The organism is Amycolatopsis lurida, assembly GCF_900105055.1.
GTDB classification, from domain to species: Bacteria; Actinomycetota; Actinomycetes; order Mycobacteriales; family Pseudonocardiaceae; genus Amycolatopsis; species Amycolatopsis lurida.
The window spans coordinates 1,762,492-1,874,310 of sequence record NZ_FNTA01000004.1; the positions used below are offsets into that span (position 1 = coordinate 1,762,492).

At 69.1% G+C, this 111,819-nt stretch carries 115 protein-coding genes, 1 tRNA gene, 2 pseudogenes and 1 riboswitch (2 of these 119 cut by a window edge); of the genes and pseudogenes, 46 read left to right on the forward strand and 72 right to left on the reverse strand.

What is annotated here, in order from left to right:
* On the forward strand, positions 1-107 hold the end of the coding sequence (locus BLW75_RS13375; RefSeq protein WP_091597543.1) for an aminoglycoside phosphotransferase/kinase family protein. The gene continues 814 nt to the left of window position 1, outside the view; 107 of the gene's 921 nt are visible here — the last part of the coding sequence; the start codon falls outside the window, past its left edge; the stop codon is at positions 105-107.
* Between the two features lie 6 nt (positions 108-113).
* Here BLW75_RS13375 and BLW75_RS13380 read toward each other — a convergent pair whose 3' ends face one another.
* A complete protein-coding gene (locus BLW75_RS13380; RefSeq protein ID WP_034316434.1) occupies positions 114-431 on the reverse strand; it encodes a hypothetical protein in 318 nt (105 codons plus the stop codon).
* 494 nt (positions 432-925) lie between these two features.
* Between BLW75_RS13380 and BLW75_RS13385 the strand changes: the two genes are divergently transcribed.
* Complete coding sequence (locus BLW75_RS13385; RefSeq protein ID WP_034316433.1) at positions 926-1,354, forward strand: hypothetical protein; 429 nt, start codon at positions 926-928, stop codon at positions 1,352-1,354.
* Positions 1,355-1,426: 72 nt separating this feature from the next.
* Positions 1,427-2,011: a dihydrofolate reductase family protein gene (locus BLW75_RS13390; protein WP_034316432.1), complete on the forward strand. Its 585-nt coding sequence runs from the start codon at positions 1,427-1,429 to the stop codon at positions 2,009-2,011.
* On the opposite strand, the gene BLW75_RS13395 is transcribed toward BLW75_RS13390, so the two are convergent.
* Positions 1,917-3,002, reverse strand: coding sequence for an RNA polymerase subunit sigma-70 (locus tag BLW75_RS13395; protein WP_091599734.1), 1,086 nt, complete (start codon positions 3,000-3,002; stop codon positions 1,917-1,919). The two genes, BLW75_RS13390 and BLW75_RS13395, sit on opposite strands and share 95 nt — an antisense overlap.
* A gap of 164 nt (positions 3,003-3,166) precedes the next feature.
* Here BLW75_RS13395 and BLW75_RS13400 point away from each other — a divergent pair, with 164 nt between their 5' ends.
* The gene (locus BLW75_RS13400) at positions 3,167-5,215 is read left to right on the forward strand and encodes a tetratricopeptide repeat protein (RefSeq protein WP_034316431.1); all 2,049 of its coding nucleotides are present in this window, start codon (positions 3,167-3,169) and stop codon (positions 5,213-5,215) included.
* A gap of 92 nt (positions 5,216-5,307) precedes the next feature.
* Positions 5,308-6,078 (forward strand): TRADD-N-associated membrane domain-containing protein, encoded by a 771-nt coding sequence (locus BLW75_RS13405; protein WP_034316430.1) that lies wholly within the window; start codon positions 5,308-5,310, stop codon positions 6,076-6,078.
* 129 nt (positions 6,079-6,207) lie between these two features.
* Here BLW75_RS13405 and BLW75_RS13410 read toward each other — a convergent pair.
* Positions 6,208-6,280 (reverse strand) — tRNA-Asn (locus BLW75_RS13410).
* A gap of 163 nt (positions 6,281-6,443) precedes the next feature.
* Here BLW75_RS13410 and BLW75_RS13415 point away from each other — a divergent pair.
* Positions 6,444-6,623, forward strand: a complete 180-nt coding sequence (locus tag BLW75_RS13415; protein ID WP_034316429.1) for a hypothetical protein — start codon at positions 6,444-6,446, stop codon at positions 6,621-6,623.
* A gap of 52 nt (positions 6,624-6,675) precedes the next feature.
* On the opposite strand, the gene BLW75_RS13420 is transcribed toward BLW75_RS13415, so the two are convergent.
* From BLW75_RS13420 to dnaG, 3 genes are read right to left on the reverse strand one after another with little or no spacing between them, the layout of a single operon-like run.
* Positions 6,676-7,440 (reverse strand): trans-aconitate 2-methyltransferase, encoded by a 765-nt coding sequence (locus BLW75_RS13420; RefSeq protein WP_034316428.1) that lies wholly within the window; start codon positions 7,438-7,440, stop codon positions 6,676-6,678.
* 33 nt (positions 7,441-7,473) lie between these two features.
* Positions 7,474-7,986, reverse strand: coding sequence for a hypothetical protein (locus tag BLW75_RS13425; RefSeq protein ID WP_034316427.1), 513 nt, complete (start codon positions 7,984-7,986; stop codon positions 7,474-7,476).
* Between the two features lie 2 nt (positions 7,987-7,988).
* Entirely contained in the window at positions 7,989-9,896 is a 1,908-nt protein-coding gene (dnaG, locus tag BLW75_RS13430; RefSeq protein ID WP_034316426.1) for a DNA primase, read from the reverse strand.
* A gap of 45 nt (positions 9,897-9,941) precedes the next feature.
* Here dnaG and BLW75_RS13435 point away from each other — a divergent pair, with 45 nt between their 5' ends.
* Positions 9,942-10,880 (forward strand): sigma-70 family RNA polymerase sigma factor, encoded by a 939-nt coding sequence (locus BLW75_RS13435; RefSeq protein WP_034316425.1) that lies wholly within the window; start codon positions 9,942-9,944, stop codon positions 10,878-10,880.
* A 61-nt stretch (positions 10,881-10,941) separates the two neighbouring features.
* On the opposite strand, the gene BLW75_RS13440 is transcribed toward BLW75_RS13435, so the two are convergent.
* Positions 10,942-11,508 carry a carboxymuconolactone decarboxylase family protein gene (locus BLW75_RS13440; RefSeq protein ID WP_034316424.1) on the reverse strand — a complete coding sequence of 189 codons (567 nt, stop codon included), beginning with the start codon at positions 11,506-11,508 and terminating at the stop codon, positions 10,942-10,944.
* A gap of 175 nt (positions 11,509-11,683) precedes the next feature.
* On the opposite strand from BLW75_RS13440, the gene BLW75_RS13445 reads away from it, so the two are divergent.
* Positions 11,684-12,919, forward strand: coding sequence for an aldehyde dehydrogenase family protein (locus tag BLW75_RS13445; RefSeq protein WP_034316423.1), 1,236 nt, complete (start codon positions 11,684-11,686; stop codon positions 12,917-12,919).
* Here the strand turns inward: BLW75_RS13445 and BLW75_RS13450 are convergent.
* The 12 genes from BLW75_RS13450 to BLW75_RS13505 form a co-directional block, all read right to left on the reverse strand.
* Complete coding sequence (locus BLW75_RS13450; protein ID WP_034316422.1) at positions 12,909-14,708, reverse strand: hypothetical protein; 1,800 nt, start codon at positions 14,706-14,708, stop codon at positions 12,909-12,911. The genes BLW75_RS13445 and BLW75_RS13450 overlap by 11 nt on opposite strands.
* 9 nt (positions 14,709-14,717) lie before the next feature.
* Positions 14,718-15,794, reverse strand: coding sequence for a serpin family protein (locus BLW75_RS13455; protein WP_034316421.1), 1,077 nt, complete (start codon positions 15,792-15,794; stop codon positions 14,718-14,720).
* A gap of 273 nt (positions 15,795-16,067) precedes the next feature.
* Entirely contained in the window at positions 16,068-17,336 is a 1,269-nt protein-coding gene (locus BLW75_RS13460) for a deoxyguanosinetriphosphate triphosphohydrolase (RefSeq protein ID WP_034316420.1), read from the reverse strand.
* A gap of 39 nt (positions 17,337-17,375) precedes the next feature.
* Complete coding sequence (locus BLW75_RS13465) at positions 17,376-18,029, reverse strand: YdcF family protein (protein WP_034316419.1); 654 nt, start codon at positions 18,027-18,029, stop codon at positions 17,376-17,378.
* 32 nt (positions 18,030-18,061) lie between these two features.
* Positions 18,062-18,667, reverse strand: a complete 606-nt coding sequence (locus BLW75_RS13470; protein ID WP_034316418.1) for a response regulator transcription factor — start codon at positions 18,665-18,667, stop codon at positions 18,062-18,064.
* Entirely contained in the window at positions 18,664-19,860 is a 1,197-nt protein-coding gene (locus tag BLW75_RS13475) for a sensor histidine kinase (protein ID WP_034316447.1), read from the reverse strand. The genes BLW75_RS13470 and BLW75_RS13475 overlap by 4 nt, the downstream gene beginning before the upstream one ends.
* Before the next feature lie 13 nt (positions 19,861-19,873).
* Complete coding sequence (locus tag BLW75_RS13480; RefSeq protein WP_034316417.1) at positions 19,874-20,602, reverse strand: ABC transporter permease; 729 nt, start codon at positions 20,600-20,602, stop codon at positions 19,874-19,876.
* The gene (locus BLW75_RS13485; protein ID WP_034316416.1) at positions 20,599-21,516 is read right to left on the reverse strand and encodes an ABC transporter ATP-binding protein; all 918 of its coding nucleotides are present in this window, start codon (positions 21,514-21,516) and stop codon (positions 20,599-20,601) included. The genes BLW75_RS13480 and BLW75_RS13485 overlap by 4 nt, the downstream gene beginning before the upstream one ends.
* Before the next feature lie 447 nt (positions 21,517-21,963).
* The gene (locus BLW75_RS13490) at positions 21,964-23,352 is read right to left on the reverse strand and encodes a glycine--tRNA ligase (protein WP_034316415.1); all 1,389 of its coding nucleotides are present in this window, start codon (positions 23,350-23,352) and stop codon (positions 21,964-21,966) included.
* Between the two features lie 91 nt (positions 23,353-23,443).
* On the reverse strand, positions 23,444-24,106 hold the full coding sequence (locus tag BLW75_RS13495; protein WP_034316414.1) for a class F sortase: 663 nt from the start codon (positions 24,104-24,106) through the stop codon (positions 23,444-23,446).
* 87 nt (positions 24,107-24,193) lie between these two features.
* The gene (locus tag BLW75_RS13500) at positions 24,194-24,826 is read right to left on the reverse strand and encodes a class F sortase (RefSeq protein ID WP_034316413.1); all 633 of its coding nucleotides are present in this window, start codon (positions 24,824-24,826) and stop codon (positions 24,194-24,196) included.
* Positions 24,827-24,833: 7 nt separating this feature from the next.
* Positions 24,834-25,904 carry a hypothetical protein gene (locus tag BLW75_RS13505; protein ID WP_034316412.1) on the reverse strand — a complete coding sequence of 357 codons (1,071 nt, stop codon included), beginning with the start codon at positions 25,902-25,904 and terminating at the stop codon, positions 24,834-24,836.
* A 261-nt stretch (positions 25,905-26,165) separates the two neighbouring features.
* On the opposite strand from BLW75_RS13505, the gene BLW75_RS13510 reads away from it, so the two are divergent.
* The gene (locus tag BLW75_RS13510; RefSeq protein ID WP_034316446.1) at positions 26,166-26,549 is read left to right on the forward strand and encodes an ArsR/SmtB family transcription factor; all 384 of its coding nucleotides are present in this window, start codon (positions 26,166-26,168) and stop codon (positions 26,547-26,549) included.
* A gap of 2 nt (positions 26,550-26,551) precedes the next feature.
* Positions 26,552-26,965 (forward strand): Fur family transcriptional regulator, encoded by a 414-nt coding sequence (locus BLW75_RS13515; RefSeq protein WP_034316411.1) that lies wholly within the window; start codon positions 26,552-26,554, stop codon positions 26,963-26,965.
* 16 nt (positions 26,966-26,981) lie between these two features.
* On the opposite strand, the gene BLW75_RS13520 is transcribed toward BLW75_RS13515, so the two are convergent.
* The 21 genes from BLW75_RS13520 to BLW75_RS13620 all read right to left on the reverse strand — a co-directional run bounded on the left by BLW75_RS13520 (position 26,982) and on the right by BLW75_RS13620 (position 43,669).
* The gene (locus BLW75_RS13520) at positions 26,982-27,716 is read right to left on the reverse strand and encodes a TIGR03943 family putative permease subunit (RefSeq protein ID WP_034316410.1); all 735 of its coding nucleotides are present in this window, start codon (positions 27,714-27,716) and stop codon (positions 26,982-26,984) included.
* On the reverse strand, positions 27,713-28,729 hold the full coding sequence (locus tag BLW75_RS13525; protein ID WP_034316409.1) for a permease: 1,017 nt from the start codon (positions 28,727-28,729) through the stop codon (positions 27,713-27,715). Before BLW75_RS13525 ends, BLW75_RS13520 begins: the two co-directional genes overlap by 4 nt.
* A gap of 37 nt (positions 28,730-28,766) precedes the next feature.
* Positions 28,767-29,189, reverse strand: coding sequence for a hypothetical protein (locus BLW75_RS13530; RefSeq protein WP_034316408.1), 423 nt, complete (start codon positions 29,187-29,189; stop codon positions 28,767-28,769).
* Between the two features lie 34 nt (positions 29,190-29,223).
* A complete protein-coding gene (locus BLW75_RS13535) occupies positions 29,224-30,045 on the reverse strand; it encodes an isoprenyl transferase (protein WP_034316407.1) in 822 nt (273 codons plus the stop codon).
* A 39-nt stretch (positions 30,046-30,084) separates the two neighbouring features.
* Entirely contained in the window at positions 30,085-30,846 is a 762-nt protein-coding gene (gene recO / locus BLW75_RS13540; RefSeq protein WP_034316406.1) for a DNA repair protein RecO, read from the reverse strand.
* A gap of 55 nt (positions 30,847-30,901) precedes the next feature.
* Complete coding sequence (locus BLW75_RS13545) at positions 30,902-31,336, reverse strand: CD225/dispanin family protein (protein WP_034316405.1); 435 nt, start codon at positions 31,334-31,336, stop codon at positions 30,902-30,904.
* A gap of 38 nt (positions 31,337-31,374) precedes the next feature.
* The gene (locus BLW75_RS13550) at positions 31,375-31,842 is read right to left on the reverse strand and encodes a CD225/dispanin family protein (RefSeq protein ID WP_091599740.1); all 468 of its coding nucleotides are present in this window, start codon (positions 31,840-31,842) and stop codon (positions 31,375-31,377) included.
* A gap of 54 nt (positions 31,843-31,896) precedes the next feature.
* Positions 31,897-33,171: an RDD family protein gene (locus BLW75_RS13555; RefSeq protein ID WP_034316403.1), complete on the reverse strand. Its 1,275-nt coding sequence runs from the start codon at positions 33,169-33,171 to the stop codon at positions 31,897-31,899.
* 146 nt (positions 33,172-33,317) lie between these two features.
* Positions 33,318-33,770, reverse strand: a complete 453-nt coding sequence (locus BLW75_RS13560; RefSeq protein ID WP_016332467.1) for a DUF2752 domain-containing protein — start codon at positions 33,768-33,770, stop codon at positions 33,318-33,320.
* The gene (locus BLW75_RS13565) at positions 33,767-34,117 is read right to left on the reverse strand and encodes a CD225/dispanin family protein (RefSeq protein ID WP_034316402.1); all 351 of its coding nucleotides are present in this window, start codon (positions 34,115-34,117) and stop codon (positions 33,767-33,769) included. Before BLW75_RS13565 ends, BLW75_RS13560 begins: the two co-directional genes overlap by 4 nt.
* Positions 34,118-34,142: 25 nt before the next feature.
* Positions 34,143-34,484, reverse strand: coding sequence for a CD225/dispanin family protein (locus BLW75_RS13570; protein ID WP_034316401.1), 342 nt, complete (start codon positions 34,482-34,484; stop codon positions 34,143-34,145).
* A 156-nt stretch (positions 34,485-34,640) separates the two neighbouring features.
* Entirely contained in the window at positions 34,641-35,540 is a 900-nt protein-coding gene (gene era, locus BLW75_RS13575; protein ID WP_016332464.1) for a GTPase Era, read from the reverse strand.
* Complete coding sequence (locus BLW75_RS13580; protein ID WP_034316400.1) at positions 35,540-35,866, reverse strand: cytidine deaminase; 327 nt, start codon at positions 35,864-35,866, stop codon at positions 35,540-35,542. The genes era and BLW75_RS13580 overlap by 1 nt, the downstream gene beginning before the upstream one ends.
* Positions 35,859-37,211 (reverse strand): hemolysin family protein, encoded by a 1,353-nt coding sequence (locus tag BLW75_RS13585; RefSeq protein WP_034316399.1) that lies wholly within the window; start codon positions 37,209-37,211, stop codon positions 35,859-35,861. The genes BLW75_RS13580 and BLW75_RS13585 overlap by 8 nt, the downstream gene beginning before the upstream one ends.
* 11 nt (positions 37,212-37,222) lie before the next feature.
* Positions 37,223-37,777: an rRNA maturation RNase YbeY gene (ybeY, locus tag BLW75_RS13590; protein WP_034316398.1), complete on the reverse strand. Its 555-nt coding sequence runs from the start codon at positions 37,775-37,777 to the stop codon at positions 37,223-37,225.
* Positions 37,774-38,859, reverse strand: a complete 1,086-nt coding sequence (locus BLW75_RS13595) for a PhoH family protein (RefSeq protein ID WP_034316397.1) — start codon at positions 38,857-38,859, stop codon at positions 37,774-37,776. Before BLW75_RS13595 ends, ybeY begins: the two co-directional genes overlap by 4 nt.
* A 114-nt stretch (positions 38,860-38,973) precedes the next feature.
* Complete coding sequence (locus BLW75_RS13600) at positions 38,974-39,324, reverse strand: histidine triad nucleotide-binding protein (RefSeq protein ID WP_034316396.1); 351 nt, start codon at positions 39,322-39,324, stop codon at positions 38,974-38,976.
* 364 nt (positions 39,325-39,688) lie between these two features.
* Positions 39,689-40,441 carry a 16S rRNA (uracil(1498)-N(3))-methyltransferase gene (locus BLW75_RS13605; protein WP_034316395.1) on the reverse strand — a complete coding sequence of 251 codons (753 nt, stop codon included), beginning with the start codon at positions 40,439-40,441 and terminating at the stop codon, positions 39,689-39,691.
* 3 nt (positions 40,442-40,444) lie between these two features.
* Entirely contained in the window at positions 40,445-41,614 is a 1,170-nt protein-coding gene (dnaJ, locus tag BLW75_RS13610) for a molecular chaperone DnaJ (protein WP_034316394.1), read from the reverse strand.
* A 42-nt stretch (positions 41,615-41,656) separates the two neighbouring features.
* Positions 41,657-42,682 carry a heat-inducible transcriptional repressor HrcA gene (gene hrcA, locus BLW75_RS13615; RefSeq protein ID WP_034316393.1) on the reverse strand — a complete coding sequence of 342 codons (1,026 nt, stop codon included), beginning with the start codon at positions 42,680-42,682 and terminating at the stop codon, positions 41,657-41,659.
* Positions 42,683-43,060: 378 nt separating this feature from the next.
* Positions 43,061-43,669, reverse strand: coding sequence for a DUF1707 SHOCT-like domain-containing protein (locus BLW75_RS13620; protein ID WP_034316391.1), 609 nt, complete (start codon positions 43,667-43,669; stop codon positions 43,061-43,063).
* A 364-nt stretch (positions 43,670-44,033) separates the two neighbouring features.
* Between BLW75_RS13620 and BLW75_RS13625 the strand changes: the two genes are divergently transcribed.
* Complete coding sequence (locus tag BLW75_RS13625) at positions 44,034-45,284, forward strand: lipase family protein (RefSeq protein ID WP_091597550.1); 1,251 nt, start codon at positions 44,034-44,036, stop codon at positions 45,282-45,284.
* Between the two features lie 81 nt (positions 45,285-45,365).
* Here BLW75_RS13625 and BLW75_RS13630 read toward each other — a convergent pair whose 3' ends face one another.
* Positions 45,366-46,862 (reverse strand): CoA-acylating methylmalonate-semialdehyde dehydrogenase, encoded by a 1,497-nt coding sequence (locus BLW75_RS13630; protein WP_034316389.1) that lies wholly within the window; start codon positions 46,860-46,862, stop codon positions 45,366-45,368.
* Positions 46,863-47,005: 143 nt separating this feature from the next.
* On the opposite strand from BLW75_RS13630, the gene BLW75_RS13635 reads away from it, so the two are divergent.
* Both BLW75_RS13635 and BLW75_RS13640 read left to right on the forward strand, forming a co-directional pair.
* Positions 47,006-48,628, forward strand: coding sequence for a PucR family transcriptional regulator (locus BLW75_RS13635; RefSeq protein WP_034316387.1), 1,623 nt, complete (start codon positions 47,006-47,008; stop codon positions 48,626-48,628).
* Positions 48,629-48,687: 59 nt separating this feature from the next.
* A complete protein-coding gene (locus BLW75_RS13640) occupies positions 48,688-49,053 on the forward strand; it encodes an SSI family serine proteinase inhibitor (protein ID WP_034316385.1) in 366 nt (121 codons plus the stop codon).
* A 163-nt stretch (positions 49,054-49,216) separates the two neighbouring features.
* On the opposite strand, the gene BLW75_RS13645 is transcribed toward BLW75_RS13640, so the two are convergent.
* From BLW75_RS13645 to BLW75_RS13655, 3 genes are all read right to left on the reverse strand, one after another.
* A complete protein-coding gene (locus tag BLW75_RS13645; protein WP_034316383.1) occupies positions 49,217-50,770 on the reverse strand; it encodes a DUF4153 domain-containing protein in 1,554 nt (517 codons plus the stop codon).
* Positions 50,771-50,888: 118 nt separating this feature from the next.
* Positions 50,889-51,920, reverse strand: coding sequence for a HAMP domain-containing sensor histidine kinase (locus BLW75_RS13650; RefSeq protein WP_034316381.1), 1,032 nt, complete (start codon positions 51,918-51,920; stop codon positions 50,889-50,891).
* Positions 51,917-52,600, reverse strand: coding sequence for a response regulator transcription factor (locus tag BLW75_RS13655; protein WP_034316444.1), 684 nt, complete (start codon positions 52,598-52,600; stop codon positions 51,917-51,919). The genes BLW75_RS13650 and BLW75_RS13655 overlap by 4 nt, the downstream gene beginning before the upstream one ends.
* A gap of 241 nt (positions 52,601-52,841) precedes the next feature.
* Here BLW75_RS13655 and BLW75_RS13660 point away from each other — a divergent pair, with 241 nt between their 5' ends.
* From BLW75_RS13660 to BLW75_RS13675, 4 genes are read left to right on the forward strand one after another with little or no spacing between them, the layout of a single operon-like run.
* Positions 52,842-54,413: an NCS1 family nucleobase:cation symporter-1 gene (locus BLW75_RS13660; protein WP_034316379.1), complete on the forward strand. Its 1,572-nt coding sequence runs from the start codon at positions 52,842-52,844 to the stop codon at positions 54,411-54,413.
* Positions 54,364-55,206 (forward strand): nitrilase-related carbon-nitrogen hydrolase, encoded by an 843-nt coding sequence (locus BLW75_RS13665; protein WP_034316377.1) that lies wholly within the window; start codon positions 54,364-54,366, stop codon positions 55,204-55,206. Before BLW75_RS13660 ends, BLW75_RS13665 begins: the two co-directional genes overlap by 50 nt.
* Positions 55,206-56,591 carry a dihydropyrimidinase gene (gene hydA / locus BLW75_RS13670; protein ID WP_034316374.1) on the forward strand — a complete coding sequence of 462 codons (1,386 nt, stop codon included), beginning with the start codon at positions 55,206-55,208 and terminating at the stop codon, positions 56,589-56,591. Before BLW75_RS13665 ends, hydA begins: the two co-directional genes overlap by 1 nt.
* A gap of 10 nt (positions 56,592-56,601) precedes the next feature.
* Positions 56,602-57,591 carry a TIGR03842 family LLM class F420-dependent oxidoreductase gene (locus BLW75_RS13675; RefSeq protein ID WP_034316443.1) on the forward strand — a complete coding sequence of 330 codons (990 nt, stop codon included), beginning with the start codon at positions 56,602-56,604 and terminating at the stop codon, positions 57,589-57,591.
* A 66-nt stretch (positions 57,592-57,657) separates the two neighbouring features.
* Here BLW75_RS13675 and BLW75_RS13680 read toward each other — a convergent pair whose 3' ends face one another.
* Entirely contained in the window at positions 57,658-59,148 is a 1,491-nt protein-coding gene (locus tag BLW75_RS13680; protein WP_034316372.1) for an FAD-dependent monooxygenase, read from the reverse strand.
* Between the two features lie 174 nt (positions 59,149-59,322).
* On the opposite strand from BLW75_RS13680, the gene BLW75_RS13685 reads away from it, so the two are divergent.
* A complete protein-coding gene (locus BLW75_RS13685; RefSeq protein ID WP_091597553.1) occupies positions 59,323-60,786 on the forward strand; it encodes an alpha/beta hydrolase in 1,464 nt (487 codons plus the stop codon).
* On the opposite strand, the gene BLW75_RS13690 is transcribed toward BLW75_RS13685, so the two are convergent.
* The 5 genes from BLW75_RS13690 to BLW75_RS13710 are packed head-to-tail and all read right to left on the reverse strand — an operon-like array spanning position 60,762 to position 64,843.
* A complete protein-coding gene (locus tag BLW75_RS13690) occupies positions 60,762-61,991 on the reverse strand; it encodes a styrene monooxygenase/indole monooxygenase family protein (protein WP_034316370.1) in 1,230 nt (409 codons plus the stop codon). The two genes, BLW75_RS13685 and BLW75_RS13690, sit on opposite strands and share 25 nt — an antisense overlap.
* A gap of 9 nt (positions 61,992-62,000) precedes the next feature.
* Complete coding sequence (locus BLW75_RS13695) at positions 62,001-63,236, reverse strand: serine hydrolase domain-containing protein (protein WP_034316368.1); 1,236 nt, start codon at positions 63,234-63,236, stop codon at positions 62,001-62,003.
* A gap of 10 nt (positions 63,237-63,246) precedes the next feature.
* Positions 63,247-64,047 (reverse strand): siderophore-interacting protein, encoded by an 801-nt coding sequence (locus BLW75_RS13700; protein ID WP_034316365.1) that lies wholly within the window; start codon positions 64,045-64,047, stop codon positions 63,247-63,249.
* Between the two features lie 29 nt (positions 64,048-64,076).
* Positions 64,077-64,424, reverse strand: a complete 348-nt coding sequence (locus BLW75_RS13705) for a hypothetical protein (RefSeq protein WP_091599755.1) — start codon at positions 64,422-64,424, stop codon at positions 64,077-64,079.
* Between the two features lie 5 nt (positions 64,425-64,429).
* Positions 64,430-64,843, reverse strand: coding sequence for an SgcJ/EcaC family oxidoreductase (locus tag BLW75_RS13710; protein ID WP_034316363.1), 414 nt, complete (start codon positions 64,841-64,843; stop codon positions 64,430-64,432).
* Positions 64,844-64,953: 110 nt separating this feature from the next.
* Here BLW75_RS13710 and BLW75_RS13715 point away from each other — a divergent pair, with 110 nt between their 5' ends.
* A complete protein-coding gene (locus tag BLW75_RS13715; RefSeq protein ID WP_091597556.1) occupies positions 64,954-65,628 on the forward strand; it encodes a TetR/AcrR family transcriptional regulator in 675 nt (224 codons plus the stop codon).
* A gap of 90 nt (positions 65,629-65,718) precedes the next feature.
* Here the strand turns inward: BLW75_RS13715 and BLW75_RS13720 are convergent, their stop codons facing one another.
* Genes BLW75_RS13720 through BLW75_RS13735 form a run of 4 tightly spaced genes read right to left on the reverse strand, consistent with a single transcriptional unit; the run spans position 65,719 to position 69,603 of the window.
* On the reverse strand, positions 65,719-66,741 hold the full coding sequence (locus BLW75_RS13720; RefSeq protein WP_091597559.1) for a GNAT family N-acetyltransferase: 1,023 nt from the start codon (positions 66,739-66,741) through the stop codon (positions 65,719-65,721).
* The gene (locus tag BLW75_RS13725) at positions 66,735-67,778 is read right to left on the reverse strand and encodes a hypothetical protein (RefSeq protein ID WP_034316361.1); all 1,044 of its coding nucleotides are present in this window, start codon (positions 67,776-67,778) and stop codon (positions 66,735-66,737) included. Before BLW75_RS13725 ends, BLW75_RS13720 begins: the two co-directional genes overlap by 7 nt.
* Positions 67,775-68,878 carry a hypothetical protein gene (locus BLW75_RS13730; protein WP_034316359.1) on the reverse strand — a complete coding sequence of 368 codons (1,104 nt, stop codon included), beginning with the start codon at positions 68,876-68,878 and terminating at the stop codon, positions 67,775-67,777. Before BLW75_RS13730 ends, BLW75_RS13725 begins: the two co-directional genes overlap by 4 nt.
* Positions 68,878-69,603 carry a hypothetical protein gene (locus tag BLW75_RS13735; RefSeq protein WP_034316438.1) on the reverse strand — a complete coding sequence of 242 codons (726 nt, stop codon included), beginning with the start codon at positions 69,601-69,603 and terminating at the stop codon, positions 68,878-68,880. The genes BLW75_RS13730 and BLW75_RS13735 overlap by 1 nt, the downstream gene beginning before the upstream one ends.
* A 320-nt stretch (positions 69,604-69,923) precedes the next feature.
* On the opposite strand from BLW75_RS13735, the pseudogene BLW75_RS44165 reads away from it, so the two are divergent.
* The 6 genes and pseudogenes from BLW75_RS44165 to BLW75_RS13755 form a co-directional block, all read left to right on the forward strand.
* Positions 69,924-70,874: pseudogene (locus tag BLW75_RS44165) on the forward strand (glycosyltransferase family 2 protein); the annotation flags it as partial.
* Positions 70,875-71,261: 387 nt separating this feature from the next.
* Positions 71,262-71,840 (forward strand): annotated as a pseudogene (locus BLW75_RS44170) (ATP-grasp domain-containing protein); the annotation flags it as partial.
* Positions 71,841-71,858: 18 nt separating this feature from the next.
* Positions 71,859-72,158 (forward strand): hypothetical protein, encoded by a 300-nt coding sequence (locus BLW75_RS44175; protein WP_425266433.1) that lies wholly within the window; start codon positions 71,859-71,861, stop codon positions 72,156-72,158.
* Positions 72,155-73,432 carry a hypothetical protein gene (locus BLW75_RS13745; RefSeq protein ID WP_034316355.1) on the forward strand — a complete coding sequence of 426 codons (1,278 nt, stop codon included), beginning with the start codon at positions 72,155-72,157 and terminating at the stop codon, positions 73,430-73,432. The genes BLW75_RS44175 and BLW75_RS13745 overlap by 4 nt, the downstream gene beginning before the upstream one ends.
* A gap of 20 nt (positions 73,433-73,452) precedes the next feature.
* A complete protein-coding gene (locus BLW75_RS13750; protein ID WP_034316353.1) occupies positions 73,453-75,255 on the forward strand; it encodes a carbamoyltransferase family protein in 1,803 nt (600 codons plus the stop codon).
* Positions 75,252-75,944 (forward strand): hypothetical protein, encoded by a 693-nt coding sequence (locus BLW75_RS13755; RefSeq protein WP_034316351.1) that lies wholly within the window; start codon positions 75,252-75,254, stop codon positions 75,942-75,944. The genes BLW75_RS13750 and BLW75_RS13755 overlap by 4 nt, the downstream gene beginning before the upstream one ends.
* On the opposite strand, the gene hemW is transcribed toward BLW75_RS13755, so the two are convergent.
* From hemW to BLW75_RS13770, 3 genes are all read right to left on the reverse strand, one after another.
* Positions 75,937-77,151 (reverse strand): radical SAM family heme chaperone HemW, encoded by a 1,215-nt coding sequence (gene hemW, locus BLW75_RS13760; protein ID WP_034316349.1) that lies wholly within the window; start codon positions 77,149-77,151, stop codon positions 75,937-75,939. The two genes, BLW75_RS13755 and hemW, sit on opposite strands and share 8 nt — an antisense overlap.
* 178 nt (positions 77,152-77,329) lie before the next feature.
* Positions 77,330-77,530 (reverse strand): hypothetical protein, encoded by a 201-nt coding sequence (locus tag BLW75_RS43550; protein WP_241783805.1) that lies wholly within the window; start codon positions 77,528-77,530, stop codon positions 77,330-77,332.
* A gap of 71 nt (positions 77,531-77,601) precedes the next feature.
* Positions 77,602-78,015, reverse strand: a complete 414-nt coding sequence (locus BLW75_RS13770; protein WP_034316347.1) for a VOC family protein — start codon at positions 78,013-78,015, stop codon at positions 77,602-77,604.
* 83 nt (positions 78,016-78,098) lie between these two features.
* Between BLW75_RS13770 and BLW75_RS13775 the strand changes: the two genes are divergently transcribed.
* From BLW75_RS13775 to BLW75_RS13815, 10 genes are all read left to right on the forward strand, one after another.
* The gene (locus tag BLW75_RS13775) at positions 78,099-78,671 is read left to right on the forward strand and encodes a TetR/AcrR family transcriptional regulator (RefSeq protein WP_034316345.1); all 573 of its coding nucleotides are present in this window, start codon (positions 78,099-78,101) and stop codon (positions 78,669-78,671) included.
* Positions 78,672-78,824: 153 nt separating this feature from the next.
* On the forward strand, positions 78,825-78,911 hold the full coding sequence (locus tag BLW75_RS44180) for a putative leader peptide (protein ID WP_360907593.1): 87 nt from the start codon (positions 78,825-78,827) through the stop codon (positions 78,909-78,911).
* Positions 78,912-78,947: 36 nt separating this feature from the next.
* Entirely contained in the window at positions 78,948-80,642 is a 1,695-nt protein-coding gene (locus BLW75_RS13780; RefSeq protein WP_034316342.1) for a nitrite/sulfite reductase, read from the forward strand.
* Entirely contained in the window at positions 80,639-80,791 is a 153-nt protein-coding gene (locus BLW75_RS13785; RefSeq protein ID WP_034316341.1) for an eL43 family ribosomal protein, read from the forward strand. Before BLW75_RS13780 ends, BLW75_RS13785 begins: the two co-directional genes overlap by 4 nt.
* A complete protein-coding gene (locus BLW75_RS13790; RefSeq protein ID WP_034316339.1) occupies positions 80,788-81,483 on the forward strand; it encodes a phosphoadenylyl-sulfate reductase in 696 nt (231 codons plus the stop codon). The genes BLW75_RS13785 and BLW75_RS13790 overlap by 4 nt, the downstream gene beginning before the upstream one ends.
* Positions 81,484-81,494: 11 nt before the next feature.
* Positions 81,495-82,415: a sulfate adenylyltransferase subunit CysD gene (gene cysD / locus BLW75_RS13795; protein WP_034316337.1), complete on the forward strand. Its 921-nt coding sequence runs from the start codon at positions 81,495-81,497 to the stop codon at positions 82,413-82,415.
* Positions 82,415-83,677, forward strand: a complete 1,263-nt coding sequence (locus BLW75_RS13800) for a sulfate adenylyltransferase subunit 1 (protein WP_034316335.1) — start codon at positions 82,415-82,417, stop codon at positions 83,675-83,677. The genes cysD and BLW75_RS13800 overlap by 1 nt, the downstream gene beginning before the upstream one ends.
* On the forward strand, positions 83,674-84,411 hold the full coding sequence (locus BLW75_RS13805; protein WP_034316333.1) for a sirohydrochlorin chelatase: 738 nt from the start codon (positions 83,674-83,676) through the stop codon (positions 84,409-84,411). The genes BLW75_RS13800 and BLW75_RS13805 overlap by 4 nt, the downstream gene beginning before the upstream one ends.
* A gap of 194 nt (positions 84,412-84,605) precedes the next feature.
* Positions 84,606-85,229 (forward strand): hypothetical protein, encoded by a 624-nt coding sequence (locus BLW75_RS13810; protein WP_034316330.1) that lies wholly within the window; start codon positions 84,606-84,608, stop codon positions 85,227-85,229.
* Positions 85,230-85,305: 76 nt separating this feature from the next.
* A complete protein-coding gene (locus tag BLW75_RS13815; protein WP_034316328.1) occupies positions 85,306-86,079 on the forward strand; it encodes an enoyl-CoA hydratase-related protein in 774 nt (257 codons plus the stop codon).
* On the opposite strand, the gene BLW75_RS13820 is transcribed toward BLW75_RS13815, so the two are convergent.
* From BLW75_RS13820 to BLW75_RS13830, 3 genes are read right to left on the reverse strand one after another with little or no spacing between them, the layout of a single operon-like run.
* Positions 86,076-86,432 carry a barstar family protein gene (locus BLW75_RS13820; protein ID WP_034316326.1) on the reverse strand — a complete coding sequence of 119 codons (357 nt, stop codon included), beginning with the start codon at positions 86,430-86,432 and terminating at the stop codon, positions 86,076-86,078. The two genes, BLW75_RS13815 and BLW75_RS13820, sit on opposite strands and share 4 nt — an antisense overlap.
* Positions 86,429-86,908 (reverse strand): guanyl-specific ribonuclease, encoded by a 480-nt coding sequence (locus BLW75_RS13825; RefSeq protein WP_034316324.1) that lies wholly within the window; start codon positions 86,906-86,908, stop codon positions 86,429-86,431. The genes BLW75_RS13820 and BLW75_RS13825 overlap by 4 nt, the downstream gene beginning before the upstream one ends.
* Positions 86,909-86,919: 11 nt before the next feature.
* Positions 86,920-87,123 (reverse strand): hypothetical protein, encoded by a 204-nt coding sequence (locus tag BLW75_RS13830; RefSeq protein ID WP_034316322.1) that lies wholly within the window; start codon positions 87,121-87,123, stop codon positions 86,920-86,922.
* Between the two features lie 60 nt (positions 87,124-87,183).
* Between BLW75_RS13830 and BLW75_RS13835 the strand changes: the two genes are divergently transcribed.
* The 3 genes from BLW75_RS13835 (at position 87,184) to BLW75_RS13845 (ending at position 90,931) form a co-directional block, all read left to right on the forward strand.
* Positions 87,184-88,161 carry a quinone oxidoreductase family protein gene (locus BLW75_RS13835; RefSeq protein WP_034316320.1) on the forward strand — a complete coding sequence of 326 codons (978 nt, stop codon included), beginning with the start codon at positions 87,184-87,186 and terminating at the stop codon, positions 88,159-88,161.
* Between the two features lie 171 nt (positions 88,162-88,332).
* Entirely contained in the window at positions 88,333-89,376 is a 1,044-nt protein-coding gene (locus BLW75_RS13840; RefSeq protein ID WP_034316318.1) for an alpha/beta hydrolase, read from the forward strand.
* A gap of 79 nt (positions 89,377-89,455) precedes the next feature.
* Positions 89,456-90,931, forward strand: a complete 1,476-nt coding sequence (locus BLW75_RS13845; RefSeq protein WP_034316316.1) for an amino acid permease — start codon at positions 89,456-89,458, stop codon at positions 90,929-90,931.
* Here BLW75_RS13845 and BLW75_RS13850 read toward each other — a convergent pair.
* Complete coding sequence (locus tag BLW75_RS13850; RefSeq protein ID WP_034316313.1) at positions 90,906-91,955, reverse strand: nitronate monooxygenase; 1,050 nt, start codon at positions 91,953-91,955, stop codon at positions 90,906-90,908. The two genes, BLW75_RS13845 and BLW75_RS13850, sit on opposite strands and share 26 nt — an antisense overlap.
* 155 nt (positions 91,956-92,110) lie before the next feature.
* On the opposite strand from BLW75_RS13850, the gene BLW75_RS13855 reads away from it, so the two are divergent.
* Both BLW75_RS13855 and BLW75_RS13860 read left to right on the forward strand, forming a co-directional pair.
* Positions 92,111-93,874 carry a family 20 glycosylhydrolase gene (locus BLW75_RS13855; protein WP_034316311.1) on the forward strand — a complete coding sequence of 588 codons (1,764 nt, stop codon included), beginning with the start codon at positions 92,111-92,113 and terminating at the stop codon, positions 93,872-93,874.
* A gap of 56 nt (positions 93,875-93,930) precedes the next feature.
* Entirely contained in the window at positions 93,931-94,377 is a 447-nt protein-coding gene (locus tag BLW75_RS13860) for a pyridoxamine 5'-phosphate oxidase family protein (protein WP_034316309.1), read from the forward strand.
* Positions 94,378-94,424: 47 nt separating this feature from the next.
* Here BLW75_RS13860 and lepA read toward each other — a convergent pair whose 3' ends face one another.
* Positions 94,425-96,266 (reverse strand): translation elongation factor 4, encoded by a 1,842-nt coding sequence (lepA, locus tag BLW75_RS13865; protein ID WP_034316306.1) that lies wholly within the window; start codon positions 96,264-96,266, stop codon positions 94,425-94,427.
* Between the two features lie 113 nt (positions 96,267-96,379).
* Between lepA and BLW75_RS13870 the strand changes: the two genes are divergently transcribed.
* Positions 96,380-96,967: a class I SAM-dependent methyltransferase gene (locus BLW75_RS13870; RefSeq protein ID WP_091597562.1), complete on the forward strand. Its 588-nt coding sequence runs from the start codon at positions 96,380-96,382 to the stop codon at positions 96,965-96,967.
* Here BLW75_RS13870 and BLW75_RS13875 read toward each other — a convergent pair.
* Positions 96,964-97,338 carry a VOC family protein gene (locus tag BLW75_RS13875; protein ID WP_034316304.1) on the reverse strand — a complete coding sequence of 125 codons (375 nt, stop codon included), beginning with the start codon at positions 97,336-97,338 and terminating at the stop codon, positions 96,964-96,966. The genes BLW75_RS13870 and BLW75_RS13875 overlap by 4 nt on opposite strands.
* A gap of 23 nt (positions 97,339-97,361) precedes the next feature.
* Positions 97,362-98,240 (reverse strand): EamA family transporter, encoded by an 879-nt coding sequence (locus tag BLW75_RS13880; RefSeq protein ID WP_034316301.1) that lies wholly within the window; start codon positions 98,238-98,240, stop codon positions 97,362-97,364.
* A gap of 358 nt (positions 98,241-98,598) precedes the next feature.
* Here BLW75_RS13880 and rpsT point away from each other — a divergent pair, with 358 nt between their 5' ends.
* A complete protein-coding gene (gene rpsT / locus BLW75_RS13885) occupies positions 98,599-98,859 on the forward strand; it encodes a 30S ribosomal protein S20 (protein ID WP_007034798.1) in 261 nt (86 codons plus the stop codon).
* A 51-nt stretch (positions 98,860-98,910) separates the two neighbouring features.
* Here the strand turns inward: rpsT and holA are convergent, their stop codons facing one another.
* Positions 98,911-99,894: a DNA polymerase III subunit delta gene (gene holA / locus BLW75_RS13890; RefSeq protein WP_034316298.1), complete on the reverse strand. Its 984-nt coding sequence runs from the start codon at positions 99,892-99,894 to the stop codon at positions 98,911-98,913.
* 135 nt (positions 99,895-100,029) lie between these two features.
* A riboswitch (SAM riboswitch) is annotated at positions 100,030-100,162 on the forward strand.
* Between the two features lie 12 nt (positions 100,163-100,174).
* On the opposite strand from holA, the gene thrC reads away from it, so the two are divergent.
* The gene (gene thrC, locus BLW75_RS13895; protein WP_005158594.1) at positions 100,175-101,440 is read left to right on the forward strand and encodes a threonine synthase; all 1,266 of its coding nucleotides are present in this window, start codon (positions 100,175-100,177) and stop codon (positions 101,438-101,440) included.
* 17 nt (positions 101,441-101,457) lie between these two features.
* Here thrC and BLW75_RS13900 read toward each other — a convergent pair whose 3' ends face one another.
* From BLW75_RS13900 to nadD, 7 genes are all read right to left on the reverse strand, one after another.
* Positions 101,458-103,863, reverse strand: a complete 2,406-nt coding sequence (locus tag BLW75_RS13900) for a ComEC/Rec2 family competence protein (protein ID WP_034316296.1) — start codon at positions 103,861-103,863, stop codon at positions 101,458-101,460.
* Positions 103,860-104,582, reverse strand: a complete 723-nt coding sequence (locus BLW75_RS13905; RefSeq protein ID WP_034316294.1) for a ComEA family DNA-binding protein — start codon at positions 104,580-104,582, stop codon at positions 103,860-103,862. Before BLW75_RS13905 ends, BLW75_RS13900 begins: the two co-directional genes overlap by 4 nt.
* Positions 104,583-104,728: 146 nt before the next feature.
* Positions 104,729-105,574: a DegV family protein gene (locus BLW75_RS13910; RefSeq protein WP_034316292.1), complete on the reverse strand. Its 846-nt coding sequence runs from the start codon at positions 105,572-105,574 to the stop codon at positions 104,729-104,731.
* A gap of 10 nt (positions 105,575-105,584) precedes the next feature.
* On the reverse strand, positions 105,585-106,310 hold the full coding sequence (gene octT, locus BLW75_RS13915; RefSeq protein ID WP_034316290.1) for a diglucosylglycerate octanoyltransferase: 726 nt from the start codon (positions 106,308-106,310) through the stop codon (positions 105,585-105,587).
* A 3-nt stretch (positions 106,311-106,313) separates the two neighbouring features.
* Complete coding sequence (locus BLW75_RS13920) at positions 106,314-106,928, reverse strand: histidine phosphatase family protein (protein WP_034316289.1); 615 nt, start codon at positions 106,926-106,928, stop codon at positions 106,314-106,316.
* Positions 106,925-107,329, reverse strand: coding sequence for a ribosome silencing factor (gene rsfS, locus BLW75_RS13925; protein ID WP_016332398.1), 405 nt, complete (start codon positions 107,327-107,329; stop codon positions 106,925-106,927). Before rsfS ends, BLW75_RS13920 begins: the two co-directional genes overlap by 4 nt.
* A gap of 55 nt (positions 107,330-107,384) precedes the next feature.
* Positions 107,385-107,984, reverse strand: a complete 600-nt coding sequence (nadD, locus tag BLW75_RS13930; protein ID WP_091597568.1) for a nicotinate-nucleotide adenylyltransferase — start codon at positions 107,982-107,984, stop codon at positions 107,385-107,387.
* A gap of 161 nt (positions 107,985-108,145) precedes the next feature.
* On the opposite strand from nadD, the gene BLW75_RS13935 reads away from it, so the two are divergent.
* The 3 genes from BLW75_RS13935 to argS form a co-directional block, all read left to right on the forward strand.
* Positions 108,146-110,251: a RecQ family ATP-dependent DNA helicase gene (locus tag BLW75_RS13935; protein ID WP_034316284.1), complete on the forward strand. Its 2,106-nt coding sequence runs from the start codon at positions 108,146-108,148 to the stop codon at positions 110,249-110,251.
* A 90-nt stretch (positions 110,252-110,341) separates the two neighbouring features.
* Positions 110,342-111,628, forward strand: coding sequence for an MFS transporter (locus tag BLW75_RS13940; RefSeq protein WP_034316282.1), 1,287 nt, complete (start codon positions 110,342-110,344; stop codon positions 111,626-111,628).
* Between the two features lie 72 nt (positions 111,629-111,700).
* Positions 111,701-111,819: the 5' portion of an arginine--tRNA ligase gene (gene argS / locus BLW75_RS13945; RefSeq protein ID WP_034316280.1), read on the forward strand. The gene runs 1,606 nt beyond the window's last position; the window shows 119 of its 1,725 coding nt (coding positions 1-119); the start codon lies at positions 111,701-111,703; the stop codon falls past the right edge of the window.

Consider the following 111,819-nt stretch of genomic DNA (forward strand, 5'->3'; position numbering starts at 1 on the left):
CGGCGGCGCACGACGTCCGCTGGGAAGCGCTGCACGGCGCTCCCCAGGGTTCGCCGGACATCGTCCGCGCGCAGGTGGCCGAACGCCTTCGCCGGGCGAACGCCTGAAGGAGGTCAGCAGGCCTTGACGACGACCGAGTGCGCCTTCCCGCCGAGGTCGAGGACCCTCACGTTCCGGTTACCGGCGGGCACGCGGACCTGGTAGGCGCCGGGGTGGACCGGGTAGCCGAAATAGCTGCCCGCCGGGGCCGCGCCGGTGCCCGCGATCATCGAGCCGTCGGTGCGGTGGATCGTGGTGGAGACCGCGCTGCCGCAGGTGTTGTAGATGTAGATCTTGCCCTTGGTCGCGGCGGAGGCGGAGCCCGCGCCGAGGACCGAGATGACCAGGCCTGCGGTGGCCAGAACGGCGAAAGCGCGCCGGGTGGTCGTCATGGTGCTCCTCAGGATGTGCCGGGGTATCGGCCACAAGATATCCGCGGACGCGTCCGCGCACTGCCGGTCGAACGGACCACACGATCGGGAAAAGAGCTCAGCGCTTCGGTGTCACCTTGCCGATGGCGGCGGTGGCCAGCCGCGGTCACCCCGTCCTTGACCGGCGTGCCGTCGTGCCCGCCCCTTCGGCGGAGATGATCGTCGCCGTACCACCGACCCGGTTCATCCGCCCGTGCACGTATTCCCGCAGCCCGCGTCGCGCCGTCACCCGGTCATCGACGGCGAATGCCTTTCCCTCATCGGAAATCTCGGCCGAGAGCGCCTGGGCGTCGCCGCGCAGCCGGACCCTCCCCCGGTCCGTCCCGGCCGGACGGCTCCGGCGATCGGCCGGGCCATGACTCCTCCTCGGTGAATTTCCACCGCCACCGCGCCACGGATCGGCGATCTCCTCCCGGCCCGGATATCGTCGAGATCACGTTCACGAGGAGGAAACCATGGCCGAAACGACCATCGAGCCCAGCCCCGAGCTGAAGGCACTCGACCGGCTGGTCGGCACCTGGAAGGTGACCGGCGGAGCCGAAGGCACCGTGCGGTACGAATGGATGCCGGGCGGATTCTTCCTGCTGCAGCACGTCGAACTCAGCCAGCTCGAAGAGCGGATCACCGGATTGGAGGTCATCGGCAACCTGCGCCCCTTCGGCGAACCCCCCGGTAAGGACGTGGTCTCCCGGTTCTACGACTCGGCCGGAAACACCCTCGACTACGCCTACGAACTCATCGGCGACACCTTGACCATCTGGGCCGGGGAGAAAGGCAGCCCCGCCTATTTCCAGGGCACCTTCGACGCCGAGGACACCTCCATGACCGGAGACTGGGTTTACCCGGACGGAGGCGGCTACACCTCCACCATGACCCGGATCTGATCCGCACACCGATCAGGTTTTCGCGCCGCGTCCGTCTGTACGGGTGAGATCGACTCACAGGAGGGTGACGCCATGCGGAAACTGACCTTCGGCATGAATGTGACGCTGGACGGCTACATCGCCGCGCCCGGCGACGACCTCGGCTGGAGTGGGGGCGACGGACCGGATTCGTCGCCGAGCGACGAGCTGTTCGGGTGGTGGTCCGACCGGGTGGCCGCGACGGGCCTGGCACTGTACGGACGCAAGCTGTGGCAGGCGATGAGTTCCCCGTGGTCGACCGCCGACCAGCAGCCCGGCGCCACCCCGGCCGAGGTCGAGTACGCCCGCCGCTGGCGGGCCATGCCGAAGGTGGTGTTCTCCTCGACGACCGGCACGGTCGACGGGAACACCCGTCTGGTGACCGGCGACGCGGTCACCGAGATCGCCCGGCTCAAGGCCGAGGACGGCGGCCCGATGGACATCGGCGGCGCGACGCTCGCCGGGGCGGCCATGCGGGCGGGGCTGATCGACGAATACGTGCTGGTCACCGTGCCGGTTCTGGTGGGCGGCGGCACACCGTTCTTCACCGCGCTGGACGGCTGGGTGCGGCTGAACCTCGTCGAGACGCGGACGTTTCCCGGCGGCGTGGTGCTGACCCGCTACGAGACGAGGCGCTGAGTGGTCGGAATGCCGGGGGCACGTCCAGCCATGGTTTGCCGTCGGCGTCGAATCCGGTGAGCTCGGCGATCTTCCCGTCGACGATGTGCAGGGCCGCGATGGCGAACAGCCGGTGCTCCGGGTCGCCGGGGGTGCGGAGGTACAGCGCGGCGGCGGGCATGCGGTTGACCGCCGTGGCGATACCGCGCCAGTCGTCGTGGCCGCGCTGGAAGAGCCCGCCGGCGACCCAGCCGTCGACCGCGTCCTTGGCCGTCCTGACCGAGGTGCCCGACTCGGGCAGCATCGCGAAGCGCAGGTCGTCGCGCAACAGGGCGATCAGCCCGTCGAGGTCGTTGCGCTCATGGGCGTCGATGTACGCCTTCACCACACCGCGCTCGTCACTCGACAGCTCGTGGGTGGCGGGGCTCCGCCAGTCGAGGCGGCGGCCGGGCAGGCGCTCGCGCATCGTCACGCGTGCCCGCCGCAGGGCGCTGGTCACCGACGCGACGGTCACTTCGAGGGCGTCGGCGGCCTTCGGCGCCGGCCAGCCGAGGACGTCGCGCAGGATGAACACCGCCCGCTGCCTCGGCGGCAGATGCTGGGCGGCCACGATGAACGCCAGCTCGATCGTCTCCCGCGCCACCGCCGATTCCTGGGGGTCCTCGGGGAGCATCCGGTCGGGGTACGGCTGCAGGTACAGCAGCTCGGACGGTAGCGGGGTGCGGTCGTCGCGCTTCGCCAGGAAGTCGAGGCAGACGTTCGTCGCGATCCGGTACAGCCAGGTTCGCAGCGCGGCGTGGCCCTTGAACGACTCCCGTTTGTTCCACGCCCGCAGGAACGTCTCCTGCGTCATGTCCTTGGCGTCCTCGTAGTTCGCGAGCATCCGATAGCAGTGCACCTGCAGCTCACGCCGGTGCCGCTCCGTGAGGAGCGCGAATGGGGCCGTATCGCCGGAACGAGCCGCCGCGATGAACGTGGCCTCGTCGGCGCCGAGCGGTCCAGCGTCGGTCATGGTCGTCGATCCTTCCATCATCACCGGGAGTTCCGCCGTGCTCGACCGGCCAGGTGGTCCGGCCCTCCGGACTCCAGTGGCCTCGGCGATTCCGGGATACCGGCCAAGAACACCTTGTACAGTGGGTTCCGCGACTGTGGCCACCTCATTCCGGAGCGTGACTGATGCAGGTCTTTGCCCGACGCAAGGAATGCAAGCACATCATCTGGGCGGGGCCGCTGGTCGACACAGCGGCGACGTTGAACGTCGCCGACGAGCTGCGCGGCCGTTCCTGTCCGACGTGTGGCGAGATCGTGCACAAGGTCGAATTCGTGGCGATCAAGAAACCGACGTCGACGTTCGACGAGCCACCCGCGCCGCGCAACGCCGAGAACAAGCTGAAGAAGGCATCGAAGTCCGCCGTCAAAAAGACTCGGCAGCGGTTGATGAGCCTGGGCGCGGAGACGGACGGGTTCGCCTCGGCCCTGAAGGAGACCGCGCTCGAGCTGACCCCGCCGCAATGGCGCGGCACCTTGGCGAAGATTCCCGTCGGCATTCTGCGGACCTACGAGCCCAATGCCGAATGCATCACCTTCAAGGACTCCGCGATACCGGCGATCGTGGTGCACCAAGGTCTCGCCGCGTTCCTGTTCAAGATGAACAGGAGCATCTTCCCGCTGGGCGGCATCGGCTCGATGAGCGGCGCGGCGGTCAGCCGCTTCGTCGAGGACGAGAAAACCCGGTCGGCGCTGCGGGTCCAGGCGGTGGACACCGCACTCGAGTTCCTCGGCATCGGCAAGCCGAGGACCGCGGGTCTCGTGGAGATCCCCATCGTCGCGCGGACGTTGGAGATGCCGCTGACCAAGACGATGGAGACTTTCGTCCTGTGCCACGAGTACGGACATGCGGTCCTGAACCACGCCGACGAACTCCGTTCCGTCGGCAGGGACTCGGCTTTCCACCTGCTGGAACGCTCCAGAGCGATGGAGTTCGAGGCCGACACCTGGGGGCAGGACGCGGTGATCGGCGCGTTCACCGGCGGGAAGAACCTGGGGGCGAACATGGCCGTCTTCGACGAAGTGTTCTCCGACGGCGCGCCGGAGCTGAAACAGGACATCGCCCACACCGCACCGTGCGTGGCATTGCTGTACTTCGAGTTCCTCGACGTGATCGAGGAACGGCTGGCCCGCCACGGCATCGACGTCACCGCGCAGGACGCGCTCACCAGGCGCCGCGCGCGAATGGCGGGAAAGAACCGGCCAGAGCATTCGACCCACTCCTCCAACAAGGAGAGGTTCCAAGCGTTGTACGCCCACCTCTCGGAGCACAGCAACTGGACGACCCACACCTGGGTGGCGGCTTTCGAAGATCTGCTCGGCGAGATCAAGAACGATCTCGACGAACTCATCGACAAAACCGGCGCGGTCACGGGAAAGAGACTGGCGCGTCGCTTCCGTTGGCCGAAGGGCAAGGCCAAGCGCGAGTCGACATCCTGGCGCGACACCATCGGCTCACTCGACGGCGACGACAAAACGCGCATCGTCCTGGAAGAGGCATTCGACCGCATCGACATGAAGGGGCAAGTACTGAAGCTCGACGAAGCCGAGCGTCGGCGCCGCTTCGAAGAGCAGCGAAACAGGGCTGAAGAACATTTCGGCAAGAAGGAGTACGCCAAAGCGGAGAAGATCTTCACGCGGATACTCGACTCCGGCGAGACGGCCGACTCGGTGCCGTTGTACTGGCCGCTCGGGTCGTGCCGCGAGAATCTCGGCGACGTGGAGGGCGCGATCGCCGCTTACCGCCGCTGCCTGGAGCTCATGCCGGACAGCGACGTGGGCGCGATGTGCGGCGCTTCTCTCGGCCACATCCTGTGGTTCAAGAAGAATGACGCGAGCGGTGCCCAGGCCGCGCTCACCGCCGCGACCACGCTGGCACATCTCGACCTGCGAGCGGAGGTCATGTTCTTGCTGGGGACGATCGCGCACGTTCAGCGTGACGTCGAGACCGCGCTGCGGTGGTACCAGGACGTGTATGCGTTACGCGACCACGAATTCACGGTTCTTCCCGCGTTGGTCCCGCGCGCGGCGCTCAACATCGGCGGCGTACTGGAGGAACGCGGACAGTTCGCCGAAGCCGCGAAGATGTTCGAGTACGCGCGGAACCACCCTGCCACCACGCCGAAGGATCGAGGTGTGGCCACGCAGCACCTGCGGGCCGTGCGGGGGCGATCTTGACGAGAGTGTCCCGAAACCCTCGGACGGCCCCGGCTGACGTGCTCAGCGGCCGACCCGACCTCACTGTAGGCCGTTTCTGGTAGAACACTGTGATGTCGTACCAGGTGGAATTGCTCGCCCGGACAGGTGGCTCCACGGTCTGGGTCGCCTCTTCGTTCGTTGTGATCGGAGGGCTGTGCGGCGCAATCGCCGCGTTCTTCTTCGCCCGGAAGCAAGAACAGCGATCACAGGACGAGTTCAGGCACGCGAAACGCGTCTTCGACCGATTGCCCGGTGCGGTGGACGACAACGTCGAACGTTTCAACGCCCGGCCGAGGCGCGTCTCGATCGAGGCCGATCCCGCGGCAGGCGGCCTGAGCGGACTCGCGCACACCGCACGGCAGGAGGCGGAGATCTACCTCGAGCACCACCGGCTCGCGCTGCGGCACCACTCCGCCTTCCAGCAGGCCTCGCTGTGGTCCGGTGTGCTCGGGTTCTCGGTCGTGCTCGTCGGCGCGGTGCTGACGTACTTCGCCGGGCTGGACGTCGGCGCGGTGACCGCGGCGGCCGGTTTCATCCCCACCGCGGCCAGCGGGCTGCTCTTCCGGCAGGCGAACCTCGTCGGTGAGCGCGCGGCGGAGAACCTACGCGGGCTGGAAGACAGCGTGCGGCGGTCCACCGCGGTGCGGAGCGCGTTGGCGGCCACCGCCGAGATCGGCGACAAGCAGGCTCGTAACCGCATGCACGAGGTCATCGCCCTGCACCTGCTTTTCCCCTCCGATGACCTGGACACGGTGACGCGCGGCCAACTGCCCGCTACCCCGGCCGACGAGCCGACCGCGGCTGCTCCTCGGCGATCGCGCGGTTCCTCAGGTGGCCAGTGAGGTCGTTCTTCGCGTCGAACACACCGCCGATGCCGAGCGTCGCGCACCGTCGTCACCGTCGTCGCCCTCGGCTCCGGACACGAAAAAGCCCAGGCCACGTGGCCTGGGCTTTCGTGAAGGAACTCTGTGCTCCCCCGCTTGGACTCGAACCAAGAACCCTCCGGTTAACAGCCGAATGCTCTGCCAGTTGAGCTACAGGGGATTGTGCTCCGTACCGGCCGGATCGCTCCGACCGATGAGAGAACTTTAGCCCATGCCCCTTGGCGGCCGCACACCCACCCCCCACTTTGGGGATCACCTCGTCAAGCTCGCGTTTTGAGGGACAATGACAGCTGGAGCAAGATCGAACGGAGGCGTGGACTCGGATGAAGATGTTCCTGCTGGGCGCGGCCGCGGGCTACGTACTGGGCGCGAAGGCCGGCCGGGGGCGGTACGAGCAGATCGTGCGGACCTACCGCAAGATCGCTGACCACCCCATGGTGCAGGGCGCCGCCGGGGTCGCTCGCGCCAAGGTCGGTGAGCGGTTCGGGCGGTCTCAGCGCTGACCGTTGCCCGAGACGAATCGAGGGGCCCTTCGCCGGCGGCGGAGGGCCCCTTTCACGGCACGACGGCGACCACGAAGACGCGCCGGAACTCGAACCAGGTGGTTCCATCGGGACGCGGCGGGTAGGCCGCGTCCAGTTTCCGGGCGATCTGAGCGCGAAAGTGGTCCCAGGCCTCCCCCGGCAAGGCGTCCTTGACCGGCCGCAGCGAGGTGCCGGTGATCCATTCGAGCACGGCGTCCTCTCCGGTCAGCCGCTGCAGATACGTCGTCTCCCAGGCGTCGACGGCGCAGCCTTCGTCGGCCAGCAGGTTTCCGTAGCCGAGCGGGCTGTCGACGGCCTCGTTCTCCCGCAGGACGACGTCGGCGAGCCGCGGGGCCCATTCCTCGGCGCGCGCGAGGGCGCGGACGAGGGCGTGCGACGGGGCATCGAAGTTACCGGGGACCTGGAACGCGAGCGTCGCCCCGGACGGCAGGAGGCCCACCCAGCGACGGAGCAGGTCGCGGTGCTCCGGAACCCACTGGAGCACCGCGTTCGAGATGACCACGTCGGTGTCCGGCTCGGGTGCCCAGTCGTTGACGTCGAGCACTCGTGCGTCGACGCCTCGTGAACGGGCGGCCTCGACCATTTCAGGTGAGCTGTCGCTCGCCTCGATGATCGCGCCGGGCCAGCGTTCCGCCAGGCCGGCGGTCAGGTTTCCGGGTCCGCAGCCGAGGTCGGCGACGCGGCGAGGCTTGGCGGCGGGGATCCGCGCCACGAGGTCGTGGAACGGCCTGGCGCGCAGGTCGGCGTAGTCGAGGTACTTGACCGGATCCCACATGGCACCTCCCAGCGATACAGTACGAGCGTACTGCTAGCCGCCGGGCTTCGCCAGCTTCCTGGCCGCTTCCTCGGCGATCGCCTTGACGACGTCGACGTCGGTGCCCGGATCGGGCCGCACCTGCAGCACCGTGCCGTCCTGACCGGGGACCTTGCGCTCGACGAACCACGCTCCCCCGGTTTCGAGGTCCTTGCGGTGCCGTCCCCGGACCGAGCCGTCGACCCGCTGCCGCACCAGGATCGGGACCTTGCCCGGCCTGGGCAGCCGGAACCGGACGGGGGTCTTGTCGGCCAGCAGCACGGCGTTCCCCGCCGTCCCGGCCTCCTCGGATTCGGTCAGGGTCAGCACCCCGTCGGACCACGCGGCCTTGCCGACCAGATGCCAGCCGACCCGCCGCGGCCCCGGGATCCACAGTCCCAGCGCCGTGACCAGCAGGTATCCGCCCCCCTCGACCGCCGCGCCGCCGACGACGTGTTCGCCGTCGTCGAGCGATCCGTCGAAATCCGCCGGGACACGGTCACCCAGCAGGTGACGCAGCCAGCCCATGCTCAGTCCAATCCGCCGATGGCCTGTTCCTTCAGCGCCTTCCGGTACTGCTCGAGCGCGACGAGGTCGCCGAACAGGGCGCGGTAGTCGTCCGGCGCCTCGACCGGGGAAAGCCGCTGGAGCTTCGACTTGATCTCGTTGATCTGGCGGCCGACGAGGCTTTCCTGCACCGCCGCGAGTTGCGCGGAGATGTAGCGCGAGTCGACTTCGCCCTTGGCGCGCAACGGTTCCACCGAAAGCTCGCTGAGCACTCGCCGCACCGTCCCCTGCGGGCAGTGCGGGGCGGCGGCGTCGAGCAGGGCGGGTCCGGTCAGCCCGGACCCCGCTCCCCCGGCGGACAGCAACGCCTTGTGGATGGCGACGTAAACCGGATGGGTGAAAGCGTCCTCGGGGAGCGCGTCGTACTCCGCCCCGGCGAGCATCGGCTGCTGCAACGCCGCCTTGAGCGCCTCACGCTGCGCGATGAACCGCGGGTCGCCGGGAGCGGGCCTGGGCAGGTCTTCCTCGGCGGCGGCCGCCGCCGAGGAGGGAGCGGGCCGACGGACCTCGACGGTGGCGGAACGTTTCGCCGCGGCGCCCGCGCTGCCGCGTACCCGGTTCACCACCTGGGCCGCGTCCTGCCAGCCGACCCACCACGCGAGTTTCGACGCGTAGCCGTCGCGGCTGGCGCGGTCCTTGATCCCCGCGACCATCGGGACGGTCTTCTGCAGCGCCGCCACCTGCCCGTCGACCGAGTCGAGGTCGAACGCCTTGAGCATGCTCTTGATCGCGAATTCGAACAGCGGGATCCGCCGCGCGACCAGGTCGCGCACCGCGGCGTCGCCCTTGGCGAGCCGCAGTTCGCAGGGGTCCATGCCGTCGGGGGCGACCGCGATGTAGGTCTGCCCGGCGAAGGTCTGGTCGCCCTCGAATGCCTTCAGCGCAGCCTTCTGGCCCGCTTCGTCACCGTCGAAGGTGAAGATCACTTCGCCGCGGAAGGCGTCGTCGTCCATCATCAGCCGCCGGAGGACCTTCATGTGGTCCTCGCCGAACGCCGTCCCCGACGACGCGACGGCCGTCGGGACACCGGCGGCGTGCATCGCCATCACGTCGGTGTAACCCTCGACGACGACGACCTGGTGCCGCTTCGCGATCTCGCGTTTGGCCAGGTCGAGGCCGAACATCACCTGCGACTTCTTGTAGATCGGCGATTCCGCCGTGTTCAGGTACTTCGCCGAGACGCGGTCGTCGTCGTACAGGCGCCGCGCGCCGAACCCGACCACCTCGTTGCCGACGTCGCGGATGGGCCAGAGCAGCCGCCGGTTGAACCGGTCCATCGGCCCGCGCTGCCCCTCCTTGGCCAGGCCGGCCGTGAGCAGTTCCTTGACCTCGAACCCGCGGTTGAGCAGATGCTTCGTGAGCTTGTCCCAGCCCGCCGGCGCGTACCCGCAGCCGAACGTCTGCGCGGCGGCCGCGTCGAAACCGCGTTCGGACAGGAAGTCCCGCGCCGCCCGCGCGTCCGGGGTGAGCAGCTGCTCGGCGTAGAACTCCTGCGCCGCGCGGTGCGCCTCGATCAGCCGGGCGCGGGTGCCGCGATCACGCTGGACGCTTCCGCCGCCGCCTTCGTAGGTCAGCCGGAACCCCACGCGATCCGCGAGGCGCTCGACGGCTTCCACGAACGAGATCAGGTCCATCTTCTGGATGAACTTGATCACGTCACCGCCTTCGCCACAGCCGAAGCAGTGGAACGTGCCGTGGGTGGGGCGCACATTGAACGACGGGGTCTTCTCGTTGTGGAACGGGCAAAGCCCTTTCAGGCTGCCGCCGCCGGCGTTGCGGAGGGCCACGTAGTCACCGATGACCTCGTCGATCCGGTTGCGCTCGCGCACCTCCGCGATGTCGCTCTCCCGAATCCGTCCTGCCACGCTCATCACTCTAGGCCGTCCTCTTCGGGCGCTGTGCGGCACACTCGGGGAATGAGCACCGCCCTGGACGAACTCGCCGGGAATTTCGCCGCGCTGCGCCCCCATCTGGTGTCGGTCGCCTACCGGCTGACCGGCACGCTGTCCGACGCCGAGGACGCGGTCCAAGAGTCGTGGCTGCGCCTGAGCGGCCTGGACGACCAGCGCCGCTCGGCCATCGAAGACCACAAGGGCTGGCTGACCACCGTCGTCAGCCGGATCTGCCTCGACCGGCTGCGGTCCGCGGTGGTGCGCCGCGAACGGTACGTCGGCGAATGGCTGCCCGAACCCGTCCTCGGCCCGCTGGGCACGCCGTCGTCGGAGGATCCGCTGAGCGTCGCCGTCCGCGACGACGGGATGCGCATGGCGGCGATGGTGGTCCTCGACCGGCTGACGCCGGAACAGCGCGTCGCGTTCGTCTTGCACGACGCGTTTTCGGTGCCGTTCGGGGAGATCGCCGAGATCCTGGGCTGCACGCCGGAAACCGCGCGCCAGCACGGTTCCCGCGGACGCCGCGCGGTCGCGGACGCCGATCCGCCGCCCCGGACGGCGCTCGCCGAGCAGCAGCAGATCATCGAGAAGTTCATGACCGCGATGCTCACCGGCGACATCCAGGCGGTGGCCGAGGTCCTGCATCCCGACGTCGTCCTCGTCGGCGACGGCGGCGGCAAGGCGCGCACGGCGGTGCACACGGTCGCCGGGTTCGACAAGGTCACCCGGCTGTTCCAGGGCCTCATGCGGATGTACGACCCGGCCGGCATCGAACAGGCGAGGCCCGCGCTGGTCAACGGCGACCTCGGGCTCTACATCCCGCCGCAGGCGGCCTCCGAGGGGTACCGGGCGCTCGACGAACACGTCGACGCGTTCGTCATCCGCGACGGGAAGATCGTCGCGATCTACGACATGGCGAACCCGGACAAGCTCACCACCGCGCGGACCCGCGTCGGCCCCTGACCGCATTCAGTCCTCTGAATGCGCCCCGGAGCGCATTCAGAGGACTGAACGCGGGAGTTTTTCAGGGAAGCGGGATCTTGCAGGCGTCGCCCGAGGTGAAGCCCTGCGCGGTGATGTCGAGCGCGCTGTTCATCCGGGCACGCATGTTCTCCAGGCCGATCTGGTACGTCAGCTCGATGACGCCCTTACGGCCGAACTCGCGTTCCAGCTCGGCGACCTGCTCGTCGGTGGCGGTCACCGGGCTCGCGGTCATCGCGTCGGCGTACGCGAGCGCGAGCCGTTCCTGGTGCGTGAAGGCGGGCGACTTCGCGTAGTCGTCGATGTTCTTCAGCCGTTCGATGTCGAGGCCTTCGTGCAGTTGCAGCATGGTCCCGAAGTCGATGCACCACGAGCAGCCGAGCTGGGTCGCGACGCGGTACACGGCCAGCTCGCGCACGTTCGGCGGCAGCGTCTTGCTGGCCTTCTCCGCCATCATTTCGTGCATGCCGTTCGCCCGGAGCAGCGCCGGGTGGTGCGCGTAGACGGCCATCGGCTCGGGCACGGCGCCGAAGCGCTTGCCGGCGAACTTGTAGAACAGCTTCAGCAGGAAGCCGGCCTCGGCGGTCTTCACGGCGGGAATACGCGGCATGGTGTCCTCCTCGTGCGGTTGCGATCACCGAAGGGACGAGACGGCCCGCGAGGACGTGACAGTGACTCCGGTGACGCGCGCCACGCGGCCGGTCGGGGCCTCGATTTCGCCTTTTCGCCGGAACCCCCAGTCGATCATCGACGGTAGACTGACGAGTCGGCCCCGAGGAGGATCGATGCTCGCCGTCGAGGACCCCGCCACCGGACTACGGATCACGGCCGTCCCCGACTGCGGGCCCGCCGAGGTCGACAAAGCGGTCCGCGCCGCCGCCAGGGCATGGCCCGCCTGGCACGTCTCGGACCGGCACGCGGCGCTGACATCGTGCGCGGTCGTCGTCGAGGAGGCCGCGCCCGTGCTGGCCCCCGTCCTCTCCGAAGAGCAGGGAAAACCGCTTCACGAGGCCGAAGCCGAGTTCGCCGAAGCGGCCTCGCGGTTCCGGTACTTCGCGGGGCTGAGGCCGGAACCGCGGGCCGACGGCGATGGACCGGTCGCCGCGATCACACCTTGGAACTTCCCCGTGCAGTCGGCCGTCGCGAAACTCGCGCCGGCGTTCACCGCCGGGAACACGGTGGTGCTCAAGCCGTCGCCGCGCACCCCGCTCACCACGTTGCACCTCGGCCGGATGCTGGCGCAGGTGCTGCCGCCGGGAGTGCTGACCGTGCTCACCGGACGGGACCCTCTCGGCGAGTGCCTGCTCGCCCATCCCGGGATCCGGCAGGTCGACTTCACCGGCTCTGCCGACACCGGGAAGCGGATGGCGGCCGCACCGGAATGGCGGCGGCTGACGCTGGAACTGGGCGGCAACGATCCCGCGATCGTCCTCCCCGGCACCGATCCGGCCGCGATCGCGGAACGGCTCTTCTGGAGCGCTTTCGCCAACTGCGGCCAGATCGGCGTGGCGGTCGAGCGGGTCTACGCCATCGGTCCCGTCTACGACGGCGTCGTAGAGGCACTGGCGGCCGTGGCTGCGCGGGTCGTGGTCGGCGACGGACGGACCCCCGGGACACAGCTCGGCCCGGTGAACAACCGGCCGCTGTTCGACCGCGTCACCGGTCTCACCGACGAGGCGCGGGCGGACGGCGCGCGGATCGTGACCGGCGGGCCGCTCGACGGGCCCGGCTACTTCTTCGCCCCGGCGATCCTCGCCGACGCGCACGACGGGATGCGAGTCGTGACCGAGGAACAGTTCGGCCCGGTACTGCCGGTCGTCCGATGCTCCACAGTGGACGAAGCGGTCGGGCTGGCGAACGCCACGCCGGGCGGCTTGTGCGGTTCGGTGTGGGGCGCGGACGAGGACTACGCCGCCGAAGTCGCGGCCCGGCTCGGCAGCCGGACGGTCCGGGTCAACGCGCACCTGGCGATGCCGGTGGGCTCGCGGTGGTCCGCGAGCCGCGCCGGCCTCAGGGAGTGATCGTCCGGACGTCCCACACCCAGACGCCGTCGACGAACTCGGCGGGCTTCCGCAGCAGCAGGTCCACTGTGGTCCGGAAGGCGTCCTGGTGTTCGCGCGGGATCAGCACGAGCACGTCGGCGTTCCAGTACCGCAGATCCTCCAGCGCCTGCACCCGCTGCGACTCGGTGATCGTCGCCGGCACCCCGGTCTGCTTGATCTGGTCGAAGATGATCGACGTCGGCCGCTGGATGGCGCCGTAGCGGCCGCGTTTGTCGTCGGGGCCGCTCGGCCCGACGAAGTATCCTTCCGGCATCGAATAGCCGAGTCCCGCGTCGATCTGCCAGTGCAGTGGTTCGGATTCGCCGGAGCTCGGCAACGGCACGGGCACCACGGTCCCGCCGGGCGCGACGTAGCTCCGCCAGGTGCCGTCGGCGAGGAACCTCGGTGTCGGCGGCCGGTCCTTCACGATCAGCTGTGTCGGCGCGATCGGCAGCAGGACCGCGATGACGACACCGATCCACAGCAGCCGCAACGGGAATCGCCGCTCTCCTGGCACTTCGGGGAGGTTCGAGGCGACCGCGTGGACGCGTTCGGTCGCCAGTGCCAGCAAGGCGCCGATCAGCGGGATGCAGCCCATCGCGAGCCGCGATTCCAGCAGCGACTCGAACAGCGGCAGTTCCGAGAACAGCTTCCACGGTCCCGGGATCCCGGTTTCCTCGTGCACCACGATGATCTGCACGCCGAGCGAAAGCCAGGCCATCACGAACATCGAGATCGCCAGCGCCCGCGCGAACGCCTCGCGCCACAGCCACACGGTGATGACCACCATCAGCACGATCAACGGCCAGCCGAAGAAGGCGTTCTCCTCGGTGCGGTTCATCGACACGTCCGCGGCGGCCTGCGGCTGCCCGGCGACCGACTGCGTCGCGAACCGGGTGAACGCGGCCGTGTCGTTCCCGACCGGGCCGTGTTCGATCGCCTGATAGCTCTGTGGGCCGAAGAACTGCCACCACAGCGGGAAAGCGCACAGCACGAGCGCCACGAGGACCCCGATGCCGACGCCGATCCCCAGCGGTTTAGCCATCGGCGGGAACTCGCGGTGGTTCGTCGCGAAGTAGGCGATGGCGAAGATCGCGAACGCCATCGCGAAGATCAGCAGCGGTTCCTCACCGAGGAAGATCTGGTACGCCGCCAGCAGGCCGAGGAAGATCCCGTTGCGGACGGGGCGTTCGCCGCGGGCGATCTTGAAGACCAGCAGCGCGATGAACGGCAGGACGAACCACGCGACGAAGTTCGGGTGTGCGTTGCCGTGCGAGATCATCGGCGGGGCGAAGCCGACGAACGCGCCGCCGATGGCCGCACCGACCCGGTGGGTGACCAGATGCCGCGAGAACACCCAGTACCAGGCGGCCGCGGTGCCGGCGAGCCCGCCGGTGAGCGCGATGGCCCAGGTGACCGTCGGGCCGAAGGTGAGCGTGACCGGCGAGAGCGGGATGCCGATGCCGAGCATGGCCGTGTTGGCCATCAGGTTCACGCCGAGCGGATGGTTCTGGAAATGCGTGCTGAGCGGATTCCTCAGGTGCAGCACGTTGTCCGCGGTGACGGAGAAGAACCACTCCCACAGGTTCTGGTCCGACGCGCTGTTCCAGAGATAGCCCTCCTTGAGGTCGAGCCAGAGCCCGTTGTAGAGCAGGAAGGCGAACAGCAGGAAGCCGCCCATGATGGCGGCGTCGGCGGCGGCGAACCGGCGGGGGCTCGTGGGAGTCTTCTCGGCTTCCACCTCCGCCTCAGCCTGGAAAAGACTCACGGACCGTCCTCACGGCTCGACAACGCGGGCGAGAAAGTAGATCACACCCGTCGAGGCATGCCTGACGAGCAGAAGGAAGGGCCGGTCGACGGCGACTTCCAGGGGTTCGTCGACGATGAGCGACGTCAGCCGCATCAGCACCGCCGTCGCGGCGGCACCTTCGAGGCCTTGCTCGTCGATGCGGAGCACGGACTGGTGGACGACCTCGGACACTTCGAGCCGGTCGTCGTCGGCGAGCCCGGTGAGGTCGGCGTCGGCGGTGAACATCGTCCGGACGCCGAGGTCCTGGAGTTTCGCCGTCAGCGGGCTGTCGACGTCGAGGTCGAGTTTCGGCAGCGACAGGGCGATGGTCTTGGACCGCGTGTTCTCCAGCAGCCGCGCCAGCTTGCCCGCGTCGAGCTCGGCGTCGTCGAGGTCACCGTCCGGCAGCAAGACGATCGCCTCCACTCCGCCCTCGGCACCGAGACGGACGGCCTGCCAGCCGTCCTCGTGGGTGTGGTCGAGCTGCTTTTCGAGCCACATCGTCGGCACCGTACGGGTGCCGGACGGCGCATGGAAGTCCGCGGGCGCGGTGTTGTCACTCGAGAACGGATTGGTCCAGGCGGTTTTGAGATACAGGGCATTGACGATCGCGGCGACGGTGTCGGGCGCGACGGTCCCCGGCTTCAGCAGTTCGGGGATCAGCTCGCGGGTGGCCTCGGCGACGTCGGCGTTGATCAGCCGTCGCGCGGCCTCCGGATCGTCACCGAACGGGGCGCTTTCGACCTTCCCGCCCGGCCAGGTGGCCAGTTCCGCGCGGAAGGAATCCTCGAGCGGCAGCCCGTCCCAGGCCCAGAGCGTGTTCGCGACCGCGAGTTCCGGGCCGTCGTCGAGCAGCGACGAGGCCTTGCCCAGCAGGTCGGCGAGCTCGTCCGGTTCGCCGAGCAGGGCGATCAGCTCTTCTCTGGTCTTCCCCTTGGCGGCCTGCGTCACCAGGCCGAGCGCGCTCGCGATCGAGTACGGCGAGAAGCACGCGTTCTCCGTGCGGCTCGCCAGCACCCGATAGAGGTCCAGACCAAACCGGAGGTGGCTTTCGACAGCGCCCATGCCGCAGACCGTACCGTGGACGGGCCCGCCCGTCTCCTGTCCGAAAGTTCCGCCTTGTCCGAGCGGCGGCGCCGGGGTGGCATGGCGCGAAAGCCACTTTCGGGACACCAGACGTCGCGAAAGTGGCTTTCGCGACATGCTCGGCGGCCCTGGGCCGATCACCGTTTCCCCGGCTCCGCCGACGTTGCGAAAGCCACTTTCGCAACCTTCAACGTTGCGAAAGTGGCTTTCGCAACCTTCGCCGGGGCACGGTGAGCCGGCGGTCCGGGCTTCTCAGCCGTGGCGGCCCGTATGCCAGGCGTGCCACGCGTACGCCTGCGCGTCCGTGAGCGACGCCACCTGGTCGACGACCACGCGCAGCCGGGCCGCGTCGTCCGAGGCGGCCTCCCACGCGGGCAGGAACAGGCCGTCCAGCGAATCGGGCGCGCGGCGGCACAGCGCGACGACCAGCTCGGCGAGCATCTGGCGCTGGCCGTCCTGCATCGCGAGACGCCGCTTGTCGCTCATCACGTACCGCAGCGCGAGCGCCTTGAGCAACGCGACCTCGGCCGCGACCTGCTCCGGAATGACCAGCTTCGCGGTGTAACGGCTCAGCGGCCCTTCGCCGTACACCTCCCGTGTCGCGCCGACGACCGCCGTCGCGAACCGGCCGACCAGCTCACTCGTCAGCCGTTTCAACGCGACCTGCGCCTTGAGCGATCCGTCGAGCCCCGGTTCGCTGAGCTCGGCGACCACCGGCAGGTCGAGCAGTTCCTTCGCCGCACCCTCCAAAGTGGACTGGGACCGGTTCGAAAACCTTCGCGCCGCCTCGGCCACCGCCGCGCGTTCCTCCGCGTCGGCCAGCACCCGCAACGAGATCCGGCCCGCCAGCACCCCGTCTTCGACGTCGTGCACGGAATAGGCGACGTCGTCGGACCAGTCCATGATCTGCGCTTCCAGGCAGGTGCGACGCTCCGGCGCTGCTTCCCGGACCCACGCGAACACCTCGGCGTCGTCGGCGTAGACGCCGTACTTCGGATTGCCTTCTTCCCGTCGCCACGGGTACTTCATCGAGGCGTCGAGACAGGCGCGGGTGAGGTTCAGCCCGCCGACGACCCCGCCTTCGAGCAGGACCTTGGGCTCCAGCCTGGTCAGGATCCGCAACGTCTGCGCGTTGCCCTCGAAACCACCGCACGGCTGGGCGACCTCGTTCAGCGCGCGCTCGCCGTTGTGCCCGAACGGCGGATGCCCGATGTCGTGCGCGAGGCCGGCGGTGTCCACCAGATCCGGGTCCGCGCCCAGCTCGTCCGCGATGCCCCTGCCGATCTGGGCGACCTCCAGCGAATGCGTCAGCCGCGTGCGGGGCACACCGCTGACCTCGGCACCTTCGCCCGGGCCGACCACCTGGGTCTTGCCCGCCAGCCGGCGCAGAGCGGCCGAGTGCAGCACTCGGGCGCGATCACGGGCGAAGGCACTCCGCCCGTCCGCGGCGCCTTCCAACGCCGCGGCCTTGGGCCGCTCGGGCAGCAGGCGCGCCCTGTCGGCCTCGGTGTAGGTGTCCACCCGACCAGACTAAACGTGCTCACCGACACTTATCGGGCGTCAGACCTCGCCGGTACCGAACAGACTGTCCGCCGGCGACTTCGTCAGGCGGTAGTACAGCAGCGCGCCGGTCTCGCGGACGATGTAGCGCGCCTGCGTCTCGCGGGTCTGCACGATCGGGCCCCGATGGGTGGGCGACGTCCAGGTCTCGAGCCCGAGGTCGTCGGCCATCACCCGCGCCCGGAACGAGTGCCACGGGTCGCTGACCAGCACAGCGGTCTTCCAGCCCCGTTTCTGCACCTGCTCGGCGACCGCGCGGAGGCTCCGCAGGGTGTCGCTGCCCTCGCCGACCGGCAGCGTCGCCGACGTGGGTACCCCGCGTTTGCGCAGCCACTGCGCGCCCGCGTGCGCCTCGGTGTAGTTGTCGTCCGCCTTCTTGCCGCCCGCGGTGACGATCACCTTCGCCACGCCCTGGTCGTACAGCGTCTTCGCCTTGGCCAGCCGGGCTTGGAAGATCTCCGACGGCCTGCCGTTGTACTGGGCCGCGCCGAGCACCACGATGACGTCGGCCCGGTCGCGCACGTCCTCGCGCGCGACCTGCCAGACCCGGAACGCCGTTCCGCCGATCACCGCGACGACGACCAGCAGGAACCCCGCCACGATCCGGCGCACCCAGTTCGCGCAAGTCGGCTTCGTCCGTTCGGCGGTACTCACACGGGTGATTCTCGCAGAGCGGGGAGTCGATCTCAGAGCCAGCCGTGCTCTTCCGCGAGCCGCACCGCTTCGGCCCGGGTCCTCGCCCCGGTCTTGCCCATCGCGGCCGAAAGATGGTTGCGCACGGTGCCTTCGGAAAGGTGCAGGGCACGGGCGATGTCGGCCACCGTGCTCCCGTCCTTGGCGGCCAGGAGGACGTCGTGTTCGCGCCCGGTGAGCGGGCTCGCGCCGGTGGCGAGCGATTCGGCGGCGAGCGCGGGATCGACCACCCGGAGCCCGCCGTGGACCCTGCGGACGGCGTCCACGAGCTGCTCCGGCGGAGCGTCCTTGACGACGAATCCCGCGGCACCCGCGGCCATCGCCCGCGAGAGATAACCGGGCCTGCCGAAGGTGGTGCAGATGATGATCCGGCACAGCGGAAGCGCGCCGTGCAGTTCGGCGGCGGCTTCGAGACCGTCCTTGCCCGGCATCTGGACGTCGATCAGCGCGACGTCCGGGGCGGTCTCCTTCGCCCGCTGGAGCACTTCGTCGCCCGAGCCGACCTGGGCGACCACCTCGATGTCGGTTTCGAGGCCGAGCACGGTGGCCAACGCCCCGCGCACCATCGCCTGGTCGTCGGCGAGCAGGACCCGGATCACGCGCGGCCTCCAGTGGGTTCGGAGAGTGGCGCGAGCACGCCGCTCCGCAAGGCGGACTCGGGTACCTCCGCCCGGACGAGCCATCCTCCCCCAGGTGGCGTGGTGGCGGTCAAGGTCCCGCCGACCGCGTCCAACCGTTCGGCGAGCCCGCGCAGGCCGTTCCCCGCCGTCGCGTCGCCGCCTTCACCGTCGTCCTCGACTTCCAGCCAGGTCTTGCCGAAGCGGACTTTCACCCGTTTCGCCCCGGAATGCCGGATCACGTTGGTGACCGCTTCCCGCAGCACGTAACCGAAAGTGCGCTGGAGGGCGGGATCGACGTTGTCCACCGCGTGCGGCAGATCCGCGTCGACCTCCGCCGCCCGCAACGCCGCCCGTGCCCCGGCGACCTCCGCCGACAGCGACACCTCGCGATATTCGGAGACCGTGGCCCGGATGTCCGAGAGCGCGCTGCGGGTCAGCCCCTCGACCTCGCGGATCTCCTGCAGCGCCCGGGAGTCGTCCTTGCCGCTCTCCAGGATCCGGCGGGCGAGCCCGGCCTTGACCGTGATCGTGGTGAGACTGTGGCCGAGGATGTCGTGCAGATCCCGCGCCAGGCGCTCGCGTTCGCCCGCCACCGCGAGCGTCGCGATCTCCTGGTTCGCCGCCTCCAGTTTCCGCACCGCGCGGACCAGGTTCGCCATGAAGAACATCGCCGCCGTGATCGACGCGACCGCCACCAGATCACCGAGGTCGTCCTTCCCGACGGCCAGGTGGACGGCCAGCACCAGCAGCAGGGCGCCGCCGTCCAGGATCACCGCCCACGCCGGCGGCAGTGTGAAGGCCAGCACCGCGGTGGCGTAGATCAGGATGTACGGGTTGTTGTCGTGCAGGAAGACCAGGATGAGGCCGATGAGCAGCATCACCCCCGAAAAGACGTAGGTCGTCTTCCGCCGGGAAGGCCGCAGAACGAGCGGGAACAGCAGATAACAGGCGCCGTAGGCGAGCAGGAAACCGGCGATCACCAGCTCTTCCGCGGTGATCCCGTCGGTGGTCAGCTCGATCACCGTGGGAATGAAACTCGGCAGGACGAAGGCGGTGCCGAGCACCGCCCACTTCGCCGGCTTCGGTCCGCCGCCGGTCCGCGGCGGCATGTCCGACCACCAGTTCTCCCGGTTGTCCAAACCCGTCTTCACCCTGCCCGGGTACTCGTTCACCGGTTCACCCTTCTCAGACCCGCGCACTGTCCTTACGGTAACGCCTGATCACGAGCGCCCCGAGGACCGCGGTCCACGCCGCCAGCACGCCCAGCGCGGCCGGGAGGCTCACCGTGAGCTGGTCGGTGACGACCGGGCGGACCAGCTGGATCAGCCAGTACGTCGGCGTCGCCTGGGCGATGTCGGCCATCCACGACGGCATCCCGTCGATCGGGATCCACAGGCCGCCGAGGAAACCCATGCCCATCATGACGATCATGTTCAGCGGCTGCATCGACTCCGGCGTGCCGAACTGGCCGAGCAGGAGGCCGAGCAGCACCAGCGGGATCGCCCCGAGCCAGATGCCCGCCACGAGCCGCAGCCAGCCGGTGGCGTCGAGGTGGACGCCTTGGAAGAGGACGCCGACCAGCGGGACGACGAGCAGCGACGGAAGGGCGACGAGCATCGCCGACAGCGCCTTGCCGCCGAGGTAACCGGCTCCGGTCAGCGGGGTCAGCCGCAGCTGGCGCTGCCAGCCGGTGGACCGCTCGATGGCGAGTTTCGCGCCGCTCGTCATCGCGGCGGAGAAGGCCCCGAAGGCCATCATGTTGACCATGATCACGCCGGCGAAGCTCGCATCACCGGCAACGAAAACGTTGGCCTGCAACAGGAACATCAGTACCGGGAAGGCGACGGCGAAGAGCACGAACCTGGTCGAGCGGAAGGTGCGGACGATCTCGGTCTTGAGGTAGGTCGGGTTCATCGGACGGCTTCCTCGCTGGTGGTCAGGGACAGGAACGCGCCTTCGAGGCCGATGGCGCTGATCTCGATGTCGCGCGTTTCGGGCACGTGGGCCAGCAGCGCCCGCAGCGTCGCGTCGGAATCGGAACTGGAGATCGCCACGCGGCCGGCGCGGAGTTCGCATCCGGTGACCGCGGGCAGCGCCGCGATCACCGGTTCCGCCGCCGCGGGCACGACCGCGCGGATCGTGCGTCCCCCGGCCAGCGCGCGGACCTGCGCGACCGAACCGTCCGCGACGATCCGCCCCGACCGCATCAGCACGACACGGTCGGCGAATTCTTCGGCCTCTTCGAGATAGTGGGTCGCGAACAGGACCGTGCGACCGGAGTTCGTGTACTCGTACATGGACTTCCAGAACTCGCGGCGCGTGCCTACGTCCATCGCGGCCGTCGGCTCGTCGAGGATCAGCAGATCGGGGTCGCTCACGAGCGCGACGGCGAACCGCACGCGCTGCTTCTGCCCACCGGAAAGCTTGGTGGAGCGCCGGTGCGCGATGTCCTCGATCCCGGCGCGGCGCAACGCCTCGCGCACGGGCATCGGCTCGCGGTGCAGCGCCGCGACCATGCCGACGGTTTCGGCGACCGTGAGATCCTCGACGAGCGCGCCGCCCTGCAGCATCGCGCCGATCATCCCGTCGCCGACCGCGTCGCCGGGCTCGCGCCCGAAGACGGTCACGGTGCCGGCATCGGGTTTCGAGAGCCCCAGGATCATGTCGACCGTGGTGGATTTGCCCGCGCCGTTGGGGCCGAGGAGGGCGACCACCTCGCCCGGCGCGATCGTCAGGTCCACGCCGTCGACGGCGTGGACGTCGCCGTAGTGCTTACGCAGCCCGGAAAGCCGGACCGCCGCCCCCGCGGTGATGTCTTGTTCTCGCATGTTCGAAGCTTGTCGCGCTCGGCCGTCCGAGGCGTGGGTCGAGCGTCACGACCTGGGGGTGACAGTTGTCAGGGGTGGGGGTCGCGGCGCCGGTGGCGGCGTTGCGAAAGCCACTTTCGCAACCTTCAACGTTGCGAAAGTGGCTTTCGCAACGCCGGCGAAGCCTGGGCAAGCGGTTCGGCATGCTTGAAGGGACGACACGCGTGTTTGAAGGGACGGCACGCGTGATTGGACGGACGGCACACGTGTCCAGACGGACGACTCGCGCCGGAGCCCGGTCGCGACCGTGTCGTCCGCCTGATCACGCGTGCCGTCCGCCTGATCACACGTGCCGTCCGCCTGATCACGCGTGTCGTCCATCCAGTCACGCGAAGGCAAGTACGTGAAGGCCCCCTTCACTGCGCCTAACGCAATGAAGGGGGCCTTCACGTACTTGCCAGCCGGAACTCAGGCGCCGATCAGGCGCCCCGCCAGGTAGGACTCCAGCTTGTCGATCGCGACCCGCTCCTGCGCCATGGTGTCGCGCTCCCGCACGGTCACCGCGTGGTCGTTGAGCGAATCGAAGTCGACGGTGACGCAGTACGGCGTCCCGATCTCGTCCTGGCGCCGGTAGCGGCGGCCGATCGCGCCGGCGTCGTCGAAGTCGACGTTCCAGTGCTTGCGCAGCGCCGCGGCGACGTCGCGCGCCTTCGGCGTGAGGTCGGCGTTGCGCGACAACGGGAGCACGGCGACCTTGAACGGCGCGAGCCGGTAGTCCAGCTTGAGCACCGCGCGGGTGTCGGTGCTGCCCTTGGCGTTCGGCACCTCTTCCTCGTGGTAGGCGTCGACGAGGAACGCCATCATCGATCGGCCGACACCGGCCGCGGGCTCGATGACGAACGGGCGGAACCGCTGCTTCGTGGCCTGGTCGAAGAACGACAGGTCGACGCCGGAGTGGTTCGAGTGCGTCGTGAGGTCGAAGTCGGTGCGGTTCGCGATACCTTCGAGCTCGCCCCATTCCTGGCCCGCGTTGAACGCGAAGCGGTACTCGATGTCGACGGTGCGCTTCGAGTAGTGGGAGAGCTTTTCCTTCGGGTGCTCGTAGAGGCGGAGGTTGTCCGCCTTGATCCCGAGGTCCTTGTACCACTCGGTGCGCGCGTCGATCCAGTACTGGTGCCAGGTCTCGTCCTCGCCCGGCTCGACGAAGAACTCCATCTCCATCTGCTCGAACTCGCGCGTGCGGAAGATGAAGTTGCCCGGCGTGATCTCGTTCCGGAACGACTTGCCGATCTGGCCGATGCCGAACGGCGGCTTCTTGCGCGCCGCGGTCTGCACGTTGAGGAAGTTGATGAAGATGCCCTGCGCGGTCTCCGGGCGGAGATAGTGCACGCCTTCCTCGGACTCGACCGGGCCGAGGTAGGTCTTGAGCATCATGTTGAAGTCACGCGGCGCGGTGTACTGCCCGCGGGTGCCGCAGTTCGGGCACGGCACCTCGGACAGGTCGTCCTCGGACACCTCCTTGCCCGAGCGGGCGGAGAAGTCCTCGGCCAGCTGGTCGGCGCGGAAACGCTTGTGGCAGGACAGACATTCGATCAGCGGGTCGGTGAAGACGTCGAGGTGACCCGACGCGACCCACACCTGGCGCGGCAGGATCACCGAGGAGTCGAGGCCGACGACGTCGTCGCGGCTCTGCACGACGGTCTTCCACCACTGGCGCTTGATGTTGTCCTTGAGTTCGACACCGAGGGGCCCGTAGTCCCACGCCGACTTGGTACCGCCGTAGATCTCTCCACACGGGAAAACGAAGCCTCGACGCTTGCACAGGCTGACGACGGTCTCAATGGTGTTGGCGGGCACTCCACGCTCCGAAGCATGCGGGGACGGGTATGGACTAGAAGGACCAGACTAACCGCCCGTCCCCGCACGACCTCCGGCGAGGTCGGACCGCTCAGGGCCTGCTGACCAACGAGGCGGTGACGATGCGGTTGTCCTCGTAACCGTCGGTCCCGCCGACGTACTCGCCGCCGCAGGTGACCAGCACCAGCCGGTGCGGCCCGTCCGGTCCGAACAGCTTCTCCGACTGTTCGGCGAGCTTCGTCTTGTGCACGGTGACGACTTCGCCGATCTTGTAGACCCACTTGCCGCCGTCGGTGTCGACGACGTCGACCTGCTGGCCGGTCTTGAGCCGCCACAGTTCGTCGAACGGGCCCTTCTCCCCCTTCCAGTTCACATGGCCGGAAAGCAGGGAAGCGCCCTGGTCGGCGCCCAGTTTCGCGCCCCACCAGGTGGCTTCGTCGAGACCCTCGGGGATGGGGAGGGTCCCGTCCGCGGTCAGTTCCTTGCGGATCAATTTCGCCGTGCCGCCGCCGGGGAGCCGGACCGTGCCGGGCGCCTGTCCCGTGTCGGCCGGGGCCTGCGCCTGCTGTCCCGTCGACGTGTCCGCCTGGCCGGGGGCGGCCGCGACGACCGGATCACTCGTCCCGGTGAAAATCAGCACCGCGACCACGGCCGCCACCACGAAGATCGCGGCGCCGATGAGGATCAACCCCAGGCTGGAGCGCTTTTTCGGCTGCTCCTCGCTCGCCGTTCTGTCGTCGAACTGTCCCACCATCGGGTATTACTCCTTGCTCGCGTCAAGCCGCCGGAGCGGCCGGTGTCGCTAGACACGCGACGCGAGCGGAAAGAGGTTGCACCGATTTCAGGCGGGCGGCCCGGAAACGGGAGTCGCGACGATCACCCGGTTGTCCCGGTAGCCGTCCGTACCCCCGAGGTAGTCGCCGCCGCAGGTGACCAGCACCAGCCGGTGCGGCCCGCTCTGCGCGAACAGCTTCGCCGCCTGCGCGGGCAGGTCGTTCTTGTGCACGGTGACGACCTCGCGCACGCGATAGACCCAGATGCCGCCCGCCGCGTCGCTGACGGCCACTTCCTGGCCTTCGCGCATCCGCCACAGCTCGTCGAACGGCCCTTTGACGCCGCCCCAGTTGACGTGCCCGGAGATCAGCGACGTTCCCGCTTCGGCGCCGAGCCGCGCACCCCACCACGCCGCGTCGCCGAGTCCGCGCGGGATCGGGAGGACGCCCTGGGAGGTGACCTCGGAGCGGACGAGTTTCGCCGACCCGCCTTCGGGCAAGCGGATGGTGCCGGGCCGCTGCCCCCGTTTCGCGCTGTCGGCGGGCAGTGCCAGTGGTGCGCCGTCCTCACCCGGCATGACCGCGGGTTCCACGACCGGGATCGCCGCCGGTTCCGGCGGGATCCAGGTCAGCACGATCACGCCCGCTGAGATGGCGAGCGCGGTGACGACGGCGGACAGTCCCGCCAGCCAGGACCGCACGGGGCCGCTACTTCTCCCGCACCGGCACGGGCTTGCGACGGCGGAGCAGCAGCATGGCCGCGGCGCCGATCACGATGCCACCGCCCAGCAGCCCGAGCCCGACCACGGTCCGCGTCGAGTCCGCGGTCTGCGGCGGGATACCGCCCGCGGGCACCGTCCCCGGCACCGCGGGCTGCGCGGGTGCCGCGCCCGGTCCCGTACCGCCGGCGGGCTTCGCCACGAAGTTCCTCGGGATCCCGCAGCTCACGCCGCCGAGCACGACCGTCGTGCGGGCCTCGCGCAGATCCTTGCCCTCCTCGTCACGCACGTGCGTGACGACGTCCACCTTCCAGCCCGCGACCGCGGTCACGTCACCGGCGCGCCAGCCGTCCTGCCGGATGAGCTGGTCGAAGGCGGTCACGCGGGAGACGGTCAGGTCGGAGGTGGTCTTGTCCTTGCTGAGGCTCTCGTTCTTGACCATCGACGGCGGGCCGAGCTTGAGTCCCTTGACGTCGATACCCGAAGCGCCGGACGGCTTGAGGTCGCCGTTCTGGTCCCGCACCCAGATCTTGCCCACGCTCGTCGACGACGTCGCCTTGCCCGGCGCGGCACAGTCGACCGAGCTCTTCGCGCCTTCGAGTACCAGCACGGTGTTGTCGATCGGCTTCGCGCCGCCGCGCCCGTTGTCGATCAGGGCGTAGTTGCTTTCCGCGACCGCCGTCGGGACCGTGGTCTGCTGCAGCGCGGCGACCACGTTGTGATCGCGGCTGGCGATCCCGGCCGGGAACGGGCTCGGCGCGCCGTAGCGGCCCAGGTTGATGGCCCATTTGTCACCGAGGGTGCTCTGCTCGCCGGCGTCACGCGGGACGACGGTGCGGTCCGGGGAGAGTTTCGACTGGCCGGGGGTCAACGGCGAACGCTGGGTCTCGGTGATCAGCGATCCCGGGTTCCCGATGCGTACCGACGCCACGTTCGCGAACGACACGGGGCCGGTCTTCTCATCGACGGCCTGCGTCGTCTGCGCCGAGGCGAGCCCCGGAACCGACACCAAAGCGAAGGCCGCCGTCGCGGCGGCCAGCTTCGTCACGAAACGAGTCATGTCTCCCCACTGCCTCTCGGGCTTTCAGAGCGCGGTCGTCAGCGTGAAGCGACGAAACGCTCCGCGACAACCTTGCACCGTTGGCGACGACATGCGAAGTGGAATGGTCATTTCTTCGCGAACTCACCCGAATGGCGCAGTAACGCCGCCCCCGAGTGGTCGCCCGGTCGGCGAACAGACCACCCGGGGGCGGGAACACTAAGATGGACAGGACTGTTACTGGCAATGACTTCGGAAATCATGATGGACATGGAGGCGGCGATGGCTACGGTGACCCCGGAGTCGGCCGCCCCGGGCCTCACGGAAGACCCCGGACCGCATTCGTCGGCCCGTCCCCCCGCCGAACCCGCCGTGTCGGCCTCGCCCGCCGTCCTCGCGGACGCCGGCGACCTGCTCCGGGCACTCGCCGCACCCGTGCGCATCGCGATCGTGCTGCAACTGCGTGACGCGGACCGGTGCGTCCACGAACTGGTGGACACGCTCGATGTCGCGCAGCCGCTGATCAGCCAGCATCTGCGGGTGCTGAAGACCGCGGGTGTCGTACAGGGTGAGCGACGCGGCCGTGAGGTGGTGTACCGGCTGGTCGACGATCACCTTGCGCATATCGTGGTGGACGCCGTAGCCCACGTTCAGGAGGGGAAGTGAGCATGAGTCCGACGACGGCCAACAGTTCCGCGCCGGTGCCGGGACGCCGGTCGACGAAACAGCGGGCCGCCGTGGTCGAGCTGCTCAAGGAGATCGACGACTTCCGTTCCGCCCAGGAACTGCACGACGAGCTGCGCAAACGCGGCGACGGGATCGGGCTCACCACGGTGTACCGGACGCTGCAGTCGCTCTCGGAGGCCGGCGAGATCGACGTCCTGCGCACCGACACCGGCGAGGCCATCTACCGGCGCTGCTCGTCGCATCACCACCATCACCTGGTGTGCCGGATCTGCGGCAGCACCGTCGAGGTCGAGGGGCCGGCCGTGGAGCGGTGGGCCGAGAAGATCGCCTCGGAGCACGGCTTCTCCGACATCAGCCACACCGTGGAGATCGTCGGGACCTGCTCCAACCACTGACGGGCTGTGCGTCTCCTCAGTACTCGTACGGGTCCTTCGGCGCCGGCACCTGCCGCACCGAGGTGAGCGTGAAGTCCGGCATGTAGCTGTTCTCCCGCACCGCGGTCCCCGGCACCACCGTCCCGGTGACCTCCAGCCAGGTGTCGTCCCCGAACCCCGACGCGCCCTCGCCCACCATCCGCACGGTGATCGGGTAGGCGTCGGCGGCACAGCAGCCGATCACCATCCTGGCCAGCATCGTGTTGCCCTCGTTGTGCACCACGAACCCGGACAGCCGCACCGTCCGCCCGTTCAGCGAGCCGCTGGAGTCCCAGCCCGCCCGGCTGACGAACTCGTTGACCTCCAACGGGACCACGTCCCCGGCGGGCAGCGGCGGGAAGGCGGCCGCGTTACTCGCCGAAGCGCTTTGCGGCGCCCTGGCCTCGGTGCGGTTCACCGAGTCGGCGCCGAGCGCGGGCGGCGCGACCAGGAACACGGCCAGCACCGGCACCATCAGCAGCCAGGCCGACCGGGTGTTGTGGTCGTGCGCGTGGACGTCCCCGGACACGACGGCGGCAGCGGCGGTCGCGCGGGCGGCCAGCAGGTCCCGGACGATCGCGACCGCGCCGAGCGCGACCATCACCGCGCCGCCGGCAATGATCCACGGCTGCTGCGCGGGTTTGACGTACCGCAGGTAGTCGCCGTTGATCGTGATCTTGAGCAGCGCCCCGCCGAGCAGGATCAGCAGGATGTTCTGGGTCTCGCGTTTCACACGCCACCTCCGAGGATCAGCGTGCCCGAAACGACCGCGCAGCTGAGCGCGACGACGAACGTCACGGGCGCGAACCGCAGGGCGAACGATTTGCCGAAGGTGCCGGTCTGCAGCGCGAACAGCTTCACGTCGATCGCGGGCCCGACCACCAGGAACACCAGTTTCGGCAGCAGCGGCATCGCGGTCAGCGACGCGGCGACGAAGGCGTCGGCCTCGCTGCACAGCGCCAGCACGACCGCGAGCACGGCCATCACCAGCACGCCGAGCACGATCTGCTCCCCCAGAACTCCGAACCACTTCGCGGGTACCAGGACGTTCATCGCGGCGGCGATCATCGCGCCGAGCACGAGGAAACCGCCCGCCTCGACCAGATCCGCCCGCGCGGTCTCGGCGAAGGTCTTCCAGCGCGAACCGTGCCGGACCTCGGGAAGACGCCGCAGAGCGCGCTCCGCGATCCAGTCGAGCTTGCCCCACTTCGCCCACAGCCAGCCCATCACCATCGCCGTGGCGAGCGAACCGGCGAACCGGGCGAACACCATCTCCGGGTTCCCGGGGAACGCCACCGCGGTGGCGACCAGCACCACCGGGTTCACCGCGGGTGCGGCCAGCAGGAACGTCAGCGCGGCCGCGGGCGCGACACCCTGGCCGATCAGCCGCCGGGCGACCGGCACCGACGCGCACTCACAACCCGGCAGCGCGACCCCGGCCAGCCCGGCGACACCGACGGCCGCACCGGCCCGGCGAGGGAGCACCTTCTCCAGTACCCGCGCGGGCACGAACGCCGCGATCGCGCCACTGATCAGCACCCCGAGCACCAGGAACGGCAACGCCTGCACACAGACCGCGACGAACACCGTCGAGCCGGTCCGCAGCGCGGGCACGTCGAACACCTGCTGGAGCCAGCTCTGCCCGAGGATCGCGATCAGCAGGATCGCGCAGAGCACCTCGATCGAGGTGATCTTGAACCGCCGGGCGGGCTTCCGCTCCGGGGCGCTCCTGGAAATGGTTTCCATGCGCGCGATGATGCCAGGTGACCCAGCGTTCCGGCGGTCACTCCCCGGGAGCGGTCCCCAGCAGGTCCGAACGCAGCTGCGACGCCGTCGAGACGACCAGCATGAGCAGCGTTCCGAGCGGCGAGGGTTCCATGCCCTCGGCCGGGAAGGCGTACCTCAGCGTGATGTCGATGCCCTTCTCCGAGCGCACGACACCGAGCGTCCCGAACAGGCCCTGACCGGCGCGTTCGGCCGCCGAGGCCGCGATCGCCGGGTCGTCCGGCAGGTCCCAGGCGACGACGCAGGTCAGACTCAGCACGGTCAGCCCTTCGGCCAGCCGGGTCGCCTGGATGACGCACGGGACGTCCGCGTGCGAGAAGGTCAGCGCGCCGTCGTCGTCGACGTGGACTTCGAGATAGCGCTCAAGGGCTTCCCGCGCGGAGGTGAGCAGGGCCGCCGTATCCGCCGCCTCGGTATTCATGCCGCCTCCGCGGGAAAAAGTACGTCGGCGGGAGTCATGAGGTTCCTTCCGAAGCCTTGTCGATGGCCCCGCCGAACCGGCGGTCCCGTTTCGCGAACTCGAGGCAGGCCCGCCACAGGTGGGTGCGGTCGAAGTCCGGGAAGAGCGTGTCCTGGTAGACCATCTCGGCGTAGGCCGACTGCCAGAGCAGGAAGTTCGACGTGCGCTGCTCCCCCGACGGCCGCAGGAACAGGTCCACGTCCGGCATGTCGGGCTGGTACAGGTACTTCCCGATGGTCTTCTCGGTGACCTTGTCCGGGTTCAGCTTCCCGTCGGCGACGTCCTGCGCGATCCGCCGCATGGCGTCGCCCAGCTCGGCGCGGCCGCCGTAGTTGACGCACATGGTCATGTTCAGCGCCGTGTTGTGCTTGGTCTTCTCCTCGGCGACCTGCAGTTCCTTGATGACGCTCGCCCACAGCTTGGGGCGGCGGCCCGCCCAGCGGATGCGGACGCCGATCGAACCGAGGTAGTCGACCTGGCGACGGATGGTGTCGCGGTTGAAGCCCATCAGGAAACGGACCTCCTCCGGGCTCCGCTTCCAGTTCTCGGTGGAGAACGCGTACACCGACAGCCATTTGACGCCCAGTTCCACGGCACCGCTGGCGACGTCGATCATCACCGCTTCGCCGCGTTTGTGGCCTTCGATCCGCGGCAGTCCCCGCTGGTTGGCCCAGCGGCCGTTGCCGTCCATCACCAGCGCCACATGCTTCGGGAGGAGTTCCTTGGGGATCTCCGGCGGCCGGGCACCGGACGGATGCGGCTCCGGCGCGCGAAGTTCGAATTGTGACGCCTTGTTCTCGCGTCCCCTGCGCAGCACCTTCGAGCCTCCCGATCGAGCGAACCTGTGCCTGCGACCCTACTGCGCCTGCGTGCTGGTCTCCCGCGCACGCCTCTCCACCAGCGGCAGCGACCGCAACTGACGCTCCAGATGCCACTGCAGATGGGCCGCGACCAGGCCGGACGCGTCCCGCCGCGGCACCGGCTGCGAAGCCTCGGCCACCGGCCACTCGCCGTGCAGCAGCGCCGCGAGCAGGGTCAGCACCTCCGGGGAGGGGTGGACACAGCCGGGAACTCGGCAATTCGGGCACATCGAGCCGCCGGCGGACACGCTGAACGCCTTGTGCGGCCCCGGCAGGCCGCAGCGGGCGCATTCGGTGATGGCGGGCGCCCAGCCGGCGTAGGCCATGGCCCGCAGGAAGAAGGCGTCGAGGATGAGGGAACTGTCCCGTTCCCCGCCCGCGAGCGCGCGAAGGGCTCCGACGACGAGCATGTAGAGCTTGAGCACCGGCTCGCCCTCTTCGGCGGACAACCGGTCCGCCGTCTCGGCGATGGCGCTCGCGGCGGTGTAGCGCTGGTAATCGGCCACCAGGGGCAGGGCGAAGGCGTCGACCGTCTCGACCTGGGTGATCACGTCGAGCGAGCGGCCGGTGTAGAACTGGACGTCGACGTGGCCGAACGGCTCCAGCCGCGCCCCGAAGCGCGATGACGTCCGACGCACGCCTTTCGCGACCGCACGGACCTTGCCGTGCCGCCGCGTGAGGAGGGTGACGATCCGGTCGGCCTCACCCAGCTTGTGCGTCCGCAACACCACTCCGGTGTCGCGATAGAGGTTCACCACCCCGACATCGTCCCACCCGGGACCGACATCGGGGTGGTGCGCCCCGGAATCGAAATCAGCAGTAGCTGCCGTAGCAGCTGTACGTGGCCGTCGAAGCCGCGACGATCGAGATGATGATCATCACGATGCCGAACAGGCAGCCGACGCCGCCGATGATCGACGCGATCATGCACATGGTCCGCGTCGACCGTGACGCGTCCGCGGCGGCGGCGTAGTTGCCCTGCATCTTGTACGTGTTGACCTCGTTGGACTTCATGATCGCGAAGATCGCGATGATCCAGCAGAGGAAGATGCAGCCGATCGCCCAGCCCTTGTAGTCCTTGATGGCGTTGATGTCGCCACCGCCACCCGGCATACCGCCCGGTGCGCCGTAAGGGGAAGGCTGGCCGTACGGAGCGGGCTGACCGTAGGGAGCGGGCATGCCACCGGAGGGCGGCCCATAGCCAGGCTGCTGTCCGTAGGGCTGCTGCTGGCCGTAGGGGTTGGTCATGAAAGTGGTCCTCGTTGTTCTTTCGGCTACGGGTCGGGCTAGATGCTCGCGGCGACCAGGACGATCCAGAGAATGGAGAACAGGCAGCCGACCCCGCCGATGATCGAGGCGATCATGCACATGGTCTTGGTCGACTTCGACGCGTCCATGGCGGCGGCGTAGTTGCCCTGCATCTTGTACGTGTTGACCTCATTGGACTTCATGATCGCGAAGATCGCGATGATCCAGCAGAGGAAGATGCACCCGATCGCCCAGCCCTTGTAGTCGGGGATCGAGTTGATGTCGCCGCCACCGGGCATGCCGCCCGGAGCGCCGTAGGGCGCGGGCTGACCGTACGGCGCGGGCTGACCATAAGGCGCCGGCTGGCCGTACGGCATCGGGTTCGCGCCGGAAGGCTGGCCGTACGGCGCGGGCGTGGCGCCGGACGGGGGTCCGTATCCGGGCTGAGGCTGCTGGCCATAGGGCTGCTGGCCGGGGCCGGGCTGCTGGCCGTACGGGTTCGTCATCGGGTTCCCCACTTGTGTCGTGCTTCCCGACGGGTGGATCCCGCCGGTCGTTCCTTACTGCTGCGGTGTTCCGGGCCCGTTCGGCCCATCCGCTCCGGGCAACTGCTGCCTCAGCTGCTCCGGGGTGATCTTCTGCGTCGGCTCGGCTTCGTCGAACCCGGACGGTGCCTGCTGAGGCTGTTGCCCCGGGCGAAGGACCTGCGTCGGCTCGGACTCGCCCAGGGCCGGTCCAGGCTGGGACTCCGAGGACGGCGCCGCGGTTCCCTGCGGCTGCTGCCCGAACGGCTGGGACGGCTGCTGCCCGAACGCCTGTGGCTGTTGTGACTGCTGGGGCGCGCCGAAGGGCTGCTGCTGTTGCGGTTGCTGCTGCTGCCCGAACGGCGAGGGCGGCGCGGGGAACGACGACGAAGCCGGCTGCGGCGGCTCGGGGAATCCCGGCGACTGACCGAAGGGTGCCGACGCGGGCGCGGCGGCGGCTTCGCCCGGCACGACGACGGTGCTGAGGATCTTGTCGGCGAACGTCTGCTTCTTCTCGTCCCACAGCGGCCAGAGGTAACCGAGACCGCAGACCCAGCCGTCGAGGTTGTGGCACAGGTCGCGGACGAAGGCCATCAGCGGGCCGATCGGCTGCCCGTCGCTCTCGCGGACGAGCTTGATCTTCAGGATCTTCTTGCCGAGCGACTGGCCGGTGGTGCCCATCTTGATCCACCGGTTGTAGACGGTCCAGGCGAAGCCCGCGAGATAACCGAGACCGGCGATGAACAGACCGAGTGTGTCAGGCCCCGTCGCCGAGATGATCATGCCGATGATCGGCAGCACGACGATCGGGCCGAAGTCGATGAGCGTCGCGCCCGCGCGCAGGCCCCAGTGGGCGTAGTCGGTCCGCGGGCCGAACTGGGTGGCCTGACCGAACGGCGAGGGCTGGCCCTGCTGACCGAACGGCGAAGCCTGACCCGGCTGCTGACCGAACGGCGACTGCGGCTGCGCGCCGAACGGCTGGTTCGACTGCTGGCCGAACGGCGACTGCGGCTGTTGCCCGAAGGGCGAAGCCTGGTCACCCTGCTGCGGCTGCTGCCCGAAAGGCGAAGCCTGATCGCTGGGCGTCTGCTGACCGAACGGCGAAGCCTGGCCACTCTGCTGCGGCTGCTGCCCGAAAGGCGAAGCCTGATCGCCCGCCGCCTGCTGCCCGAACGGCGAGGACTGTTCTCCCGACGGCTGTCCGAACGGCTGCTGCGCCTGCGGTGACTGCGGCTGCCCGTCCCCCTGCGGGGGCCCGGATCCGGGCGGCGGCTGCTGTCCCGGCGGCTGCTGGCCGTAGGGAGTGGTCATCGAAATCCCCTCGCTGGTTCCTCGCCCCTGGCGCACGGGCCTCGTGCGGCGACCCGGGCTGAATGTACGGCATGGGTACACGCCGAGCAGACCGGTGCGCGGGAGCGTACTCGGTACCACCGACGATCCGGGCCTCGGCCCGGCACTCACACGTAAAGCGAGGTGAACGGGGCGAAGGGCAGGTTACGGATGACGAACCAGACGACGAACACGACACCGAACGCGAGCGGCGTCCAGCGCCAGTGCAGCCAGCTGTTCACCGCACGGCCCCGAAGTCTTCCGACCGCCCAGGCGACGGTGCTCCAGACGAGCAGCAGAACGACCACAAAGGACACCGCGTTGTAGTGCAGCGCGGCCGGGATGTCCCCGTGCAGCGCGCTGTAGACCATGCGCATGCCGCCACAGCCCGGACAGGCGATGCCGAGCAAGGTCTTGGTGGGACAGACCGGAAGCGGCCCGCCCGGAGTGGTGGGATCACCCAGCCAGAGGACGACGCAGCCGAGCCCCGCGCCGGCGGCGATGGCCAGGGGTGGCCCCAGCGCGCGGGCCTTCGCTTTGAACCCGCGCGCTGGGAATCCCGTGTAGACGGACGACGTCACGGCGTGAAGCTTCCCGCCGACGCGCCGATGATGACCATCACCACGATGAAGATGATGTACAGCAGGAAGAGCACGCCAGTGGAGATCGCTCCCCACATGGCCCACTTCTTCGCGTCGTCGGCGGCTTTCTGGGCTTCGGCGTAGAAGCCCTGCGACCACAACGTCTGCACCTGGCTCGACTTCACGATCGCCACGATACCCAGCGGCAAGCAGCACAACACCGTGCAGAGAATGGCCCACACCAGGTTGTTGTCCGGCGGCGGGCCGTAGTTCGGCATGCCACCGTAGTACGGCTGCTGCGGCGGTGGCCCGCCCGGAGGCGGGTAGTTCGGGTACTGGTCGGTCATGAGGTCTCCCCCTCGATCGCCTCGATCAGCGGTAGGTGTTCGGGTCGACCGAGGTCGCGAAGACGCCGAGCACGACGAAGAAGACGACGTACAGGATGGCGAGCACGACACCGACGATCGCCGCGATGATCGACCACTTCTTGGCCGCGTCGGCCGCTTCCTGCGCGGCGGCGGGCTGGCCCTGCGCCCAGAGGGTGTTCACCTGGTTCGCCTTGACGATGGCGACGATACCGAAGGGCAGGCAGCACAGGATCGTGGTGAGGATGGCCCACACCAGGTTGTTGTTGGGCGGCGGGCCGGGGTTGTTGAAGCCTCCACCACCCTGAGGGTCGCCGGAGTAGTTGGGCAGGCCCTGGTTGTCGGTCATTTACCGCTTTCCCTTCACGAATGAGATGTGGAAATCGACCCGGACGCCGCCGCCCGATCAGCGATCACCGGAGTCAAGGGTTGAGACTCTAAGGTCACCCGTCCGGTTCCACATCATCAACCGGTCTCCGCGACCGAATCGAGACATTCCGTTCAGTCAGAAGCCCAGCCGTCGCAACTGACGGGGGTCGCGCTGCCACTCTTTGGCGACCTTGATGTGCAGGTCGAGGTAGACCTTCGAACCGAGGAGCCCCTCGATCTGCTGCCGGGCGCGGGCGCCGACGTCCTTGAGCCGCTCACCCTTGTGCCCGAGGATGATGCCCTTCTGGCTCGGTCGTTCCACATAGAGGAACGCGTGCACGTCGATCATGTCGTCCCTGCCCTCGTGGGGCAGCATTTCCTCGACGGTGACGGCGATCGAGTGCGGGAGTTCGTCCCGGACACCCTCCAGCGCGGCCTCGCGGATCAGTTCGGCGACGAGGGTCTGCTCGGGTTCGTCGGTGAGTTCGCCGCCCGGGTACAGCTGCGGGCCTTCGGGAAGGTGCCGCACCAGCAGGTCCGAGAGCGCGCCGACCTGGAAACCGTCCACAGCGGACACCGGGATCAGCTCGGCGAACTCCATGACCTCCTGCAGGGCGAGCAACTGCTCGGCGACCTGCTCGGGCTTCACGAGATCCGTTTTGGTGACGACGCCGATCACCGGGGTGCGCTTGGCGATCTTCTTGAGCTCGGCGGCGATGAACCGGTCACCGGGACCGACTTTCTCGTTGGCGGGCACGCAAAGCCCGACAACGTCCACTTCGGACCATGTCGAGTGGACGATGTCGTTGAGCCGCTCGCCGAGCAGGGTCCTCGGCCGGTGCAGCCCCGGCGTGTCGATGATCACCAGCTGGGCGTCGTCGCGGTGGACGATGCCGCGGATGGCGTGGCGGGTGGTCTGCGGTTTGCTGGAGGTGATCGCCACCTTGCTGCCGACGAGCGCGTTGGTCAGCGTCGATTTGCCCGCGTTGGGCCGTCCGACGAAGCAGGCGAATCCTGAACGATGCGGCTCGGCCATCAGCTCAGCACCTTGCCGCTGGGATCGGCCAGGTGGATCGGGGCCCTCTCGGCGATGTCCCGCACCGCCTGCACGGACGCCTCCTTGAGCAGGCCTTCGGCGGTCACCACGACGGCGGCCTCGATTCCTTCGGCTCCACTCGAAACGGCGGCGGCGACGGCGGCCTGCAGCGCGGTGAGCTTGAACGACGGCTGGTCGACCGTGCTCGCCGCGTAGGTGCGGCCGTCGGTGTCGCGGAGCGCGGCGCCCTCGGCGGCCTGGGTGCGGGCTCGCGCGGACCTGGCCAGGGTCACCAGCTTCTGGTCTTCGGCGTCCAGCTCAGGCATGTTCGACACTCCTGTCACTTTCATCGGGCTGCGGGACCCGGGTCCGGCGCCTGCCCTGGGCAGGGTCGGTCACCGCGTCCGCGTCGGCGGGGTGGACGACCACCGTGGTGATCCGCATCCGCCCGCGCCGGTCCTTACCGCCTTCGGCGAACAGCCGAAGTCCGGCGACCTCGGCTTCGGCCCCCGGCAGCGGGACCCTACCCAGTCGCTCGGCGAGCAGCCCGCCCACGGTCTCCACGTCGTGGTCTTCGAGGTCGATCCCGAACAGTTCGCCCAGGTCGTCGATCGAGAGCCGGGACGAGACGCGGACCGCGCCGTTTTCGAGTTCTTCGATCTCGGGACGTTCGTCGGTGTCGGATTCGTCGGTGATCTCGCCGACGATCTCTTCGAGGATGTCCTCGATGGTGAGCAGGCCGGCGGTGCCGCCGTACTCGTCGACGGCGATCGCCATGTGGTTGTGGGAGACCTGCATCTCCTTGAGCAGATCGTCGAGCCGCTTCGAGTCCGGCACGAAGCTGGCCGGGTTCATCAGCTCCTCGACTTGGCGCTGCGAGCCGCCCTCGGCCATGTACGCGGGCATGAGGTCCTTGATGTTGACCACGCCCACCACGTCGTCGACGGAGTCGCCGATCACCGGCAGCCGGGTGAACCCGGTCCGCAGGGCCAGCGCGAGGGCCTGGCGCACGGTCTTGTCGTGCTCGATCCAGACGATCTCCGTCCGCGGCACCATGACTTCGCGCGCGACGGTGTCGCCGAGCTCGAACACCGAGTGGATCATCTCGCGTTCGGATTCCTCGACGACGCCGCGTTCCTGGGCGAGGTCGACCAGCTCACGCAGTTCGACTTCGGAGGTGAACGGTCCTTCGCGGAAGCCGCGGCCGGGGGTGATGGCGTTACCGAGGACGATCAGCAGCCTGCTGAGCGGGCCGAGGATCGACCCGAGGACACGGACGGGTCCCGCGACGACCAGGCCGATCCGGTACGGGTGCTGGCGGCCGAGGGTGCGCGGGCCGACGCCGATGAGCACGTAGCTCACCACGACCATCACGCCGGCGGCGACGACCACGGCGAGCCACAGCGGCTGGATCCAGCCAAGGACGTCCACGGTGACCAGCACGGTCGCGGTCAGCTCGCAGGTCATCCGCAGCAGCAGGATCAGGTTGATGTGACGGCGGCGTTCGGCGATGACCAGCGAAAGCTGACGCGCGCCGGGACGCCCGAGCCGGACGAGACCGTCGGCGCGGGCCTTGGAGACCGTGCTGACCGCCGCGTCGGCGGCCGCGAACACCCCGGCGAGCAGGATCAGCGCGATGGCGATGACCAGCAGGGCCGCGGGACTACCCATTCCGGCGCCGCCTAGGCCGGAGGTTCGTCGGCGGGCACGGCGTCGAGACCGGCGGTCCCGAGGAGCCTGTCGTCCGCGGAACGCTGCGCGTCGCGCTTGTTGAGCGCGGCCACGGCCGCCTGGAACTCGCCGAGGATCCGCTTCTGCAGGCCGAACATCTCGCGTTCCTCGGCGGGCTCGGCGTGGTCGTAGCCGAGCAGGTGCAGCACGCCGTGCGTGGTGAGCAGGTGCAGCTCGTCGATCAGCGAATGCCCCGCCGTCTTGGCCTGGTCTTTCGCGAACGCCGGGCACAGCACGATGTCGCCGAGCAGCGCGGGCGAGGCGTCCGGCGCGTCGGGGCGGCGCGACGAGTCGAGCTCGTCCATCGGGAAGGCCATCACGTCGGTGGGACCGGGCAGGTCCATCCACCGCTCGTGCAGGTCCTCCATCACCTCGAGGGTGACGAGCAGGATGGACAGCTCGGCGAGCGGGCTGACCTCCATCTTGTCGAGCGCGAACCGGGCGGCCGACACTATGGAGGCCTCGTCGACGTTCACGCCCGATTCATTGGCGATCTCGATGCTCATGAACGGCGTTGCCCTTTCCAGCCGTTGCCCTTGTCCTGGCTGTCCTGCAGCGCCTGCCACTTCTCGTACGCGTCGACGATGTCGCCGACCAGCTTGTGCCGCACCACGTCCTGGCTGGTGAGCTGGGCGAAGTGCAGGTCCTCGACACCTTCGAGGATGTCGCGGACCACCCGCAGGCCGCTCTTCTGGCCGTTGGGGAGGTCGACCTGCGTGACGTCGCCGGTGACGACGATCTTGGCGCCGAACCCGAGCCGGGTGAGGAACATCTTCATCTGTTCCGGCGTGGTGTTCTGCGCTTCGTCGAGGATGATGAACGCGTCGTTGAGAGTGCGGCCGCGCATGTACGCCAGCGGCGCGATCTCGATGGTGCCCGCCTGCATCAGCCGCGGGATCGACTCGGGCTCGACCATGTCGTGCAGCGCGTCGTAGAGCGGGCGCAGGTACGGGTCGATCTTTTCGTTGAGCGTGCCCGGCAGGTAGCCGAGGCGCTCACCGGCTTCGACGGCCGGGCGGGTCAGCACGATGCGGGTGACCTGCTTCGCCTGCAGAGCCTGGACGGCCTTCGCCATGGCGAGGTACGTCTTGCCGGTACCGGCGGGGCCGATGCCGAAGACGATCGTGTGCTTGTCGATGGCGTCGACGTAGCGCTTCTGGTTGAGCGTCTTGGGCCGGATCGTCTTGCCGCGCCGGGAGATGATGTTCATGCTCAGCACTTCGGCCGGTGACTCGTGGTCACCGGTGGAGAGCATGCCTACGGTGCGGCGGACGGTGGCCGGGTCGACCTGCTGGCCGCGGCCGGCGAGTGTCACGAGCTCGGCGAAGACCCGCTCCGCGAAGGCGACGTCGGCGGGGGCGCCGGTCAGGGTGACCTCGTTGCCCCGGACGTGGACATCGGCGGCGAGGAGTTCCTCGGCGACGCGAAGGTTCTCATCCCTCGAGCCGAGCAGGCTGAGCGCGGCGGCGTCGGGGATGGGGAATCGGGACTGGGCCGCCTCGGTGATCGCGGCCTCGTCGGTCTTCGTCGGGATGACGTCCGCGGGAACGTCGGGTCGGGCGGCTTCACCCGGTACGGTTCCGGCCACGTGGCCTCGGGCCTACTTCCTGCGCTTACGCTGCGATTTTCAACGACAGTGACAAGTGCGATGTTACTGGTTGCGGGTGTCGGCACGCAGTCCGGTTTCCGCGGGGCGCGCGCTTCAGCGGCCGAAATGCCCCAGCTGCTCGCCGCCGAGCACGTGCGCGTGCACGTGGAAGACGGTCTGCCCGGCGTCACCGTCGGTGTTGAACACCACCCGGTACCCGGACTCGGCGATCCCCTCGATCTCCGCGACCTTACGGGCCGTCGAGGCCACGTCGGCGAGGAGTTGCGGGTCACCGGAAGCCAGCTCGGCCAAGTTCCTGTACCGCTTCTTCGGCACCACGAGCACATGCACCCGAGCCTGCGGCGCTATGTCCCGGAACGCATACGTCGTCTCGTCCTCATACACCTTCTCGGACGGGATCTCCCCCGCGATGATCCGCTCGAACAACGTCTCCGCGTCACTCATCCCCCCACCCTATCCCCACCCCCGCACCGCACTCGCGTGCGCGGATGGACGACACGCGTGATCAGGCGGACGACTCTCGCCACCGCACGCTTCGCGGAACCGCGCCGCGGCGCGAATTTCGGGGTGCGCCAAGGAGTGAAGGCCGGAAATGAAGATGCCGCGGCGCGGTGGGCCCTGGGGGTCGGCCCACCGCCGCCGCGGCTCCGCCGGACCGAGGGGGGAGGTGCCCGGCGGGGATTCACGCGCGCGACCGGGCTTCATCCCCAGTGGCGCGCCGAAACCGTGTGTTGCGCGTCAGTTAACGAGAGTAACGGCTGTTTGCGTGATCGCGCCATAACTCGCCGCAAATTAGTGGGGTGTTTTTTCACTTCCAGCGTTCTGTGAGAACCCCTAGCGCCCCGAGTGCCACGGCGGCGGCGGTGGAGGTGCGCAAAACGGTGGGGCCCAACCGAATGGCGGTCGCGCCGGCGTCGCTGAGGGTGCTCAGTTCTTCGTCGGTGATGCCGCCTTCAGGGCCGACGACGAGGAGGATGTCGCCTTGTGCCGGGAGTTCGATCTCGGTGAGGCGGGTGGTGATGCCGGATTCGAGGACCAGTGCCCGGGAAACGGTCTGGGCGAGCTCGGCGAGTTCACGAGTGGTGACGGGTTCGGCGACTTCGGGGACGTGGGCGCGGCGGGCTTGTTTGGCGGCGGCGCGGGCGGTGGTGCGCCAGCGGGTGAGGGCTTTGTCGCCGCGGGTTCCTTCTTCCCAGCGGGCGACGCTGCGCGCGGCGCGCCAGGGGACGATGGCGTCGGCGCCGGCCTCGGTGGCGAGTTCGACGGCGAGTTCGCCGCGGTCGCCCTTCGCGAGTGCCTGGGCGACGATGACGCGCAGGGCGGGTGGTTCCTCGGTCCAGTGTTCTTCGATGGCGAGGGTGAGCGCCGCGTCGCGGCCCGCCTGGACGGCCTCGACGACACAGCGCGCCATGCCGCCTTCGCCGTCGGAAAGCACGAGACGTTCGCCGACGCGCAGACGGCGGACGGTGGCGGCGTGCCGGGCTTCCTCACCGTCGAGCGTGGTGCGCCCGGAGCCGGGCAGCGCGGCGGTGAGGAAGACCGGCAGTGTCGTCTCGGGCACGGGTTACCGGTGGTTCTTGGTGCGCAGCTTGGAGAACAGCCCGCCGGGCTTGGAGCCGTTCGAGGCGAGCGAAGGCACGTCCTCGCCTCGCTGCTGGGCGAGTTCGACGAGGAGGTCGCGCTGGGCGTCGTCGAGTTTGGTCGGCACGACGACGTCGATGTGGACGTGCAGGTCGCCGCGGCCGTCGACGCGGCCGGAGGACCGCAGCCGCGGCATGCCCTTGGCGGTGAGCACGAGTTCGGTGGCGGGCTGGGTGCCGGGCTCGATGTCGAGTTCGTAGTCCCCGTCGATGAGCGTCTCGATGGGCACCGTGGCGCCGAGGGCGGCGGTGGTCATCGGGATGCGGAAGTTGCAGTGCAGGTCGTTGCCCTGCCGGACGAACACCTCGTGGGGTGCCTCGTCGATCTCGACGTACAGGTCGCCCGCGGGGCCGCCGCCGGGGCCGACCTCGCCCTGGCCGGAGAGGCGGATGCGCATGCCGTCACCGACGCCCGGCGGGATCTTGGCGGTGACGTTGCGGCGGGCGCGGACCCGGCCGTCGCCGCCGCACTGGCGGCAGGGGTCGGGGATGACCTCACCGAAGCCGCGGCAGACCGGGCAAGGACGGGCCGTGACGACCTGACCGAGGAAGGACCGCTGCACGGACTGGACCTCACCCGCACCGCCGCAGGTGTCGCAGGTCTTGGTGCCGGTGCCTTCGGCCGCGCCGGCGCCGCGGCACAGGTCGCAGACGATGGCGGTGTCGACGGTGATCTCGCGGTCGACGCCGGTGGCGCATTCCTCGAGGGTGAGGCCGAGGCGGATGAGCGCGTCGGAGCCAGGCTGCACGCGGCTGCGCGGGCCACGTCCGCGACCGCCACCACCACCGGCGGCGCCGAAGAAGGCGTCCATGATGTCGCCGAGGCCGCCGAAGCCCGAGAACGGGTCTCCGCCGCCGCCGCCGCCGCGGGCGCCGCCGTCCATCGGGTCGCCGCCGAGGTCGACGACCTTGCGCTTCTGCGGGTCGGACAGCACCTCGTACGCGGTGGTCACCTCGCCGAAGCGGTGCTGAGCGTCTTCCGACGGGTTGACGTCGGGGTGCAGTTCACGGGCCAGTTTGCGGTACGCGCGCTTGATCTCCTGATCCGTCGCGTTCTTCGCAACCCCGAGAATGCCGTAATAGTCCCTCGCCACCGTCTTCGCCTTCTCCTTCTGACTTCGACCTCACCGCCGCGTTCAGCGACCGGCGAGGATCTGCCCCACGTAGTTCGCCACCGCGCGCACCGCGGCGATGGTGTTCGGGTAGTCCATCCTGGTCGGCCCGACGACGCCCATCCCGCCCAGCAGCATGTCGTCCATCCCGTAGCCGATGGACACCACCGAGGTGCTGCGCATCTGCTCGTCCTCATTTTCCTCACCGATGCGCACGCTGATCGCACCGGGGTTGCGGGCGGCCGCCAGCAGCTTGAGCACGATGACCTGCTCCTCGAGCGCCTCCAGCACCTGCCGCAGCGATCCGGGGAAGTCCGAGACGTTGCGGGTGAGGTTGGCCGTGCCACCGAGCACCAGCCGCTCTTCGGGGTGCTCGACCAGCGATTCCACCAGCACGGTACAGACGCGGGTGAGGCTGTCGCGCAGTTCGCCCGGCGACTTCTCGGGCAGTTCGGCGACCGACGCCGCGGCGTCGGCGAGACGACGGCCCGCCAGTGCCCCGTTGAGCACCGTGCGCAGCCTGGCGACGTTCTCCTCGGTGATGACGTCCCCGAGGTCGACGGTGCGCTGGTCGACGCGGCCCGAATCGGTGATCAGCACCAGCATCAGCCGCGCGGGGGTGAGCGGCACCACTTCGAGGTGGCGGACGGTGGAGTTGGTCATCATCGGGTACTGGATGACCGCGACCTGCCTGGTCAGCTGCGCGAGCAGCCGGACTGAGCGGCGCAGGACGTCGTCGACGTCGGTGCCGCTGTCGAGGAAGGCCGTGATGGCCCGGCGTTCGGCCGCGCTGAGCGGTTTGACCTCGGCGATCCGGTCGACGAACAGGCGGTATCCCTTGTCGGTGGGGATCCGGCCCGCGCTGGTGTGGGGCTGTGTGATGTAGCCCTCTTCTTCGAGCGCCGCCATGTCGTTGCGCACCGTTGCGCTGGACACCCCGAGGTTGTGTCTGTCGACGATCGCCTTGGACCCGACGGGCTCCTGGTTGGAGACGTAATCGGCGACGATCGCGCGCAGCACTTCGAATCGGCGTTCTTCGGCGTTGGCCACCCGCACCTCCCTCGGCTCGTCCTCACAACGAGTTTACGGAAGGCGGAGTGCCCCGGGAGCCACCGGACGTCTTTGGGCCTCGTGAGTGGCCAGGACGGTCAGAGCCGACCGTGTCTCAGGCACCACTGAATGTGGCGGCCCCGGCAACACCACCAGTCCCAGCGGTCACAGCGGCGGAGCGTGGAAACCCCTTCCCCAGCTCAGCCGAGGAAACTCGACCTTCACACGTTGCGGAGTACATGAAGGCCGCCGGTGGAGCCGGTCCCCATGACGCTCGTCCAGAGGCCACCCGTGCCCGGGCTCCCGGGACAGGTCCCGCCGACCACGGGGACCACACCCGTCGTGGTGGTGGCACTGAAACCTTCGAGCGTGAATACGTCAGCCACGCCCGCGACCGGATCGCCGCCGCGACTCCAGCGGCTTCCGAATCACTTTCACCGACCCCCACCAGGCGAAACCGGTGACCCGGAGAACCGCCGCGCCCGTCGACGGCCGCCGTCGCCCCGTCCTGCGACCGGTGCCGAATCCGCCCATCAGTCCGATTCCCCGGACGTCGACGGCGAAGTCCTCGGGAACCACGATCTTGACGCCGCCCATGACCGCCACCGCCCTGATGGTGCAAGGTCCGGCGGTGATCCGGGCATGCCGCAGGTCGAGGCGCACACTTCCCCAGAACGCGCGGCTGACATGGTTCGACGGCAGCGGTCCGTCGAACCGCCGCGTGGTGGCGGACATGACGGCGAACGAGCGCCGTCCGCCTTGCCCGTCGTCTCCGGCGGGAGACAGGGCGAGCGTGCCTCCGGGGGACAGATCCGCGACGACGGGTTCGAATTCCGCGAAGGTCTTCGCCGCGTAGACGGCGTCCAGTCTCGTTTCCAGTTCACCGGCGGTGATCCGTCCCGCGCCCATGGCTTCGTACAGCAGTTGCGCGACGCTTTCGCGATCGGAATCGGCCACCCGCATCGCCGACCGCTTCGGTTCCGACATGACCGCGATGGTAACCGGAATCGGCGATCGATTACCCCGGAGAATCGTCAAGTGCGGAAAGCCATGACCGCCATGAGCGAATTCAGGCCGTCCACATCGACGGGAATGACAAAACTGTCTCCGGCGTACCCTTTCCGGCTTTCGCCGAGATGTGCCATCCACGGCCTGACAATCACGGACGCGAACAGTCGTCCCGCCGTGACAATTTGACGGCCGGTGAGTCATCGGCCATTGACTGGCCATGGCGGGCAGGTCTTCCATCTGTGTCAGGTGCGGGAATTCGTCCCGGCACTACCGCGACAGTTCCCGCGATCAAGGCATTTCGTCGACCGGCCCCGCTTTCCGACTCATCGTGGAGTGCAGTATGACCCTTTCCTTCCGACATGGCCTTGTCACCACCATGACCGCGGCGTTGGTCGCCGCGGGCACGGCGGCGACCTTGGCGGTCGGTGCCCCGCCAGCGAGCGCGGACACGAATTCGGTATACACCTTGTCTTCACCACTTCCCGCCGGCGAGAACGGTGACGTGGTCAAGTCACAGCCTTCGACCTACAACGGCGCGAAAGCGACCCGGATCCAATATCTGTCCCGGGACAACAAGGACAAGCAAGTCGCGGTGAGTGGCACGGTTCTCGTGCCGGACAACCCGTGGAGCGGTCCCGGCGAACGGCCGATCGTGGCCTACGCGCCCTTCACCTTCGGCATGGGACCGGATTGCGCTCCCTCCAAGACCCTCGCGGGTGAGGGGGCCTCGGATCTGGTCTCCGGTTTCCAAGGCGGTTTCGTCGACGCTCTGCTGGGTGCCGGGTTCGCCGTGGCGCAGACCGACTACATCGGACCGTGGGTGGAAGGCAGCGGCGATCACCCGTACGTCGTCCGGTTGTCCGAGGCGCACACCGTGCTCGACGTCATCCGCGCCGCGCAGCGGCTGCCCGGAACCGGCCTGCCCGCCCGTGGCCCGGTCGGCATCGCCGGCTACTCCGAGGGCGGCAGTGCCGCCGCGGCCGCCGCCGAACTCGCCGCCACCTACGCGCCCGAACTGAACGTCAAAGGCGTCTACTCCGGCGCGCCGCCCGCGGACAAGGCGGCGCTGTCGAAGTCGCTCGACGGCGGAATGTACTTCGGGTTCCTCGGTTACGCCCTGATCGGAATCAACCAGGCCTACCCCGAGGCCAAGCTGATGAACCTGGCCAACCCGACCGGTGCCGAACTGTTCCTGCAGGCCCGCCGGACCTGCACCATGAACGCGGTCCTCCAGTTCATGTACAAGCAGTCGAGCTCGCTGACGAAGGACGGCAAGCCCGTGTCCGCCTACCTGGCCCAGCCGCCCTTCGACGCGATCGTGGCGGAGAACCGGATCGGCACCATCAAGCCCGCCATGCCGGTCATGGTCGAACAGAGCACGATGGACGACGTCATCCCGGCCGCCGTCGGCAAGCGGATGGCGAAGGACTGGTGTGACAAGGGCGCCAACGTCCAGTGGAAGGATTTGCCGTCCTTGACGCCGTTCTTCTCCCACGCGCTGGGCATGACGGCAGCGCCCGGTGACGCGACCGCGTGGTTGAAGGGCGCGTTCAACGGGCAAGCCGGCACCGGCAACTGCGGCCGGTTCTGACTCTTCCGGTCCCACCGCGGCCGTCAAGGCCTCCTTCCCTACCTCAGGGTGGTGAAGGAGGCCTTCACCCGCGCGCTGCCGTCAGCTGTTGCGCGGGAACCCGAGGTTCACCCCGCCCTGCGAGGGGTCCGGCCACCGCGAGGTGACGACCTTCGTCCGCGTGAAGAAGTGGAACCCCTCCGGCCCGTACGCGTGGCTGTCGCCGAACAGCGAGTCCTTCCACCCGCCGAACGAGTAGTAGCCGACCGGCACCGGGATCGGCACGTTCACGCCGACCATCCCGACCTCGACCTCGTTCTGGAACCGCCGCGCAGCGCGTCCGTCGTTGGTGAAGATCGCGGTGCCGTTGCCGTAGGGGTTGCCGTTGATCAGCTCCAGCGCCGCGTCGTATCCGTCGGCCCGCGCGACCGCCAGCACCGGCCCGAAGATCTCGTCGGTGTAGATCGACATCTCGGGCGTGACGTGGTCGAACAGTGTCGGGCCGAGCCAGAACCCGCCGTCCTCGCCGTCGACCTCGACGCCGCGGCCGTCGACGACGAGCCGGGCGCCCGCGTCGACCCCCGCCCCGACGTAGGACTCGACGCGTTCGTGGTGGGCGGCGGTGACGAGCGGCCCCATCTCCGAAGTGGGCCGCATGCCGTCGCCGACGCGCAGCCGCTTGATCCGCTCGGCGATCTTCGCGACCAGTTCGTCGCCGACCGGATCGACCGCGACCACGACCGACACCGCCATGCACCGCTCCCCCGCCGAGCCGAAGCCCGCCGAGACGGCCGCGTCGGCGGCGAGGTCGAGGTCCGCGTCCGGGAGCACGACCATGTGGTTCTTCGCGCCGCCGAGCGCCTGCACGCGTTTCCCGTGCCTGGTCCCGGTTTCGTAGACGTACTTCGCGATCGGCGTCGAGCCGACGAACGAGATCGCCTTGACGTCGCGGTGCTCCAGCAGCCCGTCGACGGCCACCTTGTCGCCGTGCAGGACGTTGAGGACGCCGTCGGGCAGGCCTGCCTCGGCGAACAGTTCCGCGATGAACACGGCCGCGGACGGATCCTTCTCGCTCGGCTTGAGCACGACGGTGTTGCCGCAGGCGAGCGCGTTCGGGACGAACCACAGCGGGACCATCGCCGGGAAGTTGAACGGCGAGATCACGCCGACCACGCCCAGCGGCTGCGAGATCGAGTAGACGTCGACACCGGTGGAGGCGTTCTCGCTGAACCCGCCCTTGAGCAGCTGCGCGGCGCCGCAGGCGTACTCGACGTTCTCGATCGCGCGCGCGATCTCTCCCGCCGCGTCGGATTCGACCTTGCCGTGTTCGCTCGTGACGATCTTCGCCAGCTCGTGACGCCGCGCCGAAAGCAGCTCACGGAAGGCGAACAGCACCCGCGTCCGCCCGGCCAGCGACGTCCCGCGCCAGCCCGGCAGCGCCCGGGACGCGGCCGCGACGGCGGCGTCGACGTCGTCCTGCGCGGCGAAGGCGACCTTCGCCCGCACCCGGCCGGTGGCCGGATCGAACACGTCCCCGGATCGGTCGCTCACGCCTTCGCACGGTTTGCCGTCTATCCAATGGGTGATGCGGTCGGTCACGGGTTCCGCCCTCCTGATCGCCGGTGCTGCTCCCGGTCGAGTCTGGGCGCGTGCGCCACACCGACGCCATCGGCAACGTGTACGGACTCCCGGCCCCGGCCGTACAGTCTGTCTCCAGCGTTGCCGAACCGGGTGGGAGGCCGATGTACCCGACCGTCGCCGAAGTGCTCGCGCTGCCGGTGCTGCGTCAGGGCAGGCCCCATGTGGTGGCGGGGGCGGCGGGGCTGGACGCGCCGGTCCGCTGGGCGCACGTCGCCGAAGTCGCGGACATCGCCCCGTTGCTGCGGGGCGGGGAACTCGTGCTCACCACCGGGGTCGCGCTGCCCGACGACGGCGCCGCGCTCGCCAGGTACGTCGCCGATCTGGCCGGTGTCGGAGTCGCGGGGATCGTCGTCGAACTGGTCCGGCATTGGAGCGAGAAGCTGCCGCCCGCGCTGGTCGACGCCGCCGACCGGCACGGTGTCCCGCTGATCACCCTTTCCCGCGAGACGCGCTTCGTGTCGGTCACGGAGGCGGTGAACGGGCTGATCGTCGATGCCCAGGTCGACGAACTCCGCGCGGCGGAGCGGGTCCACGAGACCTTCACCGCGCTGACGGTCGCCGGCGCCGAACCCGGCGACATCCTGCGCGAGGTCGCGAGGCTCACCGAACATCCCGTCGTACTGGAGACGCTGTCGCACGAGGTCCTCGCCTACGACACGGCGGGGACCGACCCCGGCGAACTGCTGCCCGGCTGGCCGTCCCGGTCGCGGCCGGTACAGGTCGGCGAGCGGACCGGCTACCACCCGGGCGCGGGCTGGCTGATCACCGTGGTCGGCGCGCGCGGGCACGACTGGGGGCGGCTGGTCGTCGTCTGCGGGGATCCGCCGCCGCACCGGCACGTCGTGGTCGCCGAACGCGCGGCGTCCGCGCTCGCGGTGCACCGGCTGGTCGCCAAGGACACCGACTCCCTCGAACGCCAGGCACACCGCGCGATCCTGACCGAACTGCTGGCGAACCCGGTGCCGCCCGCCGAGCTGACCGCGCGGGCCTCGGCGCTGGGTGTCCCGCTGACGGGACGGCTGCTCGTCGGGGTCTCCGTGCGGCCACGGATCACCGTGACCGCCAAAACCGCGCAGTCGACTCCGGTGCTGCTGCGGGAACTCGCCGAGGCGACCGTGCTCGCCGCCCGGCACGCCAAGGTGTCCGCGCTGGTGGCCACCGACGACACCCAGGTGCGCGCGCTGATCGCGCTGTCGCCCGAGGCCGGGGTCGACGCGGTACTGAAGCGGCTGGCGAACGACGTCCACGAGGCCCGCGCCGGGGCGCCCGCCGTGGTCGCGGTCGGGACCACGGGCGGCGGGCCCGCCGACGCGCGCCGGACGCTCGTCGAAGCCGCGCAGGTCGCCGCCGCGGCGCTCACCGAGAACGTCGACCGGGTGGTCCACCGGCTCGACGACGTCCGGTTGCGCGGACTGCTGCATCTGCTGGCGGGCGACGAACGGATCACCGCGTTCGCCGCGCGGGAGCTCGGCCCGCTCCTGAACCGGGACGCCGCACAGGGCAGCAGACTCGTCCAGGCGTTGAGGCATTACTGCGAGCACGGTGGCAACAAGTCCGCGGCGGCCGCCGCCGCGCACACCTCCCGCACCGCCTACTACCAGCAGCTGGCCAGGATCGAGCAGGTCCTCGGGGTACGGCTCGAAGATCCGGAGTCGATGCTCTCGCTTTATGTCGCTTTGCTCGCGCACGACATTCGAAAAGCCGACGACCACACGTCCGAGTGAGCAAATATCACCCGAGCGTGGAACACAGTGACCGGGTCACGTCAGCCGATAGGGTTGATATGGCTTTCTTCGAACCGATCAGCGCCTGCGTACTCGCGCTGGCCTGTATGGCACCGGCGCACCCCGCCGAATCCACGTTGCAGCTGACCAGCCACGACACCAGGGGCCGGGTCGGCACCGTCTCGCTCACCTGCGGACCCACCGGGGGCTCCCACCCCGGGCGCGGGAACGCCTGCGCCAAACTGTCCGAAGTGGACGGAGAGTTCGACCGGCTCCGCCCGGAACCGCGGGCTTGCACCCTCGAGTACGCCCCGGTGGACGTCTCCGCGGTCGGCAAATGGCGCGGTGAACCGGTCACCTACCGCACCTCGTACGCCAACCGCTGCGTCGCCGACGCCGAGTCGGCAGGCGTCTTCACCTTCTGACCACGCCCAGCCGACACCGTCACGCGGTCGCCCCGAACCGTTGGCACGAAAGACTTCACCCTCTGCCCGCCGGGCCTCCCCCTCGGTGGCCCGGCGGCGCCGTTCACCGCGGCCTTGATCGCCCTCACCCCCACGAGGGCGATCAAGGCCGTGGTGTCACGACTCAAGAACGGGGCAGGTACCGGCACCCGATCCCGTCCTTCGCGGCAACGGGGGTCTGACGCGCGAGGGACCGGCTCAGGTTCCATTCGCGCCAATCATCTTCCGAAATTCCCGTCACGACCGGTCTGAGCACGCAGGACCGCAGCGGCTCCGGAAGCCGGTCGGCCGAGGGCACGACGTCGGCGGAAAACCTTGAGAGGTAACCGGTGTCGAGCGTCTTGCCGTGTGCGAGCCGGTCGATGTTGCGGTCGGCGATGAACCGTTCCGGATCGAGGACGGCCAGCCCGAGCAGCGCCGCGACGGCGGCTCCGATGGCCGCGCGCGGCAGCCAGGCCGACCGCAGCGGGATCAGGGATACCAGCACCAGCACGAAGATCAGGCCGATCCAGAGTTCGCAGACCTCGACCAGCAGCCGCAGCACGGTGAACCCGTACGCCTGCTGATATGTCCACATGCGACTCAACGCCGACGCGACCAGCACCAGGCTGAGCACGCTCAACGCGCCGAGCAGCCCGCGCTGCCAGGCGCGGTCGGCCGCCGACGACTTCGGTGCCCACCGCAGCGCGGCGGCGACCAGCAGCAGGGTCAGCACGGTGATGGCGGAGAGCTGCCAGAACCCGCTCCTGGCGTATTCGGCCGCGGTCAGGCCGCTCGTGGCCAGGACATATTCGGTGCCGCCGAACAACACGACCAGGCGGACCACGACGAAACTGGTGAACAGCGCCACCAGCACCCCCAGCGGCAACGTCCATTCGAGCCGGTGCGCCAGGCGTTTGCGCGGCGCGTCGTCGTCCGCCGGCAGCGGAGGCGCCGCCAGCAGGTAACACGCCCCGGTCACGGCGACCGCGGCCACGGCGAAGAAGAATCCCCAGCGCACGAACGTTCCCGGGCTCAATTCGGGGATCACCGCGTCGACGACGTTCGCGAACGCGGCGTCCGCGCCGCGCAGCAGCGGCACGAACACCAGCAGCAGCAAGGCGCTGGTCAGCACCGGCACCAGGAACCTCGGCTTCGCGCGGCCTTCCTGTTTCTTGCCGAGCTTCACGAGCCCGCGCCCGATCCACGGGAGCGAAAGCAGCGCTTCGATCGGGACCGCGAAGACGTCGTAGATGATCGTGTTCATCGTGCGTTTCCCGACCACGGCGAGGGATCCGGCGACGAGGGCGGCCAGCACGCACAACACGTTCAGCCACACCGACGCCCGGAACATGCCGACCGCGAGCAGCCCCAGCGCGGCCGCCGCCCAGACCGCGTTGACCAGACGGAAATGCGGTTCGGCGTCGCCGCGGGCGCGTTTGTCGGCGAAGTAGACGGCCACCGCGAAGGCGAGCCCGGCCACGAACCAGCCGGCTCCGGGCTCGTCCGGCATGGCGAAGGCGGCGATCAGCCCGGCCGCGACGGCCGCGGGCAAGACGGAGCCGGGCAACGGGACGATCGCCGACTTGGGCGGCACGCGGGGCCGCATCAGCACCGGGAGCGGGGGCGCGGCCGGCAACGTGGTGGTCGCCGACGGGGGCGACGCGTGCGCCTGCCGGTCTTCTCGGTCTTCGCTCATCTAATCCTCCAGTTTGCGAAAGCACATATCGAGGTGCGAGGAGGGCTGAAGGGCCCCTTCACCTCATCTCATGCGGTGAAGGACGCTTTCGCCCCATCACATGCGGGGAAAGTCCCCTTCAGCCATACGGAACGGGGATCACGACGCGGATGACACAGCCCGGCCGCTGGTCGGGGGTGACCACGGCGATGCTGCCGTCGTGGAGGTCGACCACCCACCGCGCGATCGCGAGACCGAGACCGGTGCCCCCGCCGCCCGCCCGCTCGCCGCGGGTGAACCGCTCGAACACGCTGTCCCGCTCACCCGGCGGGATCCCGGGGCCTTCGTCTTCGACCTCGATGACGACGTCGGCCTCGCGGGCCTCCGCCCGCACCCGGACCTCTCCCCCCGCCGGGCCGTGCCGGACGGCGTTGTCGAGCAGGTTGACCACGACCTGGTAGAGCCGCCCGCGGTCGGCGACGGCCGTCGCGCCGGGCGGTTGGACATCGACGGAGAAACGCACTCCGCGGCCGGTGGCCCCCGCTTCGGTGGCGACCTCCTCCAGCAGCAGTTCGAGATCGAACTCCTCCAGCTGCAACGGGAACGCGCCCGCGTCGATCCGCGAGAGATCCAGAAGTTCCGAAACAAGCCTGCCGAGCCGTTCGGTCTGCTGCAGCGCGGTCTTCAACGTCGCCGGATCGGGTTCGGCGACGCCGTCGACGAGGTTCTCCAGCACCCCGTTCAGCGCGGTGATCGGCGTGCGGAGTTCGTGGGAGACGTTCGCGATCAGCTCGCGGCGGCGCTGATCCGAGGCATCGAGGTCGGCGGCCATCTGGTTGAAGGCGTGCGAAAGCTCCCCGACCTCGTCGCGGGCGGTCGCCCGGACCCGCCGGGTGTAGTCGCCCTTGGCCATCGCGCGGGCGGCGGCGGTCATCTCGCGCAGCGGCCTGGTCATCCCGTGCGCCAGGATCTGCGAGGTGACCACGGCGAGCACCATCGCGGCGATCGTGGTCCGCGGCGGCAGCCAGCCGATCTGCCAGTTGAAGAAGGCGAACGCGATACCGCCCGAGGACACCAGGAGGATCGCGAGCTTGAGCTTGATGGAACGGACCGCGTCGAGCGGTCTCGGGAGCGCGTCGACGACGCGGCCGAGCAGCGGGCGCAGCTTCACGATCCCACCTCCAGGGCGTAGCCGACGCCGTGCACGGTGCGGATGAGGTCCGCGCCCAGTTTGCGGCGCAGCGCCTTGATGTGGCTGTCGACCGCGCGGGTGCCCGAGCCGGTGCCCGCGACGTCCCAGTCCCAGACCTCACTGAGCAGGCGTTCTCTCGGCTGCACCGCCCTCGGGCGCTTGGCGAAGTGGACGAGGAGGTCGAACTCGATCGGCGTCAGCTGGGCCTGGTTGCCCGCGCGCGTGACGCGCCGCTGGTCGACGTCGATTTCGAGGTCACCGAGGACGATCTTCGTGCCGGCGTCGCTCACGTCGGTCCTGGCCGCTCGTTCGACGCGGCGCAACAGCGCGTGCACCCGTGCCGAGAGCACCCGCATGGAGAACGGCTTGGTGAGGTAGTCGTCCGCGCCGACGCCGAGACCGATCAGCATGTCCGTCTCGTCCGACCGGGCGGTCAGCATCAGCACCGGGACCGGGCGGCGGGCCTGGATCCGGCGGCAGACCTCGAGCCCGTCGAACCCCGGCAGCATCACGTCGAGCACCACCAGATCCGGTTCGCGCTCGGCGTCGGTCTCGACGCCGGACGGGCCGTCGTGCGCCAGGTCCACGGTGAATCCCTCGGCCCGCAGCCGCGCGGCGATGCTTTCGGCGATGGTCGCGTCGTCCTCGACGACCAGCACCCGGCGTCCTCCCAGTTCCATGGGGATGACTGTAAGCACCGGCCGTGGAGACCATCCGGGTGCGCTGTGGAGATCCTGTGGAGATGTTTCGGCCGGTTTGCCGGATTACTACGTCCGTGTGTGTGACGCAGGTCATGCACCAGGAGCCCGCGAATGCAATCGACAGTCTGCGCTCCGACGCCCTCAACAGTGAACAGTCTGCCAGTCCCACCCGCGCGGCGCGGGCGAGCACGATTCCGCAATGGAGCCGACGGCACGCGGTACGCAGCACGTGCATCCTGATGGCCGGGTGGAACTCGGCGAGGTCGAGTCCTTGAAGGACAGCCGCTTCTACAACGAAGAACTCGCCCCGGTCCCGGTCGAAAAGCGGACCTGGACCACGTACACCTACTTCGCGCTGTGGATGGGCATGGCGCACAACATCCCCTCCTACGCGCTCGCGGCGTCACTGATCGCGCTCGGGATGAACTGGGTCCAGGCACTGCTCACGATCACCATCGGCAACCTGATCGTGCTGATCCCGATGCTGCTCAACAGCCACGCCGGGACGAAGTACGGAATCCCCTTCCCGGTGTTCGCCCGCGCCTTCTTCGGGATGCGCGGCGCGAACCTGGCGGCGCTGCTGCGGGCGTTCATCGCGTGCGGCTGGTTCGGCATCCAGACCTGGGTCGGCGGCGAGGCGATCTACATCATCGTCGGGCGGCTGGCCGGATCCGGCTGGAAGAACTCCACCGTCGTCCTCGGCCAGCACTGGACGCTGTGGTTGTCGTTCGGGGTGTTCTGGGTGATCCAGATGCTCATCATCTGGCGCGGGATGGAGGCGGTCCGGAAGTTCGAGAACTGGACGGCGCCGCTGGTCTCGGTCGGCTTCCTGATCCTGCTGGGCTACGTGCTGATCAAGGCGGGCGGCCTCGGCCCGATCTTGGCCGAACCCGGGAAACTCGGCTGGGGGCCGGACTTCTGGAAGGTGTTCGCCCCGGCGCTGATGGCGATGATCGCGTTCTGGTCGACGCTTTCGCTGAACATGCCGGACTTCACCCGGTTCGGCGGCAGCCAGGGCAAACAGGTCCGCGGCCAGATCCTCGGCCTGCCGACCACGATGACGTTCATCGCGATCGTGGCCATCCTGACCACCTCGGGCGGCAGTGTCCTCTACGGCGAGCAGATCTGGGACCCGGCGAAACTGGCCGACCGGTTCGACTCCCCGGTCGTCGTGGTGGTCGCGCTGATCGCGCTGGTGCTGGCGACCGTGTCGGCGAACCTCGCGGCGAACGTGGTCAGCCCGTCCTACGACTTCTCCAACGCGTTCCCGAAGAAGATCACCTTCGCCGTCGGCGGGCTGATCACCGGCATCATCGGCATCCTCATCCAGCCGTGGCGGCTCTACTCCGATCCGAACATCTACATCTTCGCGTGGCTCGGCTTCTACGGCGGCTTGCTCGGCGCGGTCGCCGGGGTGCTCGTCGCCGGCTACTGGGTGATCAACCGCACGCGCCTCAGCCTGCGGGATCTCTACACCGAACGCGGCATCTACTGGTTCAACGGCGGCTGGAACTGGCGGGCGCTGGTCGCGACGCTGGTCGGTGCCGTCCTCGCGGTCGGCGGCGCGTACGGCGGGCCGTTCCCCGCCGACGGGCTGATCCCGCTGCTGAAACCGCTCTACGACTACAACTGGGTCGTCGGCCTGGCGGGCGCTTTCGTCGTCTACCTGCTGCTGTCCCTGCCCGAACGCAAGCGCACCACCGAAATCGAGGAGGATGCAAGTGAGCGACGTGGTCCGAGCCGGATTGATCCAGCAGCGGTGGACGGGTGACAAGGAGTCCATGATCGCGAACGCGGTCGAAGCCATCGGCAAGGCCGCTTCGCAGGGCGCGCAGGTCGTCTGCCTGCAAGAGCTTTTCTACGGCCCGTACTTCTGCCAGGTGCAGGACACCGACTACTACTCCTACACCGAAGGCATCCCCGACGGGCCCACGACAAAGCTCATGCAGGAGGTTGCCGAACGCCACGGCGTCGTGCTGGTCGTCCCGATGTACGAGGTCGAGCAGCCCGGCGTCTACTACAACACCGCCGCGGTGATCGACGCCGACGGCACCTACCTCGGCAAGCACCGCAAGAACCACATCCCGCAGGTGAAGGGTTTCTGGGAGAAGTTCTACTTCCGGCCCGGGAACATGGGCTACCCGGTGTTCGACACCGCAGTCGGCCGCATCGGCGTCTACATCTGTTACGAGCGGCACTTCCCGGAAGGCTGGCGCGCGCTGGGCCTGGCGGGCGCGAAGATCGTGTTCAACCCCTCGGCGACCAGCCGGGGCCTTTCGGAGTACCTGTGGCGGCTGGAGCAGCCCGCGGCCGCCGTCGCGAACGAGTACTACGTCGGCACGATCAACCGCGTCGGCGTGGAACCCTTGGGGGACAACGACTTCTACGGTCAGTCGTATTTCGCGGACCCCCGCGGCCAGCTCGTCGGCGAAGCCGCGTCCGACACCGAGGAGGAGATCGTCGTCCGCGACCTCGACATGGCGAAACTCGCCGAAGTACGGGATCTGTGGGCCTTCTACCGAGACCGGCGTCCCGACAGCTACGGACCCCTCGCGGAGGCGTGATGACCACCCTCATCAGCGGCGGGCAGGTGCTGTCCACGGCGGGCGCTTCGGCGGCGGACGTCCTCGTCGACGGCGAGACGATCGCGGCCGTCGGTGCCCCCGGCACGCTCGGGCCCGCCGACTCGGTCATCGACGCCACCGGGAAATACGTCCTGCCCGGCGGTATCGACGCGCACACGCATATGGAGATGCCGTTCGGCGGGACGCATTCCGTCGACACCTTCGGCACCGGGACGACGGCGGCGGCGTGGGGCGGGACGACCACGATCATCGACTTCGCCGTCCAGGCAAAGGGCACCTCACTGCTGTCCACTATGGACAAATGGCACGAGAAGGCCGACGGCAACTGCGCCATCGACTACGGCTTCCACATGATCGTCTCCGACGTCAACGACTCTTCGTTGAAGGAGATGCAGGCCTGCGTCGACGGCGGGGTCGGCAGCTTCAAGATGTTCATGGCGTATCCGGGGGTGTTCTACTCCACGGACGGCGAGATCCTGCTGGCCATGCAGAAGGCGCGCGAGATCGGCGCGACGATCATGATGCACGCGGAGAACGGCATCGCGATCGACCAGCTGGCCGCGCAGGCGTTCGCCGCCGGGAAGGTCGACCCGGTGCAGCACGGCCTCACCCGGCCGCCGGAGCTGGAGGGCGAGGCGACGTCGCGCGCGATCCAGCTGGCCAAGGTGACCGGGGCGCCGCTGTACATCGTGCACCTGTCGGCGTCGCAGGCGCTGGCCGCCGTCGCGGAAGCGCGCGACACCGGGCAGAACGTCTTCGCGGAGACGTGTCCGCAGTATCTCTACCTGTCCATCGAAGATCTGGCGAAACCGGATTTCGAGGGTTCGAAGTACGTCGCCTCTCCCCCGCTGCGCGATAAGTCGCATCAGGCGGATCTGTGGCGAGGACTGCGCACCAACGATCTCTCGGTGGTGTCGACGGATCACTGTCCCTTCTGTTTCAAGGACCAGAAGGAACTCGGCCGCGGTGACTTCCGCGCGATCCCCAACGGGATCCCCGGCGTGGAACACCGGATGGACCTGCTGCACCAGGGTGTCGTGGCGGGTGAGCTCACCCTCGGCCGCTGGGTCGAGACCTGCTCGACCACCCCGGCGCGGATGTTCGGGCTGTACCCGCGCAAGGGGGTCATCGCGGCGGGTTCGGACGCGGACATCGTCGTCTACGACCCCGCGGCGAAGCAGACCTTGTCGGTCGAGACGCACCACATGAACGTCGACTACTCGGCCTACGAAGGGATGGAGATCACCGGCAAGGTCGAGACGGTGCTGTCCCGCGGCCGCGTGGTCGTGTCGCCGTCCGGCTTCTCGGGCAGTACGACGCACGGGAAATTCCTCTCGCGCGATCTGAACCAGTACCTGAACTGAGGCGGTGGCCGTGGACTTCGGAATTGTTCTCCAGACCGATCCGCCCGCACGCGACCTGGTGCGGCTGATGAAGGCCGCCGAGGACCAGGGTTTCCGCTACGGCTGGACATTCGACTCGTGCGTGCTGTGGCAGGAACCGTTCGTCATCTACTCGCAGATCCTGGCGGCGACGTCGTCGATGATCGTGGGCCCGATGGTGACCAGCCCGGCCACCCGGGACTGGTCGGTGATGGCGTCGACCTTCGCCACGCTCAACGACATGTACGGCAACCGGACGGTCTGCGGGATCGGCCGCGGCGACTCGGCGCACCGGGTGGTCGGCATGCCACCGTCCACTTTGGTCACCGTGCGCGACTGCATGCACGTGGTCAAGGAACTGGCGGAAGGACGCGAGGTCCTGTTGCGGGACAAGCCGGTGCAGATCCCGTGGATCCGCAACGGCAGGCTTGAGATGTGGATGGCGGGATACGGGCCGAAGGCGCTGAAGACGGTCGGCGAGCACGCCGACGGCTTCATCCTCCAGTGCGCCGATCCCGCGATCGCCCGGTGGACCATCGGCTCCGTCCGTGAGGCGGCGCGCGCGGCGGGACGGGATCCGGCCGGGATCACGATCTGTCTCGCGGCCCCGGCATACGTCGGCGACGATCTGGCGCATCAGCGGGAGCAGTTGCGCTGGTTCGGCGGGATGGTCGGCAACCACGTCGCGGATCTCGTGGCGCGGTACGGCGATTCCGGACCGGTGCCCCGCGAGCTGACCGACTACATCCGCGAGCGGCAGGGCTACGACTACTCGCACCACGGGCGGGCGGGCAATCCGTCGACCGAGTTCGTCCCGGACGAGATCGTGGACCGGTTCTGCCTGCTCGGGCCGTCTTCGGCGCACGTGGAACGCCTGGAGGAGCTGGCTTCGCTCGGTGTCGACCAGTTCTCGCTGTACCTGATGCACGACCAGCGCGAGGAGACCCTGAAGCGCTACGGCTCGGAGGTCATCAACCGCTGACGACTCGCAATCAGTCACCTACTTGCGCGCGAACCAACGCAAGTAGGTGACTGATTGCGTGGGGGGTCAGCCGAACCAGGTGGCGAGGGCCTCACGCAGTCCGTCCGCGTCGGTGTCGCCCGCCCAGGCGACGTAGCCGTCGGGGCGGATCAGGAGGACGTCGGCGGGCCGGTCCTCGGCCTTCGCGGTGTGGACGTCCACACGTCCCTGTGCGAGTTCGCGGAGTTCCGGCCGCCCGGCGAGGTCGAGCAGGACCGGCCGCGCCGTCCGCAGCAACTCGGCGACGCTGGTCGGGCCCTCGTCGGTCTCCAGCGCGAGATCCGGGACGAACATGCCGGCGAGCGGGTGCCCGGAGCCCGGCATCGGATAGCGCGTGTCCGTCCCGGCGACGTGGGCGGACAGCCGTCGCGCGGCCTGCTCGTCGTCCAGCAGTTCCTGGAAGACCGCGCGGAGCGCTTCGGCGGCTTCGTCGTGCCCGCGGCGCAACGCGACCTGCGCCCGGGACTGCAGGAGCGCTCGCGCACCGGCGGCGTGCCGTTCCGCGTGGTAGGTGTCCAGCAGTCCTTCCGGCGCCCGGCCCTGGATCTCCGCGGCCAGCTTCCACGCCAGGTTGACCGAGTCGGACATGCCGACGTTGATCGCCGTGCCGGTCGAGGGCAGCAGGTGGGCCGCGTCACCCGCCAGCAGGATCCGCCCTTCGCGGTAGCGCTCCGCCTGGCGTGCGGAGAACTGGTAGCGCGAGAGCCGGACCGGGTCACCCAGCGGTACGTCCCCGCCGAGTACCCGCCGGATGCTGTCCCCGAGTTCGGCCAGGGTCATCGGCACGTCGTCGTCGAGCTCGCCGGGATCGTCCTCCGTCGTCTGGATGAACACGATCCCCGGTGTCAGCGAACCGAGCGCGAACACGCCGGTGTCGGTGCGGGTGAAGCCCGCCTCGATCCGGCCCAGCTCCGGCGTCTCGATGTCGCCGTTGTCGTGGACGGTCAGCCCGTCGGGGATCTTGACCTGCCCGATCCGGTTGACCTCGGGGTAGGTGGTGCCGGGGAAGCCGATCCCTGCCATCGAGCGGACGGGGCTGCGCCCGCCGTCGCAGCCCACCAGGTACGGGGCGGTGACCTCGTACGATCCGTCCGGGCCGCGCACCTCGGCGGTCACCGACTCGTCGTCCTGGCGCAGCCCCACGACCTCGTGGCCGCGACGCACTTCCGTGCCGAGCTCGATGGCGTGCTCCTCGAGCAGCCGCTCCAACGACTGCTGCCGTACCGAAAGCGCCTTCAGCGGCGGCTCCTCGAACCGGGTGAGGTCGACGTGCACCCCACCGAACGGGAACCGGTGCGGCTGGACGGGGTCGGTGACGAGCCCCCGCACCCGGTCCAGCAGACCGCGATAGTGCAGCAGGTCCAGGATCTGCCCGCTGAGCCCGTGGGCCTTCGGAGTCGTCCCCTGTTCCGGCCGCCGTTCCAGGACCAGCGGGCGCGCACCGGCCAGCCGAAGTTCGGCGGCCAGCATCAGACCGGTCGGGCCGGCACCCACGATGATCACGTCGACGTCCGTCAAATCTTCACTCCTGTTCGGCCTGTTCTTGCTACGGCCGAGGATTCTGCGGCACCACCGGGGTCTTGCCGCAAGCCCCCCGGTGCGCTATATGTTGAACATGGAGGGGCGTACCCCACCATTCTTCCGGGTACGAGCACCAGGGATCGCGCGCCCGCGAGGCGGGACGCTGGCCGGGTGACCAGAATCCGCATCGCCACTGTGTTCACTCTCACCGCACTCGCCGCCGTCACGATCGCGCCCGCGGTCTCGGCCGCGCCGAAAGGTCTCGCCTGGGGCCCCTGCCCGTCCGGCTCGCCACCGGGCTACGACTGTGCCGAGATCGAGGTCCCGTTGTCCTATCAGGACCCGGGCGGACCTCGGATCAAGATCGCGCTCGGCCGTCTGCCGGCGACGGACCAGAAGCACAAACGCGGCACTCTCTTCACCAATCCCGGCGGCCCCGGCAACCACGGCCGCTTCAGCAAGTTCCAGACCCCCGCCCTGCACCGGCAGTTCGACATCGTCGGCTTCGACCCGCGCGGTATCGGCGCCAGCACACCGGTCCGGTGCTTCACTTCCGACGCGGAAACCGAGCCGCTCAAACGAATCCTGGGCAACTTCCCGATCACCGCGGAGCAGGAGACCCGGCATTTCGCCGACGCTCGCGAGGTCACCGCGTCCTGCGGCCGCAACGCCGGGCCGCTGCTCGGCCACCTGTCGACCGCGAACGTCGCCAGGGACCTCGACAGGATGCGCGAAGCCGTCGGTGAGCACCGCCTGCGCTATTACGGGCTTTCCTATGGCACCTATGTCGGCGAGGTGTACGCCAACCTGTTCCCGCATCGCGTCGGTGCCTTGGCGCTGGACGCCGTCAACGATCCGATCGCCTGGTCCACCGGGCACCGCCCGGAGGACGCGAACGTCCCGTTCAGCACCCGGCTAGGCGGATTCCGGGACGCGGACCGCGCGCTCCAGGCGTTCCTCGACGCGTGTGCGGCCGACACCCGGTGCGCGTTCCGCGAGCCGGGGAAGGACTTGCGAGCCAAGTACGACGCGCTCCTCGATCGGCTCGAAGCCACGCCGGGACCGGTCACCTATCAGGAGGTCATCCGGCGTACCCACAACGCGCTGATCGACGAGGCCCGCTCCCCCGCACTGGCGGAATTCCTTCAGTCCGCGGCGAAACCCGGTGCGGCGAAGGCCATCGCGACGCCTTTCGATTCCGCGATGGGCGGCGGCGGGACGATCTGCGCGGACACCGCGAACCCGCGTGACCCGGCCGCCTGGCCTCGCGCGGCCCGCACGGCCGACCGGGAAAGCCGCGGTTTCGGTTCGTACGACACGTATCTCTCCCTCCCGTGCGCCTCCTGGCCCGCCTCCGATCCGGCGCGGTACACGGGACCGTGGAACCGGCCGACCGCGCCGATCCTGTTGCTGGCCAACGGTAAGGGCGACCCCGAAACGCCGTATGCCGGGGCGAAGCGGACCGAACGCATCCTCGGCAACGCCCGGCTCCTGACGCTGGACGCCTGGGGACACGGCGCGTTGAACCGCAGCGCCTGTGTCGACGCGGCTGTCGACGCCTATCTGTCCCACGGACGCCTTCCGGCGCGCGGCACCGTGTGCGCCCCGGATCACGCGCCGTTCGACGCCAGGTAGGCCCGGGCGGTGTCCTCGTCGGTGAGCCAACGGGCGTAGTCGGCGGGGTCGGAGAAGATGTTCGCGAACCGGCGCGCCACCTCGGGCGCCGTCTGCGCGGCTTCCAGGGTGGCCAGCACGTGATCCGGCGGCGGACCGAGCAGATCATTGCTCAGCCGGGTCGCGTGCTGTGCCTTTTCCCAGTATTCGGCGAAGGTACCGCGCAAGAACGCTTCGTCGAACGGGCGGTCGCCGTGGTCGAGGATGCGCCGTTCGTAGACCGCGGCCGCGTGCGCCGCCATGTTCGCGCCCTGTCCGGCGATCGGGTCGTTCGTCACCGCGGCGTCACCCATCGCCAGGACCTTCGCCCCCGACGGCAGCGTCCCGACCGGGTCGCGCACGATCGGCAGGACCCGGCCGCGCAGGACGTCCAGCGGTCCGCTGGGGCGGGCGTCGGCGAGTGACTCCTCGACCCACGGGAACTGCCTGCGCAGCACCGTTTTCGCGATCTCGAAGTGTTCGCCGACGTCGGTGACGCCGTCCCAGACGTCCATGGGGCCGCCGGGCACCCCGAAGAACCCGAGACCGAACACGGGTCCGCGCACGGACTGGATCGGCAGCCCGAACAGCTCACCGGCCGGGGAGAGCCCGAATGTCAGGCCCGGATACACCGGAAGCGGTTCGTCCCGGCCGGACACGAGGTACAGGATCCCGATGGTGCGCTGCGGCTCGCGGTGCGGGGAACGTGCGTCGTCACGCGAGAAGAGCGCGTCGAACTGCGGTCCCCGTCCGGCCGCGACCAGCACGAGGTCGAATTCGCGGGCGTACTCCTCCAGCCCGTCCGGGGTCACCTTGCCGATCCGCACCTCGCCGCCGCGTTCGGTGAAGGCGGTCAGCCAGGCGGACACCTTCACCCGCTGGTCGACCGACTGCGCGGGATGGTCGAACCGGGCCTGCCACGAGACGGCGGGCTCCGGGGTGTCCCCGGCGAGCCCGAACGACGCGCCGAGGATCTCCGGGGCCTGTCCGTCCCAGAAGTTGATGCCCAGCGCGCGTTCCCGGGTCAACGCGGGATGGAACACGCACTGATTCGAGATCAGCCTGCCCGCGCGGATCGTTTCGGCGTCGCGGTCGGTGACCACCGTGACGGCGTATCCGTGCCGCTGCAGGCCCAAGGCCAGGACCAGGCCGGCTTGACCGGCCCCGACCACCACGATCCGGCGCATGGCTCCCCCTCAGTCGACCAAGGCTTGGTACACCAGGTTCCTCAATTCGACGCGGATCGGGTAGGTGGAAGAGGGCAGCAACTGGGTGAAGAACAGGACCGTGATGTCCTCGTCCGGATCGACCCAGAACGCGGTGCTCGCCGCGCCGCCCCAGGCGAATTCCCCGGCGCTGGCCAGGGTCTTGGCCTTCACCGGGTCGTCGAGCACGGAAAAGCCCAGCCCGAAGCCGAAACCGTCGTACGGCGCCTCGGAGAACCCGGTCCGGCCGCAGGTCTCCAGGTCGGCGCCGCCGGGCAGGTGGTTGGTCGCCATGAGCCGCACCGTGCGCGGGCCGAGCAGCCGGACGCCGTCGAGTTCGCCACCGCGCACCAGCATCTGGGCGAACCGGTGGAAGTCACCCGCCGTGGAGACCAGTCCGCCACCGCCCGAGAAGCACGAGGGCGCGACGCGGCCGACGTTGCCCAGCTCGTCGTGGCGGAACGGCTCCTTGGTGACCGGATGCGGCACGTAGAGCGCGGCCAGCCGGTCGAGATCGCCGGCGGCGGCCTGGAACCCCGTCTCGTGCATGCCGAGCGGGGCGAAGATCCGCTCGGCGAAGAAGACGTCGAGCGGCTGACCGGAGACGACCTCGATGAGCCTGCCGAGGATGTCCGTCGCGACCGAATAGTTCCACTCCGAGCCCGGCTGGAACAGCAACGGCAGCCGCGCGATCGCCTCGGAAACCCCCGCCAGATCGAGCCCCGGCGCGGTGCCGAGGTCGAACCCCGCCTCACGGTAGAGCGCGTCGACCGGATGCGTGCGGTGGAATCCGTAGGTCAGGCCCGCGGTGTGGGTGAGCAGATGCCAGAGGCGGATCGGTTCGGCGGCGGGCACGGTCGCCTGCTTCACCGACGAGCCCCCGGCGAAGACCCGCGGTTCCGAGAACTCCGGCAGCCAGCGCGAGATCGGGTCCTTGAGGTCGATGAGCCCCGCTTCGACCAGCATCATCGCGGCGACCGAGGTGACCGGCTTGGTCATCGAGTAGACGCGCCAGATCGTGTCGGTCTCGACCGGCAGCCCGGCCTCGATGTCACGCTGCCCGTTCGACGCGAGATGCGCGACCTTCCCGTTCCTGGTCACCACGGCCAGATACCCGGGGAGCCGCTTGCGCTCCAGATACCCGTCGAAGTGCTGGTCGATCCGGCGCAGCCGCTCCGCGTCGAAACCCACCTCGGCCGGGTCGACGTCCACCTTCAGCTCGATCATGCGACCGAGGCTACGCGTTCCGCTCGGCCTGTTTCTCCAGTCGCCACGCCTCGTCGGTCTTCCCGATCCGCCAGTATCCGGAGATCGACAGCAGGTCGCGCCGCATGCCCCGGTCCTCCAGCAGATGACGCCGCAGGTCCCGGACGAACCCGGCCTCGCCGTGGACGAACGCCTGCACGACACCTTCACGCCAGTCGAGCGCGCGGACGGCGGCCGCGAGGTCGTCGCCCCGGCTCCGGTGCAACCAGGTGATCCGCGCGTCGCCCTTGGTGGTCAGCGACTGCTCTTCGGCGGCGTCCTCCACGAGGATGAACGCGTGCACGGGCACACCGGCCGGCATCGCCTCGAGGGAAGCGGCGATCGCGGGCAGGGCGCTCTCGTCCCCGGCGAGCAGATGCCAGTCGGCCTCCTCGCCCGGCGCGTACGCCCCGCCGGGTCCGGAGATGAGCAGTTCGTCGCCCGGTTTCGCGGCGGCGGCCCACGGCCCGGCGACGCCCTCGTCACCGTGGTGGACGAAGTCGAGCACCAGCTCGCCGAGGTTCGGGTCGAAGGCGCGGACGGTGTACGAGCGCATCCGCGGCCACTGCTCGCGCGGCAGCTCTTCGCGGACGCGGGCCAGGTCGAACGGTTCGGGATAGGTGACGCCGGGCACGCGGAAGTGCACCTTGACGTAGGCGTCGGTGAATTCGTTGGGCCGGAACGAGGCGATCTCTTCGCCCCCGGCGACGATCCGGACCATATGCGGGGTGATCCGCTCGGTGCGCAGCACCCGCAGCCGGGTCGCCGACACCGCTCTCCGCGCCTCGGCCATGCACACTTCCTTTCCTGGGTTAGGCGAACCTAACCGAGCGTACGCCTCTCGCCGTCGGGCCGGGCCAGGTCTCCCAGCATCCGATCGAACCCGTCGCCGACCTGGTCGGCGAAGCCGACGAAGAACCGGTTCGCCAGGGGAACCGCCCAGCGGCTCCAGGTGGCGACGTTGTACACCCGGTGGGTCACCCGGGCGCCGACGGGATCCTCCTCGACGGTGTACTCGCCGCGATACCACCAGCCACCCTGCTGGGCGAGGAAACGACGCTCGGCGTCCAGCTCGAAGCCGGGGTTGTACGGCTGGGCCCGCAACGTCGCCGCGAGCCGGGTGAAGACCTCGGTTACCGGCGCCGGGACCACACCGGACACCTCGACCATGAGCTTCACGAAGCCCTCGCGGCCGGATCGCTCACCCGGGTGTTCTGGAAGGACGCGACGCGCCAGCCATCGGGCTCCTCCACGAAGACGTACGTCAGCGTCGACTCGCGGCCCGGCTCCGGCTTGTGGTCCGACAGCGACGATCCGCCGCCGGACACGACGATCGCGACGTCCGGCCGGACGAACCGCACCTTGAACTCGCCGCCGCCCGCCACCAGTTTCGATCCCTTGAGCGGCCCCTCGAACAGCGACCGGTGCGCGCTTTCGATCACCGCCCGCCCGGGCATGTTCATCCCGAAGAAGGTCACGTAGTCGGCGTCTTCGGTGAAGAGCGACGCATACGCGGCCGCGTCGCCGTCGTTCCACGCGTCGGCGAGTTTGCCCAGCACGGCGAGGACTTCGGCCTGTCGATCGGTCATGATTCCTCCAGTTAGACGAACACCGTTCGCTTGACGAACACCGTTCTACAGGCGAACAGTGTTCGCGTCAAGTAGAGTTCCGGCGAACCCCGGACCAGGAGGCGAACGAAGTGAGCAGGCCCCGGCGTCGCGCCGAGAAACCCGTGCTGTCCCAGGAGCTCGTGGTGAAGACGGCACTGGACCTCCTCGCCACCGAGGGATTGGAGGCGGTGAGCATGCGGCGCGTGGCCCAGGCGCTGGAGACCGGCCCGGCGTCGCTCTATGCCCACGTGGCGAACAAGGAAGAGCTCCACGAGCTGATGGTCGACCATGTCCTCGCCTTCGGCCCGTTCCCGGAGCCCGATCCGCAGCGATGGGTCGAACAGGCGAAGGAACTGCTGCGCGACAACGTGCGCGCGCTCACGTCGGTACCGGGGATCGCCAAGATCGCGTGGGCCATCCCCGTCCCGGTCGGCGCGAACGCCCTGCAGCAGGCCGAAGCGATGCTCGCGGTGCTGCGCGCGGGCGGCCTCGACCTCAAGCGTGCCTTGTTCGCCGCGGACGCGTTATGGCTCTACGCCAAGGCTTTCGCGTACGAAGGCGCGGGCTGGCAACACGGCGACATCGACCTGGCCGAACAGGAGGAACGCGGCAAGCGGATGGTCGAGTACATGACGTCGTTCCCGCCCGGCGCCTTCCCGAACCTGCTGGCTTCGGGTGAGTACTTCACCGCGGAGACGGCTCAGGAACGCTTCGAGTTCGCGATCGATCTTTTCTTGCGTGGCTTGGCCTCCACCGCCCCGTGAATGTCCCTGCGTGTCGTCCGTCTGATCACGCGTGTCGTCCATCCAGTCACGCGTGTCGTCCGTCTGATCACGCGTGACGGTCGGGCCAGCTCAGAGCAGCGCGACCGCCGCCGCGTACTGCGGCACCAGCTGCGCCCCCAGCGAAGCCTTCATCTCCGACATCTTCTTCCCGAACACCACCCGCGGCCGCCCGGTCTCCACCGCCCACCGCACCGTTTCGCCGTAGAAGTGGAAGTACAGATTGGGCCGTCCGCCGAGTTCCGGTGGCAGCGCCGCCCAGTGGCGGGCGATCGGCAGCGTCGGGTGGTCGAGAAGGGTCGCGACGGCGATCGCCCGGCCCGTGGCCGTCTCGCGGTACTCGATGACGTGTACATCCGGCTGCCGCAGGAGGACGCCCACGTAGCCCACGAACGCCGGGAGCGGCACGATCGGCACGTCGTGGTGTTTGGATTCGTTGTACCGCAGCAGTTCCGCGATCTCGACCGGATCTGCCTCGGCACCCGGCCGCACGCGAACCTCGATCGACGGGTCGGCATCGAAGGTCCGGAAGATCTTGCGCAGGTTCTGTTTGCGTTTCCTCGCCAGCGAGTTCATCCAGTCGTCCCGGCTCGAGAACGGCGAGACGTCGAGGACCGCGACGTCCTCGGTCCGGCGCACCATCTTCAGCCCGCCGCGGACACTGTCCACTCCGGACTCGCCGACCTGGCGCACCAACAGTGCGCGCAGCCCGAAGCCGAGTTCCGCGCGCATGGCCGGGACGAACGAATCCAGCAGCATGCCGACGCCGCCGTCCTCGTCCGTGCCGTCGAACCACCAGCCCGGCATCGCCCCTGAACCGGGGGCACGGACGTCGAGCCCGCCGATGCGGCCGCGTCCCGTCGGTCGGGCGAACCGGTGCCGCCTGGTGAGTCCGGTGACCCAAGCGGAGCTGACCACGCCACGCGGTTCCCCGTCTTCGAGCAGGACCGTGACCGGCTGTTCGGTGCGCGCCGCCCACGCCTGGGTGGTGAGCACCTCCCAGCTCCAATCCGCGCGCAGGCCTGCCTTGGCCCGCAACGGCTTCCAATAGGCGGGCTCCGGATCACGGCGGGGGTCCAGCACCTCGATCACCATCGCGTCACCGGTCTCGGCACGATGACCCCGAGCAGCGGGACCGGCTGGAAACCGAGGGTCGCCTTGAGGTCGGTCAGCCCCCGCCCCATCGACAGGGACTTCCGGTTGCCTTCGATCATGTAGCGCACATTCCGGACGACAGCCTCGAAGTAAAGATGCTTCGGCCGTCCCTCTTCGGGGGCCAGCGCGGCCCAGTGCTGGTGCAGCGGCGCGACGGGATGGTCGAGCACGTTGGTGAACGCCAGCAGCCTGCCGTCGCCGTCGTGGTAGGTCGAGGTGATCACGTCGGGTCTGCGCACGAGTTCGCCGAGGTATTCGGCGGTGACCGGACCGCGCCGGTCGAACTTCACCGGTCCCATCCGCGCACGGTGCTCCCGCAGCAGGGTCGCCAGTTCCCGGGCGTCGAGGTCGGTGCGGGCGGCCTGGGTGCGGATGATCACGTCCGGGTCGGCGGCGATCTTCTTCGACTGGCTGCGCAGGCTCAGCCGCCTGCTCCGGCGCAGGGACGCCAGCCACCCGTCGACGTCGACGAACCTGTTCTCCAGTACCGACGTCGGCATCGTGTCGCGCACGGGCCTGCCCCGTCCGGCCAGCATGCCGAGCGATTCCGGCTCGACGGTCCGGTAAAGGACGCCGAGACAACCGGGTCCGGTGTAGCGGCAGACGGCGCGCTCGAACCGGCGCATGATCTCCCTCCGGTCGGCGGCGTCGACACCGTCCGCGAACAGCCACGGCGGATATCCGGAAAGCCACGCGTGCTGCACCTCGACCCAGCGCGGTCCGAGCCGCGCCACGCCGCGCACCGCACCGGGACGGTCCGGGGAGACCGGGGCGCACAGCATCGCCAGCACCGCGGCGACGATCTCGCCTCCAGCACTGATCACGGTGAGCACGGTGGGGCTGCGGGAAAAGCGCGACTCCACCCGCAGCAACCCGTAGTCCCAGGGAACCGGGGCCTGCTGGGCGACGAGGAATCCCGCCCAGCCGTCGGGTTCCGGATCGGTCCGCGGGTCGAGCACCCGCACGTCCCAGGTCATCGGCCCAGCACCGGTCTCGGCACGGCGACCGACACCAGGGACCTGGTGCCGAAGCCGAGCGGCGTCTTGTTCTCGAGCATCGCCCGGCCGGCGGTCAGTTCGGGGCGCCGGTGCGTGATCATGTGCTCCACTCCCCTGGCGTAGAAGTCGACATAGAGCCCTTTCCGTCCGCCGGCCACGCTCGGCAGCGCGGCCCACTGGTGCAGCGCGCAGCCGTCTTCGGCGTCGAACACCGTGCCGAATCCCAGCAACCGCCCGGATCCGTCACGGTAGGTACGGGTGACGACGTCCGGACGGCGGACGAGTGCGTCCAGATAGGACGGTGCGATCGGGCTGCGCGTGTCCATGTGCAGCCCGCCGAACCGCGACCGCTGCCCCCCGGCCCAGGCGCGGTCGTCCTGCCTGGACCGGTGGGCGTTGAGCATCACGGCCAGTTCGTGGCAGTCCAGATCCCGGCGGGAAGGCGCCGCCTCGGTACGCAGCTCCCCGTCTTCACGCAGGTCGCGCAGGGTCTTCCGGATCCCGTCGCCGAGCGACCGTTCCCATTCGTCCACAGTGCAGTACTCGTTGACCAGCACGGCGGCCGGGTCGATCTCGCGGGACATCCGGCCGCGGCCGTCCAGCGCCGGGAGGAGCTCCGGGTTCATCGCGCGGTAGATCACGCCCAGCAGGCCGGGACCGAGGTGGGCGCACAGCGCGCGCTCGAACCGGCGGACCACTTCCCGCCGTTCGGTCTCGTCCAGCCGCTCGTCGAGCACTCCGGCGGGATACCCGCTGAGCTGCCAGAGGTAGGCCTCCGCCCAGCGCGGGCGGAACCGTCCACCGAGGACGGACAGCGGCGCGAAGTCACCCGCCCGCCAGCTCCGGCACACCATCACGGTGAACGCGCCGACGATCGTCCGGTTCCGGCGGAGCACCGCGAGCACCGCGGGGTTCTTCGCCATCCAGGCTTCCCGGCGCAAGACGTCGAACTCCCACACCGGCCACAACCGCGCCCGCCGCAGGAAACCACCCCAGCCCTCGGGTTCGGCCGCGCTCCGCGGATCGAGCACCTCGACCTCGAACGCGGTGCTCCGGGCCGCCACCTTCATCGTCGCCATCACGTGAGCACGACCGGTGTCCCGTGTCGCGGGCACGACGCGATCTCACCACGGACGCCGCCCGCCGGGAGCACGTCCACGAACCGCGGGGAGTCCTGCCGCAGCAGCGTGAACGCGAGACCGCCCGTCGTCGGGCGCGCGTAGACGCGAGGCCAGTCGAGATGCCACCGGCCGCAATCCTCGATCGCGCCAAGGTAACCCAGTGCCGGATCGTGGAGCACCCCGTACGGACCGGAGTCCATTGTGTCCAGTTCTCGTCGCGGTACGGATTCGACCCGATACGCACGGTCTTCGGGCAGCGCCGCCGCGAAGACGGTGAGCTGTTTGTCGTCGCCGATCGCGAGCACGCGACGACCGCGGCGGAGCTCGGCCGACACTTCCGCCAGCGCACTCGACGCCGGCACGTCGGGATCCACCACGCAGCAACGAACCCCGCGCGGCAGGTCCACCGGAGCCCGCACCTCGTCCCCGCCGAGCACGACGACCAGTGCGTCCCCGGTCACCGAACGTGCCTTGCGCAGCACCGGCCCCAGCCCACGGCTCGACTCGATTCGTTGTGAGCCACCGGCGAGCGGCACGAGGTCGACGATCTTGTGCACCGCCTCGGCCAGCGGCACCGCGCCACCGTCCGTCCCGGTGCGACCCGGCACCAGCACGGGATCCGTTCTGCCGTCCAGTGCCCAGCGCTCCCGGTAGAACGGCACCGTCGCGAAGGCCGACCGCACGGACCGCCGGTAGGCGGCACGCCAGGCAGCACTCACCCCCACTGTCCACATGGCGCGCAAGCTTGCGTCATCGACGCCGGTTTGGGAATACCCCGCGCCAGGTTCACCCGGTTTCCGCCCGACTTCCCATCTTTTCGACTGAGCTGAAAGGACGAACTTTCGGTATGTGCTGGCGGGAACAAAGCGAGTCTGCCTATAACACGGGAACTTTCGAGCCGGCACGACCTGCCGGTGCCTGGGGCAAGGGGACTCATGAACCGTGAAATCACGACGAGTGACGCTACGAACACGATAGCGCGCTCACCGCAGGGATTCGACAGATGAGCTGGTCGATACCCGGACCCACTCGGAGTGGACTCACCGTAGTCGTCCCGTGCTTCAACGAAGTCGACAACGTCGAGCCCTCCTATCGAGAGATCGTCGCCGAGTTGGGAAATCTCCCCCTCGAACTGCTCTATGTGGACGATGGGAGTACCGACGGGACGCTGGACGTCATCCGGGCGCTCGCGCACGCCGACCCCCGGGTGCGGTACGTGTCCTTCACCCGGAACTTCGGTTTCGAAGCGGCCTTTTCCGCCGGCTATCGGTACGCGGGGAAACCGTGGCTCCTGCACATCGACGCCGACCAGCAGTTCCCGGCCGCCGAAGCGGGGAAATTGATCACCGCGGCCGAGGCTGGCAACGACGCCGTTTTCGGCGTCCGCACCAATAGGCAAGATCCCTTACCAAGACGGTGGGGCACCGCCGCCTTCCATTTCCTCGGCCGCCGCGTACTGCGCATCGAGATCCCGCCCGGCGCGACGGCGTTCCGTCTGGTGCGCACGGAACTCGCGCGCAAGATCGTCGACCTCCGGCTGGGCACCCCGTACTTCCTGGCCACCGTGCCGAGGCTGACCAGCCGCTACACCACCGTCCAGGTGGCACACCGGGCCCGTGAACGCGGTGAGTCCAAGGTGGGCTTCGGTTTCCTTTCCTCTCATGCCATCGAGTTGTTCGTCGGCTTCACCCGGCGGCTGACGACGGTGGCTTCGACCACGGCGATGCTGACCGCCGGGATCTCGATACTCGCCGGGATCGCGGCCGCCACCGGCCTGCTCGGGCTGACCGCCGCGTCGGCGCTGACGTTCGTCCTGTTCTCCGTGTTGCTCACGGTGCTCGCGTTGACCGTCCGCTACCTGGTCGTGGTCGGTGCGGGACAGCCGCGGCCACGGCAGTTCTACATCAGGGAAGCCAACTTCCCGGTCGACGAGGACGACCGGCTCTACGCCTCGGCCATGGCCGAGATCCATCCTGGGGAAAGGCAAGCGGGAGTGAAGAAAACCGAAGACACGGCGGCCGCGCGGAGCCTGGTGATCCTGGGCGGCGCCGACGGTTCGGTCAGCACGTATCACCGGGCGCGGGAACTCGGCTTCCGCACCATCTGCGTGGACGTCCGCGCGAGCGCGCCCGCCGTGGCGCTGGCCGACGAGTTCGTCCAGGTCAGTGTCCGCGCACCGGAGCAGATCGCGGCGGCCCTCGAAGGACGCGACGACATCGCCGGGGTGCTCTGTCCCGCCAGCGACGTCGGGCTGCCCGCGCTCGCCTGGCTCACCCGGCACTGGAACCTGCCGGACCCGCTGCCCGAGGCCGCCGTCGCCGCCTCGGTCGACAAATCCGTCTTCCGCGAACTCTGTGACCGGCTGCGCCTGCCGACCTACCGCAGTGTCGGCGGGAAGCCGGGCCCGGATCTCGCGCTCGCCGCGCAGCAGCTGCGGTTCCCCACGCTGGTGAAACCGGTCGACTCCTCCGGGAGCCGCGGTGTCATCTCGTGCGCCAGTCCCGGCGGCCTGACCAGTGCTTTCTCCGACTCGCTCGCGTTCTCGCCGTCCGGCAAGCTGGTCGTCGAGGAACACCTCGACGGCTCGCACTACACGATCGAAGCGCTCGTGGTCGACGGCCGGATCGTGTTCCACGCGGTCACCCGCCGGACGTTGACCCCGCCGCCGTTCTTCGTGACGGCGTCGCACCTGTTGCCCGCGGGGTTGCCGCCGGTGGTCGACCGCGCGCTGCCGGTGATGCTGGCCGCGTTGTGCGGGGAACTCGGTTACCGCACCGGGCCGCTCACCCTCGACGCGGTCTTGGGCCGTGACGGGAAGTTCTACCTGATCGAGATGGGTGCCCGGATGGGCGGGAACGGCCTCGCCGAGGCGATCGAGCACAGCACCGGCGTCGACCTGATCGCCGCGGGGATCGCCGCCGCGACCGGTGACGAGGTCGTGCTCTCGCCGCGCGACCCACGGCCGACGCTCATCCACATCCTCGCCTCCGACCGCGGCGGCCGGATCGTGCGCATCGAAGGCGCCGACGAGGTCCGGGCCATGCCCGCGGTGCACAACCTGGAACTGTTCGCGGAGCAGGACTCCTACGTCAAACCGTACGAGCAGGCGGGCTACAAGATGGGGTACGCCGTGCTTTCGGCGCCGACCGTGCCCGAGGTGCTCGCGGCGGAGGACGAGTTGCGCGGCACACTGAAGTTCCTGCTCGACGAGCAGGGGATGGCGGTACCGCTCCCTTGACCGGAACCTCGCTCACCGGTGCCGGCACCGCGTCGATCGCGGCGCCGAAGCCGTCGATGGTGCTCCGGTTGCTCGCCGGGCGTGGCGCCTTCCGGCTGGCGATCCAGGCGATGGGCCTGGTGCTGATCACCGCTTGGGGTGCGCACGACTACGGCCGGTTCGCCACCGCGCTCGGGCTGATGACCTGGCTCAACTTCGTGCCGTCCGCGGCGGAGAAGTCGGCGTTGAAATGCCTGCCCCGGTTGCGGATGACGCGGGACGCGGTCGCGGCGCTGGCCGTCCGTGTCGCCGTCGTCCCGGTGCTGGTGGTCCTGGCGGCGATGACGGTCGCGCTGATCGTCGCGCCGGGCTCGGACGCCGCGCTGTACCTGACGGCCGCGGGCTGGTCGATCTGCGGTGGCCTGCTGATGACGGTCTCCGGCCTGCACCGCTTCGCCGGAAAGTCCACTTTGGACGCTCTCGCGTTCACGGCGGGCGCGCTGGTGGTCGGCGCCGTGACGGTGGGCACGTGGTTCGTCCGCTGGTCGCCGTTGACGCACCTCGGCCTGCTGCTCGCCGGGATCCTGCTCATCCTCGGCTTCTCCGCCGCTCTGCTGCCGAGGAAGTGGCTGCGGGTGGAAAGGATCGACGGGCACCGGCTCCTGCCCGCGTTCGGCCGGACCACGGTGCTGCTCGGGATGACCGAGGTGCTGGACGTCCTCGCGACGTCGACGGTGTTCGGCGTGCTGGCGCTGGCCGGGCGGACCGTCGACAGTGGACCGTTCTATGTCGCCTTGCTGGCCGGCAGCGCGTTCTGTTCGCTGCTGTTCTATCAGCTCCGGGTGCACCAGCCGTCGATCTCGGCGCGGCTGCGCGGAAGCGGTGCGGCGGCCGGCCGGGCCCGCGCGGTCGCACTGCTGAAGCTGGTCGAACGGGGATCGCTCGCGTTCCTCGTCCTGGTGGGCATCGCACTCGTGATCCCGGCGGCCCGCGCGGTGCTGACCGCCGAAGGCACCGTCGGCGCGTACGTGGTCCTCGGTGTCTTCGTCCTGGTCGAAACGGTGCTGTTCGCCGTCCGGCTCTACGCGGGCTTCCTGATCGAGAACACCAACAGCAAGGTTCTCACGCTCACCGCGTCGGCGTCGATCGCCGGTCTGGTCGCCACCCCGTTGGCCGCCGCCGCGCTCGTCCCGGCGATGGGACCGGTCGGCGGGTTCGCCGCCCTCGTCTTCGCGATCGGCGCGCAGGCGACCGTCCTCCGGCGGTTGCTGCGCCGCCACCACCCCGAACTCTGAACGTCGCACTGGAGAAGGAAATGTACGTACTGGGAATCAGCAGGGTCCACGACTCGGCGGCCGCGCTCGTGCGCGACGGCGAGATCATCGCGTTCGCCGAAGAAGAACGCTTCACCCGGAAGAAGCACGACGGGGACTTCCCCGCGGAGGCGATCAAGTTCTGCCTGGAGCGCGGCGGGATCACCCTCGCCGACGTCGACCACGTCGCCTACTACTGGCAGCGCTGGCGCGAAGGCATCCACGCGGCGAAGGTGTTCGCGAAGTACTTCCCGGCGACGCTGGAGGTCTTCCGCAACCAGAACGGCGACGAGGGGGGCTCCTCGGCGGGAATGGTGGAGACGTTCAAGACCGGTGGCGGCAAAGGCGTCGACGACTACCACGTCGGCGGCGCGGTGCTCGCGCACATCAAGCGTTCCTTCACCCTCGAGCGCGACGTGAAGGAGGCCGTGGGCTGGACCGGCCCGACGAAGTTCAAAACGCATCTGGTCGACCACCACAAGGCGCACGCCGCCAGCGGCTACTTCATCTCGCCGTGGGAAGAGTCGGCGGTGCTCACCTTCGACGGAATCGGCAGCGACGGCACCGCGACCTACCTGGGCCACGGCAAGGGAAACCGGATCATCGACATCCGGCGGATCAAGTTCCCGCACTCGCTCGGCGCGATGTACGCCGGCGTCACCGGCTACCTCGGCTTCTACCCCACCCGTGACGAAGGCAAGATCATGGGGCTGGCACCGCTCGGCAACGACACCTACGTCGACGCGTTCAAGCAGCTGATCCACCTCGACGACGACGGCGGCTATGAGCTCGACCTGAGCTTTTTCGGCCACCACCGCACCGGCAAGCACGTGATGTCGAAGAAGTTCACCGACCTGTTCGGCCCGGCCCGGCCCAAGACCCGGGTCACCGCGGAGAACCCGGTGCCCCAGCACTACTGCGACGTCGCCTACGCGTTGCAGGTCACCCTGGAAGAAGCCGGACTGCACATCGCGCGCTGGCTGCAGCGGGAAACCGGATCGCGGCGGCTGTGCGTCGCGGGCGGCGTCGCGCTGAACAGCGTGATGAACGGGCGGATCCTGCTGGAGACCCCGTTCGAGGACTTCTTCGCCCAGCCCGCGGCCGCCGACGACGGCTGCGCGCTCGGCTCGGCACTGGAGGTGTCGGTCGGCGAATACGGCAAGCCGCGTCCCCGTGACGGCTACACCTACACCGGCCCCGACTACTCCGAGGCGGAGATGGAACTGGCGCTGCAGGACGCCGGGGTCCGCTACACCAAGGTCGAGGACATCGCCGCGCACACGGCGAAGAAGATCTCCGAGGGCAAGATCATCGGCTGGGTGCAGGGGCGGATGGAATGCGGGCCGCGTGCGCTCGGCAACCGTTCGCTGGTCGCCGACCCGCGCGACCCCGACTCCAAGACGCGGATGAACGAGAAGGTCAAGCACCGCGAGGCCTTCCGGCCGTTCGCGCCGTCGTGCCTGGCGGAACGCGCGGGCGACTGGTTCGTCAGCGACTACCCGTCGCCGGTCATGCTGCTGGTGTTCGACGTCCTGCCGGACAAACGCGACGAGGTCCCGGCCATCACCCACGTCGACGGCACCGCCCGCGTGCAGACGGTGACCGAATCCGACAACCCGTTGTACTACCGGATGATCAGCGAGTTCGAGAAGCTCACCGGCGTGCCGATGGTGGTCAACACCTCGTTCAACGACAACAACGAACCGATCGTCGCCAGCCCGGCCGACGCGGTCGCCTGCTACCTGAAGACCGACGTCGACGCCCTCGCCCTCGGGCCGTTCTGGGCAGAGAAGGACGACCTGTGACCGCGACCTTGCCCGACACCGACGGCTGGATTCCCGCGCTCTACCGGCGGCGGAAGTGGCTGTGGCTGGTGCCCGCCGTCCCGGCCGTGGTGACCACGCTGCTGATCATGGTGATCCTGCCGCCGGACCAGACGCTGGACAACGTCGTCGACTGGGCCTTCAAGCTGTGCCCGTTCGTGTTCGCGGTCGCCACGGTGGCGCTCTTCCCGCGTACCAAATGGGGTCCCGCGCTGATCGTGCTCGCGGTGTTCGTCTACATGTCCTATTTGGACACCGAACTGATCATGCGGATCCAGGCGTTCGCCAGGAACGCCGCCACCGACGAGAACGCCTTCCAACCGGTGTACCAGTTCGAACTGTTCATCGTGACGTTCATCGTCCTGTTCGGGCTGATGGCGTACCGCCTGGGCGGCGGCCGGACGGCGAACGTGCTCAAGACCGGGATCGCGGCGATCCTCGTGGTGATCTCGGGTGCGAACGATCTGACGTTCTGGGCACTCAACGACGTCTGGGCCGCGGGGACGAAACCGACCGAGCTCAAATGGGCGTCGCATATGATCGTGTTCCTCGGCGGACCGCCGAGCGTTCCGGTCGCGGTGATGTTCATGCTGGTCCACCTGGTGCTGGCGGCGATCGTGGTGGCGCTGCCGGTCGGCCGGTGGGTCGACCGGGCGCTGGGACTCAGGTGAGCCGGCGCACCAGGCCGTCGGCCAGCAACCGTCCCCGGTCGGTCAGCACGGCACGGCCCTGACCGTCCAAAGCGGACTGATCCAGCAGTCCTTCGGCGGCGGCGGCGCGGGCTTCGGCCCGGCCGTCGTCGTCGAGGGCGTCGAGCGGAAGCCCTTCGGAAAGCCGGAGTTCCAGCATCACGCGTTCCAGGTGCCGGTCCTCGTCGGTCAGCAGTTCTCGGCCTGCGGCGGGCGACTCACCGGCCGCGAGGGACGCGGCGTAACGGGCCGGGTGCTTGACGTTCCACCACCGGACGCCGCCGACGTGGCTGTGTGCGCCCGGCCCGGCGCCCCACCAGTCGCCGCCGCGCCAGTAGCCGATGTTGTGCCGGCAGCGGGCTTCCTCCGAGGTCGCCCAGTTGGACACCTCGTACCAGCGCAATCCCGCCGAGGCGAGGACGCGATCGATCATCTCGTAGTCGGTGGCCAGCACGTCGTCGTCGGGCGCGGGCAGTTCGCCGCGGCGGATGCGGCGGGCGAGCGCGGTGCCCTCTTCGACGATCAGCGCGTACGCCGAGACGTGGTCGACCCCGGCGGCCAGCACCGCGTCCAGCGAAGCCTGGAGATCTTCGGTCCGCTCCCCCGGCGTGCCGTAGATGACGTCGAGGTTGACGTGCTCGAACCCCGCGGCGCGGGCCTCTTCGGCGGCCGCGACCGGACGGCCCGCGGTGTGCACGCGGTCGAGGATCTTCAGCACGTGCTGTGCGGCCGACTGCATCCCGAGCGAGATCCGGTTGTACCCGGCGTCACGGATCCCCGCGAAGAACTCGGGCGAGGTGGACTCGGGATTGGACTCCGTCGTCACTTCGGCGTCCGGCGCGAGCCCGAAGGTGCCGCGAACGGCGTCGAGAACGCTTCGGAGCCCGTCGGCACCGAGCAGGGACGGGGTGCCGCCGCCGACGAAAACGGTGTCGACCGCGGGCGCCTTCCCCAGCACGCGCGCGGCCAGGTCGAACTCGCGCTTGAGGCCTTCGAGCCAGGACTGCGGCGACGAATCGCTGTCCAGCTCGCCGGCGGTGTAGGTGTTGAAGTCGCAGTAGCCGCAACGGGTCGCGCAGAAGGGGACGTGCACGTAGACACCGAACGGTCGCGTGCCGAGCCCTTCCAGCGCGCTCTCGGGGAGCGCGGACTCGACGGGCGTGGTGGTTTCGGGCAGCAACGCGGGCACACCCCAGTGTCCCCCACGCCGTGAAGGCCTCCTTCCCCGGGGAAAGAGGCCTTCACGGAACGCGTCATCTGTCGGCGATGCGGACCTTGACCGACGTGGAGTGGGTGCCGTCCTCGAAGCGCACCCAAACGAGGGTCTCCATGGTCAGCGAGTAGTCGTCGACCACGTGGTCGACCGATCAGTCGCCCTGCTCGTCCGTGCCGACGTCCCGGCTCATGGCGACCTCGACCAGCACCGTGTGGGACAGGCGTCCCCGGACGTTCGGCGAGCAGCCGACCGCCTCGAACCGGTACGAGTCACCCTTGTGCGGCACCGCCCCTTCCTCGGGTGAGATCAGCCTGCAACCCTGCTCCATCGCGGCGACCACCCATCGGCGCATGCGCAACTCCTCCGTCCTCTGTGGATCGGAGATCGAAGCTAGCGGCGCGGCCTCACTCACCCGAAGCGGTACTAGGCCAACCCGTTCGCGGCCAGCCATTCCGGCGACGGCGGGATCACCTCGATGATGTCGATCAGGAAGCCGTTCAGGTCCTCGATGTAGAAGTGCCGCTGGCCGAACTCCTCGTCCACGAGTTCGGTGACGATCTTGACCCCCTCCTCGCGCAGCCGCTCGTATTCGGCCGCCGCGTCGGCGACCATGAAGCCGACCATGGAGCCGGCCGCTTCCTGCGCCCGCCATGGCTCCGGCGTGGCCTTGTGACCACGCTTGGCGAAGCTCATCTCGTAGCCGGGGACGCCGACGTTGAGGCTGGAGAACCAGTCGAGCTCGATCGTCACCGTCAACTGCATGTGCCGCTTCCACCAGGCGGTGGTCTCGGCGATGTTGTCGACGAGCACACAGGCACCGAAACCGCTGAGTTGCATCTGGTGTTTCCTCCCAGTTTCAAACCACTTGATGCGTAGTACTATAGACATAGTGGTTTGACTGAGGCAAGGAGAATGTTCCGATGCGACAGAACCCGGAGCGCCGGACCGCGCTCACCGACGCCGCGATCACCGTCCTCGCCCGCGAAGGCGCACGCGGCCTCACCTACCGCGCCGTGGACGTCGAAGCGGACGTCCCACCGGGAACGACGTCCAACTACTTCCGCAACCGGGACCAATTGCTCGGCGAGGTGGGCGTCCGCGTGCACGAGCGGCTGTCGGCACCGGCGGACGTGATGGCGAACCCGCAGGCGGAGTCGCCCTCCCACAACCGGGTCGGCGTCCTGCTCGGCGAGCTCATGGGACGGCTGACCGCCCACCGCGAGCCCTATCTCGCCCTCCTCGAACTCCGGCTCGAAGCCACCCGCCGTCCGGATCTCTCGGCCGAGCTGACCAAGACCATCCGCGAGGGCATCGACATGAGCGTCGACTGGCACATCGCGGCGGGGATGCCGGGCGGGCGCCCCGAAGTCCTGCTGATGTACCTCGCGCTGACCGGGCTCACCGTCGAACGGCTGACCCTGCCGGAGGTGCTCGCGGACGTCACCGACGAAGAGGTCATCCGGATCATCGTGGACCGCGTTCTCCCGTCGTGAGGAACGCGCGTTCTGCGTCACAATGCCCGGCCGCGAACCCGGACTTGACCTTCAGCGCAAGCCTTCGACCAGCAAAAACAGCTGAATCCGGACGGTGTTCCCAGCATTCGGACCGGCCTGGACCACATAGTGGGCGCGTGGCACGCTGAATCAATGACCCGCGCCGGAATCACCCTCGTGGCACGCCGCCACGTGGATCTCCGTCGTGTGGCGAGCGCGCTCTGTGCGACGAACCGCTGACTCCCCGCCACCACCACGATCTGCCGGAGGACTCCCATGTCGTCGCCCACGCGCGAGACCCCTGCCCGTACGCCCCGGGTGAAACAGAAACGGGGCGAGGGACAGTGGGCACTGGGGTATCGCGAACCCCTGAACCCCAACGAGCGGTCCAAAAAGGACGACAACCCGCTCAACGTCCGTGCCCGGATCGAGAACATCTACGCCCGCGGCGGCTTCGATTCGATCGACCCCGGTGACCTCCGCGGCCGGTTCCGCTGGTTCGGTCTCTACACCCAGCGCAAGCCGGGGATCGACGGCGGACGCACCGCGACGCTGGAACCCGAAGAGCTCGACGACCGCTACTTCATGCTGCGGGTGCGGCTCGACGGCGGCGCGCTGACCACCGGCCAGCTCGCCGTGCTCGCCGAGATCTCGCAGACCCACGCGCGCGACACCGCCGACATCACCGACCGCCAGAACATCCAGTACCACTGGATCCAGATCGAGGACGTCCCGACGATCTGGGACAAGCTCGAAAAGGCCGGGATGACCACGCTGGAGGCGTGCGGCGACAGCCCGCGCGTCATCCTCGGCTCCCCCGTCGCGGGTATCGCCGCCGACGAGATCATCGACGGCACCCCCGCGATCGACGAGATCAAACGCCGCTACATCGGCGACCCGCGCTACTCGAACCTGCCGCGCAAGTTCAAGACCGCGGTCTCCGGGCAGCAGGACGTCGCGCACGAGATCAACGACGTCGCCTTCGTCGGCGTGAACCACCCCGAACACGGCCCCGGCTTCGACGTCTGGGTCGGTGGCGGGCTGTCCACCAACCCGATGATCGGGCAGCGGCTGGGCGCCTGGGTCTCCCTCGACGAGGTCCCCGACGTGTGGGAAGGCGTCATCAGTGTCTTCCGCGACTACGGCTATCGACGGCTCCGCGCCCGCGCCCGGATCAAGTTCCTGGTGAAGGACTGGGGTGCCGCGAAGTTCCGGCAGGTACTGGAAGACGAGTACCTCAAGCGCAAGCTGATCGACGGCCCGGCGCCTGAGGTGCCCGCCGGCCAGATCGACCACGTCGGCGTGCACCCGCAGATCGACGGGAAGTTCTACGTCGGTGCCGCGCCGGTCGCGGGCCGGGTCTCCGGGTCCACCCTGCTGGCGGTCGCCAAGGCCGCCGAGCGGGCCGGGTCGAACCGCGTCCGCCTGACCCCGCACCAGAAGCTCGTGGTCCTCGACGTCCCCGAGGCCGAGGTGAACGGGCTGAAGAGCGAGCTGTCCGAGCTCGGCCTGGAGACCGAACCTTCGCCGTGGCGCCGCGGGATCATGGCCTGCACCGGCCTGGAGTTCTGCAAACTCGCCATCGTCGAGACCAAGGCCCGCGCGATCGAACTGGTCACCGAACTGGAAAAGCGTCTCGCCGACATCCAGGCCGAGATCGAGAACCCGGTGACCGTGCACCTCAACGGCTGCCCTAACTCCTGCGCCCGCGTCCAGACCGCCGACATCGGGCTCAAGGGCCAGATCGTCACCGACGAGGACGGCAAGCAGGTCGAGGGCTTCCAGGTGCACCTCGGCGGCGGGCTCGGCCTGGACGCCGGGTTCGGCCGGAAACTGCGTGGGCACAAGGTGACCGCGTCCGAGCTGACCGCGTACGTCGAACGGGTCGTGCGGGCGTACATCGCCGGCCGCGAACCTGGCGAGCGGTTCGCCCAGTGGGTCCTGCGGGCCGACGAGAGCGTCTTGCAATGACCGAGCGCGCGACCCCGTACTACTGCCCTTTCTGTGGCGATGAAGACCTGCGGCCCGAAGAGGGCGGCTCGTGGCTGTGCTCGGGCTGCCGCCGGGTCTTCACCGTGAAGTTCCTCGGACTGTCCTTTCCGGAGGTGTCGCAAGGATGACCGCCACTGCCGACTACAAGACGCTCGCCGAACGGGCTTCGAAGGAGCTCGCGGAGGCGACCGCGACCGAAGCCCTGCGCTGGACCGCGGAGACCTTCGGCGACGACTTCATCGTCGCGTCGAACATGCAGGACGCCGTCCTCATCGATCTGGCCACCCAGGTCAAACCCGACGTCGACGTGCTGTTCCTGCAGACCGGCTACCACTTCCCGGAGACCATCGGCACCCGTGACGCGGTGCAGGCGGTGTATCCGGGCGTGCGGATCGTCAACGCCGAGGCCGCACAGAGCGTCGCCGAGCAGGACGCCGAGTACGGCCCGAAGCTGCACGAGCGCGACCCGAACCAGTGCTGCCACCTGCGCAAGGTCGTGCCGCTGCGGAACACGCTCGCGAAGTACTCGGCGTGGGTGACCGGCGTCCGCCGCGTCGACGCGCCGACCCGCGCGAACACCCCCATCGTCACCTGGGACGACCGTAACGGGCTGGTGAAGATCAACCCGATCGCGCCGTGGTCCGACGACGAGTTCAGGGACTACATCGGCGAGCACGGGATCCTCGAGAACCCGTTGGTGTCCATCGGTTATCTGTCGATCGGCTGTGCGCCGTGCACCGCGAAGGTCGCTCCGGGCCAGGACCCGCGCAGCGGCCGGTGGGCCGGGCAGGGCAAGACCGAGTGCGGTTTGCACGGGTGAGAAGGGACGACATGACCACGCTCGAACCAGTCGCCGCCGCGGCACAGGACAACCTGGCGGCCTTGGAATCCGAGGCCATCCACATCTTCCGCGAGGTGGCGGGCGAGTTCGACCGGCCGGTGATCCTGTTCTCCGGCGGCAAGGACTCGACACTGCTGCTCCACCTGGCGATCAAGGCTTTCTGGCCCGCTCCGGTGCCCTTCCCGTTGCTGCACGTGGACACCGGGCACAACTTCGACGAGGTCATCGACTTCCGCGATCGCGTCGTCGAGCAGCACGGGCTGCGACTGGTGGTGGCGAAGGTCCAGGACTGGATCGACGACGGCAGGCTCGAAGAGCGGGCCGACGGGATGCGCAACCCGCTGCAGACCACTCCGCTGCTCGACACGATCGCCGAGAACAAGTTCGACGCGGTCTTCGGCGGCGGGCGCCGCGACGAGGAGCGCGCTCGCGCCAAGGAGCGGATCTTCAGCCTGCGCAACGCTTTCGGCCAGTGGGAGCCGCGACGGCAGCGCCCCGAACTGTGGAACCTCTACAACGGCCGTCACCGCCCCGGCGAGCAGGTCCGCGTCTTCCCGCTGTCCAACTGGACCGAGGCGGACGTCTGGAACTACATCGCGCGGGAGAAGGTCGAGCTGCCGTCGATCTACTACGCGCACCGGCGCGAGGTCTACCAGCGCGATGGCATGTGGCTGGCCGAAGGGCCGTGGGGCGGCCCGAGGCCGGACGAGGTCGTCAAGGAACTGACCGTGCGCTACCGGACCGTCGGCGACGGTTCGTGCACGGGCGCCATCGAATCGACCGCCGCCACGGTGGACGAGGTCATCGCCGAGGTCTCGGCCTCCCGGCTCACCGAACGCGGCGCCACCCGCGCCGACGACCGGATGTCGGAGGCGGCGATGGAAGACCGCAAGCGGGAAGGGTACTTCTGATGTCCAGCCTCCTCAGGCTCGCGACCGCGGGCAGCGTGGACGACGGGAAGTCGACCCTGGTCGGGCGGCTCCTGTACGACACCAAATCCGTCCTCGCGGACCAGCTGGACGCGGTCACCCGTGCCAGTGTCGACAAAGGACTGTCCACTCCGGACTTGTCCCTGCTCGTGGACGGCCTGCGCTCGGAACGCGAGCAGGGCATCACGATCGACGTGGCGTACCGGTACTTCGCCACTCCGAAGCGTAGTTTCGTGCTCGCCGACACGCCGGGCCACGTGCAGTACACGCGGAACACGGTGACCGGGGCGTCCACCGCGCAGCTGGCCGTGCTGCTGGTCGACGCGCGCAAGGGCGTCATCGAGCAGACGCGCCGTCACGCCGCGGTGCTCGCGCTGCTGGGCGTCCCGAACCTGGTGCTGGCGGTGAACAAGATCGACCTCGTCGGCTACGACGAAGCGACGTTCACCGTCATCGCCGAGGAGTTCGCCGAGCACGCCGCGTCCCTGGGCTACGAACGGGGTTCCGTGCTCGCGGTGCCGGTTTCGGCGCTGGTGGGCGACAACGTGGCGGAGAAGTCGGACAAGACCCCCTGGTACTCCGGTCCGACGCTGCTGGAGCACCTGGAAACCGTGCCGGTGGCGCCGGATCCGCACGATTCGGCGTTCCGCTTCCCGGTGCAGTACGTGATCCGGCCGCGCACGGCCGACCACCCCGACTACCGCGGGTACGCGGGGCAGATCGCGGCGGGAACCGTCCGGCCGGGCGACGAGATCGTCGTGCTGCCGCAGGGAATCCGCAGCCGGGTGGAAGCCATCGACACCGCCGACGGGCCGCTCGCCGAAGCCGGCGCCGGCACCTCGGTGACCCTGTTGCTCACCGACGACGTCGACATCTCGCGGGGCGACCTGATCGCCGCCGCGGACCGGCAGCCGACGGTGACCGACGAGATCACCGCGACCCTGTGCTGGCTCTCGGGCAAGCCCCTCAAACCGGGCGCGCGAGTGCTGGTGAAGCACGGGACGCGGACGGTGCAGGCTCTCGTCGGTGAACTCCACGCACGGTTCGACGAGCAGACTTTGTCCAGTGTGGACGATCCGGGCACGTTGGAGCTCAATGACATCGGCCGGGTCACGCTCCGGCTGGCCGAGGAGATCGGTGTCGACGACTACGGCGTCAGCCCGCGGACGGGCGCCTTCCTGGTCATCGACCCGAAGGACGGCGATACACTGGCTGCCGGACTCGTCGGCGAAAGGTTCGCATGACCCCACCGCTCCTCGCCGTCGCCCACGGCAGCCGCGATCCCCGGTCGGCCGCGACCATCCGCGCCCTGCTCGACGTCTCCCGTGGGCTGGCGCCGGATCTCGACGTTCGCGAGTCCTTTTTGGATCTCTCGGAGCCGCTGCTCACCGACGCCCTGCGCGGTCTCTACGCCGAGGGACATCGCGAGGTCGTCGTGGTGCCCCTGCTGCTCGGCGTGGCCTATCACGCCAGGGTCGACCTGCCCGCGCTCGTCGCCGAGGCGACCGCGGACTGCCCGGGTCTCGACGTGCGGGTTTCCGGGGTGCTGGGCATCGACCCGCTCATCGAGACGGTCGCGCTGGACCGGCTCGCCGAGGCGGGCGCCGACCTGGACGATCCCGGGCTGGGAGTCCTGCTGGCCGGCGTCGGTTCGTCGAACGTCGCGGCGAACGACGCGGTCGCCGGGATCACCACCCGCTGGCACCTGCGTCGCGGGCTGCTCGCGACCCCGGCCTTCGCCAGCGCCGCGCAGCCGGACGTGCCCGCCGCCATCGCGCGGCTGCGGCTCAACGGCGCACAGCGGCTCGCGGTCGCGGGCTGGTTCCTCGCGCCGGGGCTGCTGCCCGACCGGATCGCGCGACTGGCCAGGGAAGCCGACCCGTCGGTGATCGTCGCCGGGGCGCTGGGGCCGGATCCGCGGATCGCCGGGCTCGTCCTGGACCGCTACGACGTCGCGGCCGCCCGGCTCGCCGCTTGATCGTTCATCGGCAGAGTAGAACGTTTCGTCCCGTTCGGACCCATGATGCCGATCTTCGGTGGGTCTCATTCCCATTTCCGTCACACCCCGCGTATGGCAACGGAGATTTCTTGACGAGTTACTTAACTTGCCGGTAACTCTCTAAACGCTGCGCAGCTCCCTCTCTCCCCATCGAACCCCCAGGTAGGTGGAACATGAAGGCTGCCATCCGTGCTCTCGTCTGCGCCTCGGCCGTGCTCGTCCCGCTCGCCGGTCTCGCCGCACCGGCTTCCGCGGCGACCACCGTCGTCTTCGACTGCGAGGCGAAACCGCCGCTCGTCGGCAACAAGTACCTCAAGCTGAACCAGGACGCCGACGTCACCGCTCCGGCCACGGTCGCTCCAGGCGCCGCGCTCGACGTCGTCATCGACCCGGCGCCGAACACCGTCCCGGCCGAGGTCAGCGGCTACCAGGTCAAGAACATCAAGGACTTCTCCCTGAAGATCCCGATCCCGGCGAACTCGACCTGGGTGGGCGCCGACCTCGCGGGCGGCTCCGGCATCGGCTCGACCCCGCCGAAGATCACCGTCTCCGGCAGCGTCGCGACGCTGAGCTTCCCGGGCCCGATCGCGGGCGGCTCGACGTTCGAACTGCCGACCGTGACCGCGCACCTGACCGCGGGTTCGTCCGGCACCATCGAGACGAAACTGGGCGGGACCAGCTACAGCGATCCTGGCCTGACGTTCACCGCCGTGGTCAGCGCCGGTTTCGACGTCTCCGCCCCGACCGCCTGTTTCCCGAACCCGAGCCCGACCTTCACCACGACGACGATCGGCTGACCTGTGCCTGCGCCACCGTCTCCGATGGTGGCGCAGGCCACTGCCCGGCCCGACTTCGCCCGTGCGAAGGTGGGGCATGGCTGACGAACTGGTGCACTACGACGTGGTGGGCGGCACCGCCACGATCACCTTGGACTCCCCGCACAACCGCAACGCGCTCTCCGCCCAGCTGCGGCGTGAACTGAGCGAATCGCTGGACAAGGCGCGGGCGGACGACGCCGTGCGGGTCATCGTGCTCACCCACACCGGGCCGGTGTTCTGCGCGGGCATGGATCTCAAGGAGGCCCGCGGCGCCGGTGCGGGCGCCCAGGGCGTCAACGAGTTCCCGAAGATCCTCGAGCAGCTGTGGACCAGCCCCAAACCTGTCGTGGCCAAGCTGGCGGGCCCCGCGCGGGCGGGCGGTATCGGCATGGTGGCCGCGACCGACATCGCCGTGGCCGTCCACGAAGCGACCTTCGCCTTCTCCGAGGTGCGGATCGGCGTCATTCCCGCCGTCATCTCGCTCACCGTGCTGCCGCGGCTCAACGCCCGCGCCGCGCACGAGCTCTTCCTGACCGGTGACACCTTCGACGCGAAACGCGCCGTCGAGATCGGCCTGCTGAACTCCGCGGTCCCTGCCGACGCACTCGACGACGAGGTCGCCCGCTACGTCAAGGCGCTCGCCCTCGGCGGACCGAAGGCGCTCGCGGCGACGAAGGAACTGCTCAGCAAGCCTCGCCCGGCGACACCGTCCGAAGGCTTCGAGGCCATGAACAAGCTGTCCGCCGGGTTCTTCGCGAGCGAAGAAGGCCAGGAGGGCATCACGGCCTTCGCGCAGAAGCGCAAGCCGAACTGGGTCCCGGAGGCCTAATCCGGCAGGACGACAGTGAGGCGCCGGGAGTCCTTCCGGTCACCGGAGGGCCCCAGCGCCCGCTGCGCGTCGGAAAGCACGCTGCGGACGGCCAGGTACGCCTTGGGATCGCGCTCTCGGAGACCGGAGGAGCCGGACCAGATCAACACGTGCTCGCCTGCCGGGAGCCACGACAGGTCGGTGAGGCAGTCGTAGAGCGCGTCGAGGTTCTTCCCGAAGTAATCGGGGAACGACAACGCCTCCGCGATCGCATCGAGCGTCGTGTCCTTGTCGACCGTCCGCGTGCCGTCGAGCAGATGCGGATACGCGCCACGGGCGAACGCCTTGTCCGCCGCTTCCTTGCCCGCGCTCATCGGCTGGGATCCACAACGACGAAGGACTTGTAGTGGTCCTCGGTGTAGTACAGCTCCTTGCCGCTACCGGTCACCAGCCGCCTGGCCCCGCGATCAGGGCTGCCCGGCGTCTTGACCGTGTATTCCCGGTAGTAGCCGGAACCCTTGGCGGGCAAGACCTTCTCCCGGTTCTGGAAGGTGACGTCGTCGTTGCGCGGATACGGGTACGGCCCGCCGGCCTGGATGAGTTTCCAGGTGTCGGACGCCTGCTGGGGAAGTCCGGTGAGCGGTTTGACCGGGAGGCCGGACTCCGCACCCGCGACCTTCCCCTTCGCTTGGCCCGCCGCGCCCTCACCCGACGGCGCGGCCGAAGCGGACGAACTCGCCGGAGCGCTCTTCGTGTCGTCACCGCTGATGCCGTCCTTGACGAACCAGCCTGCGAGCACCAGCACGATCAGGCCGATCAGGGCGGCGGTGATCCGCCTACGGTTGAACATGGTGTGCCAGCTTAGGACGGCCGGTCGGAGTCGTTCGCATCGCGGGCCGCGCCGAAGAGTCGGGCGACCTTGCCGAACACCGAGTCGAGCACCCAGGCCGCGACCAGGCACAGCGGCACGACGACCGCCATGACCAGCACGAACTGCACGGGAAACGGAGCCTGCGCGAGCCACAGTTCGACGCCGTCCCACCAGTCCGCAAGCCCGTTGAACACGACTGTGAGCCTACGCTCGCACCCACTGCCACCGCCGGTCAGGCCATGTAAGTTGCTGACATGTTCGCCGTTTACGCATCCGAACCCAACGCCGAAAAGCCGCTGGACTCGCTCGTGATCGGCGAGCGACCCGAGCCCGACGTGCCCGAAGGCTGGGTGCGGGTCAACGTCAAGGCCGCCAGCCTCAACATGCACGACCTGTGGACGTTGCGCGGCGTCGGCATCAAACCCGAGCAGTTCCCGATGATCCTGGGCTGCGACGGGGCGGGGACCCTCGACGACGGCACCGAGGTCGTCGTTCATTCGGTGATCAACGCCCCGGGCTGGCAGGGCGACGACACTCTCGACCCGAAGCGCACTCTGCTCACGGAGAAGCACCAAGGCACCTTCGCCGAGCAGGTCGTGGTTCCGGCGCGCAACGTCGTGCCGAAGCCGTCGAGCCTGACCTTCGCGGAAGCCGCGACCATGGGCACGGCGTGGCTGACGGCGTACCGGATGCTGTTCGTGAAGTCCGGGCTGCGACCGGGGCAGACGATGCTCGTGCAGGGCGCCTCCGGCGGCGTCTCGACCGCTCTCGTCCAACTGGGGCGCGCGGCCGGGTTCCGAGTCTGGGTGACCGGGCGTAGCGAGGAAAAGCGTGCGCTGGCCGAGAGTCTGGGCGCACATCAGACCTTTGAGTCCGGCGCGCGGCTGCCGGAGCGGGTCGACGCCGTCTTCGAAACCGTCGGGAAGGCGACCTGGTCGCACTCGGTGAAGTCGCTCAAACCGGGCGGGATCATCGTCGTTTCGGGCTCGACCAGCGGACCGGACGCTCACGCGGAGTTGCAGCGCGTGTTCTTTCTGCAACTGCGTATCGCGGGTTCGACCATGGGGACCAGGGACGAACTGAACGATCTCCTCGCCTACCTGGAACTCACGGGGGTCCGTCCGCAGATCGGCGCCGAACTGCCTTTCGCCGAAGCCCGGACAGGGTTTGAGAACATGCTCCAGGGGGAAACTTCCGGCAAGGTGGTCTTCACTCATTCATCGGAGGGGTAAGCCCTCCCTCTCGTCGGCACGACGCGCGCACACAGGCGCACGCCCGCGCGTTCCGCCCAGGTCAAGCAGTCATTTCGCAGTCTTGTCAAGTGTCAAGAACGTTATGACTCAGGGAGCTTTTCACGACCAAAGTTCGACCAAAATCCGACCTCTCGCGGTTAGCCTGGAGAGATGACCGCATCGCAGCGGCCCGAACCGGCGGACCCCGGGGGCCGGACCAGCACCGAAGCCGACCCGATCCGCGTCTCGTTCCGGCGCTACGCCGGTGTTCGCACCAGAGTGCTCGAGGTCGGGCCGCAGCCGATGGAGTCCATCGACCGCGCACCCCGCCGGGTACTCGGCAAGCGGGCCACCGCGCGCGGACAGGTCAAGCCCACGGCGCCGAGGCTGGTGCTGCTGCACGGCTATTGCGACAGCGCCGACACCTGGCGGCCGGTGCTGGAGCTGCTCGCGGCCGCCGGCGTTCCGGCGGTCGCGGTCGATCTGCCCGGATTCGGTGACGCTCAGCCACTGCGGCCGGGCCCGATGCTCCCGCAGCTGGACGCGTTCACCGCGGCCGTGGTCAAGGAGCAGGCCGTACTCGGCACCGTCGTGCTCGCCGGCAACTCGCTCGGCGGCACGATGAGCCTCCGCGCCGCGGAGAACCAGCGGCTGCCGGTCGCGGGCGTGGTGTCGATCGCCGCGCCCGGTTTCGTGGACAGCTGGCTCATCCGCACCGTGGCCCGGTACCCGCTGCCGCTCCGGATGTACTCCACCCTGCCGCTGCCGATCCCCGGTTTTCTCGTGCGCGCCGTCGCCGAGCAGGTCGTCCCCCGGCTGCTGTACGCCGACTCCTCCGCCGCGGACGCCGACCAGGTCCGCCGGTTCACCTCGCTCTTCCCGGACTACCGGTCCACGACCACCCGGCTCGAACAGGCGAGGCAACTCGTCGAAGAGCTGGCGACCGCGTACCGGCTCGAGGAGATCCGGGTCCCGCTCCTGGTGGTCGTCTGCGGCAAGGACAAGCTGGTCAGCGCCGCCTCCGGGCGCCAGCTGCACGCGCTGGTCCCGCACAGCAGGCTGATGGTGCGGGAGGACTGGGGCCACTGCCCGCAGCTGGATGACCCGGTCGAGATCTCCGAGCTGCTGACCTACTTCTCCGCCGGCGCGTCCAGGCCGTCGAAGATCGCCGCTCGCGTGGCCGCCGAAGTGAGCGAGGACACCGTCGCCGGATAGGTGCGATGTCCGGTCTCCCGCTACGGTGCCCTTCGGACTGTGACCCAGTTCGAAAGTCACAACCTGTTGGGAGACGACGATGTCCGCACCGCGCAGCCTGGGCTCGGGAACCGGGATTTTCCGCCGTAAACCGATCGACCAGATCCAAGAACTCAGTGGGGGCGGAGGTCTCCAACGCACGCTCGGCCTGCGGCAGCTGACCGCGATCGGCGTCGGGGGCATCATCGGCGCGGGGATCTTCTCCCTGGCCGGCGCGGTCGCGAACAAAACGGCCGGACCCGCCGTGCTCATCTCGTTCCTCATCGCGGGTATCGCCAGCGCCGCCGCCGCGTTCTCCTACGCCGAGTTCGCCGGGCTGATCCCCCGCGCCGGATCGGCCTACACCTACGGCTACACCGTGCTGGGCGAGATCGTCGGCTGGTTCATCGGCTGGGACCTGCTGCTGGAGTACACCGCGATCGTGGCGGTGGTCGCGATCGGCATCTCCGGCTACTTCAATGAACTGCTGGGCTATCTCAACATCGAGCTCCCGACCTGGATGCTGGGCGCTCCGGGCACCGAAACGGGGGATGTCGCGCCGGGGTCCTACAAGATCAACCTGTTCGCCGTGCTGCTGTGCCTGTTGATCGCCTTCATCCTGAACCAGGGCATGAAGAACGCGGCCCGGTTCGAAACGCTGCTGGTCTACCTGAAGGTCGGCCTGGTCCTGCTGGTCATCGTCGTCGGCGTCTTCCACATCAACACCGACAACTACTCGAACTTCTTCCCCTTCGGCCTCAGCGGCGCCTTCACCGGCGCGGCGACCGTGTTCTTCGCGGTCTTCGGTTACGACGCCATGTCCACCGCGGCCGAGGAATCGACCGACTCCCAGAAGCACATGCCGAAGGCGATCCTCTACTCGCTCGCCATCTCGATGGTGCTCTACGTGCTGGCCTGCCTGGTCTTGACCGGGATGGTCAACTACAAGGACATCGACAGCGAGGCCGCCTTCTCCAGTGCCTTCGCCGGCCTCGGCATGAAGTGGCTCGGCCTGATCATCGCCGTCGGCGCGATCATCGGTATCACCACGGTGCTGTTCACCTTCCTCATGGGAGCGAGCCGGGTCGGCTACTCGATGAGCCGCGACGGCCTGCTGCCCAAGTGGTTCAGCAAGACCCATCCGGTGCGGAAGGTGCCGAGCCGGATGACCTGGGTGCTCGGTATCGCGTCGGCGGTCATCGCCGGGCTGCTGCCCATCGGCGAGGCCGCGGAACTGACGAACATCGGCATCCTGCTCGCGTTCGTCGTCGTCTGCATCGCGGTGATCGTGCTCCGCTACAAGCAGCCCGACCTGCCCCGCACGTTCAAGACGCCGGGCATGCCGGTCGTGCCGATCATCGGCGTCGTCTTCTCGATCTGGCTGATCACGTTCCTGAACCCGGAGACCTGGCTGCGGTTCGCGGCCTGGTTCGTCGTCGGCCTCATCATCTACTTCGCCTACAGCCGCCGTCACTCCGCGATGAACGCGGACAACGGCGACGCGAAGCAGGTCAGCGGAGACGACTCAAACGCGTAGCGGCTTCGCGGGCTTCGGCCTCGAGGCGTTCGACGATCGACGCCGCCGGGCCGGAGCCCGCGAGTTCATAGGTCTGCCCCGCGTAGAGGGACATGATCTCGGGGTCGCCCGCCTTGCCCGCCGCCGCACGGATCGGTTTGGTCAGGTTGTTGACCTCCGGATACGCCGACGGCGCCGTCGCCGTGAAATCCGCGACCACGCGGTTGACCAGCGACCGGGCGGGACGCCCGCTGAACGCCCTGGTGAACGCCGTCGGCCTGCCTCCGTCCGCGAGCGCCCGCCGGTGCGCGGGCTGCGTCCCCGCCTCGTCCGCCCGCAGGAAAGCGGTGCCCAGCTGTGCCGCGACGGCCCCCGCCGCCAGCACCGCCGCGACATCGGCGCCGTGCACGAGGCCACCCGTCGCGACGAGCGGCAAAGCCGTCCGCGCCGAGACCAGGCGAAGCAGGCTGAGGACGCCGTACTGCGCACCCCCGCCTTCGGATCCGGGCTCGTCAGCGAAGATCCCTCGATGCGCTCCGGCCTCGAAACCCTGGACCACGAGAGCGTCCGCGCCGACGGCCACGGCCTGATCGGCTTCCCCCGGGTCGGTGACGGTGACGGCCACCTTGCTCCCGTTGGCGTGCAAGCGTTCGACGTCCTCGGGCGAAGGTGTGCCGAAGGTGAACGAAACGACCGGCACCTTCCGCTCCAGGACGACCTCGAGCTTCGCGGCATAGGCGTCGTCGTCCCAGCGCGGCTCACCGGGCTCGACACCGTGACGTTCGGCCTCGGCGCGCCAGCGCTCGATGTGCGCGCCGAGATCCGCTCCGGCGGCCCCGCCCGGGACGAAGAGGTTCACGCCGAACGGCTCGCCGGTCAGCTCGGCCGTCTTCACGATCCGGTCCGAGAGGGCGTCGGCGCTCAGATAGCCCCCGGCCAGGAAACCGAATCCCCCCGCCGCGGTCACCGCGGCCACGAGCTCGGGAGTGGTCGGCCCGCCCGCCATCGGGGCCGCGATCACGGGGAAACGCAGATCTTCGAACACGTTTCCGACGATAGCCCCCTTGCGGTGACACGGAATGTGACGTTCGAGTCACTCCAAGGTTTCACCTTGGTGGTCTAGACCTTTAACGCGGAAAATGCGACGATCGGACAGCCGTGACGCGCGTCACGTTCCTCTCTGTCCCCAGGAGGCACCCGGTGAAGACCTTGAAAGCGCGGCTGGGCCGCGCCTTCGTCGGGGTGGCGCTGCTCGCCGGCGCCACCACCGCAGCCGCCCCCGTCGCCGACGCGGCCACCCCGCCACTGCAGGCGATCGTCCCGGTCCCGGTCTCGGTGCGAGCGGTCACCGGTTCCGACCACACCCTGACCGCGAACACCAAGATCCACACCCAGGCCGGTTCGGCACCGGCCAAGGCCGTCGGTGACTATCTCGCCGGAATCCTCCGTGCCTCCACCGGCTTTCCCCTGCCCGTCTCCGACGCACCGTCGGGCACACCGGCCGACGGAATCTCACTCCTGCTGTCCGGCGCCGACTCTCGCGTCGGCGACCAGGGCTACCAGCTCAACTCGACATCCGCTTCGGTCGTCCTGCGCGCGACGACGGCGCAAGGTCTCTTCGGCGGCGTGCAGACGCTGCGGCAGCTGCTGCCGGGCAAGATCGAAAGCTCCACGGTCCAGCAAGGCCCCTGGACCATCCCGGGTGCCGACATCCTGGACTACCCGCGATTCGGCTACCGCGGCGCGATGCTCGACGTCGCCCGGCACTTCCATCCGGTCGCCACGGTCAAGCGGTACATCGACCAGCTGGCGCAGTACAAGATCAACAATCTGCACCTGCACCTCGCCGACGACCAGGGCTGGCGCATCCAGATCGACAGCTGGCCGCGACTGACCACCTACGGCGGCAGCACCCAGGTCGGCGGTGGCGCCGGCGGCTACTACACCAAGGCCCAGTACACGGAGATCGTGAACTACGCGGCCTCGCGGTTCATCACGGTCATCCCGGAGATCGACATGCCCGGGCACACCAATGCCGCCCTGGCCTCCTATGCCGAGCTGAACTGCGACAACACCGCTCCCCCGCTGCGCACCGACACCGCCGTCGGCTACAGCTCGCTCTGCATCTCGAAGGAGATCACCTACACCTTCGTCAACGACGTCATCCGCGAGGTCGCCGCGCTGACGCCCGGGCCGTACTTCCACCTTGGCGGTGACGAGGCCCAGGCCACCAGCGACGCGGACTACCGCACGTTCATGAACCGGGTGCTGCCGATGGTGGCCGCCGCCGGCAAGCAGGTCGTCGGCTGGCACGAGATCGGCAAGGCCACCTTGCCCGCCACTGCCACCCCGCAGTTCTGGGGCACGACCACGTCCAGCACAGAGGTCTCGAACGCCGTCGCCCGCGGCAGCAAGGTGATCCTGTCGCCGGCGAACAAGGCCTACCTGGACATGAAGTACAACTCCAGTACCCCGATCGGGCTCTCGTGGGCCGGCTACATCGAGGTCCAGGACGCCTACAATTGGAACCCGGGCGCCTACCTGTCCGGCGTGCCCGAAACCGCCGTCCGCGGCGTCGAATCGCCGCTGTGGACGGAAACCGTGGTCACCCCGGCGAACATCGACTACCTCGCCTTCCCCCGGCTCCCCGCGCACGCCGAGCTCGGCTGGTCGCCGTGGTCGACCCACGATTGGAACACCTTCCGAGTGCGCCTCGGCGCTCAAGCCCCGCGGTGGCAGGCACAGGGCCTCGGCTACTACAAGTCGAGTCAGGTGCCCTGGGAAACCGGATCCGGAAACCCGGGTACCTGCTCGCTCCCCGCCTGGGACCGCGCTTCGGTCTACACCGGCGGAGCGACCGTCTCCCACAACGGGCGCAAGTGGACGGCGCAGTGGTGGACGCAAGGCGAGGAACCCGGCGCAGGCGGCCAATGGGGTGTCTGGCGCGACAACGGCACCTGCTGACCCTTCCGGCGGCCCGCTCGGCCCTCGTCCCGGGCCGGGCGGGCTACGGTGGTCCCATGGCCGCAGACCTCGAACTCGTCCGCACACTTTCCTTACGCGAAAACGGACTCGCGACCGTCTCGACGGTCCGCGCGGACGGCACCGTCCACTCCTCGGTGGTCAACGCCGGCGTCTTCGAAGACCCGGTCACCAAGGCGCCGGGAGTCGCCTTCGTGGCGATGGGCGGAGTGAAGAAACTCGACCTGTTCCGCCGGGCGGGCCACGCCACGGTCACCTTCCGGCGCGGGTGGGAATGGGCGGCGGTCCAGGGAAGCACGCACCTGATCGGACCGGACGACCCGGACCCGGACTTCGACGCGGACGGCCTTCCCCGGTTGCTGCGCGAGGTCTTCATCGCGGCGACGGGAACCCACGACGACTGGGACGAGTACGACCGCGTGATGGCCGCCGAACGCCGGGTCGCCGTCTTCGTCACGGCGAACCGCGTCAGCGGGAATCGCTGACGCGAAAAGGCCGCCCGGATCGTGATCCGGGCGGCCTTTGCCTGCCGTTACTGCTTCTTCTTGCCTGAGTCCTCTGTGGACAGCGCGGCGACGAAGGCTTCCTGCGGGACCTCGACCCGGCCGACGGTCTTCATCCGCTTCTTGCCTTCCTTCTGCTTTTCCAGCAGCTTGCGCTTACGCGAGATGTCACCGCCGTAACACTTCGCGAGCACGTCCTTGCGGATCGCGCGAATGGTCTCGCGGGCGATGATGCGGGCGCCGATGGCGGCCTGGATCGGCACCTCGAAGTTCTGCCGCGGGATCAGCTCGCGAAGCCGGTTCACCATGCGGTTGCCGTAGTTGTAGGCGTCGTCCTTGTGCACGATCGCGGAGAACGCGTCGACGCCCTCGCCCTGGAGCAGGATGTCGACCTTGACCAGGTCCGCCGCCTGCGCGCCGGCCTCTTCGTAGTCCAGCGACGCGTAACCGCGCGTCCGCGACTTCAGCGTGTCGAAGAAGTCGAAGATGATCTCGCCCAGCGGCAGGTTGTACCGCAGTTCGACCCGGTCCTCGGACAGGTAATCCATGCCGAGCAGCGTGCCGCGCTTGTTCTGGCACAACTCCATGATCGTGCCGATGAACTCCGACGGCGCCAGGATGCTCACCTTGCTGACCGGTTCGAGCACCTTGTCGATCTTGTTCCCGGTCGGCCAGTCCGACGGGTTGGTGACGTGGATCTCCTTGCCGTCGTCCAGCACCACGTCGTAGACGACGTTCGGCGCGGTGGAGATCAGGTCGAGGCCGAACTCGCGCTCCAGCCGGTCGCGGGTGATCTCCAGGTGCAGCAGGCCGAGGAAGCCGCAGCGGAAGCCGAAGCCGAGCGCCACCGACGTCTCGGGCTCGTAGTCCAGCGCGGCGTCGTTGAGCTGGAGCTTGTCCAAGGCCTCGCGCAGGTCCGGATAGTCCGAACCGTCCACCGGGTACAGGCCGGAGTAGACCATCGGCTTCGGCTCGCGGTAACCGGCGAGCGGCTCCTTCGCGCCCTGGCGTTCGGAGGTGACGGTGTCACCGACCTTCGACTGCCGGACGTCCTTCACCCCGGTGATGAGGTAGCCCACCTCACCGACGCCCAGCCCCTTGCTGGCCTTGGGCTCCGGCGAGATGATCCCGACCTCGAGGAGTTCATGGGTGGCGCCGGTGGACATCATCTTGATCCGCTCGCGCGGCGTGATCTTGCCGTCGACGACCCTGATGTAGGTCACGACGCCCCGGTAGGTGTCGTACACCGAGTCGAAGATCATCGCCCGTGCCGGGGCGTCGGCGTCGCCCTGCGGCGCGGGCACCTGCTTCACCACCGCGTCGAGCAGGTCACCGACACCGACACCGGTCTTGGCGGACACGCGCAGCACGTCCGAGGGCTCGCAGCCGATGATGTGCGCGATCTCGGCGGCGTACTTGTCCGGATCCGCCGACGGCAGGTCGATCTTGTTGAGCACCGGGATGATCTGGAGGTTGTTCTCGAGCGCGAGGTACAGGTTGGCGAGCGTCTGCGCCTCGATCCCCTGCGCGGCGTCGACCAGCAGGACGGCGCCTTCACACGCCTCGAGCGCGCGAGAGACCTCGTAGGTGAAGTCGACGTGGCCCGGGGTGTCGATCATGTGCAGGACGTGGTCCTGCCCGTCGACCTTCCAGGGCAGGCGCACGTTCTGCGCCTTGATGGTGATGCCGCGTTCCCGCTCGATGTCCATTCGATCGAGGTACTGAGCCCGCATGGCCCGTTCCTCGACCACGCCGGTGAGCTGCAGCATCCGGTCGGCCAGGGTCGACTTGCCGTGGTCGATGTGCGCGATGATGCAGAAGTTCCGGATGAGCTCCGGGGGCGTGAAGGTCGTGTCGGCGAACGTCGTCAACGGGTTTCCTCGCGAAGGTCGGGGTGTGCCACCTCTATGGTCCCATGCCGCTCCGGGTGCGAGTGGGGGTCATCCCCGATGCGGCCCGTGATGAGCTGTGGTGCCCTCGAAGCATGAGTACTTCACTCTCCCAGATACTCGACCGAACGTTCGGCCATCCTCGGGGACTGCTCGGCCGGTTCGGCGGCCGGGCGATGGCGCACGGCAACGCCGCCACCGAACTTCGCGTCGTCGAGCTGGCGTCGATCGATTCCGGCGAAACCGCCCTGGTCGTGGGTCCTGGCCCGGGCATCGGTCTCCAGGCGACGGCCGATCGCGCGGGCCGCGCGATCGGCGTCGACCCCTCCCCGGAGATGCTCGCCCGCTCGCGCCGCCGCTGCGGCGACGAGGTGGAGCTGCGGCACGGCACCGCGGACTCCACCGGCCAGCCGGACGAGAGCGTCGACGTGGTCCTGAGCGTCAACAACGTGCAGTTGTGGGAGGACCGGGCGGCCGGGTTCGCCGAATTGTTCCGCGTGTTGCGGCCCGGCGGGCGGCTGCTGCTGTCGTCGCACGAGAAGTGGCTGCCGGTGACCCGGCACGAGCTGGCCGACGAGGTGGCCGCCGCCGGCTTCACCGATCTGCAGACCTGGACCTGGGACCCGCCGGGTTTCGGCGCCTCGCTCGCCGCTCAGCTGCGCGCGATCAAGCCTTCGGCCTAGCGCGGATCAGTGCGCAACGGGTGCTCACGCGGCACCTCGACCAGCACGATCCTGGTGCCGTCCGGGTCGGCGATCCACGCTTCGTCCAGACCCCAAGGTTCACGTCGTGCCCCACGGACGGGCTCCAGCCCTTTCTCCTCGAGCTCCCGGAGCGCGGCGGGCAGATCCCGGACCTGGAGCCACAAGGCGACGTCCGGGGTCGGGCCGGTCTTCCCGGTACCGACGATCTCGATCGACCCGTTCCCGGCGAAGAACACCGTCCCGCCGGGGAACTCCTTGTCGATGGCCAGGCCCAGGGTGTCCCGATAGAACGCCGTCGACACGTCGAGGTCCTTCGGGTGGATCAGCACCCTGCTGCTCAGCACGTCCATGGCTCAATCCCTACCGGATGGGTTCAGGCCATCGCAATCGCGGTGATCCCCGCCAGCACCACCAGCGAGCCGGCCAGTCTGCGCACGGCGTTCGCCTCCCCCAGGACCAGCCAGGCGGCGAGGCCACCCAAGACGATGCTCAGCTCCCTCGCGGGTGCGACGAGGCTCACCGGAGCGATCTGGAGGGCGTAGAGCACCAGCAAGTAGGCGACCGGAGAGAGCGCGCCCACGACGAGGACCTCACGTTTGTGTTCACGCCAGAGCCACGACACTTCATCGCGGTCCTTCAGCGCATACGGAGTCATGAGGAGGCTCTGCACGATCGCGCCGGTTCCGAAGTAGACGATCGGCGGGACCCCGAGGTCCGTGACCGAATGCGCGTCCCACAGTGTGTAGGCGGCGATCGTGAGACCGGTCAGCAGTCCGTAGACCAGGCCTTTGCGGCGAGCGACCCGATCGGCGGCGTCGGCGTGCGCCGGTGCCCGCCCGGTGCCGATCACCAGCACCCCGGCGACCACGAGGAACGCGCCCAGCAGACCGAGCACTCCTGGCCGCTCGCCGAGCAGGACGACGGCCGCCAGCACCGAGATCAGCGGCCCCGTACCGCGGGCGACGGGATAGACGACGGAAAGATCCCCCACGGCGTATCCCCGCTGGAGGACGACCCCGTAAGTGACGTGGAACACCGCGGTGACCACCGCGGCGAACAACCAGGTCCACTGTGGACGTTGCGGCTCCACGGCCAGCGAAACGGCCATGACGGGGACGAGCAGGATCGCGGAGAGGCTGTAGTACGCCCAGACGAAACGTGCTCCGCCACGACGGATCCGCTTGGCCGCGAGGTTCCAGCCCGCGTGGATGACGGCGGCGATGACGACGAAGGACAGGGCAGTGGCGTTCACGGCGGACCTTTCACGTTTTCCGCGCACGCGGAAAACACCGGTCCTCCAGGCTTTTGTCCCGTCAGATGAACGGCGGCGCTTCCGGCCCCGCCGATGGTGCCGCTCGGACCTGTCCCGTCTGCCCTGATTGTGTGTTTCGCTGAGCGGGCAGGCGGCGGAACCCTAGGCACTACGCTCCGCACCGTACCTCAAGCACCCGTCCCCAGGTGGCCGCGAGCCATCCCTGGACGGCTGTTAAGCTTGCCTTTCACCGTCGTGTGGCATTCCGTCATGGAGGAAACCCGCGCGCTCTCACGAGCAGCAGGGCCGGTCACAGCGCGGCGGTGAAACCACCGAGAGATTCAAGAGGAGCGCCCCCGTGGCCAACATCAAGTCGCAGATCAAGCGCATCACCACCAACGAGAAGGCGCGTCAGCGCAACCAGGCGATCCGGTCCTCGGTGAAGACCGCGATCCGCAAGTTCCGTGAGGCCGCCGACGCCGGTGACAAGGCCAAGGCCCTGGAACTGCAGAAGGACGCGGCCAAGAAGCTGGACAAGGCCGTGACCAAGGGCGTTCTCCACGCCAACCAGGCCGCCAACAAGAAGTCCGCGCTGGCGAAGCGCGCGAACTCTCTCTGATCGGCTTGCGAAGGGCCCCGGCGACGCGAGTCGCCGGGGCCCTTCGCCGTTTCAGCGGCTCGTGCCGTGGGCGTCTACGACCTCCAGGACGGCGCGCTCCAGCGCGTACTCCGGGTTGGCCGCGACTCCCTTGACCTCGGCGTTGAGCCGGGCGACCACCCGCATCGCGGTGGCGAGCCCGTCCTGGCCCCAGCCGCGGGCCTGCCCTTGCGCCTTGCGCACCTTCCACGGCGGCATCCCCAGCTCACCCGCCATCTGGTTCGGGTTCCCGCGACCGGCACCGGACACCCGCGCGATCGTCCGGACGGCGTCGGCGAGGGCGTCCGCGACCAGCACGTGCGGTACGCCAAGCTGCATCGCCCAGCGCAACGACTCCAGCGCGGCGGCCTTGTCACCGGCGACGGCCTTCTCCGCGACGGCGAACCCGTTCACGTCGGCGCGGCCCCGGTGGTAGCGCCGGACCGCCTGCTCGTCGACCGTTCCGCCGGCGTCCGCGACCAGCTGGGTCGCGGCCGACGACAGTTCACGCAGGTCCGAGCCGACCGCGTCGATCAGCGCGAGCACGGCCGCACCGTCGATCTTCCCGCCGACGCGGCGGACCTCGTTGCGGACAAAGGATTCCCGCTCAGCGGCTTTGGTCAGCTTCGGGCATTCGACAACCTCCGCACCGGCCTTCTTCAAGGCGGCGGGGAGCCCCTTCGCGGCCTTGCTCCGGCCACCCCCGCTGTGCACGACGACGAGCACGATGCCGTCGGCGGGCGCCTTGACGTAGGCCATCACCCCGTCCGCGAGCTCCTGCGAGATGTCGTGCGCGGATTCGAGGACGATCACCCTGCCCTCGGCGAACAGCGAGGGGCTGACCATTTCCGCGAGCGCCGGGACTGTGAGGTCCGACACCCGGATCCGGGTGAGATCCGCCGTCGGATCGGCCGCCTTGGCCGCGTCCGAGGCGCTGCGGACCGCCCGTTCGATCAGCAGCTCTTCCTCACCGAGAACCAGGACCAGCGGCGATGGGGCGGAACCTTGCGTCGTCACGGTGACGATCCTGCCACTCCTCCTCTCGTGTGCTTTGTCCGGTGATGTGTAGCGGGCACGGTGGCCCCACCTGAGCCTCATGTCGTACGGTGTTGGCGAGGCGACGCGAGCACACGCGTGCCGACAATCGAATACCGCTCATCCAGAGGGGCAGAGGGAACGGCCCGATGAAGCCCCGGCAACCGGCGTCAGCCTGTCATTCCGCGATCGCGGGATAGCTGACGAACACGGTGCCAATTCCGGCCCGCCATGGCGGGGCAGATGAGGAAGGAACCTCGCGATGACCGCAACCCTCGGCACGACCTCCACCACCAAGACCCCGGATCTCGGACCGGCCGTCGAACTGGTGTCGAAGGAAGAGGGACACCGGCAGCCGCTCGCCCCCGAATTCGTTTCCGCCGAGGACTTCTCGCCGCTCGAAGTCGCCTACGACTTCGGCCGCGTGCGCCGCGAGGACATCGAAGCCGGACCGAAGAACATCTGGCGCTACAAGAAACTCCTTCCCGTTCCCTCGAACGTCGAAGAGATCCCCAACACCGAACCCGGCGCCACCCGGCTCATCCAGGCCGACAGGCTCGCCAAAGCCTTGGGCGTCAAGAAGGTCTGGGTCAAGGACGACACCGGCAACCCCACTCATTCGTTCAAGGACCGCGTGGTCGCCGTCGCTTTGGCCGCCGCACGCGAGTTCGGGTTCGACGTGCTCGCCTGTCCCTCGACCGGCAACCTGGCCAACGCCGTCGCCGCCGCGGCGGCCCGTGCGGGCTGGCGGTCGGTCGTGCTGATCCCGAAGACCCTGGAACGCGCCAAGATCCTGACCACCGCCGTGTACGACGGTGACCTGATCGCGGTCGACGGCAACTACGACGACGTGAACCGGCTCGCCACCCAGCTCGCCGCCGAGCAGGAGAGCTGGGCGTTCGTCAACGTGAACGTCCGGCCCTACTACTCGGAAGGCTCCAAGACGCTGGCCTTCGAGGTCGCCGAGCAGCTCGGCTGGCGGCTTCCCTCCCAGATCGTGGTGCCGATCGCCTCCGGCTCACAGCTCACCAAGGTGGACAAGGGTTTCCGTGAGTTCGGGCAACTCGGCCTCGTCGACGAGACGCCGTACAAGGTGTTCGGCGCGCAGGCCACCGGCTGCTCCCCCGTCTCGGCGGCCTTCCGCGCGGGGCACGACGTCGTCCAGCCGGTCAAGCCGGACACGATCGCCCGGTCGCTGGCGATCGGGAACCCGGCCGACGGCCCCTACGTCCTCGACGTCGTCAACCGCACCGGTGGCGCGATCGAAGACGTCACCGACGAAGAGGTCGTCGAAGGCATCCGGCTGCTCGCCCGTACCGAGGGGATCTTCACCGAGACCGCCGGTGGTGTCACCGTCGCGACGGCCAAGAAGCTCATCGAGACCGGCAAGCTCAACCCGGACGAGGAGATCGTCCTGCTGATCACCGGTGACGGCCTCAAGACCCTCGACGCCGTCGAGGACAAGATCGGCCCCAAGGCCACCGTCAGCGCCTCGGCCGACGCGGTCCGCGAGGCTCTGGGCATCTGAGTTCCCGGCGGCCCGCCTCAGGAACGAGGCGGGCCGCGGGGCTCACCCCGGCGTACCAGGGCGAGGCCTCGCGCGTCAGCGAGGACGGCGGTGTCGCCGTCCGTGTCCGTCCTCGCGACCGACGCGCCGACGGCCACCAGATTGTCCAAAGTGGACTTGTTCGGATGGCCGTAGGTGTTTCCGGCGCCGACGCTCACCAATGCCGCGCGCGGCGCGACGGCGTTGAGAAAATCCGGTGCAGTGTAACGGCTTCCGTGGTGCGGGACCTTCAGGATCTCGGCACGCAGATCGGCCCCTTCGGCCATCAGGTCGGCCTGCGCGGCAAGCTCGATGTCGCCCGTCAGCAGCACCCGACCCGCCGGGGTTCCGGCGCGCAGGACGACGGAACCGTTGTTGATCACCGTGCCGTCCTGTTCGCGGACCGATCGGCTGGTGACGTACCGCGGCCCCAGTACGTCCAGCGACAACCCCGGCCAGTCCAGCCGTTGCCCGATCGCCAGCTCCAGCAAGGGAATCCCGCGGCGCGCGGTCTCGTCCGCGACCTGCTGCCACGCCCAGGCGGGAGCCCGGCCGGGACCCACCGCGACCGCCCCGACCGACCTGCCCTCGAAGACGGATTCGAGGCCGCCGATGTGGTCGGCGTGCAGATGACTCAGCACGATCATCGGCACCCTGTCGACGCCGAGCCTGCTCAGGCATTCGTCGACCGGCCCCGGTTCCGGCCCGGTGTCGACCAGGATCGCCCGTCCTTGCTCGCCCGTGGCGAGGACGACGGCATCACCCTGCCCGACGTCGCAGGCGACAGCACTCCACGACGCCGGCGGCCACGCCGGGGCCAGGACCCGCACCGGTACGAAGACGAGCAGCCCGGCGGCCAGCGCGACCGCCAAAAGGATCCTGGCGTGCCGCAGCCGGATGGCGACGAGCAGTACGACAAGCAGTCCGGCCGCCAGAAGCCCGCCCCACCAGCCAGCCGGCCAGTCCATCACCGCTCCCGGTGCACGGGCGCCGTGACGGGCCACGGTGATGAGCCAGCTCGCCTCGGGTTCGGTCAGGCGGACCAGCAGCCTTCCCGCCGACGGCCACCAAGGGCCGACGACGGTGGCGAGCACGCCGAACACGGTGGCGGGGGCGACCACCGGCGCGGCGAGCACGTTGGTCACCACCGAGACGAGACTGACCGATCCCGCCATGCCCGCGATGACCGGCGTCGTCACCACGAACGCGGCCAGCGGGATGGTCAGCCCCTCGGCGTAGCCGGCCGGGACACCGCGTCCGACCAGCCATTCCGCCCACCTCGGCGCCAGCAGTACCAGCCCGGCCGTGGCCAGCACCGAAAGCGCGAACCCGAAGTCGGCGGCCATCGCGGGGTCGGCCACGACGAGCCCCGCCACCGCGAACGCCAGCGCGGGCAGCGCCGAACCGCGGCGCCCCAGCGCCAGCGCCAGCAGCCCGACCGCCCCCATCACCCCGGCGCGGAGCACGCTGGGCGCGGGCCCGGCGAGGACCACGAACCCGGCGAGCCCCGCGGCGGCCGCGGCGGCGGAGGTCCGCGGCCCGACCCGGAGCACCCTCAGCAGGAGCAGGATCGAGCCGCAGACGATCGCCACGTTCCCACCGCTCACGGCCATCAGGTGGGACATGCCGGAGTCCGTGAACTCGCGTTCGACCCTCGGGGACAGTGTGCTCGTGTCCCCCACCACCAGTCCGGGCACGAGACCGGCCTGCTCCTCCGGGAGGACGGCGCACAGCTCCCGGAGCCCGGCACGCAGCGATTCCGCGGCTCGCTGCCACCAAGGCGCCGGCCCGAGGGCCGACGGCGGGCCTCGCACCGAGAGAACCGCGACCGTCAGTTCGGCTCCCTTCGGCGGCGCGAGCCGCCCTGAGGCGGTGACCTGCTGCCCGGGCAACAGGTCCGTCCACCCCTCGGCGGGAGCGAGCAGGAGGATCCGGCCGGACGAATCCACCACCCGCTCACCCGTCACCGCGGTGTCCACCGCCGCGGCGATGACCACCAGGCGGGTGCCTGCCCGGCGATCGGCATATCCGGCACCGCGGACCGGACGTGGCCGCTCGGTGATCACCACCCTCGCGGTGACATCACTCCCCCGTGCGGCGGCGGCACGGAGGTCGTCGTGCTCGGCGGCTCGGATCCGCAGCGCCACCGGACCGGCGGTGAGCACGCCGAGGACCGCCAGAGCACCCAGGCCCGCCACCCACCGGGACGCCGTCCGGTGGGCACGGACACCGGCGGCGATCGCGAGCACCACGGCGGCCGCACCGCAGAGCATCGTGATCCACCAGCCGCCCAACAGCCCGGAAAGAGTGCCGAGCCAGACAGTCACCGCGGCCGGTATCAGCCGTAGGTCCTGCCCTCGCCACGACGCGGTGTCCACTTCGGACGGATCGGCGGACGGGTTCATCCGACGGACACCACTTCCCTGAGCTTTCGATATTTGGATTCGCCGATCCCTTCTACGTCACGGAGTTGCTCGACACTGGTGAACCCGCCGTGCCCGGACCGCCAGTCGACGATGCGTTTCGCCATCACTTCGCCGACCCCGGGCAGGGTGTCGAGTTGTTCGGCCGTGGCCGAGTTCAGGTCGAGCTTCCCCGGCGGTGCCGCCGTTCCCGCCGCGGCGGGAACGGGGACACCGACGGCCACCTGCTCACCGTCGGTGAGCCGACGGGCCAGATTCACTCCGGCCAGATCCGTTCCGGGCTGTGCCCCACCGGCCGCCGAGAGGGCATCGGCGACCCGTGCGCCCGGAGGGAGTGTGACCAGGCCGGGTTTGAGGACCCGGCCGACGACGCTGACCACCAGAGGCGCCTTGCCCGCCGCGGCGGGGACGTCTCCGGCGGCCTTCGCCGACGGCAGGGGCGGCGGGGTCTCCGCCCCTGGCCGGTGTCCGAACAAGGCGATCGCGCCGGTCACGATCACGGCCACCGCGATCAGCACGGCCGCCACGGCGAGCCACCGACGGTTCACCGGGATCCCGTCCGCCGTGAACCGGGCGGGCACCCAGCGGCGTACGAGCCTGCCCGCGGGCGGGCCCTGGGTGGGCGACGACAGCTGCGCTGCCAGCCACGCCAGCCTGGCGTTGACGGAGGGTCCCGATGGACGGGCGGTTTGGTCGAACACGTGAACGACGCTACGGAGCGGGAGGGGCGGGCGGCAGTGGTGAATCCCGAAGCTGTGGACAAGTGGGGTGTTGTGGACAACCCGGCCCCGGGTGAGACCGGATCACCGGTTTCCGTCGGCGTCGCATGGGACGCTGGACGGTTTCCTCAACCCGCTCGCTGGATCACGACACCGAGCACGCCGGGGCCGGTATGGGCCCCGATGACGGCGCCTATCTCCGAGACCACGCACCCGTCCGGGCAGTTGATGGCCTCCTCGAGCCGGTTGGCCAGTTCGACGGCGCGCTCGGGCGAAGCGAGATGGTGGACGGCGATTTCGGCGAGCCCGCCTTCGGCCGCTTTCACGGCGAGTTCGACCAGCCGGCCCACCGCGCGATTCATCGTCCGCACCTTCTCCAACGGCTGGATCCGGCCTTCGGACATGTGAAGCACCGGTTTCACCGCGAGCGCCGTGCCGAGCAAGGCCGCCGCCGGGCCGATCCGCCCGCCGCGGCGCAGGTATTCGAGGGTTTCGACGGCGAACAGGGTCTCCGAGCGGCCCACCGCTTCGACCGCGGCGGCCTCCACCTCGGCGGGTTCCGCCCCGGCCGCGGCGGCACTCGCCGCGCGCAGAGTGGCGAAGCCGAGCCCCATCGCGGTGCTGCGCGAATCGACCACGCGCACCCTGTCCGGTCCGACCTCCTGAGCCGCGAGCACCGCGGCCTCCCAGGTCCCGGACAACTCCCGGGACAGGTGCACCGACACGACGGCGTCCGCGCCCTCGGCCAGCGCCGCCCGGAACTCCTTGACGAATTCGGCGGGTGTCGGCCGGGACGTCGTCACCAGCCTGCGTTTGCCGAGTGCCTCGGCCAGGGCGGCGGGGCCCATTTCGACGCCGTCGAGGAAAACGACACCGTCCACGAGGACGTGCAGCGGGACCACCCGGATCCCGTTCCGTTCGGCGAAGCCTTCCGGCAGGTGGGCGGTGGAATCCGTGACTACGGCGACCGACACGGCAGTCAGCCTACGTTGCCGCGGGGCGGAGCACCGGGGCCATCAGGCGGGCCATTTCCGCGCCGACGGCGGCATGTCCCTCCCACCCCCAGTGCATCCCGTCCAGATTGCCCCGCCCGCTCAGCACATGGTCACCGACGACGGCTTCGAGATCCAGCAGCGGCACGTCCGCGCGCCGCCCCCAGGCGGCGAGGGCCGCGGCGGCACCGGCGCGGGCGGTGTGGACGCGGCCGTACGAGTCGGATCGATGCACGGAGGGCAGCATGCCGAAGATCGGCAGCTCCGGTCGCAGCGTGCGCAAGGCTCCGACTGCGGTGTCGAGATAGTGGACGGTGAGCTTCGACGGCAAGACCACCGGACGTCCGCGGAGGGCGATCGCGAGCCGCGGCTGAGCGGCCAGATACGCCTTGCGCACCACGCGCCGCAGCGGGTCGGGCCGCAGATAGCGGAGACCGGTGCGCAGGTAGGTGGGCAGCGGCGAGGGTAGGGTGTCCATGCTGCCGACGGCCAGCACGACGGCGTCGACGTGATGGAGGTCGGCCCAGACACGCGGATCACCGATCAACGACCACCAGGCGTCACGGGCGGTCCAGCCGAACCCGGCGACGAGGTCCGCGGTGCCGCCGAGTGCTTCGGCGGCGATGTTGGGCCACAGACGCGCGTCGTCGGCGGCGTGTGGGCCGTCCGGGCCGTGGAAGCTGAGGGAATCGCCGAACACCAGCAGGCGCGGGGCCATGGATCAGCCGGTGATGCCCGCGTTGTAGGCGGCCAGGCGCCAGTCGCCGTCGCGCCTGGTCAGCTCGACCCAATGACAGTTCGCGATCCCGCCCAGCGAAGGCCAGGACGGGACCGGCAGGCCGAGCAGTTTCGCGGTCAGCGCGATGATCAGGCCGCCGTGCGTGGCCAGCAGTACCGCGTCACCGGCGTCGGAATTGGGCTGGTCCAGGTCCGCGACGACCTCCATCGCGCGTTCGGCGACGTCGACCCGCGACTCACCGCCGGGCGGTGCCCAGGTCGCGTCGACGCGCCAGCGTGCGCGTTCCCCGGGGTACGTCTCGTCGACCTGCTGACCGGTGAAGCCCTGCCATTCACCCAGATGGGTTTCCCGAAGACGCTTGTCGATCCGCAGCGGGACGCCGATGGCCTCGGTGAGCACCGTGGCCGTGTCGGTCGCGCGGCGCAGATCCGAGGCGATCACCAGATCCGGTGAGAACCGGGCGAGCGCGGGTACGGCGAACCTGGCCTGGTTCCAGCCGACCGGTGTCAACGCGGAGTCCAGATGTCCCTGCATCCGGCCTGCCGCGTTGTAGTCGGTCTCGCCGTGGCGCCAGAGCACCAGCCGCCGCGGACTCACGAGGCGCCTTGCGCGTCGGCGGGGTCCTCCTCGGCGGGTGTCTCCAGACCGGCGACCTCGATCCGCGGGCAGTCCTTCCAGAGCCGCTCGAGACCGTAGAAGGAGCGTTCCTCTTGGTGCTGGACGTGGATGACGACGTCGACGTAATCCAGCAGGACCCAGCGGCCCTCGCGGGCGCCCTCACGGCGGACGGGCTTGTGCCCCCCGAGCCGGAGCTGCTCCTCGACGTTGTCGACGATGGCGCCGACCTGGCGTTCGTTGGGCGCGGACGCGATGACGAAGGCGTCGGTGATCACCAGCTGGTCGGACACGTCCAGCACGACCACGTCGCTCGCCTTCTTGTCCGCCGCCGCATGGGCGGCCGCTACGGCCAGCTCTCGTGCCTCGGACGTGGCTGTCACAATTCTCCTCAAACAGATGGTCTTACTCTCGGGTGCGCCCGACGAGAGTACCCGGTCAGGCACCCCGGTCTTTCCGATAGAGGTCCTTTTTGGCGATGTAGCGCACCACACCGTCGGGGACGAGGTACCAGACCGGTTCCCCGCCTTCGACGCGCTCGCGGCACGCGGTGGACGAGATCGCCATCGCGGTCACTTCGACCAGGCTCACCTTCCCGCTCGGCAGATGCTGCGAATTGAGGCGGTAGCCGGGCCTGGTGACGCCGATGAAATGCGCCAGGTCGAACAGCTCGTCGGCGTTGCGCCAGGTGAGGATCTGTTCGAGCGCGTCGGCGCCGGTGATGAAGAACAGCTGGTCGTCCGGGTACTCGGCACGCAGGTCGCGCAAGGTGTCGACGGTGTAGGTCTGCCCGACGCGGTCGATGTCGACGCGGCTGACCGAGAACACGGGGTTGGACGCCGTCGCGATCACCGTCATCAGGTAGCGGTCCTCGGCGCGGGTGACCACCCTGTCGGACTTCTGCCACGGCTGACCGGTGGGCACGAAGATGACCTCGTCGAGCGCGAACCGTGCCTGGACCTCACTGGCCGCGACGAGGTGCCCGTGGTGAATGGGGTCGAACGTGCCGCCCATGACCCCGATCCTGCGTGGTGACATGGGTCGTGAGCCTATACAGCGCTCGCGGCTCCACGCTCGGGTCGCCGGACCCACCGACCGACGGTGATCTGGATCACATTACCGTCCGTTCCATGGATGAACGGTCCGTTCACGACATGCCGCTCGCGACTTCGTCGGTGGCATGGGGTAGAGGTGGGGACGTGGACACATCGACTCTCCGGGATCGCGCCGAGACCCTCCTCCAGTCGTTGGCGGGCGAAGACGCCCGCCTGCGTGACGACCAGTGGACGGCCATCGAGGCGCTGGTCGCGCACAGCCGTCGCGCGCTCGTCGTGCAGCGCACCGGCTGGGGGAAGTCCGCGGTGTACTTCTTGGCCACCGCGTTGCTGCGGGAGCGGGGCAACGGGCCGACGGTGATCATCTCGCCGCTGCTCGCGCTGATGCGCAACCAGATCTCCGCGGCGGCGCGGGCGGGTATCCACGCGGCGACGATGAACTCCGCGAACCCGCAGGAGTGGGAGCAGGTCCAGGCGGCGATCGCGGCAGGCGAGGTCGACGTCCTCCTGGTCAGCCCGGAGCGGCTCAACAACCCGGACTTCCGCGACACCGTCCTTCCGAAGCTGACCGCGACCGCCGGCCTGCTCGTGGTCGACGAGGCGCACTGCATCTCGGACTGGGGCCATGACTTCCGTCCGGACTACCGTCGGCTGCGCACACTGCTGAAGGACCTGCCCGAAGGTGTCCCGGTGCTCGCCACCACCGCGACCGCGAACGACCGCGTGGCGACCGACGTCGCCGAGCAGCTCGGCATCGGCAACGGGGGCGACACCCTCGTCCTGCGCGGCAGCCTGGACCGCGAAAGCCTGCATCTGTCGGTGGCCAAGCTGCCGACGTCGCAGGCTCGGCTCGCCTGGCTGGCCGAACACCTGGCGGAGTTGCCGGGCTCCGGGATCATCTACACGCTCACCGTCGCCGCAGCGCACGACGTCGCGGGGCTGCTGACCGAGCGCGGTTACCCGGTCGCCGCCTACACCGGGAAGACCGACCCGGCGGACCGGCAGGCGGCCGAAGACGACCTGCTCAACAACAACGTCAAGGCGCTGGTGGCCACTTCGGCACTGGGCATGGGCTTCGACAAACCGGACCTGGGCTTCGTGGTCCATCTCGGCGCCCCGTCCTCCCCGATCGCCTACTACCAGCAGGTCGGCCGTGCCGGGCGTGGTGTCGACCGCGCCGAAGTGATCCTGTTGCCGGGCCACGAGGACAAGGACATCTGGGCGTACTTCGGGTCGCTGGCGTTCCCGGACGAACTCCGGGTGACCCAGGTGCTCAACGCGCTGGCGTACGCGGACCGTCCATTGTCGACACCGGCGCTCGAACCGTTCGTCGAGCTCTCGCGGTCCCGGCTGGAGATGGTCTTGAAGGTGCTGGACGTCGACGGTGCCGTCCGCCGGGTGAAGGGCGGCTGGGAAGGCACCGGGGAAGAGTGGCGCTACGACAAGGAACGCTACGCGCGAGTAAGCGCGGCGCGGACCAACGAACAGAACGCCATGCTGGCATACCTGGAGACCACCGGCTGCCGCATGGAGTTCCTGCGGAAACAGCTCGACGATCCCGAAGCCACCCCTTGCGGACGTTGTGACAACTGCACCGGAAAGCATTGGGACACCACGATTTCCGACGACGTCGTCGACGCCACCCGGCAACGACTGCGCCGTCCTGGGGTCGAGGTCGCGCCACGGAAGATGTGGCCGACCGGGATGGCCGGGCTGGACGTCCCGCTCTCCGGGCGGCTGCCGGCGGGCGAGCAGGCCGAAACCGGCCAGGTCGTCGGCCGGGTGACCGACGTGGGATGGGGCACACGGCTGCGTGAACTCGTCGGCCCGTCCGCGGCGGACGCCGAACTTCCCGACGCCGTCTTCCAAGCCTGTATCGAAGTGCTCAAGGGCTGGCAGTGGGCGGAGCGCCCCGTGGCAGTGGTGGAAGTGCCCTCCGCCACGCGACCTCAGCTGGTCCACAGCGTGGCGACGAAGCTGGCCTCGATCGGACGCCTGGAGTACCTGGGCGCCGTCGCCTCGGCGGGGCCGCCCCCTCGTCAGGCGAACAGCGCGCAACGGCTGGCCGATCTGTGGAAACGTCTCAGCCTCCCCGAGGACCTGTCAGCGCGAGTAGCCACGGCCGAAGGCCCGATCCTGCTGGTCGACGACCTCATCGACACCGGATGGACGATGACACTGTCCGCGCGTCTGCTCCGCCAGGCCGGAGCCCGTGCGGTGCTGCCGTTCGCTCTCGCCAGCACCTCGTAACCGAGAGCCCGATCCCGACATTCGACAGGTTCTTTCCCGCGCGGGGACTTTCTGGCAAGGTTCCGTCCACGCGCGAGTACGGAGGTGCCGATGGCGGACTCAACGACGGAGCGGCTGGGGCATCGGCTCCCGGTGAAGAAGTTGTTCGCCGCCAGCGTCGGCAACGCGCTGGAATGGTTCGACTGGACCATCTACGCGACCTTCAGCATCTACTTCGCCAGCGAGTTCTTCCCGAAGGGCAACGAAGCCCTGGCGTTGATCAACACCTTCGCCACCTACGCGTTGGCATTCTTCTTCCGGCCGCTCGGCGGGATGTTGCTCGGCCGGTTCGCCGACGTCAGGGGCCGGAAACCGGCGATGATCCTGACCATCGTGCTGATGGCGGGCGGATCGGTGGCCATCGGCCTCCTGCCGACGTTCGATCAGGTCGGCTGGCTGGCCCCGATCCTGTTGCTGCTGGCCAGGGTGGCGCAAGGACTCTCGCTCGGCGGCGAGGTCTCCAACGCTTCGGCGTACCTTGGCGAGATCGCGCCGCCCACCCGCCGCGGCCGGTACTCCGCCTTCTTCTACATCTCGACCGGTTCCGCCGTCCTGCTCGCTTCGATCCTCGGATTCGTGCTCACGCGGACGATGTCCAAGGCGGATCTGACCGCGTACGGCTGGCGGATCCCGTTCCTGCTCGGCGGTGTTCTCGGCATCATCGGCCTGTGGCTCCGGCGCAGCCTCGCCGAGACCGAGATCTTCGAGGAGAAGAAGTCGACGGCGCGCCGGGTCGAACGTCCGCTGCGCACCACCCTTCGCGAGCACCCGCGGGCCGTCGTGCAGCTCGTGGGCTTCTCGATGCTGTCGACCCTTTGCTACTACACGTTCTTCAGCGCCCTGACCTCCTTCGCGGTCAAGACCCGCAAGGCCGACGACGTCGACGTGTTCCTCGCGTTGTCGATCGCGACGGCGCTGTTCGTCGCACTTCAATACCCGATGGGTGCCTTGTCGGATCGCTTCGGCCGCAAGCCACAGCTGCTCGTCTGGGCGGCGGCGACCGCGATCCTCATCGTCCCGCTGTCCACTTTGGTCAGGCCGGGGCTGCCGGGCCTGATGGTCGTATTCTGCGTCGGGCTCTGCCTGTACACGGCGATGACGTCGATCGCGCCCGCGATCATGAGCGAGCTGTTCCCCACCGAACTGCGCGGTCTGGGCATCGGCGCCTGGTACAACCTGACCGTCGCGCTGTTCGGCGGGACTGCTCCCCTGGTGCTCACGGCGCTGTCCGACGCAGGGTTGTCGACGCTGTTCTTCTGGTACGTGGCCGCCGGGGCGGTGATCGCGTTCTTCGTCATCCGCACCTTGCCGGAGACCAAGGGCAGCGACCTGCGCTGAAAACTCCGTCGCCCATGACGGGGTGAGGTGGCTACCCTCGCGCTCTTACGACGAGCGCGAAGGAGGGGCACCGTGTTGTTCGGCGATGTAAGCGAGGAATTGGCGCGACGCGTGGTGGCCGCCCTTCGCCACGTCACCGACATCGAACCTCCGTCCGCGCTGGTGCGGGTCTCCGCGCAGGACGGGGTCGA

What these genes read in the sequence shown, in the direction of transcription:
- BLW75_RS13580 (WP_034316400.1), bottom strand. Translation starts at nt 35,866, where the DNA reads ATGCCTGAGCTGGACGCCGAAGACCAGAAGCTGGTGACCCTGGCCAGG.
- BLW75_RS13420 (WP_034316428.1), bottom strand. Translation starts at nt 7,440, where the DNA reads ATGTGGGATCCGGTCAAGTACCTCGACTACGCCGACCTGCGCGCCAGG.
- BLW75_RS13815 (WP_034316328.1), top strand. Translation starts at nt 85,306, where the DNA reads ATGGCTGACGAACTGGTGCACTACGACGTGGTGGGCGGCACCGCCACG.
- BLW75_RS13415 (WP_034316429.1), top strand. Translation starts at nt 6,444, where the DNA reads ATGAAGATGTTCCTGCTGGGCGCGGCCGCGGGCTACGTACTGGGCGCG.
- BLW75_RS13720 (WP_091597559.1), bottom strand. Translation starts at nt 66,741, where the DNA reads ATGGTGATCGAGGTGCTGGACCCCCGCCGTGATCCGGAGCCCGCCTAT.
- BLW75_RS13725 (WP_034316361.1), bottom strand. Translation starts at nt 67,778, where the DNA reads ATGACCTGGGACGTGCGGGTGCTCGACCCGCGGACCGATCCGGAACCC.
- BLW75_RS13620 (WP_034316391.1), bottom strand. Translation starts at nt 43,669, where the DNA reads ATGTCGGAACCGAAGCGGTCGGCGATGCGGGTGGCCGATTCCGATCGC.
- nadD (WP_091597568.1), bottom strand. Translation starts at nt 107,984, where the DNA reads ATGTCACCACGCAGGATCGGGGTCATGGGCGGCACGTTCGACCCCATT.
- BLW75_RS43550 (WP_241783805.1), bottom strand. Translation starts at nt 77,530, where the DNA reads ATGCGCCGATGGGTGGTCGCCGCGATGGAGCAGGGTTGCAGGCTGATC.
- BLW75_RS13805 (WP_034316333.1), top strand. Translation starts at nt 83,674, where the DNA reads ATGACCCCACCGCTCCTCGCCGTCGCCCACGGCAGCCGCGATCCCCGG.
- BLW75_RS13690 (WP_034316370.1), bottom strand. Translation starts at nt 61,991, where the DNA reads ATGCGCCGGATCGTGGTGGTCGGGGCCGGTCAAGCCGGCCTGGTCCTG.
- BLW75_RS13385 (WP_034316433.1), top strand. Translation starts at nt 926, where the DNA reads ATGGCCGAAACGACCATCGAGCCCAGCCCCGAGCTGAAGGCACTCGAC.
- BLW75_RS13800 (WP_034316335.1), top strand. Translation starts at nt 82,415, where the DNA reads ATGTCCAGCCTCCTCAGGCTCGCGACCGCGGGCAGCGTGGACGACGGG.
- hydA (WP_034316374.1), top strand. Translation starts at nt 55,206, where the DNA reads ATGACCACCCTCATCAGCGGCGGGCAGGTGCTGTCCACGGCGGGCGCT.
- ybeY (WP_034316398.1), bottom strand. Translation starts at nt 37,777, where the DNA reads ATGAGCATCGAGATCGCCAATGAATCGGGCGTGAACGTCGACGAGGCC.
- BLW75_RS13585 (WP_034316399.1), bottom strand. Translation starts at nt 37,211, where the DNA reads ATGGGTAGTCCCGCGGCCCTGCTGGTCATCGCCATCGCGCTGATCCTG.
- BLW75_RS13840 (WP_034316318.1), top strand. Translation starts at nt 88,333, where the DNA reads ATGACCGCATCGCAGCGGCCCGAACCGGCGGACCCCGGGGGCCGGACC.
- BLW75_RS13570 (WP_034316401.1), bottom strand. Translation starts at nt 34,484, where the DNA reads ATGACCGACAACCAGGGCCTGCCCAACTACTCCGGCGACCCTCAGGGT.
- BLW75_RS13510 (WP_034316446.1), top strand. Translation starts at nt 26,166, where the DNA reads ATGGCTACGGTGACCCCGGAGTCGGCCGCCCCGGGCCTCACGGAAGAC.
- BLW75_RS13440 (WP_034316424.1), bottom strand. Translation starts at nt 11,508, where the DNA reads ATGCCGCGTATTCCCGCCGTGAAGACCGCCGAGGCCGGCTTCCTGCTG.
- BLW75_RS13455 (WP_034316421.1), bottom strand. Translation starts at nt 15,794, where the DNA reads ATGGGCGCTGTCGAAAGCCACCTCCGGTTTGGTCTGGACCTCTATCGG.
- BLW75_RS13730 (WP_034316359.1), bottom strand. Translation starts at nt 68,878, where the DNA reads ATGGCGACGATGAAGGTGGCGGCCCGGAGCACCGCGTTCGAGGTCGAG.
- BLW75_RS13700 (WP_034316365.1), bottom strand. Translation starts at nt 64,047, where the DNA reads ATGGCCGAGGCGCGGAGAGCGGTGTCGGCGACCCGGCTGCGGGTGCTG.
- BLW75_RS13780 (WP_034316342.1), top strand. Translation starts at nt 78,948, where the DNA reads ATGTCGTCGCCCACGCGCGAGACCCCTGCCCGTACGCCCCGGGTGAAA.
- BLW75_RS13710 (WP_034316363.1), bottom strand. Translation starts at nt 64,843, where the DNA reads ATGACCGATCGACAGGCCGAAGTCCTCGCCGTGCTGGGCAAACTCGCC.
- BLW75_RS13835 (WP_034316320.1), top strand. Translation starts at nt 87,184, where the DNA reads ATGTTCGCCGTTTACGCATCCGAACCCAACGCCGAAAAGCCGCTGGAC.
- BLW75_RS13860 (WP_034316309.1), top strand. Translation starts at nt 93,931, where the DNA reads ATGGCCGCAGACCTCGAACTCGTCCGCACACTTTCCTTACGCGAAAAC.
- BLW75_RS13395 (WP_091599734.1), bottom strand. Translation starts at nt 3,002, where the DNA reads ATGACCGACGCTGGACCGCTCGGCGCCGACGAGGCCACGTTCATCGCG.
- BLW75_RS13660 (WP_034316379.1), top strand. Translation starts at nt 52,842, where the DNA reads ATGGAGCCGACGGCACGCGGTACGCAGCACGTGCATCCTGATGGCCGG.
- BLW75_RS13485 (WP_034316416.1), bottom strand. Translation starts at nt 21,516, where the DNA reads ATGCGAGAACAAGACATCACCGCGGGGGCGGCGGTCCGGCTTTCCGGG.
- thrC (WP_005158594.1), top strand. Translation starts at nt 100,175, where the DNA reads ATGACCGCAACCCTCGGCACGACCTCCACCACCAAGACCCCGGATCTC.
- BLW75_RS13555 (WP_034316403.1), bottom strand. Translation starts at nt 33,171, where the DNA reads ATGACCACTCCCTACGGCCAGCAGCCGCCGGGACAGCAGCCGCCGCCC.
- BLW75_RS44180 (WP_360907593.1), top strand. Translation starts at nt 78,825, where the DNA reads ATGACCCGCGCCGGAATCACCCTCGTGGCACGCCGCCACGTGGATCTC.
- BLW75_RS13550 (WP_091599740.1), bottom strand. Translation starts at nt 31,842, where the DNA reads ATGACGAACCCGTACGGCCAGCAGCCCGGCCCCGGCCAGCAGCCCTAT.
- BLW75_RS13390 (WP_034316432.1), top strand. Translation starts at nt 1,427, where the DNA reads ATGCGGAAACTGACCTTCGGCATGAATGTGACGCTGGACGGCTACATC.
- BLW75_RS13545 (WP_034316405.1), bottom strand. Translation starts at nt 31,336, where the DNA reads ATGACCAACCCCTACGGCCAGCAGCAGCCCTACGGACAGCAGCCTGGC.
- BLW75_RS13775 (WP_034316345.1), top strand. Translation starts at nt 78,099, where the DNA reads ATGCGACAGAACCCGGAGCGCCGGACCGCGCTCACCGACGCCGCGATC.
- octT (WP_034316290.1), bottom strand. Translation starts at nt 106,310, where the DNA reads ATGGCCCCGCGCCTGCTGGTGTTCGGCGATTCCCTCAGCTTCCACGGC.
- BLW75_RS13825 (WP_034316324.1), bottom strand. Translation starts at nt 86,908, where the DNA reads ATGTTCAACCGTAGGCGGATCACCGCCGCCCTGATCGGCCTGATCGTG.
- BLW75_RS13940 (WP_034316282.1), top strand. Translation starts at nt 110,342, where the DNA reads ATGGCGGACTCAACGACGGAGCGGCTGGGGCATCGGCTCCCGGTGAAG.
- BLW75_RS13820 (WP_034316326.1), bottom strand. Translation starts at nt 86,432, where the DNA reads ATGAGCGCGGGCAAGGAAGCGGCGGACAAGGCGTTCGCCCGTGGCGCG.
- BLW75_RS13875 (WP_034316304.1), bottom strand. Translation starts at nt 97,338, where the DNA reads ATGGACGTGCTGAGCAGCAGGGTGCTGATCCACCCGAAGGACCTCGAC.
- BLW75_RS13785 (WP_034316341.1), top strand. Translation starts at nt 80,639, where the DNA reads ATGACCGAGCGCGCGACCCCGTACTACTGCCCTTTCTGTGGCGATGAA.
- BLW75_RS13515 (WP_034316411.1), top strand. Translation starts at nt 26,552, where the DNA reads ATGAGTCCGACGACGGCCAACAGTTCCGCGCCGGTGCCGGGACGCCGG.
- BLW75_RS13435 (WP_034316425.1), top strand. Translation starts at nt 9,942, where the DNA reads ATGAGCACCGCCCTGGACGAACTCGCCGGGAATTTCGCCGCGCTGCGC.
- BLW75_RS13770 (WP_034316347.1), bottom strand. Translation starts at nt 78,015, where the DNA reads ATGCAACTCAGCGGTTTCGGTGCCTGTGTGCTCGTCGACAACATCGCC.
- BLW75_RS13750 (WP_034316353.1), top strand. Translation starts at nt 73,453, where the DNA reads ATGTACGTACTGGGAATCAGCAGGGTCCACGACTCGGCGGCCGCGCTC.
- BLW75_RS13790 (WP_034316339.1), top strand. Translation starts at nt 80,788, where the DNA reads ATGACCGCCACTGCCGACTACAAGACGCTCGCCGAACGGGCTTCGAAG.
- BLW75_RS13625 (WP_091597550.1), top strand. Translation starts at nt 44,034, where the DNA reads ATGACCCTTTCCTTCCGACATGGCCTTGTCACCACCATGACCGCGGCG.
- BLW75_RS13600 (WP_034316396.1), bottom strand. Translation starts at nt 39,324, where the DNA reads ATGAGTGACGCGGAGACGTTGTTCGAGCGGATCATCGCGGGGGAGATC.
- BLW75_RS13425 (WP_034316427.1), bottom strand. Translation starts at nt 7,986, where the DNA reads ATGGGCTGGCTGCGTCACCTGCTGGGTGACCGTGTCCCGGCGGATTTC.
- BLW75_RS13530 (WP_034316408.1), bottom strand. Translation starts at nt 29,189, where the DNA reads ATGAATACCGAGGCGGCGGATACGGCGGCCCTGCTCACCTCCGCGCGG.
- BLW75_RS13845 (WP_034316316.1), top strand. Translation starts at nt 89,456, where the DNA reads ATGTCCGCACCGCGCAGCCTGGGCTCGGGAACCGGGATTTTCCGCCGT.
- BLW75_RS13810 (WP_034316330.1), top strand. Translation starts at nt 84,606, where the DNA reads ATGAAGGCTGCCATCCGTGCTCTCGTCTGCGCCTCGGCCGTGCTCGTC.
- BLW75_RS13495 (WP_034316414.1), bottom strand. Translation starts at nt 24,106, where the DNA reads ATGGTGGGACAGTTCGACGACAGAACGGCGAGCGAGGAGCAGCCGAAA.
- BLW75_RS13480 (WP_034316417.1), bottom strand. Translation starts at nt 20,602, where the DNA reads ATGAACCCGACCTACCTCAAGACCGAGATCGTCCGCACCTTCCGCTCG.
- cysD (WP_034316337.1), top strand. Translation starts at nt 81,495, where the DNA reads ATGACCACGCTCGAACCAGTCGCCGCCGCGGCACAGGACAACCTGGCG.
- BLW75_RS13640 (WP_034316385.1), top strand. Translation starts at nt 48,688, where the DNA reads ATGGCTTTCTTCGAACCGATCAGCGCCTGCGTACTCGCGCTGGCCTGT.
- BLW75_RS13525 (WP_034316409.1), bottom strand. Translation starts at nt 28,729, where the DNA reads ATGGAAACCATTTCCAGGAGCGCCCCGGAGCGGAAGCCCGCCCGGCGG.
- BLW75_RS13380 (WP_034316434.1), bottom strand. Translation starts at nt 431, where the DNA reads ATGACGACCACCCGGCGCGCTTTCGCCGTTCTGGCCACCGCAGGCCTG.
- BLW75_RS13505 (WP_034316412.1), bottom strand. Translation starts at nt 25,904, where the DNA reads ATGACTCGTTTCGTGACGAAGCTGGCCGCCGCGACGGCGGCCTTCGCT.
- dnaG (WP_034316426.1), bottom strand. Translation starts at nt 9,896, where the DNA reads ATGAGCGTGGCAGGACGGATTCGGGAGAGCGACATCGCGGAGGTGCGC.
- BLW75_RS13405 (WP_034316430.1), top strand. Translation starts at nt 5,308, where the DNA reads ATGTCGTACCAGGTGGAATTGCTCGCCCGGACAGGTGGCTCCACGGTC.
- BLW75_RS13565 (WP_034316402.1), bottom strand. Translation starts at nt 34,117, where the DNA reads ATGACCGACCAGTACCCGAACTACCCGCCTCCGGGCGGGCCACCGCCG.
- BLW75_RS13705 (WP_091599755.1), bottom strand. Translation starts at nt 64,424, where the DNA reads ATGGTCGAGGTGTCCGGTGTGGTCCCGGCGCCGGTAACCGAGGTCTTC.
- era (WP_016332464.1), bottom strand. Translation starts at nt 35,540, where the DNA reads ATGGCCGAGCCGCATCGTTCAGGATTCGCCTGCTTCGTCGGACGGCCC.
- BLW75_RS13645 (WP_034316383.1), bottom strand. Translation starts at nt 50,770, where the DNA reads ATGAGCGAAGACCGAGAAGACCGGCAGGCGCACGCGTCGCCCCCGTCG.
- BLW75_RS13870 (WP_091597562.1), top strand. Translation starts at nt 96,380, where the DNA reads ATGAGTACTTCACTCTCCCAGATACTCGACCGAACGTTCGGCCATCCT.
- BLW75_RS13900 (WP_034316296.1), bottom strand. Translation starts at nt 103,863, where the DNA reads ATGAACCCGTCCGCCGATCCGTCCGAAGTGGACACCGCGTCGTGGCGA.
- BLW75_RS13445 (WP_034316423.1), top strand. Translation starts at nt 11,684, where the DNA reads ATGCTCGCCGTCGAGGACCCCGCCACCGGACTACGGATCACGGCCGTC.
- BLW75_RS13635 (WP_034316387.1), top strand. Translation starts at nt 47,006, where the DNA reads ATGTACCCGACCGTCGCCGAAGTGCTCGCGCTGCCGGTGCTGCGTCAG.
- BLW75_RS13400 (WP_034316431.1), top strand. Translation starts at nt 3,167, where the DNA reads ATGCAGGTCTTTGCCCGACGCAAGGAATGCAAGCACATCATCTGGGCG.
- BLW75_RS13695 (WP_034316368.1), bottom strand. Translation starts at nt 63,236, where the DNA reads ATGATCGAGCTGAAGGTGGACGTCGACCCGGCCGAGGTGGGTTTCGAC.